Origin of the sequence: Aestuariibaculum marinum (assembly GCF_014596975.1) — a bacterium.
GTDB lineage: Bacteria > Bacteroidota > Bacteroidia > Flavobacteriales > Flavobacteriaceae > Aestuariibaculum > Aestuariibaculum marinum.
Genome location: NZ_JACVXD010000003.1, coordinates 1 through 115343 on the forward strand (window position 1 = coordinate 1; position 115343 = coordinate 115343).

Annotated in this window: 100 protein-coding genes and 1 pseudogene (1 of these 101 running past the window's edge); 70 read left to right on the plus strand and 31 right to left on the minus strand. The window is 35.4% G+C overall.

What is annotated here, in order from left to right:
- Positions 1-98: 98 nt before the first annotated feature.
- The 4 genes from ICJ85_RS07335 to ICJ85_RS07350 all read right to left on the minus strand — a co-directional run bounded on the left by ICJ85_RS07335 (position 99) and on the right by ICJ85_RS07350 (position 9289).
- Complete coding sequence (locus ICJ85_RS07335; RefSeq protein ID WP_188223150.1) at positions 99-3749, minus strand: ABC transporter permease/M1 family aminopeptidase; 3651 nt, start codon at positions 3747-3749, stop codon at positions 99-101.
- Between the two features lie 24 nt (positions 3750-3773).
- Positions 3774-4661 carry an ABC transporter ATP-binding protein gene (locus ICJ85_RS07340; RefSeq protein ID WP_188223151.1) on the minus strand — a complete coding sequence of 296 codons (888 nt, stop codon included), beginning with the start codon at positions 4659-4661 and terminating at the stop codon, positions 3774-3776.
- Positions 4662-4812: 151 nt separating this feature from the next.
- Entirely contained in the window at positions 4813-6723 is a 1911-nt protein-coding gene (htpG, locus tag ICJ85_RS07345) for a molecular chaperone HtpG (protein WP_188223152.1), read from the minus strand.
- A 145-nt stretch (positions 6724-6868) separates the two neighbouring features.
- On the minus strand, positions 6869-9289 hold the full coding sequence (locus tag ICJ85_RS07350; RefSeq protein ID WP_188223153.1) for an alpha/beta hydrolase family protein: 2421 nt from the start codon (positions 9287-9289) through the stop codon (positions 6869-6871).
- 184 nt (positions 9290-9473) lie between these two features.
- On the opposite strand from ICJ85_RS07350, the gene ICJ85_RS07355 reads away from it, so the two are divergent.
- Positions 9474-10484, plus strand: coding sequence for a 3-oxoacyl-ACP synthase III family protein (locus ICJ85_RS07355; RefSeq protein ID WP_188223154.1), 1011 nt, complete (start codon positions 9474-9476; stop codon positions 10482-10484).
- Positions 10485-10969: 485 nt separating this feature from the next.
- On the opposite strand, the gene ICJ85_RS07360 is transcribed toward ICJ85_RS07355, so the two are convergent.
- On the minus strand, positions 10970-13429 hold the full coding sequence (locus ICJ85_RS07360) for a TonB-dependent receptor domain-containing protein (RefSeq protein ID WP_188223155.1): 2460 nt from the start codon (positions 13427-13429) through the stop codon (positions 10970-10972).
- 94 nt (positions 13430-13523) lie between these two features.
- On the opposite strand from ICJ85_RS07360, the gene ICJ85_RS07365 reads away from it, so the two are divergent.
- Entirely contained in the window at positions 13524-13886 is a 363-nt protein-coding gene (locus tag ICJ85_RS07365) for a CoA-binding protein (protein WP_188223156.1), read from the plus strand.
- On the opposite strand, the gene ICJ85_RS07370 is transcribed toward ICJ85_RS07365, so the two are convergent.
- Positions 13857-15305, minus strand: coding sequence for a sodium:solute symporter (locus ICJ85_RS07370; protein ID WP_188223157.1), 1449 nt, complete (start codon positions 15303-15305; stop codon positions 13857-13859). The two genes, ICJ85_RS07365 and ICJ85_RS07370, sit on opposite strands and share 30 nt — an antisense overlap.
- A 117-nt stretch (positions 15306-15422) precedes the next feature.
- Between ICJ85_RS07370 and recR the strand changes: the two genes are divergently transcribed.
- The 14 genes from recR to ICJ85_RS07440 all read left to right on the plus strand — a co-directional run bounded on the left by recR (position 15423) and on the right by ICJ85_RS07440 (position 26488).
- A complete protein-coding gene (gene recR / locus ICJ85_RS07375; RefSeq protein ID WP_188223158.1) occupies positions 15423-16040 on the plus strand; it encodes a recombination mediator RecR in 618 nt (205 codons plus the stop codon).
- 58 nt (positions 16041-16098) lie between these two features.
- Positions 16099-17199, plus strand: a complete 1101-nt coding sequence (locus tag ICJ85_RS07380; RefSeq protein WP_188223159.1) for a glycosyltransferase family 2 protein — start codon at positions 16099-16101, stop codon at positions 17197-17199.
- Positions 17200-17285: 86 nt separating this feature from the next.
- On the plus strand, positions 17286-18623 hold the full coding sequence (locus ICJ85_RS07385) for a dihydrolipoamide acetyltransferase family protein (RefSeq protein WP_188223160.1): 1338 nt from the start codon (positions 17286-17288) through the stop codon (positions 18621-18623).
- A gap of 174 nt (positions 18624-18797) precedes the next feature.
- Positions 18798-19574 carry a 3'-5' exonuclease gene (locus tag ICJ85_RS07390; RefSeq protein ID WP_188223161.1) on the plus strand — a complete coding sequence of 259 codons (777 nt, stop codon included), beginning with the start codon at positions 18798-18800 and terminating at the stop codon, positions 19572-19574.
- 25 nt (positions 19575-19599) lie between these two features.
- Positions 19600-20211 carry a fumarylacetoacetate hydrolase family protein gene (locus ICJ85_RS07395; RefSeq protein WP_188223162.1) on the plus strand — a complete coding sequence of 204 codons (612 nt, stop codon included), beginning with the start codon at positions 19600-19602 and terminating at the stop codon, positions 20209-20211.
- Positions 20212-20553: an Hpt domain-containing protein gene (locus ICJ85_RS07400; RefSeq protein WP_188223163.1), complete on the plus strand. Its 342-nt coding sequence runs from the start codon at positions 20212-20214 to the stop codon at positions 20551-20553. It abuts the gene before it with no gap.
- 6 nt (positions 20554-20559) lie between these two features.
- The gene (locus ICJ85_RS07405) at positions 20560-21810 is read left to right on the plus strand and encodes a competence/damage-inducible protein A (protein WP_188223164.1); all 1251 of its coding nucleotides are present in this window, start codon (positions 20560-20562) and stop codon (positions 21808-21810) included.
- Positions 21811-21895: 85 nt separating this feature from the next.
- Positions 21896-22132: a 50S ribosomal protein L28 gene (gene rpmB / locus ICJ85_RS07410; RefSeq protein WP_188215045.1), complete on the plus strand. Its 237-nt coding sequence runs from the start codon at positions 21896-21898 to the stop codon at positions 22130-22132.
- Between the two features lie 25 nt (positions 22133-22157).
- A complete protein-coding gene (gene rpmG / locus ICJ85_RS07415) occupies positions 22158-22340 on the plus strand; it encodes a 50S ribosomal protein L33 (protein ID WP_007648529.1) in 183 nt (60 codons plus the stop codon).
- 9 nt (positions 22341-22349) lie between these two features.
- On the plus strand, positions 22350-22502 hold the full coding sequence (locus ICJ85_RS07420; protein ID WP_188223165.1) for a DUF4295 domain-containing protein: 153 nt from the start codon (positions 22350-22352) through the stop codon (positions 22500-22502).
- A gap of 193 nt (positions 22503-22695) precedes the next feature.
- Positions 22696-23670, plus strand: coding sequence for a signal recognition particle-docking protein FtsY (gene ftsY, locus ICJ85_RS07425; RefSeq protein ID WP_188223166.1), 975 nt, complete (start codon positions 22696-22698; stop codon positions 23668-23670).
- A gap of 80 nt (positions 23671-23750) precedes the next feature.
- Positions 23751-24179, plus strand: coding sequence for an SRPBCC family protein (locus ICJ85_RS07430; RefSeq protein WP_188223167.1), 429 nt, complete (start codon positions 23751-23753; stop codon positions 24177-24179).
- 75 nt (positions 24180-24254) lie between these two features.
- Complete coding sequence (gene rimO / locus ICJ85_RS07435) at positions 24255-25556, plus strand: 30S ribosomal protein S12 methylthiotransferase RimO (protein ID WP_188223168.1); 1302 nt, start codon at positions 24255-24257, stop codon at positions 25554-25556.
- Between the two features lie 245 nt (positions 25557-25801).
- Positions 25802-26488, plus strand: a complete 687-nt coding sequence (locus ICJ85_RS07440; RefSeq protein ID WP_188223169.1) for a peptidoglycan DD-metalloendopeptidase family protein — start codon at positions 25802-25804, stop codon at positions 26486-26488.
- Here the strand turns inward: ICJ85_RS07440 and ICJ85_RS07445 are convergent.
- The 6 genes from ICJ85_RS07445 to ICJ85_RS07470 all read right to left on the minus strand — a co-directional run bounded on the left by ICJ85_RS07445 (position 26485) and on the right by ICJ85_RS07470 (position 34227).
- Positions 26485-26835 (minus strand): hypothetical protein, encoded by a 351-nt coding sequence (locus ICJ85_RS07445; RefSeq protein ID WP_188223170.1) that lies wholly within the window; start codon positions 26833-26835, stop codon positions 26485-26487. The genes ICJ85_RS07440 and ICJ85_RS07445 overlap by 4 nt on opposite strands.
- Before the next feature lie 82 nt (positions 26836-26917).
- Positions 26918-30274, minus strand: a complete 3357-nt coding sequence (gene secA / locus ICJ85_RS07450) for a preprotein translocase subunit SecA (RefSeq protein ID WP_188223171.1) — start codon at positions 30272-30274, stop codon at positions 26918-26920.
- A gap of 166 nt (positions 30275-30440) precedes the next feature.
- A complete protein-coding gene (locus ICJ85_RS07455) occupies positions 30441-30662 on the minus strand; it encodes a DUF2795 domain-containing protein (RefSeq protein ID WP_188215051.1) in 222 nt (73 codons plus the stop codon).
- A 174-nt stretch (positions 30663-30836) separates the two neighbouring features.
- Entirely contained in the window at positions 30837-31412 is a 576-nt protein-coding gene (locus ICJ85_RS07460) for a cob(I)yrinic acid a,c-diamide adenosyltransferase (protein WP_188223172.1), read from the minus strand.
- Between the two features lie 91 nt (positions 31413-31503).
- The gene (locus tag ICJ85_RS07465; protein ID WP_188223173.1) at positions 31504-32268 is read right to left on the minus strand and encodes an O-methyltransferase; all 765 of its coding nucleotides are present in this window, start codon (positions 32266-32268) and stop codon (positions 31504-31506) included.
- Between the two features lie 96 nt (positions 32269-32364).
- On the minus strand, positions 32365-34227 hold the full coding sequence (locus tag ICJ85_RS07470) for an ABC-F family ATP-binding cassette domain-containing protein (RefSeq protein ID WP_188223174.1): 1863 nt from the start codon (positions 34225-34227) through the stop codon (positions 32365-32367).
- A gap of 103 nt (positions 34228-34330) precedes the next feature.
- On the opposite strand from ICJ85_RS07470, the gene ICJ85_RS07475 reads away from it, so the two are divergent.
- The 31 genes from ICJ85_RS07475 to ICJ85_RS07625 all read left to right on the plus strand — a co-directional run bounded on the left by ICJ85_RS07475 (position 34331) and on the right by ICJ85_RS07625 (position 69240).
- Positions 34331-35134: a polysaccharide biosynthesis/export family protein gene (locus tag ICJ85_RS07475; protein ID WP_188223175.1), complete on the plus strand. Its 804-nt coding sequence runs from the start codon at positions 34331-34333 to the stop codon at positions 35132-35134.
- Positions 35135-35137: 3 nt separating this feature from the next.
- A complete protein-coding gene (locus ICJ85_RS07480; RefSeq protein WP_188223176.1) occupies positions 35138-37585 on the plus strand; it encodes a polysaccharide biosynthesis tyrosine autokinase in 2448 nt (815 codons plus the stop codon).
- Positions 37586-37759: 174 nt separating this feature from the next.
- Positions 37760-38548, plus strand: coding sequence for a 3'(2'),5'-bisphosphate nucleotidase CysQ (gene cysQ, locus ICJ85_RS07485; RefSeq protein ID WP_188223177.1), 789 nt, complete (start codon positions 37760-37762; stop codon positions 38546-38548).
- A gap of 6 nt (positions 38549-38554) precedes the next feature.
- Positions 38555-39139: an adenylyl-sulfate kinase gene (cysC, locus tag ICJ85_RS07490; protein WP_188223178.1), complete on the plus strand. Its 585-nt coding sequence runs from the start codon at positions 38555-38557 to the stop codon at positions 39137-39139.
- 1236 nt (positions 39140-40375) lie between these two features.
- Complete coding sequence (locus tag ICJ85_RS07495; protein WP_188223179.1) at positions 40376-41212, plus strand: ABC transporter permease; 837 nt, start codon at positions 40376-40378, stop codon at positions 41210-41212.
- 498 nt (positions 41213-41710) lie between these two features.
- Positions 41711-42868: an ABC transporter ATP-binding protein gene (locus tag ICJ85_RS07500; protein WP_241739505.1), complete on the plus strand. Its 1158-nt coding sequence runs from the start codon at positions 41711-41713 to the stop codon at positions 42866-42868.
- 5 nt (positions 42869-42873) lie between these two features.
- Positions 42874-43554, plus strand: coding sequence for a sulfotransferase family 2 domain-containing protein (locus ICJ85_RS07505; protein WP_188223180.1), 681 nt, complete (start codon positions 42874-42876; stop codon positions 43552-43554).
- On the plus strand, positions 43555-44409 hold the full coding sequence (locus tag ICJ85_RS07510; RefSeq protein ID WP_188223181.1) for a sulfotransferase family protein: 855 nt from the start codon (positions 43555-43557) through the stop codon (positions 44407-44409).
- 2 nt (positions 44410-44411) lie between these two features.
- The gene (locus tag ICJ85_RS07515) at positions 44412-45491 is read left to right on the plus strand and encodes a glycoside hydrolase family 99-like domain-containing protein (protein WP_188223182.1); all 1080 of its coding nucleotides are present in this window, start codon (positions 44412-44414) and stop codon (positions 45489-45491) included.
- Between the two features lie 16 nt (positions 45492-45507).
- Positions 45508-46392, plus strand: coding sequence for a glycosyltransferase family 2 protein (locus ICJ85_RS07520; RefSeq protein WP_188223183.1), 885 nt, complete (start codon positions 45508-45510; stop codon positions 46390-46392).
- Positions 46392-47456 (plus strand): hypothetical protein, encoded by a 1065-nt coding sequence (locus tag ICJ85_RS07525; RefSeq protein WP_188223184.1) that lies wholly within the window; start codon positions 46392-46394, stop codon positions 47454-47456. Before ICJ85_RS07520 ends, ICJ85_RS07525 begins: the two co-directional genes overlap by 1 nt.
- A 31-nt stretch (positions 47457-47487) precedes the next feature.
- Complete coding sequence (locus tag ICJ85_RS07530; RefSeq protein ID WP_188223185.1) at positions 47488-48432, plus strand: glycosyltransferase family 2 protein; 945 nt, start codon at positions 47488-47490, stop codon at positions 48430-48432.
- Positions 48429-49355: a hypothetical protein gene (locus tag ICJ85_RS07535; RefSeq protein ID WP_188223186.1), complete on the plus strand. Its 927-nt coding sequence runs from the start codon at positions 48429-48431 to the stop codon at positions 49353-49355. The genes ICJ85_RS07530 and ICJ85_RS07535 overlap by 4 nt, the downstream gene beginning before the upstream one ends.
- Positions 49348-50475: a glycosyltransferase family 4 protein gene (locus ICJ85_RS07540; RefSeq protein ID WP_188223187.1), complete on the plus strand. Its 1128-nt coding sequence runs from the start codon at positions 49348-49350 to the stop codon at positions 50473-50475. The genes ICJ85_RS07535 and ICJ85_RS07540 overlap by 8 nt, the downstream gene beginning before the upstream one ends.
- The gene (locus ICJ85_RS07545; RefSeq protein ID WP_188223188.1) at positions 50472-51365 is read left to right on the plus strand and encodes a sulfotransferase; all 894 of its coding nucleotides are present in this window, start codon (positions 50472-50474) and stop codon (positions 51363-51365) included. The genes ICJ85_RS07540 and ICJ85_RS07545 overlap by 4 nt, the downstream gene beginning before the upstream one ends.
- 13 nt (positions 51366-51378) lie before the next feature.
- Positions 51379-52557, plus strand: coding sequence for a glycosyltransferase (locus ICJ85_RS07550; RefSeq protein WP_241739507.1), 1179 nt, complete (start codon positions 51379-51381; stop codon positions 52555-52557).
- Positions 52558-52560: 3 nt separating this feature from the next.
- Positions 52561-53589 carry a glycosyltransferase family 2 protein gene (locus ICJ85_RS07555; protein ID WP_188223189.1) on the plus strand — a complete coding sequence of 343 codons (1029 nt, stop codon included), beginning with the start codon at positions 52561-52563 and terminating at the stop codon, positions 53587-53589.
- 218 nt (positions 53590-53807) lie between these two features.
- On the plus strand, positions 53808-54113 hold the full coding sequence (locus ICJ85_RS07560) for a GIY-YIG nuclease family protein (protein WP_188223190.1): 306 nt from the start codon (positions 53808-53810) through the stop codon (positions 54111-54113).
- Between the two features lie 369 nt (positions 54114-54482).
- On the plus strand, positions 54483-55892 hold the full coding sequence (locus tag ICJ85_RS07565; protein ID WP_188223191.1) for an asparagine synthase-related protein: 1410 nt from the start codon (positions 54483-54485) through the stop codon (positions 55890-55892).
- Between the two features lie 19 nt (positions 55893-55911).
- A complete protein-coding gene (locus ICJ85_RS07570) occupies positions 55912-56982 on the plus strand; it encodes a glycosyltransferase family 4 protein (protein ID WP_188223192.1) in 1071 nt (356 codons plus the stop codon).
- On the plus strand, positions 56969-57811 hold the full coding sequence (locus tag ICJ85_RS07575; RefSeq protein ID WP_188223193.1) for a sulfotransferase family protein: 843 nt from the start codon (positions 56969-56971) through the stop codon (positions 57809-57811). The genes ICJ85_RS07570 and ICJ85_RS07575 overlap by 14 nt, the downstream gene beginning before the upstream one ends.
- A 3-nt stretch (positions 57812-57814) precedes the next feature.
- Positions 57815-58987 carry a glycosyltransferase family 4 protein gene (locus ICJ85_RS07580; RefSeq protein WP_188223194.1) on the plus strand — a complete coding sequence of 391 codons (1173 nt, stop codon included), beginning with the start codon at positions 57815-57817 and terminating at the stop codon, positions 58985-58987.
- 4 nt (positions 58988-58991) lie between these two features.
- Positions 58992-60056, plus strand: a complete 1065-nt coding sequence (locus ICJ85_RS07585; RefSeq protein WP_188223195.1) for an exostosin domain-containing protein — start codon at positions 58992-58994, stop codon at positions 60054-60056.
- Entirely contained in the window at positions 60057-61385 is a 1329-nt protein-coding gene (locus tag ICJ85_RS07590) for a glycosyltransferase family 2 protein (protein WP_188223196.1), read from the plus strand.
- Between the two features lie 26 nt (positions 61386-61411).
- Positions 61412-62359, plus strand: coding sequence for a GNAT family N-acetyltransferase (locus ICJ85_RS07595; protein ID WP_188223197.1), 948 nt, complete (start codon positions 61412-61414; stop codon positions 62357-62359).
- A 6-nt stretch (positions 62360-62365) separates the two neighbouring features.
- Positions 62366-63184, plus strand: coding sequence for a polysaccharide deacetylase family protein (locus tag ICJ85_RS07600; protein ID WP_188223198.1), 819 nt, complete (start codon positions 62366-62368; stop codon positions 63182-63184).
- Positions 63181-64272, plus strand: coding sequence for a glycosyltransferase family 4 protein (locus ICJ85_RS07605; protein WP_188223199.1), 1092 nt, complete (start codon positions 63181-63183; stop codon positions 64270-64272). The genes ICJ85_RS07600 and ICJ85_RS07605 overlap by 4 nt, the downstream gene beginning before the upstream one ends.
- Positions 64269-65402 carry a glycosyltransferase family 4 protein gene (locus tag ICJ85_RS07610; RefSeq protein ID WP_188223200.1) on the plus strand — a complete coding sequence of 378 codons (1134 nt, stop codon included), beginning with the start codon at positions 64269-64271 and terminating at the stop codon, positions 65400-65402. The genes ICJ85_RS07605 and ICJ85_RS07610 overlap by 4 nt, the downstream gene beginning before the upstream one ends.
- 57 nt (positions 65403-65459) lie before the next feature.
- The gene (locus ICJ85_RS07615; RefSeq protein ID WP_188223201.1) at positions 65460-66812 is read left to right on the plus strand and encodes an O-antigen ligase family protein; all 1353 of its coding nucleotides are present in this window, start codon (positions 65460-65462) and stop codon (positions 66810-66812) included.
- Entirely contained in the window at positions 66775-67785 is a 1011-nt protein-coding gene (locus ICJ85_RS07620) for a glycosyltransferase family 4 protein (RefSeq protein ID WP_188223202.1), read from the plus strand. Before ICJ85_RS07615 ends, ICJ85_RS07620 begins: the two co-directional genes overlap by 38 nt.
- Positions 67786-67848: 63 nt before the next feature.
- Positions 67849-69240 carry a sugar transferase gene (locus tag ICJ85_RS07625; RefSeq protein ID WP_188223203.1) on the plus strand — a complete coding sequence of 464 codons (1392 nt, stop codon included), beginning with the start codon at positions 67849-67851 and terminating at the stop codon, positions 69238-69240.
- Between the two features lie 165 nt (positions 69241-69405).
- On the opposite strand, the gene ICJ85_RS07630 is transcribed toward ICJ85_RS07625, so the two are convergent.
- Positions 69406-70566 (minus strand): lipoprotein N-acyltransferase Lnb domain-containing protein, encoded by a 1161-nt coding sequence (locus ICJ85_RS07630; protein WP_188223204.1) that lies wholly within the window; start codon positions 70564-70566, stop codon positions 69406-69408.
- Positions 70567-70624: 58 nt separating this feature from the next.
- A complete protein-coding gene (locus tag ICJ85_RS07635; protein WP_449369423.1) occupies positions 70625-71695 on the minus strand; it encodes a putative type IX sorting system protein PorV2 in 1071 nt (356 codons plus the stop codon).
- Positions 71696-71812: 117 nt separating this feature from the next.
- On the opposite strand from ICJ85_RS07635, the gene ICJ85_RS07640 reads away from it, so the two are divergent.
- Complete coding sequence (locus tag ICJ85_RS07640; RefSeq protein ID WP_188223205.1) at positions 71813-72565, plus strand: CDP-alcohol phosphatidyltransferase family protein; 753 nt, start codon at positions 71813-71815, stop codon at positions 72563-72565.
- A gap of 27 nt (positions 72566-72592) precedes the next feature.
- Positions 72593-73459 (plus strand): DUF808 domain-containing protein, encoded by an 867-nt coding sequence (locus ICJ85_RS07645; RefSeq protein WP_188223206.1) that lies wholly within the window; start codon positions 72593-72595, stop codon positions 73457-73459.
- Between the two features lie 121 nt (positions 73460-73580).
- Here ICJ85_RS07645 and lptB read toward each other — a convergent pair whose 3' ends face one another.
- The 4 genes from lptB to ICJ85_RS07665 form a co-directional block, all read right to left on the minus strand.
- Positions 73581-74321: an LPS export ABC transporter ATP-binding protein gene (gene lptB / locus ICJ85_RS07650; protein WP_188223207.1), complete on the minus strand. Its 741-nt coding sequence runs from the start codon at positions 74319-74321 to the stop codon at positions 73581-73583.
- A 141-nt stretch (positions 74322-74462) separates the two neighbouring features.
- Positions 74463-74819, minus strand: coding sequence for a carboxymuconolactone decarboxylase family protein (locus tag ICJ85_RS07655; protein WP_188223208.1), 357 nt, complete (start codon positions 74817-74819; stop codon positions 74463-74465).
- Positions 74820-74942: 123 nt separating this feature from the next.
- Positions 74943-75779, minus strand: a complete 837-nt coding sequence (gene tatC / locus ICJ85_RS07660; protein WP_188223209.1) for a twin-arginine translocase subunit TatC — start codon at positions 75777-75779, stop codon at positions 74943-74945.
- Entirely contained in the window at positions 75779-76744 is a 966-nt protein-coding gene (locus ICJ85_RS07665) for a KpsF/GutQ family sugar-phosphate isomerase (protein WP_188223210.1), read from the minus strand. The genes tatC and ICJ85_RS07665 overlap by 1 nt, the downstream gene beginning before the upstream one ends.
- 215 nt (positions 76745-76959) lie before the next feature.
- On the opposite strand from ICJ85_RS07665, the gene ICJ85_RS07670 reads away from it, so the two are divergent.
- From ICJ85_RS07670 to ICJ85_RS07680, 3 genes are all read left to right on the plus strand, one after another.
- On the plus strand, positions 76960-79158 hold the full coding sequence (locus tag ICJ85_RS07670; protein WP_188223211.1) for a RecQ family ATP-dependent DNA helicase: 2199 nt from the start codon (positions 76960-76962) through the stop codon (positions 79156-79158).
- 302 nt (positions 79159-79460) lie between these two features.
- Complete coding sequence (locus ICJ85_RS07675) at positions 79461-80393, plus strand: peptidylprolyl isomerase (protein ID WP_188223212.1); 933 nt, start codon at positions 79461-79463, stop codon at positions 80391-80393.
- 99 nt (positions 80394-80492) lie between these two features.
- The gene (locus ICJ85_RS07680; RefSeq protein WP_188223213.1) at positions 80493-80978 is read left to right on the plus strand and encodes a GNAT family N-acetyltransferase; all 486 of its coding nucleotides are present in this window, start codon (positions 80493-80495) and stop codon (positions 80976-80978) included.
- Here ICJ85_RS07680 and ICJ85_RS07685 read toward each other — a convergent pair.
- Positions 80975-81532 (minus strand): thioredoxin family protein, encoded by a 558-nt coding sequence (locus ICJ85_RS07685; RefSeq protein ID WP_188223406.1) that lies wholly within the window; start codon positions 81530-81532, stop codon positions 80975-80977. The two genes, ICJ85_RS07680 and ICJ85_RS07685, sit on opposite strands and share 4 nt — an antisense overlap.
- Positions 81533-81578: 46 nt before the next feature.
- Here ICJ85_RS07685 and ICJ85_RS07690 point away from each other — a divergent pair, with 46 nt between their 5' ends.
- Positions 81579-81914: a tRNA-binding protein gene (locus tag ICJ85_RS07690; RefSeq protein ID WP_188223214.1), complete on the plus strand. Its 336-nt coding sequence runs from the start codon at positions 81579-81581 to the stop codon at positions 81912-81914.
- Between the two features lie 54 nt (positions 81915-81968).
- Here ICJ85_RS07690 and ICJ85_RS07695 read toward each other — a convergent pair whose 3' ends face one another.
- The 3 genes from ICJ85_RS07695 to ICJ85_RS07705 all read right to left on the minus strand — a co-directional run bounded on the left by ICJ85_RS07695 (position 81969) and on the right by ICJ85_RS07705 (position 86873).
- Positions 81969-84473: a M14 family metallopeptidase gene (locus ICJ85_RS07695; RefSeq protein ID WP_188223215.1), complete on the minus strand. Its 2505-nt coding sequence runs from the start codon at positions 84471-84473 to the stop codon at positions 81969-81971.
- Between the two features lie 91 nt (positions 84474-84564).
- Positions 84565-84951, minus strand: coding sequence for a PUR family DNA/RNA-binding protein (locus tag ICJ85_RS07700; protein ID WP_188223216.1), 387 nt, complete (start codon positions 84949-84951; stop codon positions 84565-84567).
- Positions 84952-85115: 164 nt separating this feature from the next.
- A complete protein-coding gene (locus tag ICJ85_RS07705; RefSeq protein ID WP_188223217.1) occupies positions 85116-86873 on the minus strand; it encodes an ABC transporter ATP-binding protein in 1758 nt (585 codons plus the stop codon).
- A gap of 278 nt (positions 86874-87151) precedes the next feature.
- Between ICJ85_RS07705 and nusB the strand changes: the two genes are divergently transcribed.
- From nusB to ICJ85_RS07750, 9 genes and pseudogenes are all read left to right on the plus strand, one after another.
- Positions 87152-88096: a transcription antitermination factor NusB gene (nusB, locus tag ICJ85_RS07710; protein ID WP_241739508.1), complete on the plus strand. Its 945-nt coding sequence runs from the start codon at positions 87152-87154 to the stop codon at positions 88094-88096.
- A gap of 132 nt (positions 88097-88228) precedes the next feature.
- The gene (locus ICJ85_RS07715) at positions 88229-88684 is read left to right on the plus strand and encodes a DUF1573 domain-containing protein (protein ID WP_188223218.1); all 456 of its coding nucleotides are present in this window, start codon (positions 88229-88231) and stop codon (positions 88682-88684) included.
- Between the two features lie 51 nt (positions 88685-88735).
- Complete coding sequence (yajC, locus tag ICJ85_RS07720) at positions 88736-89029, plus strand: preprotein translocase subunit YajC (RefSeq protein ID WP_188223219.1); 294 nt, start codon at positions 88736-88738, stop codon at positions 89027-89029.
- A gap of 142 nt (positions 89030-89171) precedes the next feature.
- Positions 89172-89366, plus strand: a complete 195-nt coding sequence (locus ICJ85_RS07725) for a hypothetical protein (RefSeq protein ID WP_188223220.1) — start codon at positions 89172-89174, stop codon at positions 89364-89366.
- Positions 89367-89926: 560 nt separating this feature from the next.
- Positions 89927-90367, plus strand: a complete 441-nt coding sequence (locus tag ICJ85_RS07730) for a GNAT family N-acetyltransferase (RefSeq protein WP_188223221.1) — start codon at positions 89927-89929, stop codon at positions 90365-90367.
- A gap of 26 nt (positions 90368-90393) precedes the next feature.
- On the plus strand, positions 90394-90585 hold the full coding sequence (locus ICJ85_RS07735; RefSeq protein WP_188223222.1) for a hypothetical protein: 192 nt from the start codon (positions 90394-90396) through the stop codon (positions 90583-90585).
- Between the two features lie 128 nt (positions 90586-90713).
- A complete protein-coding gene (gene proC / locus ICJ85_RS07740; RefSeq protein WP_188223223.1) occupies positions 90714-91520 on the plus strand; it encodes a pyrroline-5-carboxylate reductase in 807 nt (268 codons plus the stop codon).
- Position 91521: 1 nt separating this feature from the next.
- Complete coding sequence (gene proB, locus ICJ85_RS07745) at positions 91522-92292, plus strand: glutamate 5-kinase (RefSeq protein ID WP_188223224.1); 771 nt, start codon at positions 91522-91524, stop codon at positions 92290-92292.
- Between the two features lie 16 nt (positions 92293-92308).
- Positions 92309-93511, plus strand: a pseudogene (locus ICJ85_RS07750) (glutamate-5-semialdehyde dehydrogenase); the annotation flags it as partial.
- Between the two features lie 6 nt (positions 93512-93517).
- Here ICJ85_RS07750 and ICJ85_RS07755 read toward each other — a convergent pair.
- The 4 genes from ICJ85_RS07755 to ICJ85_RS07770 form a co-directional block, all read right to left on the minus strand.
- Positions 93518-94111, minus strand: coding sequence for a YdeI/OmpD-associated family protein (locus ICJ85_RS07755; protein WP_188223226.1), 594 nt, complete (start codon positions 94109-94111; stop codon positions 93518-93520).
- Positions 94112-94120: 9 nt separating this feature from the next.
- Complete coding sequence (locus tag ICJ85_RS07760; RefSeq protein ID WP_188223227.1) at positions 94121-97096, minus strand: AsmA family protein; 2976 nt, start codon at positions 97094-97096, stop codon at positions 94121-94123.
- Positions 97097-97291: 195 nt separating this feature from the next.
- The gene (locus ICJ85_RS16560; protein ID WP_241739509.1) at positions 97292-97513 is read right to left on the minus strand and encodes a hypothetical protein; all 222 of its coding nucleotides are present in this window, start codon (positions 97511-97513) and stop codon (positions 97292-97294) included.
- A 662-nt stretch (positions 97514-98175) separates the two neighbouring features.
- Complete coding sequence (locus tag ICJ85_RS07770; RefSeq protein ID WP_188223229.1) at positions 98176-99048, minus strand: helix-turn-helix domain-containing protein; 873 nt, start codon at positions 99046-99048, stop codon at positions 98176-98178.
- Positions 99049-99141: 93 nt separating this feature from the next.
- Between ICJ85_RS07770 and ICJ85_RS07775 the strand changes: the two genes are divergently transcribed.
- Complete coding sequence (locus ICJ85_RS07775; RefSeq protein WP_188217372.1) at positions 99142-99498, plus strand: DUF983 domain-containing protein; 357 nt, start codon at positions 99142-99144, stop codon at positions 99496-99498.
- 27 nt (positions 99499-99525) lie between these two features.
- Here ICJ85_RS07775 and ICJ85_RS07780 read toward each other — a convergent pair whose 3' ends face one another.
- From ICJ85_RS07780 to pepT, 5 genes are all read right to left on the minus strand, one after another.
- Complete coding sequence (locus tag ICJ85_RS07780; protein ID WP_188223230.1) at positions 99526-100377, minus strand: tetratricopeptide repeat protein; 852 nt, start codon at positions 100375-100377, stop codon at positions 99526-99528.
- A complete protein-coding gene (locus ICJ85_RS07785) occupies positions 100377-100892 on the minus strand; it encodes a hypothetical protein (protein WP_188223231.1) in 516 nt (171 codons plus the stop codon). Before ICJ85_RS07785 ends, ICJ85_RS07780 begins: the two co-directional genes overlap by 1 nt.
- A 411-nt stretch (positions 100893-101303) precedes the next feature.
- Entirely contained in the window at positions 101304-102869 is a 1566-nt protein-coding gene (locus ICJ85_RS07790) for a sulfatase family protein (RefSeq protein ID WP_188223232.1), read from the minus strand.
- A 122-nt stretch (positions 102870-102991) separates the two neighbouring features.
- Complete coding sequence (locus ICJ85_RS07795; protein WP_188223233.1) at positions 102992-103267, minus strand: hypothetical protein; 276 nt, start codon at positions 103265-103267, stop codon at positions 102992-102994.
- Positions 103268-103372: 105 nt separating this feature from the next.
- Complete coding sequence (gene pepT / locus ICJ85_RS07800) at positions 103373-104614, minus strand: peptidase T (protein ID WP_188223234.1); 1242 nt, start codon at positions 104612-104614, stop codon at positions 103373-103375.
- 160 nt (positions 104615-104774) lie between these two features.
- On the opposite strand from pepT, the gene ICJ85_RS07805 reads away from it, so the two are divergent.
- From ICJ85_RS07805 to ICJ85_RS07835, 7 genes are all read left to right on the plus strand, one after another.
- Positions 104775-105809, plus strand: coding sequence for a quinone-dependent dihydroorotate dehydrogenase (locus ICJ85_RS07805; protein WP_188223235.1), 1035 nt, complete (start codon positions 104775-104777; stop codon positions 105807-105809).
- A 78-nt stretch (positions 105810-105887) separates the two neighbouring features.
- Positions 105888-106751: a hydroxymethylglutaryl-CoA lyase gene (locus ICJ85_RS07810; protein ID WP_188223236.1), complete on the plus strand. Its 864-nt coding sequence runs from the start codon at positions 105888-105890 to the stop codon at positions 106749-106751.
- Between the two features lie 145 nt (positions 106752-106896).
- Entirely contained in the window at positions 106897-108105 is a 1209-nt protein-coding gene (locus ICJ85_RS07815; protein ID WP_188223237.1) for a DUF4856 domain-containing protein, read from the plus strand.
- Between the two features lie 100 nt (positions 108106-108205).
- Positions 108206-109324 carry an imelysin family protein gene (locus ICJ85_RS07820; protein WP_188223238.1) on the plus strand — a complete coding sequence of 373 codons (1119 nt, stop codon included), beginning with the start codon at positions 108206-108208 and terminating at the stop codon, positions 109322-109324.
- Between the two features lie 63 nt (positions 109325-109387).
- Positions 109388-110743 carry an HTTM domain-containing protein gene (locus tag ICJ85_RS07825; RefSeq protein WP_188223239.1) on the plus strand — a complete coding sequence of 452 codons (1356 nt, stop codon included), beginning with the start codon at positions 109388-109390 and terminating at the stop codon, positions 110741-110743.
- On the plus strand, positions 110724-113147 hold the full coding sequence (locus tag ICJ85_RS07830; protein ID WP_188223240.1) for a TonB-dependent receptor domain-containing protein: 2424 nt from the start codon (positions 110724-110726) through the stop codon (positions 113145-113147). Before ICJ85_RS07825 ends, ICJ85_RS07830 begins: the two co-directional genes overlap by 20 nt.
- An 87-nt stretch (positions 113148-113234) precedes the next feature.
- Positions 113235-115343: the 5' portion of an outer membrane beta-barrel protein gene (locus tag ICJ85_RS07835; RefSeq protein ID WP_188223241.1), read on the plus strand. It continues 621 nt past the right edge of the window; only the first 2109 of its 2730 coding nucleotides appear in the window; the start codon lies at positions 113235-113237; the stop codon falls past the right edge of the window.

The following is a 115343-nucleotide window of genomic DNA, read 5'->3' on the forward strand; positions in this document are numbered from 1 at the left end:
TCATATTAGAGTAAGAAAGAGGGACTTTAGTCCCTCGTGTAACAAACCTATGGACTTCAAGTCCATAGTGGTTTAGTTTAGTTTCTAGGTTGATTTTTTTAATCTGTTAAATTTTCAACAGGCTTTAAATTATCGTCGGGTATTCTGTCAATCATTTTATTGTATGGATCTATTCCTGCTTTAACGGGTATTTTACTGGTTGTAAATGTTAAGCTTGATTTTCCAGGTTTTATCCACATTTTTTTTAGCATAATTGGAGATTTAACAGTCATACCCTTGTTGTTAATAGTATCATTATTAAAAATTCCAATTTCTAAAATGTTTGGTTGGTCTCCGGTTTTTAAAAGTTTACCGTTCCCGTCGAAATAGTTTTTAGCGCTTTCAATATCAATAGAGACTTCATATTTGTTGTAGTCTAGTTTTTTATACGTTGCATTTGAAATTTTGTTGCTGTAGAGTGTGATATTTTCAAAGCTATCACTCAGGTAATACTGCAATGAATCTGGTGTTACAGATTTCATAAAGTTATACCATTCTGAAGTGGTTGTAAATGGGGCTTCCGGACGAAACCGCGCAGCTTCGGTATACGCTTTAAAGCCACTATTTAAATTGTCCTCACCAATTAAATCCTGAAGCGCATACAAAATAAGACCACCTTTGCGGTACCAGACGTAAGCCTGATTGTCATTGTCAAGTAATGTTTTTTCAAATTTACTTTCATTGGCTCGGCTTCTTAAATAGGTGTCTAATTCTCTTTTTAAGAATTTTTGCATGGCATCTACGCCATATTCTTTTTTCATTACCATTAAAGAAGAATATTCCGCCATAGATTCCGATATTTGATTTGAGCCTCTGGTAGCCGATGGTGTGATTTGATGACCCCACCATTGATGCGCGACTTCGTGTGCCGTTACTGTAAAAAGGTAATCCAGATCGTTAGGGTCGCTAAAATCGCCCACCCATCCAAAACTCTCGGTGTAGGGTACCGTATTAGGAAAAGATTGCGCAAAGGTGGAATAGCGCGGGAATTCTAATATTCGCATCTGGCGGTATTGGTATGGACCATAGTTTTTTGAATAATAGTCCATAGAGCGTTTTACGCCTGCAACAAATCGATCGATATTGTAAGTGTGTGTGGGATGATAGAAAATTTGAATGGCCACTTTTTCTCCAGAATCGCCAATCCATTCATCTTCATGAACACTGTAATTGGCCGAGGAAATATTATAGAAAAAGTCTAATTCGCCCCGCATTTTATACGTGTAATATTTCCGTCCATTTTCTTCCCATTCTTTTTGAAGATTCCCCGGCAGAATAGCTATTTGATTTGGTGCTGTGCTTACGGTGCCTTCAAAAGTGATGTAATCGGCGTCATTGTTAAATAGCAAATTACTGGTTCCCCAAGGGTCGGTTTGTTCAGGTAAACTATAGTCTTTAACAGGTAAATCATGCTTTTTTCGATCTAAATCGCCCGTGATTTCACCATCCGGATTATATCCAAATGAAGGAAAAAAATTATTATTTAAAAACGTACCGTTATACACTATGCTAGATCCAGTGCCTTCATTAGGGAAGCCTTTATATGTTCCTGTAACATCTAAAGTCATGCTAATGGTATCGTTGGGTTTCAGCGGACTATGGAAAGCATATATTTCGTAGCCGTAATCATCAAATCGTTTCCCTAATTTGGGCTTTGTGCTGTTAATTGTAAATGTATTGATGTCTTTTTTTATTAACCCTTCGGCGCCCCAGTTTAAATGTAAAGAATCAATGACTTCATTGGTTTTATTAACCATGATGTAATGGACTTTTATTTGGGCTTTTCTCTGTTCTGGGTATAGATTAGCATCTAGCTTTACATCAATCACTTTAGGTTGAGCGATCTTATCGTACTTATTCAATTCTTTTTCATAATTAGCTTGAGCTAAGATACCCTGATCTTGGGTTTTGTAATGATTTATGGTTTTGGTGTTGTAATTAATGAATGCGCCAGAACCTATAAATATGATGAATAAAACGAGAAAGGTTCCTGCAGTCTTGAAGTTTAGCCTGTTTTTTAAGATGTTCCATCTTGATTTTATTCCCGAATCCGTTCCGCGAATCCAATATAGATACCCAATAATAACTAATACACCTCCACAAGCGAGCCAATACGTTCTAAACCAGAATAAGGCCGTTCCGAAGTGCCCAAAACCATTCATGTCTGATACGATATATCGCGGGGCATAGCCATATAAATATAAATTATTATCGACTTCGGCCAAAGCATTTAATCCGAAGAGCAGAGCCCATATTGCAATAGCGATAACGTGTCCTAAAAACTTTTTGGGTACTAGGGAATGCACAAAAAAAGCGAGCATTACAAAAGTGATGTATTTTGGAAATTCAATTAAATATAAATCGATAAAGTATTTGTCGAATTCAAAATTGAAATAGCCTTTTAATATTTGAGTAAGAACGCCGCTTACTAAAACTAAATTTACAAGTAAGAAACTTATAAAAACAAGAGCTATAAATTTTGATCCGTATATAATTCTATTCGGGATAGGTAGTGCTCCAAAAATCTGATTATAATTAACATTTTGTTCTCGATGGATAACTTCTCCTGTCATGAATACAATCAGAATAAATATCAACACAATGAAATTAAAATCTTTAACTTCCAGCATGTAATAGGTGAGTGGCAAAGAGGGCGTGCCGTAAACAGGAAAGCCGTACCAGGCATCAAAAAGTAAAAAGGCAACTGCAGCGATTAAAATCGCTTTAAAGAAGTTATCTCTAACAATATTTTTTAACTCCATAAAAGCCAAACCGAACAGTAATTTTAAATTTAAACCAGCTGAAAATACTTTACTTGCTTGAGGTGTTTTGGTAAGTTCGGCAGCATTATTGGTTTCAGGTATATCCTCAGTTTTCTTCTTTTTAGCATTATAATTTTTATTCAGGAACTTTTGAAAATCAAATTTGAACAGAGCATAGGCAAAGGTAAGTAAGCCAATACCAACCCAAAGTAATCTGTTCCAGAATAATAAACTTGAAGTAAAGGGTACAGTTAAGGTGTTTTGTTCTTCGGGAGTCCAGTATTGGGTGATATTACTTAATGCCGATAGCCCAAAGGGGTCCAGCATACTAACCAAATCTTTATTCTCTATATCTTGTGTAAGCGTGAGAGTAACCAGATAAGTGATAAACAGGACGGCTCCACCAGCATAGGCAAGCATGACTTTTTTGGTAGTACTGACTAAGGTGAAAAAAATACAGCCCGTAAATAAAAAGTTAGCCCAGTATAAGGTAAATGTTGGTTGAATATAATTCCATAAATTAAAGCTGGTGAACCTGTCGGCTTCTACATATCCTGCGAAAGGGCCAATAGCGAAACCTATAATTAAGCCTAGATGAAGTCCAAAACCAACTAAAAATAGGATAAATAAAGAGCCTAAAAACCGACCTAAAATATACCCTTTTTCGGTTATTGGGTAGGAGAAATAATAGTTTTCAGTTTTATGTTCAATATCCCTGTAAATAGGTACACCTAAAATAGCACTGGCGAGCATGGTGCCAAATATGCTTACCACACATAACATTTCAGCTATGGCTATCGGGGAGTTTACAAATACCTTCTCTGAAGCGGGACCGTTACCGCCAATAGCCAAAATAAGTCCAAAAACTAATAAGATACCAAAATAGGCCCATGTTGCAGGTCTTTTAAATCGGTATTTAATCTCGAATAAAAAGATTTCTTTAAACATAATACAAAAGGTTTTATGAGTGAATTATGCTAAAGCAGAATCCATACGAGATGAGATTTCTGAGAAATATACATCTTCCAAATTAGCAGGGCTGGATTCAAAAGACGGGTCTGGTTGCACATCACTTAACACATGAATGATGGTTTGTCCGCTTTTTAGGTGGGTCGAAATAACTTGCATATCAGCTTTATACTGTTCTAAATCTGATTTTTCGATGGCTTTCTTCCAGATTTTTCCTTTTACTCCCTCAGTTAATGAAATCGGGTTGCCTTGTAAAACGACTTCGCCTAAACATATGATAGCCATATTGTTGCATAAGTTAGAGACGTCGTCTACTATATGAGTGGATAGAATAACAATGGTGTTTGCACCAATTTCACTTAAAAGGTTATGAAAACGTACACGTTCGGCGGGATCTAAACCAGCAGTAGGTTCGTCTACAATAATTAATCGAGGGTCTCCAATGAGAGCTTGTGCAATACCAAAGCGCTGTTTCATTCCTCCGGAATAGGTGCCTAAGCTTTTATTTCGAACATCCCAAAGGTTGGTTTTTTTTAATAAGGATTCCACCAGATCTTTTCGTTCGCCTTTATTTGAAATGCCTTTTAATGCCGCAATATGAGATAACATATTGTAAGAACTTATTTTTGGGTATACTCCAAATTCCTGTGGCAGATACCCTAATAGTTTCCTCACTTTATCTTTTTCTTTTAACACATCAATATCGTTAAGGGTTACCGAGCCGGAATCGGCTTGTTGAAGGGTAGCCAAGGTTCGCATTAATGAAGATTTTCCAGCACCATTAGGGCCAAGTAATCCGAACATGCCTTGCGGAATAGTTAAGGTGACGTTTTTTAGGGCTTGTACGCCATTGGAGTACGTTTTACTTAAATTATTGATGTGTAGCGCCATAGAAGAAGTTGTTTTAAGGTTAGTGCTACGCTAAAGATAAGTAAAAATGTAGTAATTGTCTGTTAATGAACAGGTTGTTTGTAGGGGAGCAATAAAAAAACCACTTTGCACATGCAAAGTGGTTTCCTGTCTATAAAAAGTAAAAGTGTAATTACTTTAAAATCTCGTAGCTGCGTTTAATGAAGTTTGTTAACTCTTCACCTTTTAATAACCCCTGAGATAAACGTGCTAAATCTAAACTTTGGTTGATTAAGCGTTCTTGTTCAGCTTTATCATCTTTGTTTAAAATCTCGCTAACTAAATCGGAGTTGGTGTTAACCACAAGGTTGTACATTTCGGGCATATTACCAAACATGCTCATACCGCCACCTCCGGTAGCCTGCATTTCTTTCATACGACGCATAAATTCCGGTTGCGTAATGATGAAAGGCGATGCGTTACTATCCATAGCTTCCAATTGTACCATGAATTTTTCAGAAGGAATAACTTCTTTTAATAATTCATCTAAAACTTTCTTTTGATCTTCGTCTAACTTAGAAATTGTATTTTCATCTTTCTTAATTAGGTTATCGATGTGATCACCATCTACACGTGCAAACGAGATATTTTCTTTAGTTGTTTCTAGTTTTTGAATTAAGTGAGAAACAATTGGAGAATCTAATAATAGAACCTCGTAGTTTTTCGCTTTAGCGGCTTCAATGTAACTATGTTGTGCATCGGTATCTGAAGCGTAAAGAATAACTAACTTACCATCTTTATCGGTTTGGTTCGCTTTAATTTTGTTGAAAAGCTCCTCGTAAGTGTAGTAAGTACCATCTACTGTTGGGTATAAAGCGAAAGCATCAGCTTTTTCGAAGAATTTATCTTCAGAAAGCATACCGTACTCAATCACCACTTTAATGTCGTTCCATTTAGCTTCAAAATCTTCACGGTTATTGTTGAATAACGATTTTAATTTATCGGCAACTTTACGTGTAATGTATGATGAAATCTTTTTAACAGCCCCATCGGCTTGTAAGTACGAACGTGATACGTTTAATGGAATATCCGGTGAATCGATAACCCCACGTAACATTGTTAAGAATTCAGGAACAATGCCTTCAACATTGTCCGTAACGAACACCTGGTTTTGGTATAACTGAATTTTATCTCGTTGCATGTTCATATCCTGTCCTAACTTAGGGAAGTATAAAATACCAGTTAAGTTAAACGGATAGTCTACATTTAAGTGAATGTGGAATAACGGATCTTCGAATTGCATTGGGTACAACTCACGGTAGAAGTTTTTATAATCTTCGTCCTCTAAATCGGTTGGTTGTTTTGTCCATGCCGGATTTGGGTTGTTGATGATATCATCTACTGTAATTTGTCTGTGAGGCTCCTTAGTCTCTTTTCCTTCTTCGTCGGTAATAGTTGCAGGCTCATGCTCAGGGTCGTTGATTTCTTTGGTTCCAAATTTAATTGGAATAGGCATGAACTTGTTATATTTCGACAGTAACTCACGAATACGAGATTCTTCTAAAAACTCGGTTGAATCTTCAGCAATATGAAGAATGATTTCCGTTCCTCTATCTTCTTTAGTTGCTTCTTCTAATGTGAATTCCGGAGAACCATCACAGGTCCAGTGAGCAGCAGGAGCACCTGTGTGTGATTTGGTAATGATTTCTACTTTTTCAGCTACCATAAAAGCCGAGTAGAACCCTAAACCAAAGTGACCAATAATACCTGAATCTTTAGCAGAATCTTTATACTTGTCTAAAAACTCTTCAGCACCAGAAAACGCCACTTGATTAATATATTTCTCAACCTCTTCGGCTGTCATACCAATACCTTGGTCGATGATGTGAAGTTTTTTACCTTCTTTATCTATTTTAACTTCAATCTGTGGATTACCATATTCTGAAGTAGATTCACCAATACTGGTTAGGTGTTTTAATTTTAAAGTGGCATCGGTACCATTACTAATTAACTCGCGTAAAAAGATTTCGTGGTCGCTGTATAAGAACTTTTTAATGAGCGGGAAGATGTTTTCAACCGAAACATTAATATTTCCTTTTGTCATGATATATTGTTTTTATTCTGTTTATAATTATATGTTTTTGGGTTATTCAACAAAAATGCCAAGGCAAAAAATGTGACAAACTGACATTAAAAAAGGCCATTCCTATTACAGAATGACCTTTTTATACATTTTATAAGAGGTTTTGTTATTCTTCTACTTTTCTGTTTTTTACATGTTTTTCTAACCATTGGTCTTGTTCCCACAGTAAGTGAAGAATAGATTCTTCGGCAGCATAACCATGACTTTCTTTTGGCAGCATAACTAATCTTACCGGTGCGCCTAAGCCTTTTAAGGCATTAAAATAGCGCTCACTTTGTAAAGGGTACGTTCCGGAATTATTGTCTGCTTCCCCATGAATTAGTAATAAAGGGGTTTTCATGGTGTCGGCATGCATGAATGGAGACATTTCATAATATATTTCAGGAGCTTCCCAGTAGTTACGTTCTTCACTTTGGAAACCAAAAGGGGTAAGCGTTCTGTTATAGGCGCCACTTCTGGCAATTCCGGCTGCAAATAAATTAGAGTGTGAAAGCAGGTTTGCGGTCATAAAAGCGCCGTATGAATGGCCTCCAACGGCAACTTTATTTCTGTCAATATAGCCTAAATCGTCAACAGCATCAATTGCAGCTTTGGCATTACCAACCAACTGTTTTATAAATGTATCGTTTGGTTCTTCGTTACCTTCACCAACAATAGGGAAAGAGGCGTCATCTAAAACCACATAGCCTTTGGTTACCCAATAAATTGGTGAACCATAGTAAGGGTAGGTGAATTCATTGGAGTTCGAAGTGCTTTGTCCGGCACTGCTTTTGTCTTTATATTCCCTTGGGTAGGCCCACATTACCATTGGGTACTTTTTACCAGCTTTATAATCGGTAGGTAAATATAAAGTTCCTGTGAGCTCTAAACCATCATAGCGTTTGTATTTTATAATTTCCTTATGAACATCCTGAATGCTTTTGAATGGATTTTCAAATTGTGTAAGCGGCACCGGAGCCATTCGTTTTTTAATATTTCGAATGTAATAGTTAGGGTATTCATTTTTAGATTCTATTCTCACTAAAATTTCACCTTTATTCATATCTAGAGCCATAGAAATATCTTCTATTTTGTCTTTAAGTGAAGACTGATATAATCGGGTTGTTTTTTTTGTTTTAAGATCTAATTGGTCAATAAAAGGGAATTTTCCATTTTCGGTATAACCATCACCAATTAAGAAAATTTTGTTTTTAACAATGTCTAGGGTGTAACGTCCGTATTCATTTCTTGAAGTGACTGGATTTCCAGGGTCGCTGTACACATCCTGATAGTTTCTGTCTGAAATAATTTCAGGTTTTGCTGTATTGTTCGATGGATTAAAGATATAAGATTTTGTGTTTCTCGTATTCCACCAATAGTCTAAGGCTATGGCAGTATTGGCATTACCCCACTGTATACCTCTAAAACGATTGATAGTTTTTACTAATGAAGTCGGTTCACTGGTAAAAGGAGCTTCTTGCTGAAATACTTCATCTCTGTAATCAACTTTAACTTCAGGGTCTCCTTTGTCTAAGGCTTCAGCCCAAACTAAAGTGGCAGGTTGGTCACCTCTCCACGACAGGCTTCGCATTCCTGTTCTTACGGCCATAAAGCCTTGCGGTAAATCTTCAATTAAAGGGACTTCCAATACGATTTTTATAAGTTTGGCATTGGTGTCGTAAACAGCAGTAGTTGAAGGGAACCTGTAATAAGGAACTAAATAAGAAAAAGGCTTATTAATGGTTTCTACCATAATGTAGTTACCATCTGGGGAAAAAGAAATATCTGAATACATAGCGCTAGACATCCATGAAGATGCGTTACCATCTAAATCTACCTTATATAATTCTGATGTTACTAGTTGTTCAAAGTTGTGTTCGTCTGCTTTGTTTTTAAGTAAATCCTGATAGGTCCTGTTTTGAGCCATAACACCGGCTTCACTCTCAGAAACTGTAGGTCCGGTAGGAACAGCTGTTTTAGTGTCGATTAAATCTTTTCTGTTTTCAGGCAACATTTTAACAAGTAAGGACATGTTGTCTTTAAACCAGTAGAATGGATCTCCTGTATTAGCATTTAAATTATCGCTGGTAATTTTTTTAGCCGATGCATTGGCAATGTCTAACACCCATAGTTCAACACCATTTGAAGTGGTGTTGGTAAATGCCATTTTTTCCTGGTTTGGAGACCAGGAAAAATTGGAAAGCCTTGGGTTTTCGGGTAAGCCACTAACAGTTGTTTCAGTGCTTTTTCGTCCAACGTGGACTTTTATATTGTTGTAATAACGCTCTCTACTGCTAATGTTAGTTTTAGGATTAATGCGTAAACCACCCAGGCGCATTTCGGTTTCCGATAGGGTAGCAATACTTTTAAAATTGCTTCGGTAAAGGAATACCATGTTTTCACCTTTGCTATCAATTCGGATGGAAGGAGCTAAAGGAGCAGTAGCAAGTTCTAAGATTTCTTTTGAGGGTTTTTGATACGTTAAATTTTCTTGTCCGTGGATACTAAGTCCGGTGACAAGAAAACAGTAAAATAGAAATTTTTTCATTTTGAATGATTTGAATTAGTCAAGCATTAAATTTAATTAAAACGGGGTAATAAAATTAAAAAGTAATGTTAAAAGGTCCGATATTCTCACTTGAGGTATTAGAATACATTTTAATGCTTTTTGTAGTTTTGATAGTAAATAATATATAACTTGTAATGAGTATAACTAAACTAAATTCAAAATAATGTACAATTCAAAAATTATTGGCTTAGGAAAGTATGTGCCGGATCATGTGGTAACCAACCACGATTTATCTAAAATGATGGATACCAATGATGAGTGGATTCAGGAACGTACCGGAATACAGGAACGCCGTTGGGTAGAAACCGGTAGTGGAGATACTACGGCCACCATGGGGGTTAAAGCCGCTAAAATAGCAATCGAGCGCGCAGGTATCGATAAAGATGATATCGATTTTATCATATTCGCAACCTTGAGTCCGGATATGTATTTCCCAGGACCAGGAGTTCAGGTGCAGCACGCTTTAGATATTAAAACAGTGGGTGCTTTAGATGTCCGAAATCAGTGTTCTGGATTTGTATATGCCATTTCGGTAGCCGATAATTTTATTAAAACCGGGATGTATAAAAACATCTTGGTTATTGGTAGTGAATTGCATTCGCACGGCTTAGATAAAACCACACGAGGTCGTGGCGTTTCAGTAATTTTTGGAGACGGTGCGGGGGCCGCAGTTTTAACTCGTGAAGAAAACAACAATAAAGGCATTTTGTCGACGCATTTACATTCGCAGGGGGAACATGCTGAGGAATTAGTGTTAACTGCACCAGGAATGGGTACGCGCTGGGTAAATGATATTTTGGAAGATAATGATCCTGATGATGAAAGTTATTACCCATACATGAATGGACAGTTTGTATTTAAAAATGCAGTGGTGCGTTTTAGTGAAGTAATAATGGAAGGGCTGATGAAGAATAATTTAACTCCAGAAAATATTGATATGCTGATTCCGCATCAGGCAAATTTACGCATCGCTCAGTTTATTCAGAAGAAATTTAAGTTGAATGACGACCAAGTATTTAATAATATTCAAAAGTACGGTAATACCACTGCTGCGTCTATTCCTATAGCTTTAACCGAAGCTTGGGAGGAAGGAAAAATTAAAGATGGTGATACTGTGGTTTTGGCTGCTTTTGGTAGTGGGTTTACTTGGGGTAGTGTTATTATAAACTGGTAGAAAAAACAACAAAAAAACCCAAAACGGGGAGTTTTGGGTTTTAAAGCTATTAATCAACTTCAAATTAACACAATCTGTATTTTTGAAGAATGTATTATATAAGACGTTAAAAGTTGCGTTTTATTGCAGTAGACTTATGGTTTAACTCCATTTTAACACAATAAAAAATCCGGAAGTTTGAGAACAACCGGATTTTATTTATACAATTCTTACGTTTTGTAATGTTATAATAATGTGTAGACGACTAACTCTAAATAATTATTTTTTTGAATAATAGCAAGATTGTATAAAGACGTAACGCATACAGGTTTTAGTTATTGTGTAACAAATGTAATTTTTTGAAAATTTTAACATTTTGATAATTAAGTTGTTAGATCGGTTTAAATACAAAGCCTCAAAGTGATTAAACTTTGAGGCTTCTTTTTTGACGTCAAAAATGAAACACTAATCAAAAATCCGAATTCAATATGTTTTAATGTTAGTTCTTATAGGAATCCGCCGCCGCCAGACTTCGTGTTATTGTCTCGGTTTTTTCTGGATTTCGCTTTGTATTTTCCGCCTCCAAATCTATAAGACAAGCCAACATTCCAAGTGTTGCTTTCCCAGCTAAAGGCGCCTTCTTGAATAAATGGTTTGTCTCCATAAAAGGCAAATTCCATGGTGTTGAAAATATCGTTATAATTTAAACTTAACATTCCTCTGCCTTGGGCAAAGGCAACACGAGCGCCCAGATTCACAAAATACATGGGTTTTCTTTCGAATTGAATGGTTTTATTTTTTCCGCGGTAAAACCCAAAAGCTGTCAAGCTAACCGTTTTACTCACACTGAAATTATTGTACATCCTAAAATTCCACAAAACATTATCGACTTCATCAATATTAGTCTCTATATCATTTATGGTTGCATTTTCAATGGGAACGGTTAAATTTTCGGCAATACCTTTTTGGGTTTGAGAATACAAATCGAAACTCCCGTTAATATTCCACCACTTAAAAGGACGGTAATTGCTACTAAGTTCCACACCATAAGCAGAAGTATCATCGAAATTATCATGGGTTAAAATAACTCGGCCTGAAGTAACATCGCTACGGTCTATAAATAAGGCGCGGTTAATTTCATCGGAAATCATTCGGTAGAATACACCGCCAGTCACAGTCCCTTTTCTATTGTTAAGCGTTCTTGTATAATTAGCTTCAATGGAGTTCGTAAATTGTGGTTCTAAATTAATGTTTCCGTAAGAGGAAATTAACGGCGTGCTCCACTCTTTAATCGGGTTGACCTGGCCGATTCCCGGGCGGTCTACACGACGACTATAACTCAACTGATACGCATTTTTTTCTGAAGGGGTGTAAGTGAAAAAAGCAGAAGGGTACACTTCAAAATAATCGTTTTTAAAACGCTGTGTACTTGAGGCTTCTGAAGATAAAGCAAAAGCATCTTCTTTTACGTTTTCAGCACGCAGCCCGATTTGGTAATTCCATTTTTCGAAAGATTTGCTGTAAGTTGCATAGGCTGAATAGATGTCCCGGGTGTAATCGAAATTAGTATCTGGTGTTGGTCTTAGAATGCCTTCGTTGTTTAGTGTTTGTCCTGTTGATGAATAAGCGATATCGGAATTGAATAACCGGGCTTGCAAACCGGCTTCTAATTTAGCTGTTTCAGAAAGCGGATTTATATAGTCTAAGTTTAAGGTAACGCTTTCTCTATCGGTGAAGTTGAAATCTTCATAATCTTCGTTCGGCCCAAGTAAAAAATCGAAATCTACAGGGCTTTCATCATCAAAGACATTGTAGTCGGCTTCAAATTCTATATTATGTCCTTCTTTTTTAAAATCTAATTTATAATCAAAATTGTATTGCGATGAATTGTTGTCACCTCTGGAATTGAAAATCTGACTTTGATTATAACGTTCATCATCATAGAATATAGCGTCTGTTTTTCCATAGGTGCTATTGTCTGATGTATTTTGAGTAGTGAAAACCGATATCGTATTTTTTTCGTTTAAATAGAAATCTACACCAACTTTATACAGATGTGATTGTCGTTTTTCTAAAAACTTAAAAAACTGTTCGGAGTTATTTTCAGGTCTATAAATGAAACCATTGTTTCTGTTTTTAGCAATATCGTTACTGTAACTTCCGTAAAAATTGAATTTTCCATTGCGATAATTTAGCCCCAGAGAACTATTAAATTTAGCTTCATATTCATGAGTCAGTCCAATAGAAACATTACCGTTAAAGCCCTGCATGGTGTTTTTATGTAGAATAATGTTTATAATACCACTCATGCCTTCGGGATTGTATTTTGCCGATGGATTCGTGATAAGTTCAATCGATTTTATAGCTGTCGATGGAATTTGCTTTAGTAACTGGGCTGTTGGAATGTTTGATAGTTTACCATCTACCATAACGCGAACATTTTGGTTGCCGCGCAAGCTAATATCTCCGGTTTGCGCATCTATGCTTACCGATGGTATGCCCACCATAAGTTGCGAGGCGCTGCCAGTAGCGGCTAAGTCTTTTCCAATAGTAATAACTTTTCGGTCTACCTTTTGTTGAATTGTAGATACATCGGCAACTACAGTGACCTCGTCCAAACCTTCGGCTTCTTCTTCTAAGAAGATATTTCCTAAATTAATATCGTAACTGTTTTTACCTATTAATATAGGTTTGTTAATGGTTTTGTAGCCAATATATTGAATGTTGACAATATGATTACCTTCTTCCAGTTTTTCAATTTTAAACGAACCGTCTTCCCGAGTAATTCCACCCGTAATAATGGTTCCATTATTAGATTTTATAACGACATTTACGTAAGGTAAGGGTTGGTTTAAATTAGCGTCTAAAACGGTACCATAAATAGAGCCCTTTTTGTCTGTAGATAGAGCATAAGCTTCTATGGTCGATATGACCACTAGAAAGCATAGTGCTAGTAGTTTTTTCATTTTGATTGATTGATTTTTTGATTGATGTATGTATTTGACGCCTCAATTGAAAATCTGTTACTATATTTATTAATAATTCTTGATTTTTTAACATATGAATAAAAAAACTCTAGTTCTTGGCGCCTCTTTAAAACCTGGAAGATATTCAAATTATGCCATTCATAAATTGGTTGAAAAACATATTGAAGTGGTTGCGATTGGAAACGTTACAGGTGAAGTTGCAGGAATTAAAATTGATACAGAAAAGTTACCCCATGAAGATATTCATACCGTGACCTTGTATTTGAACCCAAAAAATCAGGTGCCATACTACGATTACATACGGTCCTTAAAACCAAAGCGTGTGATATTTAACCCTGGTACAGAAAATCCGGAATTATATAAACTTTTAAAAGAGAATGATATTGATTTTGAAACAGCCTGTTCTTTAGTTTTGCTTTCTACGAATCAGTATTAAACCTAAAAATGTTAGGAGGCCGTTGATGATTAATATTTCAAAACCAATTTGGTATCCGTTAAGTAAGTCTACGGAGTATGCGTTTATAAAATAAGACACAATTGGAGCGACTATAGCGATAATCCAAACGTAGTTGTCTTTTAAATGCTGTTTGGTAAAAATACCAAAAGCAAATAAGCCTAGTAAAGGTCCGTAAGTGTAGCCGGCAGCTTTAAATAATTCCCAGATAACAGAAACGTCTTTAAATAAAGCATCGAAAATAATGATGACAACGACGAGCAAAGCACTAATAAAAGCATGCGTTTGCTTCCTGATCCTTTTTCTGTTGGCCTCTGGTTTTTTGTCTAATTCTATAATGTCAATACAGAATGATGTGGTTAAAGAGGTTAAAGCGGAATCGGCACTACTGTAAGCCGCAGCAATTAAGCCAAGAATAAAAAAGGCAGAGGTGGCAAAGCCTATTTCAGGTAACATAGCAATGGTCGGGAATAAATCGTCCTTTCGTGCTGTTATATTATTCTGAATGGCGTACTGTGTTAGTAGCAATCCTAAAACTAAAAACAGAATATTCACAAAAATTAAAACCACGCTAAAGGATAGCATATTCTTTTGCGCTTCTTTAATATTTCGACAGGTTAAATTTTTCTGCATCATATCCTGATCTAAACCTGTCATAGTAATGGTGATAAACATGCCCGATAAAAAACTTTTTACAAAATATTGAGCATCATTAATATCTTCAAAAAAGAAAACTTTGCTCATGGCATTTGTTTTTACATTGTTGTAAACATCAGAAAGACTATGTAGGTCTAAAGCATTAGCTAAAAAGAAAATGGTTACCAAAACCGAGATGAGCATGAATAGGGTTTGAAGGGTATCGGTAAAAATGATAGTTTTTATACCACCTTTAAAGGTATACAACCAAATAAGCAGAACCGTAATAATTACGGTAATTGAAAATGGAATGCCATATTGATCGAAGACCAAAAGTTGGAGGACTTTTGCTACTAAAAATAGTCTAAATGAGGCACCGACGATTCTCGAGATTAAGAAAGCAATAGAGCCTGTTTTGTAACTGGTATTTCCAAATCGGTCTCTTAAATAAGTGTATATGGAGGTTAGGTTGAGTTTATAGTAAATAGGAAGTAAAACATAGGCAATAGCGAGATAGCCAAATAAATAACCGAAGACGACTTGCAGGTAGCCAAATTGTTTGGTTTCAACAGCACCGGGAACTGAAATGAAAGTCACACCTGAAAGCGAAGCTCCAATCATTCCGAAAGCAACCAAATACCAGGGCGCCGATTTGTTAGCCTTAAAAAAGGCATCGTTAGAATCTTCTTTTCCTGTGAAATAAGAGATTAAAATTAGAACACCAAAATAAGCTGCAATTAGGATTAAGATTTGAGTCGCCGACATTAATTTATTTGTTTTAACGGCCAAAATACAAAATTACTTTTCAGTCTTAGGGAATCATTTATTTTATTATTTTACTGTTTAAGTATTGATGTCTTTAAAAAATATTAAATTCGCCGCATGGAATTCTCGTCAAAATTATTAGAGCGTGCAGTAAATGAAATGTCGCAACTACCAGGTATTGGGAAGCGTACGGCATTGCGTTTGGTATTGCATATGCTAAAACAGCCAAAAGAGCAAATAACAATGTTGGCAGAGGCTTTACAATCCATGAGAAATGATATAAAGTTTTGTAAGTCTTGCAATAATATTAGCGATGAAGAATTGTGTGAAATATGTTCTAATCCAAATCGAGATGAATCGGTTGTTTGTGTGGTAGAGGATATTAGAGATGTTATGGCGATAGAAAACACAAGCTCGTTTAAAGGCTTGTACCATGTACTTGGTGGTAAGATATCTCCAATGGATGGCATAGGTCCTCATGACCTTAATATTCAGCCTTTAGTAAAAAAAGTTGAAGAAGGTAAAATAAAAGAGCTCATCTTTGCGTTAAGTTCTACTATGGAAGGCGACACCACTAATTTTTATATCTACAAACAAATACAGGAATACAATATTTACACGTCTACAATAGCACGAGGAATCTCGGTTGGCGACGAATTAGAATATGCCGATGAGATTACTTTAGGTCGAAGTATTGTGAATCGAGTCCCTTTCGAATCATCATTAAAATCTTAATTAAGGCAAAAAAAACTAACGTAAATTGCAACCTCCTAATAGCTGTGTCAATCAACCCTTGAATCTCTCAATTGTCATTTTAAATTATAATGTACGCTACTTTTTAGAGCTCTGTTTGAAAAGTGTGCAGGCTGCTGTCACAGATATTGAAGCAGAAATTATTGTTGTAGATAACGATTCTGAAGATGACAGCTGTAAAATGGTAAAAGAACTGTTTCCAGAAGTAAAACTTATTGAAAATAGTGAAAATTTCGGATTTTCAAAAGGGAATAATATTGGCATAGCTCAGGCTGAAGGAGAGTATATTTGCATACTTAACCCAGATACCGTAGTAGCTGAAGACACGTTTCTTAAATTATTAAAGTTTGCCGATAGTAAATCTGATTTAGGGATTGTAGGTTGTAAGCTTATTAACGGAGTGGGTGAGTTTTTACCGGAAAGTAAGCGTAATGTCCCTTATGTTAAAGTGGCCTTTAAAAAGATGCTTGGAAACTCTGAATTGTATTATGCGAATCATATCGATGAAAATGGTATTGGGAAAGTAAAAATACTAGTAGGTGCTTTTATGCTTATGAAAAAAGACGTTTTTCTTGATGTTGGAGGATTCGATGAAGACTACTTTATGTACGGTGAAGATATTGATTTGTCGTATAGTGTATATAAGGCAGGTTATACCAATTATTATTTCGGTGAAACCACAGTATTGCATTACAAAGGAGAAAGCACCTTGCGTGATAAGCATTATGTGAGGCGGTTTTATGGAGCCATGCAGATTTTCTATCAAAAGCATTTTAAAAAGAATGTACTGTGTGATTTTACCGTTTGGTCGGCTGTTAAAATGGCGTATTTAATTAATAGGGCACCGGTTAAAAAAATAAAGCAGGTTAATACATACGCTTTCATGTCAACACAAATGAATGAAAGCTTAAAAGCGGTTTTACCCAAAGAAGTGGTTTTAAAAAACTGTTTGGAAAGTATTCAGGATACAACAGAAATTATTTTCGATGGTAATTCATGGAAATACAAAGATATTATCTCGGCTATTGAAAAGAAAAAGAACTGTAAATCGGTTACTTACAAAATCTTACCTAAGGATAGTTCCTTCATCATAGGGAGTGATAATGCCATCTGTAGAGGTGAAATTATAAGTTTAAGTTAGTTTTATTTGAAAATTCTTTAAAAGAATTGATGATTTTTAAGTAATTTTGCAAGCGAAAAATAAAAACTAAGTATTACTTTATTGATATGGCAAAATTTGAACTCAAATTACCTAAAATGGGAGAAAGTGTTGCAGAAGCAACCATTACGTCTTGGTTAAAAGAAGTCGGAGACACGATTGAACTGGATGAAACCGTCTTAGAAATTGCAACAGATAAAGTAGATAGTGAAGTTCCTAGTGAAGTAGAAGGAGTTCTTATAGAAAAACGTTTCGAGGTTAACGATGTGGTTCAGGTAGGACAGGTTGTTGCTATTATTGAAACTGAAGGAGAGGGAGCAGTTGAAGTAAAGGAAACAGAAGAAACATCCGTGGTAGAGTCTAATGAAGAAGAAACTGTTGCTGTAGAAGAAGTTGTAGAGTCTATAAAAAAAGTAAAAGAAACCTTAGCGCCTGTTGCTGTAGCTTCAACAGAAGATAGGTTTTATTCGCCGTTAGTTAAGAATATAGCAAGAGAAGAAGGGATTTCTCAGGAAGAACTTGATGCGATTTCAGGAACGGGTAAAGAAGGACGTGTCACTAAAAATGATATTTTAGAATATATTTCCAATAAGGAAAATGGTACAGTTGTAGCTCCAAAAGTAGAGACCAAAGCTGTAGCGCAACCAAAAGCTCCTGAACAACCAAAAGCTGCACCTGCTCCAGTAGTTAGTAGTGGTGAAGATGAAATTATAGAAATGACGCGTATGGGTAAACTCATTGCGCATCATATGGTAGAGTCAGTTCAGACCTCTGCTCATGTACAAAGTTTTATTGAAGCCGATGTAACAAATATCTGGAACTGGAGAAAGAAAGTTAAAGATGGTTTCATGAAACGTGAAGGTGAAAATCTGACTTTTACACCAATCTTCATGGAAGCGATTGCTAAAGCTTTACGCGATTATCCATTAATGAATATTTCTGTGCAAGGCGATACCATTGTAAAGAAAAAGAATATCAACTTAGGTATGGCGGCATCATTACCTGATGGAAATTTAATTGTTCCGGTAATTAAAAATGCCGATCAGTTAAACTTGGTGGGTATGACCAAACAGGTTAACGATTTAGCAAAGCGTGCAAGAGCAAATCAGTTAAAACCAGACGATATTCAGGGTGGAACGTATACGGTTACTAATGTTGGAACTTTTGGAAGTATCATGGGTACACCAATTATCAATCAGCCACAAGTGGGGATTTTAGCACTTGGAGCGATTAGAAAAGTGCCTGCGGTTATTGAAACACCAGAAGGCGATTTTATCGGTATCCGATACAAAATGTTTTTATCGCATTCTTACGATCACCGTGTAGTTAATGGAGCCCTGGGAGGAGAGTTTGTAAAAGCTGTTAAAGACTATCTTGAAGCCTGGGATGTGAACAGAGAAATCTAGAAAATAAAATCTTCAAAATATATTAGAACCAACCTATAAAAGGGTTGGTTTTATTTTTTACGCTTAGTCAATTTAGTATCTTTACCGCAAAGTAAATAGCCCTTTAGAGCGTAAAGAAGGGATGTGAAAAGAGATTGATGTTTCGAATCTCATTTAATGAGTAAAAATTATATAATGCAACTTAATTTAAATAAGCCCATTTGTTTTTTCGATTTAGAAACGACAGGGGTGAACATTACAACCGACAGAATTGTAGAAATCGCCATTTTAAAAGTACATCCTAACGGAAAGGAAGAGAGTAAACGTTGGTTGGTGAATCCAACCATTCCAATTCCTAAAGAAGTAACCGCCATTCATGGTATTTCAGATGAAGATGTCGCGGACAAACCAACCTTTAAGGAAATAGCAAAAGAAGTTTATAATCTTATTAAGGATTCCGATTTAGGAGGATTCAATTCTAACCGTTTCGATATTCCATTGTTAGCCGAAGAGATGTTGCGTGCTGAGGTCGATTTCGATATGAAAAACCGCTTGGCGGTCGATGTGCAAACTATTTTCCATAAAATGGAACAACGTACTCTAAGTGCAGCTTATAAATTTTACTGCGATAAAAACTTAGAAGATGCTCATACCGCAGAAGCTGATACTTTGGCGACTTATGAAGTGCTTAAAGCGCAGATTGCAAAATACGACGATTTAGAAAACGACACGCAGTTTTTAGCGGAGTTTAGCTCAAGAAAACAGTTTGCCGATTTTGCTGGATTCATTGCCTATAATAAAAAAGGGGAGGAGTGTTTTTCTTTCGGAAAGCATAAAGGGAAATTGGTGACCGAAATTTTAGAAAATGAACCAGGATATTTTGGTTGGTTGCTTAATGCCGATTTTCCACTTTATACCAAAAAAGTGTTGACTTCTATCAAGCTGAGAAGTTTAAATAATAAACTGGGGTAATCTGTATTTTCAATCCGTTTAAATTATGAAGATTATTTGCATCGGTAGAAACTATACCGAACACATTAAGGAGTTAGAAAACGAAAAACCAATCGATCCGGTAGTGTTTTTAAAGCCCGATACTTCTGTTTTATTAAAGAAACAGCCTTTTTTTATTCCGGACTTTTCAAACGACGTGCATCACGAGGTGGAGATTCTGGTAAAAATTAATCGAATCGGTAAACATATTGATAGAAAATTTGCTCATAAATACTACAGTGAGATTGGTCTGGGGATAGATTTTACAGCACGAGATGTTCAAAGCGAATTAAAGGCAAAAGGCTTGCCTTGGGAAAAGGCAAAAGCATTCGATGGGGCTGCTGTAATTGGTAATTGGTTGCCGGTATCTGATTTCGAGGATATTAACGCTGTTGAATTTTCGTTAAAAAAGAACGATAAAATTGTACAATTAGGAAATACCAGCCACATGCTTTGGAAAATTGATGAATTAATAGAATATGTTTCTAAATATTTCACTTTAAAGATAGGAGATATTATATTTACAGGAACTCCATCTGGCGTTGAAAAAGTGAATGCAAACGATAAGCTTAAGGGCTATATAGGAGAAAAAGAAATGTTTTCAATAACAGTAAAATAAATGGAACAGCATTACAAATTAGAAAGAGTACGCGAATTAGCCGATAACGACGAAGATTTTATAAAAACCTTGGCAGAAGCCTTTTTAGAAGAAGTACCGGAAGATGCCGAACGTTTAAAAAAAGCCGTTGCCGAAAAAGATTATCACACCGCGTATCAGGCGGCACATAAAATGAAACCAACGGTAGATTTATTCGAATTAGGGGTTTTAGATACTTTAATAGAAGTACAGGACTGGGGTAAGTTTACAAAAACAGATTTAGATATTACGAATCAACTGGAAATGGTAATAACAGCGGTCGATAATGCTGTAGCTGAAATAAAATCAGATTTTAATATATAGAATTACATGTTAGCCGAAATCATCACCATAGGAGACGAACTTCTAATAGGTCAAGTTATTGATACTAATTCTGCATTTATTGCAAAGCAGCTCAATAAAATTGGGGTGTCGGTGTATCAAATAACGTCGGTTCAGGATGATAAAGAACATATATTAAAAGCGCTTAAGGATGCCGAGTCCAATGTCGATGTCATAATTCTTACGGGAGGCTTAGGTCCGACTAAAGACGATATTACTAAAAAAACCATCGCTGAGTATTTTGGTGATACTTTAGTTAGAAACGAAGCGGTTCTAAAAAATATTGAAGCGATTTGGAGTGGACATGTTAGCGGACTTTTACTTCAGGTAAATAAAGACCAGGCTTTGGTGCCGTCTAAAGCTAAGGTACTCATGAATCGTTTGGGGACTGCACCAGGTATGTGGATGGAAAAAGGTGAAAAGACCTTTATATCGCTTCCAGGTGTGCCACATGAGATGCAGGCTTTAGTTGAAAACGAAGTGATTCCAAAAGTAAAAGGGAAATACAACTGTCCTTTTATATTGCATAAAACATTACTGGTTTATGGTTTAGGTGAAAGTGCACTTGCCGAACGGATTGAAGTCTGGGAAGATACCTTACCTAAAAATATTAAACTGGCCTATTTACCAAGTTTAGGTAAAATGCGTTTGCGTTTATCGGCAAAGGGTTTTGAAGAGGCTGATTTAAGAATAAATGTGGACGCCGAAATCGCAAAAGTCATCCCTTTAATAAAAAATGAGTTTTTCGGTTTAGAGGATGAAGATGGTTCGGTAGAAGTGGTTATTGCCAATAGGTTAACCAAAATTGGGAAGACCTTAGCGATGGCCGAAAGCTGTACCGGAGGAAAAATAGCCGAACAATTTACATCACATCCAGGAGCATCATCGTATTTTAAGGGTGGTGTGGTTACCTATTCTACGCAATCAAAAATCAATATTTTAGGAATTTCAAAAGACCTTGTAGAAGAACATTCGGTGGTTAGTAAAGAAGTGGTGGAAGCCATGGCTAAAAACGCCTTGGATTTATTTCAATCGGACTTCGCGGTGGCCACAACAGGTAATGCCGGCCCAAGTAAAGGCGATTCTGATGCCGAAATTGGAACGGTTCATATTGCTATTGCTACAAAAAATGAGGTCTATTCAGAAAAGTTTATGCTCGGAAATCAGCGCGTAAAAGTCATAGATAAAGCCGTAAATAAGGCTTTGGAAATGCTATTGAAAGAAATTTTTAAAAATTGATTAAAATTAAGTTGTTACAAATGAAAGAATTTGTATATTTGCACCTCGATTTTAAACAACAAAGAATTTTTAAAGTTATATAATAATGTCAAGAGTTTGTGAACTAACAGGAAAGAAGGCAATGGTTGGAAACAACGTGTCTCATGCTATGAATAAAACTAAACGCAAATTTAATGCGAATTTAGTAAAGAAACGTTTTTACATTCCAGAAGAAGACAACTGGATAACTTTAAAGGTTTCTACATCTGCATTAAAAACTATCAATAAAATTGGTATTTCTGCAGCGTTAAAAGAGGCAAAGTCTAAAGGATTTTTAAAATAATAGCCACATTTAATACGATAGAAAAATGGCAAAGAAAGGTAATAGAATACAGGTAATTTTAGAGTGTACTGAGCACAAGGAGTCTGGACAACCAGGAACTTCAAGATACATCACTACAAAAAATAAAAAGAATACGCCAGATAGAATGGAGATTAAGAAATTTAATCCTATCCTTAAGCGTATGACTGTTCACAAAGAAATTAAATAATATTAAGTCATGGCAAAGAAAACAGTAGCATCGTTACAAACATCTTCTAAAAGATTAACAAAAGCGATTAAAATGGTAAAGTCACCTAAAACTGGTGCTTATATGTTTGTTGAGTCTATCATGGCTCCAGAATTTGTTAACGACTTCCTTAACGAGAAGTAAGAACAAACATTTTTGATATATACAAAGCTGCTTTCATTTCGAAAGCAGCTTTTTTATATTTATATTTGACAGGTTTCTGACATAATTACCGAAATTAATTGTGGTAAGAAATTTGACTAAAGTGTTTTAACAGTTTTAAGCTAGTCGGTTTAGCAAAACGTTTAAAATAGTAACCAACCAATAAAAGTGAACAATGAGCTTTTTTAAAAAAATATTTTCTTCAGAAAAAAAGGAGACTCTTGATAAAGGGTTAGAAAAATCAAAAACCAGTTTTTTGGGTAAGTTAAGTAAAGCCGTAGCGGGAAAATCTAAAGTCGATGATGAAGTTTTAGATAATCTGGAGGAAGTATTGGTTAGCAGTGATGTTGGTGTAAATACCACATTAAAAGTTATTGAGCGTATTGAGGAGCGCGTATCTAAAGATAAGTATTTAGGGACCGAAGAGCTGAACCAGATTTTACGTGAAGAAATTGCTGGTTTGTTAAGTGAAACCAATACCGGTGAAGAAACGGAATATACTATTCCAACGTTAAGCCCCCAAGCCGATGGTTCTAAAACACCTTATGTTTTAATGGTTGTTGGTGTTAATGGTGTTGGAAAAACAACGACTATTGGTAAGTTAGCCTATCAGTTCAAGAAAAAAGGATTGAATGTGGTGCTAGGCGCAGCCGATACGTTTAGAGCAGCAGCCATTGATCAGCTTCAGGTTTGGGCAGATCGAGTAGATGTGCCATTAGTGAAACAAGCTATGGGAAGTGATCCTGCTTCAGTAGCGTTCGATACCTTGAAAAGTGCAGTTGCACAGAATGCCGATGTGGTGATTATCGATACCGCAGGGCGTTTACATAATAAAGTTAATTTAATGAACGAGCTAACCAAGGTAAAGCGTGTGATGCAAAAAGTGGTTGGTGATGCACCGCACGATGTGTTGTTAGTGTTAGATGGTTCTACAGGTCAGAATGCCTTTGAACAAGCGAAACAATTTACGGCAGCAACCGAAGTAACATCATTAGCGGTAACTAAGTTAGATGGTACAGCTAAAGGCGGTGTGGTTATTGGTATCAGCGACCAGTTTAAAATTCCGGTAAAGTATATCGGTGTAGGAGAAGGAATAGAAGATTTACAGGTATTTAATAAATACGAATTTGTGGATTCGTTTTTTAAATAGTACACGATAGTAAAAAGAATATAAAAGGTGGTTGATTTTAATTAACCACCTTTTTTTGTAGATATTTTGTAACTTTAAATATGAGTTTTAATATTTACCATAACCTATTCATTAAAGCATCTCAGGAGGCTGTTTTTAATGCGGTATCCATACCTGAACATCTCGATAATTGGTGGTCGCTAAAAAGTTCAGGAACACCTGAACTTGGAGTAGAATATAATCTGAATTTTACGGATGAATATAACTGGTTTTGTAAGGTTTCGAAATTGGAACTAAACAAACTCATTGCTTTTAAGATGACAGTATCTGATAAAGATTGGGATCCCACAACGTTTCAGTTCGAATTGGAACCACACAACGAAGGAACCATGCTAAAGTTTAGCCATGTGAACTGGCCGGAAGCAAACGACCATTTTAAGTATTCTTCGTTTTGCTGGGCAATGTTATTAAGCGGATTGAAAAATTATCTTGAAAAAGGCCTTGTAATTCCTTTTGAAGAACGAAATTAATTGCACGATTTCAGGATTATAGAATCGTATATCCTAAATCATTCCGTATCTTTGCGCCCTGATTTAATAAAAATTATGCGTACAAAATCACTTAAAAAGAACAAGATTAATGTAGTAACTCTGGGTTGTAGTAAGAATGTTTACGACAGCGAAGTGTTAATGGGGCAACTGAAAGCCAGTGGCAAGGAGGTTGTACATGAAGAAGAAGGTAATATTGTTGTGATTAATACCTGTGGATTTATCAATAACGCCAAGGAAGAAAGTGTAAATACTATTTTAGAGTATATGCAGAAAAAGGAAGAAGGCGATGTTGATAAAGTCTTTGTTACAGGGTGTTTAAGTGAACGCTACAAACCGGATTTAGAAAAGGAAATTCCAGATGTCGATCAGTATTTCGGAACCACTGAATTACCGGGATTATTAAAAGCTTTAGGCGCAGATTATAAACACGAATTAATAGGAGAACGTTTAACGACAACTCCTAAAAATTATGCCTATTTAAAGATTGCTGAAGGTTGCGACCGTCCGTGTAGTTTCTGTGCGATCCCTTTAATGCGTGGAAAACATAAAAGTACACCGATTGAAGACTTAGTCATAGAAGCTGAAAAATTAGCAGCAAATGGCGTGAAAGAACTGATTCTTATTGCTCAGGATTTAACCTATTACGGATTAGATTTATACAAAAAGCGTAACCTAGCCGAATTATTGGAAGCCTTAGTAAAAGTGGAAGGTATCGAATGGATTCGTTTACATTATGCATTCCCGACAGGTTTTCCAATGGATGTGTTAGAGGTGATGAACCGTGAGCCTAAAATCTGTAACTATTTAGATATTCCGTTACAACATATTTCAGATGCTATTTTGAAGAGTATGCGTCGTGGAACCACAAAGGAGAAAACCACGAAATTACTTAAAGACTTTAGAGTAGCTGTGCCAAACATGACCATTCGTACCACATTAATTGTGGGATATCCGGGAGAAACTCAGGAAGATTTTGAAACCTTGAGAGACTGGGTTAAAGAAATGCGTTTCGAGCGTTTAGGATGTTTTACCTATAGCCACGAAGAGAATACCCATGCCTATACTTTAGAGGATGATGTGCCAGAAGACGTAAAACAAGAACGTGCAAACGAAATCATGGAAATTCAGTCGCAGATTTCTTGGGAATTAAATCAGGAGAAAATCGGTCAGGAGTTTAAAGTAGTTATCGACAGAAAAGAAGGTAACTATTTTGTGGGGCGTACCGAATTCGATTCTCCGGATGTTGATAACGAAGTGTTAATCGATGCGAATACAACCTATTTAAAAACCGGTGAATTTGCTACGGTAAAAGTAACTGATGCTGCCGACTTCGATTTATACGCTGAAGTGGTTTAATCGAGTAGTTAGATACATTAGAATTTAAGAAAGTAGGAAGTTAGAAGTTGCGTCAGTTCGAGTGATTCCGAGTAACGAGGAATTGTATCGAGAACCCTTCGTGCAATGCTTATTTAGGTTTTAAGACTTAAATAGCCTTGACTTTTTTGGTTTGTTTTTGTGTCAGAATGAAAATGAACATATCTAAACCATTTCTTTGTTTAAGATTTTCTAATTTAGATTATTAAATTTTTGACAACAAGAACATGAAATTATTCTCAGAAACGCTGAATACTTCAACAATAAAGCCAACACGTGTTTTAGATATTGCCAATACGGGAAATAATTATATTCCCATAGATTTATCTGAAACGAATGAAAAGTTAAAAGATGTTGATGTGTCTTCTTCTGAAAGTTTCAATCAATACATTGAAAGCTATCTTAGAGCGCATAATGGAGATGTCGCCTATGGAGGCTATTTGGAATTACGAAACATATACAAGCGAAGTCTTCATTTTAACCAACAGGATGTGCATACCGAACGTAATATTCATTTGGGGCTGGATTTATGGTGTCCGGAAGGAACTAAAGTTTTGGCTGCTTTAGATGGGGAAATACATAGTTTTAAAAATAACACAAACTATGGTGATTATGGTCCCACCATTATTTTAAAACATCAAGTTGAAGGCTTGGAATTTTATACCCTTTACGGACATTTAAGCTTGGAGTCTATTGCATCTGTAACAGTTGGTGAAAAAGTAAAACAAGGACAATCTATAGGAACCTTAGGAGAAGCACAAGTTAATGGCGATTATCCACCACATTTACACTTTCAGATTATAAAAGATTTACAGGGTTTGCAAGGGGATTACCCTGGAGTTTGTAGTAAAGTCGATTTAGAGTTTTATAAGACAAATTGTCCGGACCCTAATCTATTGTTGGGACTTAATTAAATATAATTTTTTAGTTCTTCTTTTAGTTTGTGGTACGCTCTTAATTTTCCTTTTAAGATCTCTTCCTCAGGTTTAGACTCTGAAATTGAAACCGGTTGATCGAAGCCATTATTAATAACTTCTATTGTTATTTTATCGCCTCGTTTTAAAGGACAATTGGCCCATTTTACATGCTGCTGTGTCGTCGAGATTAAGCCGGAAACACTTAAGTCTAATCCTTCTTCAGGAGAAAGCTCTCTTCTAAAAGAATTTAAAATACAGGAAATTACAAAGTGTTGGTTGTTAAGGCCGGCATTGGTTAATAATTCATCGTTTATAGAAATTTTAAATCCGAAGTTCGTTTTCATAATAAAGGGTTTAATACTATCTAAAATAAAAAAAATCCCGGTAGAAAAACTACCGGGATTTTTATGTATAATAAATTGTATATTAATCTTCAACAAGAACCCATTCGCCTTTGGCTAATAAAGGTTCGGCTTGTTTAAATTTTACGGTTTTGTTTTCACCGTTCATAACGTTTTTTATAGTAACACGATCGTTACGGCCAATTTTAGCATGCTCGCGTACAATGGTTTCTGTTACCTGCGGTTGCTGTTGTTGTGCATTTCCAGCCGCTCTGTTTTGTGCAGAACGCTCGTCTAGATTCGGAATTTCTTCTTTTTGAACGTTTAATTTTTCTTGTCGGCGTTCTCTGGCTTCCTGGATGGTTTCCTGAGTTTCCTGAGGTAATTCACCTTTAAATAAGAAGGAAATCACATCTTTATTTACCTGATCAATCATGGCTTTGAATAACTCAAAGGCCTCAAACTTGTAAATTAATAACGGGTCTTTTTGCTCGTGAACCGCTAACTGTACCGACTGTTTCAACTCATCCATTTTACGTAAATGGGTTTTCCAGGAATCATCGATAATCGCTAAAGTAATGTTCTTTTCGAAATCCGTAATTAATTGTTTACCGTTGGTTTCGTAAGCTTTTTCAAGATCGGTAACCACATTTAAACTCTTAATACCATCGGTAAATGGTACTACGATACGCTTGAAGCGGTCACGTTGGTTTTCGTAAACATTTTTAATCACAGGGAATGCGATTTCAGCGTTACGAGCCATTTTATCTTTATAGTGATCAAACGCAGCACGGTATACTTTAGAGGTAATTTCCTGAGCTGATAATTTTCCGAATTCTGCTTCAGTAATTGGAGAGGTTAAAGAGAAGTAACGAATCAATTCAAACTCGAAATTTTTAAAATCGTTAGCACCTTTGTTGCCTTCAGAAATACCCTCAGCCGTATCGAATATCATGTTGGCTAAGTCTACACGAAGACGTTCACCAAATAAGGCGTGGTGACGACGTTTATAAACCACTTCACGTTGTGCGTTCATAACGTCATCATACTCTAATAAACGCTTACGAACACCAAAGTTATTTTCTTCTACTTTTTTCTGTGCACGCTCGATAGATTTAGAAATCATAGAATGTTGAATCACTTCACCTTCTTTAAGTCCCATTCGGTCCATCATTTTCGCAATACGCTCACTACCAAATAAACGCATTAAGTTATCTTCAAGCGATACGTAGAATTGTGAACTTCCCGGATCTCCCTGACGACCAGCACGACCACGTAGCTGACGATCGACACGACGTGAATCGTGACGCTCCGTACCTATAATGGCTAAACCACCTGAGTTTTTAACTTCGTCGGTTAATTTAATATCGGTACCACGACCTGCCATATTGGTAGCAATGGTAACCTGTCCTGGGCGACCTGCTTCAGCAACAATGTCGGCCTCTCTTTTATGTTGTTTCGCGTTTAAGACGTTGTGAGATATCTTGCGAATACTTAACATTTTACCAAGTAATTCACTAATCTCAACCGAAGTGGTACCAATTAATACTGGTCTGCCAGCTTCTGATAATTTTACAACTTCTTCAATAACCGCGTTATATTTTTCACGCTTGGTTTTGTAAACTAAATCGTCTCGGTCATCACGAGCGATAGGGCGGTTGGTTGGGATTTCAACAACATCTAATTCGTAGATTTCCCAGAACTCACCAGCTTCAGTAACCGCGGTACCCGTCATACCGGATAGTTTACGGTACATCCTAAAGTAATTTTGAAGGGTTACCGTCGCGAAGGTTTGCGTCGCATCTTCAATTTTTACATTCTCTTTAGCTTCAATCGCCTGGTGTAATCCGTCTGAATAACGACGACCATCCATAATACGACCGGTTTGTTCATCGACAATCATCACTTTGTTGTCCATAACAACGTACTGAATGTCTTTTTCAAATAGTGCGTACGCTTTTAATAATTGATTTAAGGTGTGAATACGTTCAGATTTCACGCCAAAATCTTTGTAAAGCTCTTCTTTTTGAGCTGCCTCTTCTTCTTTAGATAGGTTTTGTTGCTCGATTTTAGCAATTTCTAATCCTATTTCAGGAAGGATAAAGAAGTTTGGATCGTCTTTACCTGAGATATAATCAACCCCTTTATCGGTTAACTCAACCTGATTATTTTTTTCTTCAATAACATAGTACAACTCGGCATCAACCTTAGGCATTTCGCGGTTGTTGTCTTGCATGTAGAAGTTTTCTGTTTTTTGTAACAGTTGCTTAACACCTTCTTCACTTAAGAATTTAATAAGCGCTTTATTTTTTGGCATACCACGGTACACACGAAGTAATTGAAAAGCACCTTCTTTGGTATCACCTTCTTTAATTAATTTTTTAGCCTCAGCTAAAACACCGGTTAAATATTTACGTTGTACTGAAACAATATTGTCTACTTTCGGCTTTAATTCGATAAACTCGTGGCGTTCACCTTGCGGAATAGGACCGGAGATGATTAACGGCGTACGCGCATCATCAACCAATACAGAATCGACCTCATCGACAATAGCATAGTTGTGCGGACGCTGAACTAAATCGTTTGGCGAATGAGCCATGTTATCACGCAAGTAATCGAAACCAAACTCGTTATTCGTTCCGTAAGTGATATCGGCATTATAAGCATTTCTACGACCTTCAGAGTTAGGTTGATGATAATCAATACAATCTACTGTTAAACCGTGAAATTGGAATAACGGTGCCATCCAGGCGCTATCACGTTTTGCTAAATAGTCGTTAACCGTTACCAGGTGCACCCCTTGACCAGAAAGAGCATTTAAGTAAACCGGTAAGGTAGCAACTAAGGTTTTACCTTCACCCGTTTGCATCTCAGCAATTTTACCCTGATGCATAGCCACACCACCTATTAACTGAACATCGTAGTGAACCATATCCCAGGTGATGGCTTTACCAGCAGCATCCCAGGAGTTAGCCCAGGTGGCTTTTTCTCCGTCTAAAGTGACATAGTCTTTAGTGCCTGATAATTCTCTATCGTAAGTGTTTGCAGTAACGGTAATAGAGGTATTGTTCGCAAAACGTTTAGCTGTTTCTTTTACTACAGCAAAAGCTTCTGGTAATATATCGTTTAAAACCGTTTCGGTTTTTTCGTAAACTTCATCTTTAAGTTTGTCGATATCGGCGTAGATATCTTCACGACGATCGATATCATCGGTATTTTCGGCTTCTTCAAGAAGCGTATTTATTTTATCGTTTAAAGGTTTAATAGCTTCAGCAATAAGACCTTTAAATTCGGTTGTTTTAGCACGTAAAGCATCGTGAGACAATCCTTCTAAAGTAGATTCGAAAGATTTTATTTTATTTACTATAGGGGTGATGGCTTTTACATCTTGTTTCGATTTGTCGCCAACAAATACTTTAAGTACAGAATTTAAAAAACTCATGTGTATATATGTTATTTAATTCCAGGGTGTTCCCAGATATGTTTTCAGTTAGTTAAGTGCAACTCTGAATTGCTTCAAAGATACAGTTTGTAATGTGTTTTTATAAAGATTAGGAACAAAAAAAAGTCTCGACTCGAGACTTTTTAACTTTTCTTTATACTTTATATTAATATTCGTCCTCGTTCCAGAGGTAATCTTCATCCGAGGGATAGTCTGACCAAATTTCCTCTATTGAATCGTAAGCGTCACCTTCGTCCTCAATAGCTTGCAAATTTTCCACAACTTCTAAAGGTGCTCCAGTTCTAATAGCATAATCTATCAACTCATCTTTTGTTGCCGGCCAAGGAGCATCGCTCAAATAATTTGCTAATTCTAAAGTCCAATACATGTTATAATGCGTTTTAATTTTGTGCAAAAATAAATTTTTAGGTTAAACATGCAAGAAAAAAATCATTTATTTAACGGTAATTTAAAAGAACGTATTTTTTTACAGGAAAAACTTAGAAATTAATAGTTGCGTTACTATAAATTAATAATTTGTTTTTTCGTTAAGCTTTAAAGTTTAGGATTGCTTTTCGGGAATCCATTTAATTTCATTTGCTTGCAAGTCGTAGGACAACTTCCGTGCCAACACAAAAAGATAGTCAGATAGGCGGTTTAAGTAAATTAAACAGTTGGTGTCAATCGGTTCTATGTCATTAAGCGCAGTAGCTAAACGCTCGGCTCTACGGCATACACAACGTGCTATGTGACAGAATGACACGGTTTGATGACCGCCAGGAAGCACAAAATGTGTCATTGGTGGTAAGGCAGCATCCATCGTATCCATCTCTTGTTCTAAACGAGCAATATCTTCTTCAGATATTTTAGGAATGTTTAAACGCTCCTTGCCATTTTTTAAAACCGCTTTTTCCGGATCGGTTGCCATGATAGCGCCGACTGTAAATAATCGATCTTGAATATGGATTAATATATGTTTATAATCAGGGTTAATCTCCTGGTCTCTAATAAGACCAATGTGAGAGTTTAGTTCGTCTACGGTCCCGTAACTTTCAATTCTAATATGGTGCTTAGGAACGCGAGTGCCTCCAAATAGAGCAGTAGAGCCTTTATCGCCGGTTTTAGTGTAAATTTTCATTTGTTTGTTTTAAAGCCTTTTAGCATATTGCTAAATTATAGGTTATCTGTGAAAAGGTAAAAGGTTTTAATTAGAATCTTAAAAGTGCTATTTACAAGCGAATAGTAAAATGTTCCTTTTCCTGTTCTTTTCTAAAGAATACAAAACCCCAGTAAAACGTATCTATAGTGACGGTTACTTTAGGGTGTTGTTTGATGATTTCCCAGGCTTCGGTCATACCTTCAGACCAGTAGATGTCATCAAAAATAAACACCGAGTCGTTGTGTGTGCTATTGAGTAAAGCTTCAAAATACGCTAAAGTGGCTTGTTTAGTATGATTGCCATCAAAGAAAACCAAGTCGTATGAATTTGATTTTAGGTTTGCAATAGCTGAACGAAAGTCAGAATTAATGAGTGTGATATTACTAAAGGCGTTCAGATTTTTATGAGTAAAATTATAAAGATTGGGACAACCTTCTGTGGAAACTATTTTTGTGTGATTCCCTAAAGCCATAGCATGAGTGCTAATACCTAAGGAAGTCCCTAATTCTAAAATCGATTGACATTCCAAATAGTTAACCAAACGGTATAATAATTTAGCGCGTTTTAGTGGTGTACCTGAATTCTGGGCTATGGACTTAATCAATCTGGTATTTTGATTTGTTGTCTTTGAGCCTGCGCCTAAATCGGTTATTGAAATACGCTTCTTGTTTTTTAATAAAGCTTTTTTGTACGCTTTAATATTTTGGTATGCTGGATAGTGTTTGCGATCGTAAAAGCATTTAGTCACCAGATTGTAAACAAAAGGGGAGTGCACCCCATGTTGATTGGTGGAACGTATTAAGAATTTTAGGTATTGAGAAACTTGGTATGTCATACGGTATACTAATTGATCTAAAAAAGATGCTGAACCAAGTTCAGCATGACAAAAGGTATTGTCATTCCGAACTTGGTTCGGAATCTTAATCTCGTTTTACTCCTCCAGTTTAGACGATAACTCAAACCAGCGCTCTTCCTTGGCTTCAATAGCATCAATAATGTCTTGAAGCTTTAATGAGAGCTCATTAATTTCATCTTGAGTTAAATCTGGGTTATTGAATTTAGCTTCCATTTCCTTTTTGTCATAGGCTAAGGAATTCAGTTTGCTTTCTATGTTTTTGAGTTCTTTTTCCTCGTTATAACTCAGCTTACTGGCTTCATTCTGTTTCCAGGATTTTTTCTCTTTCTTATCTTCGGTAACGGTTGGTTCGGCGGGTTGACTATCTTCGTAAACACGGTAATCTGTATAGTTGCCCGGGAAATCTTCAATCACCCCATCACCTTTAAAAACTAAAAGGTGATCGACGACCTTATCCATAAAGTAACGGTCGTGAGACACCACTATAATACAACCCGGGAAGTCCATCAGGAAGCTTTCTAACACATTAAGGGTGACGATGTCTAAATCGTTGGTAGGCTCATCCAGAATTAAAAAGTTAGGGTTTTGAATAAGAACCGTACATAAATACAGTCGCTTGCGTTCCCCGCCACTTAGTTTTTCAACAAAGTCGTATTGTTTTTTTCTACTGAATAAAAAACGTTCCAGAAGCTGTTGCGCACTAATCTGGCGTCCTTTCTTTAGTGGAATATAATCGCCAAACTCACGGATGACATCAATAACCTTTTGTTCCGGTTTAATCTCAATACCATTTTGGGTATAATAACCAAACTTAACGGTTTCACCTGTAATCACTTTTCCGCTATCGGGTTGGGCGGTTTGGGTAAGGATGTTCAGGAAAGAGGTTTTACCGGTTCCGTTTTTACCAATAATACCAACACGTTCGCTTTTTTGGAAGGTATAGTCAAACTTGTCTAATATAACCTTGTCTTTAAAGGCTTTCGATACTTTATGGAATTCCAGAATTTTGCTGCCTAGGCGTTCCATATTTAATTCCAGTTGCACTTCGTGGTCTTTACGACGCTGGTGTGCCCGGTGTTTGATATCGCTGAAATCGTCAATACGCGACTTCGATTTGGTGGTACGGGCCTTCGGCTGGCGTCGCATCCACTCTAATTCTTTTTTAAAGAGTTGCTTGGCTTTACCCGTTTCGGTTTCAAATTGCTCAATACGGGCTTCGCGCTTCTCTAGATAATAAGAATAGTTACCTTTATAGCTGTATAGCTGCCCTTCATCCAGCTCTATAATTTCATTACAGACGCGCTCTAAAAAGTAGCGGTCGTGCGTAACCATAAAAAGCGTAATGTTTTCTTTGGCAAAGAAGGCTTCCAGCCATTCAATCATTTCCAGATCTAAATGGTTGGTAGGTTCATCCAGAATCAATAAATCTGGTTTGTTGATTAAGGCGTTGGCCAACGCCAGACGTTTCTTTTGTCCACCAGATAGAGACCCGACTTTCTGGTCTAAATTATCCAGCTTTAACTTGAACAGAATTTGTTTGTACTGGGTTTCAAAGTCCCAGGCCTGATGCAACTCCATTTGCTCAAAAGCCTTCTGGTAGGCATCGGTATCTTCCGGATTTTCAAGGGCTTTTTCGTAATTACCAATAACCTTTAAGATGTCGTTATCGCTGGCAAAGATGGTTTCTTCCACCGTAAGCTCCGGGTTAAATTTCGGGTCCTGAGATAAGAAGGATACCGTAATGTCTTTTCGGTAAGTGACCTGACCAGAGTCTGGTGTATCTTCACCGGAAATGATACGTAAAATAGAGGTTTTACCGGTTCCGTTTTTAGCAACAAAGGCTATTTTCTGGTCTTTGTGTATGCTAAAAGAAATGTCCTGAAACAGGGTAAGTTCTCCGTAGGATTTCGATATGTTTTCGACAGTTAAGTAATTCAAAAGCTATAATTTTTTGCAAATAACGTATAAAAAACCAAAAATACAGGTATATATTTTATTGTTCCCCCTTAAAAGTTATATTTGTGATAAAGCTAAGCTCCATATGAATAAACAATTGTTCGGTATCTTCTGTCTTGTTATGAGTGTATTATGCAGCTCATGTATTACCAATAAAGATGTTGTTTATCTGCAGGATAAAGGCGGAACTACTGTAAGCGATTCGCTTCAAATTCAAGCCTTATCGAAACCGTATCGTGTTCAGGTGAATGATATTTTAAGTATTGATGTAAAGGCTTTAGACAAGGAGTTGGTTGAGATTTTTAATCCGACATCCTCTTCTTCAAATAACAACGGTAGAGGATCGGAACAATCCCTGTATTTTACGGGTTTTACAGTAGACTTGCACGGGAATATAGAGTTTCCTGTTCTTGGAGAATTGAATGTGTTGGGTTATACGGTAGAGGAAATTGAGGCTATGGTAAAGCGTGAGCTATTAGCGCAATATTTTAAGGAAACGGCTCAGATTTTCGTCACCGTTAAGTTAGCCGGATTAAAGTATACCACCCTTGGAGAAATAAGTGCAGGAACACGTGTTATTTACAGAGATCGTGTGAATATTCTGGAAGCCATTGCCAATGCAGGGGATATTAGGGTAACAGGAGATCGTAAAGATGTCATGATTATTCGTCAGTACCCACAGGGACAAAAGATTCATCATATCGATCTGACTGATATTAATGCGATGAAATCGGAGTTCTATTATATTCAACCGAACGACATTATTCTGGTAAAGCCTTTAAAGCGTAAAGCCTTAGGAGGCGGACAAACCGCTGTACAAAACTTAACCACTATTGTAAGTGTGTTTTCTGTATTGGTGAGTACCTATTTTATTATTAAGAGTTTATAACCTATGGAAGACGATTATACATCCTCGCAGTATACGTTAAATTTCGATTTTAAGGCTTTTTTGTTACGAGCGTTAAGCTATTGGAAATGGTTTGTGCTGGCTCTGGTTATTGGCTTGTATGTGGTGTATCAGCAAAATATTAGAAAGGAGTTTCCATATACTTTAAGTGCCTCTATTTCGGTGCAGGATGATAAGAACCCTTTATTCACATCAAACACCAGTTTAATTTTTAATTACGGAGGTATTTCCGGAAAGATTCAGGATGTCTTGCTTAATTTAAAATCGCGAAAGCATCATGAAAAGGTAGTAGATAGTCTGGATTTGTACTTAAGTTATTTACAGCAGGGCCGTTTTCATATGACTGATGTTTACGAAGCAGTCCCTTTTACTTTTGAAGGTGATTTGGAGGCGTTTCAGGTTATAGGACATCCTATTAAAATAACATTTATAGATGATGAGCAATTTACCTTGTCTTACGATTTTGGAGAATCGGAATCTATAGCTGTACAGAATTTTGAAACTAAGGAAATCAAAACACTGCCTGTAAGTCAACCTCAATTAGAACGCACCTATAGCTTTGGAGCATACATTAATCTGGATGTTCTTAAAGGGCGTCTTGTTAGGAATGCCAAGTCGCGCCACTTAACAGGTAAAGAGTTTTACATCGAGTACACCAATTATAATACAACAGTATCTCAATTTGTAGATAGATTCTCTGTAGTTAATGAAGGCGGAACGCCTTTGTTAACCCTTCGTTTAACCTATAGAAATAAAGCCAAGATAGTCGATTATCTTAATGCCAGTATAGCCATACTGGATCGTGATTTATTACAGCGTAAAAATCAGTATGCCATTAATACGGTTAATTTTATTGATAAACAACTGGCCAGAGTAAAGGCGGAGTTGGGTAAGAAAGCAGACTCCTTAAATACCTTTAAGCAGCGTAATAACATATTTGATTTAGGGAGCGAAAGCAATGCGCTGATAAAGAAGATTACACAATTTGAAGATGAAAAGATGGTTTTGGAAGAATCGTTGTTGTATTACGATTTGTTAAAGGATTACCTGGAAACCAGTAAAGACTTTACCAACTTTCCGGCACCGGCGGTTCAGGGTATTTCAGATAGTAATATTACGCAAGCCATTGCTCAAATTATTCAATTATCTGGAGAGAAATCGAAACTGGAATATTCGGTGCGTAGTGATGCAGCTATTTTTGATGATTTAAACCGACAAATTGAAGGGCTTAAGCAGGTGATTTATGAGAGTATTTCATCTAATAAGGCGAATATCAGGTTTCAAATTCAAACGATAAACCGAAACATAGCGAATTTAGAGCGTGAGTTCTCCGTGATGCCTGAAAACCAACAAAAACTTCAGGGGATAGAACGTGAGTATTTATTGAGTCAGAATACTTATAATTTATACCTGGCCAAACGAGGCGAAGCCGATCTGGTAAAAGCTTCCAATATTTCGGACATCATTCTTATCGAGCCAGCAAAAGACATTGGCCAGGGGCCACGAGTAGCGAACTTAAGTATACGCTATGTATTTGCAGTTATTGCTGCATTTATCCCCATATTATTGGTGGCCTTTATAGTAACTTTTTTAGATAGAAAGATTCATAATCCTGTGGATATGGAGCCTCTAACAAAGATGCCGCTTTTAGGAGTCGTTGGAAGGAGTAGTGCCGATAGCAATCTGGTGGTGTTACAGAAATCGAATTCTGCAGTTGCTGAAGCCTTCCGAGCCATTCGTACCAGTTTACAGTTTATGTATAAACGTCAGGAGGTGTCCGGGTCTAAGACCGTGATGTTAACCTCTTCGGTAAGTGGTGAAGGAAAAACCTTTTGTTCTATAAATATCGCTTCGGTATTTGCCTTAAGTGGAAAGAAAACCGTTCTGGTAGGACTAGACTTACGTAAGCCTAAAATCTTTGATGATTTTGAAATACAAAATTCGGTAGGTGCTGTCAATTATTTAATCGGGCAGGCCACTTTACAGGATATCGTGCAACAGACCAGTGTGAAAAACCTGGATGTTATTACCTCGGGGCCTGTGCCTCCAAATCCGTCGGAATTATTGATCGGGGATTATATGCATGATTTAATTACCGATTTAAAAACACAGTACGATTATATTATACTGGATACGCCTCCGGTAGGACTGGTATCGGATGCTCTGGAATTAACGCCTTATGTGGATGCGACTTTGTATGTAATTCGCCAGGATTATACCAAGAAGGATATGTTGAAATTAATTAACGATAAGTATAAAAAGGGAGAAGTCAAGAATATCAGCTTGCTGTATAATTTTTACGATCAGAAGGCTAAGTATGGCTATGGTTACGGTTATGGGTATGGGTACGGTAGTTATGGCAACGGATATCATGGCGAAGGGACTAAGAAGAAGGGCTGGTTAGGGAAGTTGAAGAAGCGATTTAAAGGTTAGTTGTTGTCAGTTCTCCGTTGTCCGTTGTGAGAAGTTGTTGGCTGTGAGATTCCGAAACAACCTTTCGACGGCGCTCAAGGTGACACCTTCGGAATGACAGGATAAAGTTATTCTGTCATGCTGAATTCAGTTCAGCATCCTACGCTCAGGTAGGGAATAAAATATAAAATTATAATGAACAAACTACTATTAACAGCCATAGAAGCTGCCGTTGCAGCAGGAGCCGAAATCATGCAGGTGTATTCCGGGGATTTTGAGGTACAGCTTAAACATGATGATTCCCCTCTAACGGTGGCTGATGAACGTGCCAATGCAGTTATTAATTCTTATTTAGTAGATACCTCGATACCTGTGATTAGTGAGGAGAATAAACAGGTGGATTATGTTGTACGTAAGGACTGGGGAACTTGCTGGATGGTCGATCCGTTAGACGGTACCAAGGAGTTTGTAAAACGTAATGGGGAGTTTACGGTGAATATTGCTCTTATTGAAAAAGGAAAACCTGTTTTGGGGGTGATTTATGTGCCGGTTACGGAAACTTTGTATTATGCTGAGGTAAAAACTGAAAAGGCCTATAAGTGTAACATTCCTAATCATGTGTTTAGTGAAGATCTTTTAAACACCTCAGTTTCCATTAGTCCGGACTGGAATATAAGCTCAACACTACGAATTGTAGCCAGTAAATCGCATAAGAGTCCGGATACCGATGTGTTTATTAAAGAGTTGAAGCAGGAAGGTTATGACGTGGAGCTGGTCTCTAAAGGGAGTTCCTTAAAGTTCTGTTTAATGGCCGAGGGTGCTGCCGATATGTATCCGCGATTTGCGCCAACCATGGAGTGGGATACGGCCGCCGGGCATGCCTTGTGTCTGGCGGTTGGGCTGGAGGTGTCGCAGGTAGATCAGGATAAACCTTTGGTATATAATAAATCCAATTTGTTGAATCCTTATTTTATAGTTCAGTAGATATTTATGGAACATAATAAAAAGCAAGACTACAGCATCACCAAAAGTAATCGTGTTGATTTGAATAAGCACAAGCCTTGTTTAATCTGGTTTACGGGGCTTTCGGGATCCGGTAAATCGACCATTGCCAATCTGCTTGAAAAGGAACTTCATAAGCAACAGATTCATACCTATACGCTTGATGGGGATAATTTACGCCGGGGTTTAAATAAAGATTTAGGGTTTACCAAGGAAGATCGTACCGAGAATCTGCGACGTACAGCCGAGGTGGCGCGCTTATTTATTGATGCAGGTATGGTGGTGATTGCCGCTTTTATTTCACCATATAACAGTATTCGGGAGATGATAAAAACCATTGTTGGCGAGGCGTATTATATTGAAGTGTTTGTGAATACCCCTCTCGAAATTTGTGAACAGCGTGATGTTAAGGGCTTGTATAAAAAAGCGAGGGCTGGAGAAATAACAAATTTTACAGGTATTAGTGCACCTTTTGAGGAGCCTTTGAGTCCGACAATTGAAATAGAAACGGTTGAGGTTGCGCCTGAAGAGGCGGTAAAGAGAATACTGGAGGTGCTTAAGTATAAGATTTAGATTGTTTTTATTTGTTCATTTTACCTTGATGTAAAACGAACCAAAAGATCAAGTCAAAAACTAGGAAATTGCTAAAGCACCATGCGTTTCGGAATTACATGCTTGATGCTACGCATCGCAGTTTCATTCCTTCACTTATTATTTCTGATTTTTGACGTGCTAAATATTGTAAGGTTTAGAAATTCTAATTTTTATTTATATCCAATTATCTCAATGCTTCATCTTGATCTTGGTATTACTACGAAATTTATCATAGGTCGTTTTTGTTTTATTAATATGTTCATTTCTTTTATTCGTCTATTACTTATTCTTTTGTGGAACTCATGATATGCTTCGCAGTTGTCTTGATACAAAACCTTTCGACTACGCTCAAGATAAACCAAGTCAAAAACTAGGAAATTGTAGGGTGTGATAAAGGAGCATATAAGTTTTATTAAGAAAAAGATTCTGTATCAAGTACGGAATGACAGTGTATGGCCGTTGTTTCTCTATAATACCGCAAACAGTGTTTGACTTCGCTTAATATCAAATATTATTTCACTTATTATTTCTGATTTTTGACGGGGCTACGTTCTATAATGTGAGATCCTGAATCAAGTTCAGGATGATAGTGAGGCGTGAGATGTGTTTTGTGAGATCCTGAAACGAGTTCAGGATGACAAAGCAAGTTCAGGATGACAGGTGAGTTTGGTATGCCAGTGAGAGGTGAAGCGTAATTTGTGAGATTCTGAAACAACACTTCGACAAGCCCAGGGTGACCTTTCGACTTGGCTCAAGGTGATCCTTTGACTATGCTCAGGACAGGCGGAGCTCAGACTGACAATGTTTTTTTAGGCTTTACGATTACGTTTTGTATTATTATTACAAATAAATTGTCATTACGAGGAGGATGCGACGACGTCATCTTTCTAAACGGTGTTCCTTTCATGAGATGGCTTTACTTCGACTGTGCTCAGTACAGGCTAGCCTCACCATGACGTTTTAAAGGATAAATGGTTGTTAGTTGTTGGCTGTTGTTTTTTGAAACGTGAAACGTAGGACGTTAGCAGTGACACCAATTCTTTGTCATGCTGAACTTGATTAGCTACGCTGAATCTTCGATTTCAGTATCTTAATTTGTTGGAGTTTCATCCTTAACCAATAAACTCTGTATTTTATCGAATTACTTCAACAATGATTTTTTTACATGGGTTGACCTGATTATATTTACTACTTGACAATGCTATTAATCTCACCATGCCCTTAGAAACCCGAGTATACCAAAAAGAGAACCAATTAAAATTAGGCGTATTGCTTAAATCCAGTTTTAAGGATTTGTTAGGGTCTCATTTTCTAGCCAGGCAACTGGCGACTCGTGATATTAAATCGCAGTACCGCCAGTCGTATTTAGGGTTGATCTGGGTGTTTATAAATCCTTTAACCTCGGCATTTGTCTGGATCTTTTTAAATTATACGGGAACCATCAAACTTACCGACACCGGGGTGCCTTATCCCATTTATGCCATGTCGGGTACCTTAATCTGGTCTATAATAACCGAGGCTATTAAAGCTCCTATGCAAAGTACGAGAGGCGCTAAAGGGTTGCTAAGTAAAATTAATTTCCCTAAGGAAGCTCTGGTATTAACCGGTATTTATAAGTTGTTATTTAACAGTGGTATTAAAGTGTTGTTATTGTTGGTGTTGCTGGTTGTTTTTGGTGTTGATTTGCACATATCCATTTTGTTTTTTCCGTTGGCTATACTGGTGGCTATTGTATTTGGTACCACTTTGGGGTTGTTTTTGACTCCAATAGCCATGATTTATAACGATGTGTTTCGAATAATTACCATGGGTATGGGCTTACTGATGTACGTTACACCCGTGGTGTATGCCATACCCAAAAGTGGTATGATGCGTACCATAATGGAGTTGAATCCGTTTACAGCAATCATACTAACATCACGACAAATGGTATTGGGGCAGCCTTTAGAGTATTTGGGGTATTTTGGTGTAATTGCATTGGTGAGTATGAGCTTGTTTTTTATAGGGTTGATATTTTATCGTATAGCGATTCCGGTAATTGTGGAAAGGTGATGCGTGAGTGGTGAGAAGAAAGATCCTGAAACCAGTTCAGGATGACAGTGAAAAGTGACCCTTCGTTAAGCTCAGGATGACAGTGAGAGGTGGTCCTTCGTCAAGCTCAGGATGATAGTGAGAAGTGACCCTTCGTCAAGCTCAGGATGACAGTGAGAGGTGGTCCTTCGTCAAGCTCAGGATGACAGTGAGAGGTGGTCCTTCGTCAAGCTCAGGATGACAGTGAGGTGTGACCCTTCGTCAAGCTCAGGATGACAGTGAGAAGTGACCCTTCGTAAAGCTCAGGATGACAGTGAGGTGTGACCCTTCGTCAAGCTCAGGATGACAGTGAGAAGTGACCCTTCGTCAAGCTCAGGATGACAGTGAAACGTGAGAGGTGAGGCGTGAGATGAAATATTGTAAATTCACAATTCAGGATTCACGACATAAAAACAGAATTTGAACAAAAAAGAAAAACATATAGAACCTAACAATGACATCCTCGTAAAAGTCGAGGGCTTGAGTAAGAAGTTTTGTAAAGACCTGAAGACCAGTTTGTGGTATGGGGTGCAGGACTTGTTTGCTGCGGTGCGAGGCAACGCCAACGAACGGCAACTGCGCCCTAAGGAGTTCTGGGCGGTGAAGGACGTGAGTTTTGAGTTGCGCCGTGGGGAGTGTTTAGGGCTTATTGGTCATAACGGCGCCGGTAAGAGTACCCTGCTTAAAATATTAAACGGACTCATAAACCCTGATGCTGGTAGCGTTACCATAAAAGGTAAGGTAGGCGCTTTGATAGAATTGGGAGCAGGGTTTAACCCCATACTTAGCGGGCGGGAAAATATTTATAATAATGGTGCTATTTTAGGGTTTACCAGAAAAGAGATAGATACGAAGTTAGATGCTATTATAGATTTTGCCGAGATAAGGGAATTTATCGATATGCCGGTACAACATTATAGTAGTGGCATGAAGGTGCGCCTGGGCTTTGCCATAGCCGCCCAAATGGAACCTGATGTACTCATTATTGATGAGGTACTGGCGGTTGGGGATTTAGGTTTTGTACTTAAATGTTTCAAAACTATAGACCAGTTATTACCTAATACCGCTGTGATTTTTGTAAGCCATAGCATGGTAATGATTTCTCGTATCTGTAATGATATTATGCTTTTAAATCATGGCGAAGTTCAGTATTGTGGTAAAAATGTATCCAAAGGCATTGAGTTGTATTATAAAACTTTTGCAAACAAAGAAGGAAATGTTGTTTTTGATGATGGTAGTATTGAATTAATTTCCTGTCAAGTAATTTCGGAAGGAGGTAATGACATAATTAATTGGAATGAAAATTTAATGATTAAGTTGCATTTTAGAATGCTTAATTTAGATAAAATGCCTTTTATAAAGGTATTTATATTTGACAAGGAAGAACGGCCGGTAGCATTAATACCAAATTATGATATGTATAACCAAGAAACTTCTATTGCATCAAACATTAATGTTAGTGTGAATATATCTAATATACAATTAACCATGGGGGTATATTCTATCGCTATAGAAATGCACGAAGATAACAATAAGAACCCAATTTATAGACAAAACAATATCTGTACTTTTAGTGTCTCGGCAGAGCATGATTATTGGCCGGCCTTTTGTTTAGATGCTACTTGGGTTGTAAATTAAAGCTTATGATATCGCACGAACATAAATGTATTTTTATACATGTACCTAAAACTGCAGGTATGAGTATACTCTCTTTTTTTTATCCTGATGTTCAGTTTAAAACAAAAAGGCCGGATTATGAAAAGCTCTTCGGTTGGTGTCCGAAACGTAGGTTGCATATGCAACATGCTACTGCAAAACAGTTGCTGGAGTTAGAGTTGGTTACACAAGAACAATGGAATGACTATTTTAAGTTTACTTTCGTGAGAAATCCTTGGGATCGTGCTTATTCTGATTATAAATTTATTCAAAAGTTTTCTGGAGTCACAGGGGGGTTTTCTGATTTTATAAATAAATCAGGCCCTTTTTATGAGATATTAAATAATGATAATAGTCAAAGTTACCTAGGAGATCATTTACTACCTCAAACTTCTTTTTTTGATTTAGAAGGTGAATATCAACTGAATTTTGTGGGGGCTTTTGAGAATTTTCATGTGGATATTGACGAAATTTTAAAAAAATTAAACATTATAAAAAACTTTGATATTCATATTAATAAAAGTAAGCGCAAAGTTAATTATGCTAATTTTTATACACGTTCTATGGAAAATTTAGTTGCAACAAAATATATACAAGATATTAAAATCTTAGGGTATCATTTTGATAATAATCGTACGGGATTGAATAAATTTAAAAAATATTTATAGATGAGAGTGAAACCAAACTTCTTAATTATTGGATCAAACAAAGGAGGTACCACATCTTTATTTCAATATCTTACAGCACACCCTGAAGTGTTTAAGCCTACAATTAAGGAGCCCATGTTTTTTAATTATTATGATAACCAAGGCGAAGATGGTAATTTTAGAGCACAGCTAGTTATTAAATCATTAGAATCATACAATAAGCTTTTTGAGGGCAGTGAACTTTTTAAAGCAGCGGGAGAATCATCTACATCGTATTTGGCTAACCCTTATTGTGCAAAGCATATATATGATTTTAACCCTAGCATGAAAATTATAGCTGTATTACGTAATCCAATAGAACGAGCTTTCTCAAATTATTTGATGTATGTAAGGTGGGGAGATGAAAAACGAAATTTTAGTAAGGCTTTAAAAGATGAATTGGAAGGAAAGGAATTGCCTCAGGGAAAACAATACATTTATCTGGGGTATTATTTACAGGCTTTAGAGGTTTATAAAAAGCAGTTTGGAACCGAACAATTACGAGTATACTTAAATGAGGATTTAAAACACAGTCCATATGAGACTTATAAAGATATTTGTAATTTTATAGGTGTTAATGATGATTTCGTGCCTGATTTTAGTAGACGTTATAATACAAATGATAAAGTAGATATTAGGCCTGTTTATAAAATGCTTAGGTACTTAGATGATAAATATGCCTATACAAAATGTTTGCCTTACAGAATTAAAAAGCATATTTATAAAAAACCAGTTATAAAACAGCGAGATAAGGCTTTGTTATTATCAATATATAAATCAGAAATAGAAAGTTTGTCTAATTTTTTAAATAGAGATTTAAGTCATTGGTTAACATAAATATGAAAAGAAAGATTAAACCCATAGCTTTTGTATTACCACAGTTTCATCCTATACCAGAAAATGATGCTTGGTGGGGGAAAGGTTTTACCGAATGGACTAATGTTACCAAGGCAAAGCCTCTGTTTGAAGGGCATTATCAACCCCATTTACCAACAGACTTAGGTTTTTATGATTTACGTTTACCAGAGGCAAGACAAGCACAAGCGGATTTGGCTAAAGCTTATGGTATTGAGGGGTTTTGTTATTACCATTACTGGTTTAATGGTAAACGATTACTAAATCAACCTATAGATGGTATGTTGCAACAGAAGGATTTAGAGATGCCTTTTATGTTATGCTGGGCCAATGAAAACTGGACACGCCGATGGGATGGAAAGGAACATGATATTTTAATTGAACAAAATTATAATTTAGATGATGATAAAGCACATATGCGTTGGTTATGTGAAAATGTATTTTCAGATGAACGGTATATAAAAGTAGATGGTAAACCTGTATTTTTAGTTTACAGGTACGGATTGCTTCCTAATTATAAGGTAACTATTAGCATTTGGAGAGATATTGTAAAAAATGAGTTTAATTTTAAAGGTATTTATATTTGTGCCGTAGAAAGTTTTAGTTCATTTATTTTACCTGAATTTAATGTGTTTGATGGTATAGTTGAATTTGGACCACATAGAGTAATTAAGCATAAATTAAATTATAAAGCTCAAGAGAAATGGTATTTAAAGCTGTTGGGTGTCAATAAAAATAAAAGAGATTTTAGAGATTTTAAAAAGGGTGTTAAAGAGTCTATAGCAAGAAGAGAAGATAAATATAAGTTATATAGATGTGTTACTCCTTCATGGGATAACACGGCAAGAAAAGGACAAAAAGGGACTGTTGCTTTAGGTAGTAGCCCTGAGTTATATTGTGAATGGTTAAGTTACATTGTTAAAAAATTTAAACCATTCTCTACAGATGAAAATTTTGTGTTTATTAATGCCATGAATGAGTGGGCTGAGGGCAATCATTTGGAGCCTTGTATAAAATATGGAACAGCTTATTTAGAAGCGACCAAGAAAGCTTTAGATCTTTAAACTGTATTTTTATAGTATGATTGAAGATTTATTAATTATAATTTTAAATTACAACTCGGCAAAAGAAAGTGTTGCTTTATATACTGATCTGCTGACTCAGGGTGCAGGTAAAAGTAAGATTTTGGTAGTAGATAATAACTCTACTAAAGATGATCAAGCTCATTTATTAAAACATATTGCTACTTCTCAATTACGTTTTTTAGATGTTAACAAAGGGTATGCATCGGGAAATCGAGTAGGTATTGAATTTGCCATACAAAATAGTATTCCTTATATCTTGCTTTTAAACCCTGATATTCGAATAAGTACAGAAAGTATTAAGGCGTTATTATATACTATTAAAAGTACAAAAGATGTAGCGGTAATAGGTCCGAGAATTTGTTATAGAAATAATACTGAAACCATTTATTCTGATGGTGGATTGATATATTTAAATCAGGGCTGTTATACCACACACAGGCATTTTAAAAAACATATAAAGGAAGTGCCAGCAAGTAAGATGTTGCTAGATGCCGATTATGTTAATGGTAGCGTGTTTATGACTAGAACAGAAGTTTTTAAAGAGATTGGGTTTATGCGAGATGATTTCTTTTTATATTTTGAGGAAACCGAGTGGTGTATGCGAGCCAATAAAAAAGGGTACAAGCTTGGTATATTAACAGAGGCTTTGGCTTACCATGAATCGAGTACTAAGGGGTATTTGTATTATTATTACATGACAAGAAACAGGTTATTACTTTCCAGATTGTATTCTGATTATTACAAGGTAACCAGAAAAGTGGTATGGGACATTATTAAAAAAGAATTACAAAAGAGTATAAAACAAAGGCGAATTCCATCCTGTGTTTTAAGAGCGAGAATCAAGGGCTTTATTGCAGGGAATTTAAAAAAACTTAATTGATGCAAAAGCGAGTATTAATACCAGCTAAGAGGCCTGGTAATCCTTTTTTTGAAAGTATAATTAAACATAGCTCTTGGCAATTTGTTTACGGTGACGTTTATACGGAAATAACACCCTATTCTGTAGTTTTAATACACTGGCCAGAACAATTATTTGGATGGAAAGAGCCTACTGAAGCACAATTATTTGATTTAAAACAGAAGTTTGCTATTTGGAAAAGTAGTGCTAGAGTTGTTTATGTATTACACAATGAACAAAGGCATCTTGGGATGACTAAAAGGTTTAGGGCATTATACGGTTTGGTTATTGATAACGTTGATGTTATGGTGCATATGGGTAATTATAGCTTAAAAAAATATGTTTCATTATACCCCATGCTTAAACATTATAAAATAAATCATCCTTTATATACTGAGCCATATATAGTTTACGCTAAAGAGGAGGCTAGATTGCAATTAGGTATTAAGCCAGAGAAAAAAATGGTTTTAGTGCCTGGTGCTATAAGACATGTTAACGAACGAAGGATGATTTTAAAGGCTTTTAAAAGGTTAAAATTGAATAATAAATTACTTGTAGTGCCAAGAATACTTAACAAATCTTATACTTTTGATTTTCCAGGTCGTTATAGGTTAAAACCAATTCTAGATGTAAATTTAGTATTAAAAAAATGGTTTAAAAAAAAATATAACACTGAAGATTATTGTTTTGGGTATTCTTTTCAAGATGTTAAAGCGTTATCACTTTATATGTCTGCTGCAGATCTTGTTTTAATTCCGAGGTTTAATACTTTAAATTCAGGGAATGTTTTTTTAGGAATAAGTTTTAAAAAAATAGTTATTGGTCCTGAAACAGGAAATATAGGAGAGGTTTTAAAGTTGTTCGATTTTCCTGTTTTTAATACTACCAAGGTTAAGGGAGTTACAGAGGCACTATATTCTGGATTTCAATTGTTAGATAAAGGGTATAGTTACAAAGAGACATTATTGAAAGCATATGACGCAACAAATGTGTCTAAGGAGTGGGACTTATTTTTAAGTAATTTAACAAAGGATTCTATATTGTGATATTTTTAATTTGTTATAACTTTATAAGAATATGCAAGGGAATCCTTTAGTTTCTATAATTATTCCAACCTTTAATCGTGCACATTTAATAGGTGAAACTTTAGATAGTGTGTTGGCACAAACCTATACCAACTGGGAATGTATTGTGGTTGATGATGGTAGTACTGACAACACGGCTAGTGTATTGCAAAGTTATATAGATAAGGACTCTAGATTTCAATACCATCATAGACCTAAAAATCGATTGCCAGGAGGAAATGCTGCGCGTAATTATGGGTTTGAGTTGAGTAGTGGGGAATACATACAATGGTTTGATGATGATGATTTGATGGTTCCTGAGAAACTTGAAGTAAAGTTAACTTACCTATTAGATAATAAGGTTGATTTTGTAATGAGCAAAACAAAATACTTTAATAAAAATGGATATAATAATAAATCTTATGGTTATAACTATTCGGAAGGAGATATTAATTTTTTGTCATTTGTAATGACACATATTACTTGGGTAACTAATGATATGATAATAAAACGTAGTGTAGCTGAAAAAATTAGTTTTAATGAGGTGCTTAAATCAGGACAAGAATTTAATTTTTCATGTAAGTTGTTATTGGAAACTAATAGTTTAAAAAAAGTAGATGAGTTTTTAACTTTAAAACGATTTCATAAAATATCGATAGGAAAAAAAAGACAGGTGGATAAATCGCATTATTGGATTACTTCATTTGATTTACATTGGGTAAATTATAATGAATTAAATAGGCATTATATAATACCTAAAATATTTAATGAATATACCCTTTTAAAATGTGTAAAAAGTTATTTAAATGAATCAGAAATTAAATTATCCTATACTTTTCATAAAGAGATGTTTAAGGTTTTTAAATTGAAAGTAGTCTATTTTTATTTGTCCGTTATATCCAAATTTATGTTTGGACGATATTATGTTTTTTATAAACATCTTAAATATATTAAATGAAAAAGTCCTTTTGTTCATTTGTATATGGGAATTATTATAGGTTTATACCTTATTACCTTTACTGTGTAAGTAAATATTATCCAACAGTAAGTGTTATAATATTATACAGTGAAGAGCTTTCAAAAGATTTTAAGAAATTAATAAATAGTTATAAAAATGTGTTTTTATATGAAAATGTTGGGAAAGATTTTTCTTGGCTTGATGAAATAAACCACCGAGGAGCAGCAAAGCAAACTTTGAGACATGTTTTAACTTTAGAAGTTTTTAAAAATTTTGATGTTATTTATTTCGGAGATGTAGATATTATGATTTTGGAGGAAGGTTATGATTTATTTGATTTTCATTTAAAACAAGCTAAACAATCGTCATTGCCTTTTAGTAACAAAGTAAGGCCCTTGCCTAATGATGGATTGAAAAGTCCATCGGAACGACTTACTGGTTTGCATTTTGTTGAAGTTAAACCTTATTATGAAAAAATGGAACCGGTAATAAATGAATTTTTAAACGATGCAGTTTATCGAAATAAAATATTAAAGATCTCTGAAAGGAATGAAAATGTCTTGTACCATCTATGTAAAAGTGCATTTGACTTTGATCCTAACAAGATAATGAATAATAGAAGACCTTGGCACGGTTTCCATTTGGGGCTTGTTAGAGGGAAGACTTACTTGAACTTGCAAACTGTAAGCGAAAATACAGATTTAACTGTTGATGATTTAAAAAAACAATTAGCAGAGTTAAATAAAAAAGGAGATGTTTCGAGCATGCTTTTAAAGTTTACTTGCAAAGAAGTTTATGATACTTTTAATTATTTAGGCATCCCATTATCGATGTCAGTAAGGTTAAAATATAAAGTTTTAAATTTTAAAAATTATACCAGAAATAAAGTTGGACAAATAAAATCATATTTATCTGATGCCTAAAAGAATATGTCATTTATTAAATGTTTATGGAGACAAGAATCAGTTGTTTACGTCTACATTAATTAAAAATCTAACAAAAAAAGATGATAAAAATGACTACTTTGTTTATTGTCACGCCTATAAACAACACTTACAGCATATAAATTTTATTGTTTCAAATTACAAGAACAAATTAATAGTTGTTTTAAAGTTTTTAGTCCTATATATTCAGAATTCCAATTTTAGAAGTTTATCAAATAAACTAACAAAAAGAGAAAACTATAAATGGACAAGTTTACTTTATTGTAAGTTGGATGTCTTACATATACATCATGCTCATGCTATTCCTATTGAGGTTCTCAAATTTTTATCAGCAAAGAAGGTGAAAATAGTTTTTACTTTAAGAGGAAAGGACCTTGCCGTAAACACCCATGATTTATGCAAAAGAGAGGAGTTAAAAGAGAAATTAGTATTGGCAGATACTATACATTGTATTAGTGATTTTTTAAAAGATAGATTGTTTTCATTATACGGGTTAACTTCAAAAGTTATTTATAGAGGAATTGAGAATCCTGACGCTTTTAACATTAAAGTTAGTAATGAAAAGGAAAATGAAATTAAAGCAATATCAGTAGGAAGATTGGTTTGGGAAAAGGGTCATGTGTTTTTATTGGAGAGTATTTGTAGATTAAAGGAACGGGGTTATATAATTAAATTAGATATTTATGGAGAAGGTTATTTGGAGACTTTTTTAAAGTTTAGAGTTAACCAATTAGGTATAGAAAATTTAGTTTCTTTTAAAGGTTATTTAGATAATTCAGAATTAAAAACCGTTTATAAAACATATAATATTGCAATACAATCTTCCATATCGGAAGCACTTTCAAATGGATTAATAGATTTTATGGTTCATAATTTACCATGTGTTATAAGTAATGTTGGAGGTATGTCAGAAATAATTACTAATGAGAAAAATGGTATAGTATTCAATGTTGCGAAAATGGAACAATTAGATGAAGCAATTTTAAAAGCCTTAGATTTAGATTTTAAGGAATTAATGCTACATAACAATAAAGTTAAGGGTAAATTTAGTGTTGATACGGAGGTTGAAGAATTGTTGAAACTTTATAAACAGGTATGATTGATAATAAAAGGATATATATACATTTAGGACTTCATAAAACTGCGACTACTTTTTTTCAAAGGAGTTTTTATCCTGCCCACCCGGAATTTAATTATAAGCAACTTAGAAGTAAGGAAATGTTGGCTGATTTCAATCAATATATACTTCGAGAAAATGACCTAACCTATAACTTAATCACTGCAAAATCATTATTTTGTAAAGCATTGGTAGAAGAAGAATTTAGCGATAAATTGCTTACTTTATGTGAAGAACAGTTTTCAGGACTTCCATTGCAAGATGCATTCAATAGAAAAACCATATTTGATAGATTAAATGCATTTTTCCCTAATGCAAATTATATTCTGGTACTTAGAAACCCAAATGATTTTGTAAAAAGTATGTATGCTGAATATTTAAAAAAAGGGGGAACTGCAGATTTGTATAATTTTTTAAATAGGAAAGATTCTCAGTTAAGTTTTTCAAGAGGAAGTTATTTGCGATATAATTCTTATTATAGCTATATAGAAAGCCATGTTACAAAAGACAGAATAAAAGTGCTTTATTATGAAGATCTAAAGTGTCAACCCAGTTTTTTTTATAGAGATTTGTTAGATTATTTTAAATTAAATATTGAAATAAAAAAATCTATTGTAAAAGATAAAAGAAACATTTCTTTTGATAAAGAAAAGCTTGAGGCTTTAAGATTTTATAACAGAATTGCAAAGACTCCGTATGGGAAAGACCATTTAATTTCCAAAAAGTATAAAAAATATATTATAGGGGCTCATTTAGCCATTTTTGGAAGAAAAAGACAGAAAGATAAATTAATTGAAGATTTTGTTAAGTCTTTAAAAATTGATAATTCAAACCTGCCCGATTATAATCGAATAAAAAAATATAATTATTGATTTAAAAAACTATTTGATTCTAAACAAATATCATATCATCATTTTCGAAGGGTCTTTTGAAACCACGACGTTTATCAGGCGACTGATGCAAGGCTTAGTCGGGCAAGGGCATCAGGTTACTGTACTTGGCTTTCAGGAATTGAATCGTTACCCAATTCAAGGTGTGGTGTACCAATCCTTAGGGAGCAATCAATCTAAAATAAAACTGATGCTAACCAGCTTAAAGATTGCCTTAAAGCATGGGGGCATTGGGACTTTTTTTAAAACAATAGTATCTATATTTAAAGGAAATAAAAGGTATTTACAAGCACAGAATTTAGAATTCGTATTTAAAACTATACAGCCTGATGTGGTACATGTGCAGTGGCCCTCTTTGTTACCTTGGTTGGAACCTCATTTAGAAAACCCTGATTTTAAAGTCGTGCTAAGTCAGCGTGGGTTTCATATTAATGTGAGACCGTTTGTTGACGCTGAGAATAGGGTGTATTTGCAGCATTTATATCCGAAACTTGACGGCTTGCATTCGGTTAGTCAGGCTATAAGTCAAAAAGGTAACAACATAGGAACTCCTAAAAATGGCGTAGATACTGTGGTTTACACTGGCATAGACTTAGAAAGAGTGCCTTATACGGCTCGGACGAAACAAGAGGGCGTGATACAATTATTGTCCGTAGGACGTCCGCACTGGATTAAGGATTACCCTACTGCCATTAAGGCCTGCGCTGTATTAAAAGCTAAAGGTGTAGATTTTCATTATACGATAATAGGAGGAGCAGGTCATGAAGAATTATTATTTTTAATTCATGAACTCGGGTTAAATACTTATGTTACGTTAAGTGGGAAAATGTCACAGGAAGCAGTTTATAACCAAATGAGGGGTGCCGATGTATTATTGGTGTCCAGTGCGGAAGAAGGGTTGCCTAATGTAGCCGTAGAAGCGATGGCTTTAGGAACACCGGTGGTTAGTACCGATTGTGGCGGTGTTAGCGAGTTAGTTGAGGATGATGTTACAGGATGGCTAGTACCTGTGGCGGATGCCAAAGCTATGGCAGAGGCTATAATGGAAGTGAAAACCCTAGATTTAGAAGATTTAAATGTATTAACACGAAGGGCACGTATAAAAGTGGAACAGCAACACAGAGTAGAAGATATGGTAGATGGTATGATAACATTATATAATAGTGTTTTGTAAGTTATGAGGATTGGTCTGGTTATAACCGTTAAAAATGAAGCACGATTGCTGCGCCAGAATGTCTTGTACCACTTAGGTATAGGTGTTGCCCGTATTTATATTTATTTAGACGGGACTACAGATGGCAGTGAGGCGACCGTAGCTGATTTACAGCAGGTGGTTGTTGAGCCTTCGGTGACTCCGGAAACTTATCAGGGGCAACATGTTTTGAAAAAGTTTCATGATCAGGCCTCGGAACACCATACCGCAAGACAATGTTTAAATACGTATGATGCTTTGCAAAAGTGCAAGCAGGACGGTATTGACTGGTTGATTTCTTTGGATGCCGATGAGTTGTTTTTAACCAATAACATGGGGGCGGAAGCTTTAACGGACTTTTTTAGTCCTTATGTAACAGAGCACTACGATGTGATTCAGTTCTCGGTTTTAGAAGTGGTTAGTAGAAAACTTTCTTATAACCATGTGATGGCTGAAGAAACGCTATTTAAGCGACAAAAAAACTTTAGTAGTCGGTTAGACAGACTTTATAGAAAAGTGTATAACCCTTACACCAAGTCTTGCTTAACAACCTCATACTGGTTGGGGCATACTATGGGCAAGGCGGCCATTAATGTTAATGGGGACGTGATACCTTATAATGTACACCGGTATGTGATGCAAAATGGTAAGCCTCCCAAAATAAAAGTGGCAGGGCATGTGTTGCATTATCACCTGTACGATTTTGAAGATTTTATAAAGAAGTATAAAAATTTTAAGAATCGTGCAGATACCTTTTTAAGCGGTAATGCTATTGAGCCTTTAAAAAAACTCTGGATACAATTGGTAAATGATCCTGATTACGATATTGAATATTTAAAGGATTATTACGAGCAGAACATTCATTTTAATACTAAGGCTTTGAGCGCCTTATATAAAACCCGTTTGTTTAATGTTTTAAAGAGAAGAGAGTCAGCGGTTGTAAACATTACAAAACCGAAAGAGGTCTTGATAAATAGAGAAGGACAAAACTATTTTGATGGGATTAGTGATTAGAACAGATTTATTCAGGATTTTTAAAATTATAAAGAATTTGGTGGATCTGATGAGTCTTCGACCCTTCGATAGACTCAGGACAGGCGATGCTCAGGTCTTCGACCCTTCGATGAACTCAGGACAGACTTAGCTCAGACTGACCATGTTTTTTTATAGAAAATATGTGTTTTGTCACACTGAGTTTGTCGAAGTGTTAAGTAATAAAGTTTAGTAATAGCATGATATCGTATTTTGTTTACATTCTAAAGTGTAGAGACGATTCATTTTACACAGGAATAACGAACAGTTTAGAGCGCCGCCTTTTTGAACATCAATCAGGAAAAAATATAGAGGCTTACACTTATACGCGACGACCTGTTACACTAGTTTGGTTCGAAAAATTTACAACTCCTGACGAGGCTATAAAAATAGAAAAGCAAATAAAGGGTTGGAGCAGAAGGAAGAAACAGGCATTAATTGATAAGGAATGGGACAAACTTGTTCAATATTCTAAAAATTATACACAATTTGGTAAGGGAGATTGATTGGTCTTCGACCCTTCGATGAACTCAGGACAGGCGATGCTCAGACTGACAATATTTATATGTGAAATTCATGTTTTTTCACACTGAGCGCGGCCTGTCCTGAGCTAAGCCGAAGGATCGAAGGGTCACACCCAACTGTCATTCCGCACCTGATGCGGAATCCATTTATCTAAGCGCGATAACCGACAACAGATGACTAAGGTCTCACGTTTCAAGTCTCAATTTTATCCTAATCTGTTACCAGTCATCATCAGGGTATTCAAAATCGGGCTTCGACTCTGCTAAGCCGGACATTTTACTTAAAAAACCAATGATAATAAGTCATGACTATGGGCTTATAAAATGAAAATTAAGTATCTTCGAACCTGCATGAATCATATACAAACGCCAATCATTCCCATAACGCAACAATTTGCCAGGCGCAAGGGTGTTTCTCATGACATCCATAAAGAAGCCCTGTGTGTGTATGTCGCGTTGGGATTTTTTTTAGGAGAGGATGCATTTTACAAAGACGAGTGTGTATTGCAACCAGGGAAACAGTATACTTTAGATGAAAACAACCATATTTTAAAGGAGGATACTTATTTTAATTGGCATTATAGTCCCCGATCGATATCCTTAAAAAGCGCATTAGAGGAGTATACCGATTTGTTTGAAGATATAATAAAAACACAATCGTTGAAAGCACCAGTTATTTTGCCATTATCTGGTGGATTAGATAGTCGCACTCAAGCTGTAGCCTTGTCTCATTTAAAAGCCGATGTTACCAGTTATTCTTATAGTTTTACAAATGGCTTTAACGAACATAACATAGCGGAAGATATAGCAAAAGTATGTGGGTTTCGTTTTCAGGCATTTAAAATTCCGGAAGGCTATTTATGGAAAAATATAAATGAACTGTCACGAATTAATAATTGTTATACGAATTTTACACCGCCCAGACAGATGGCTGTTTTATCTCAATTAAAGCAGATGCAGGGCGAATTTAGTCTGGGGCATTGGGGAGACGTATTATTTGATAGCGGCATTAAACAAAACGAGGCGTCTTTATCTGTTCTAGACATTGTTTATAAAAAAATCGTTAAGCCTAGCGGATTGGTGCTCGCTAAACTATTATGGAAACAATGGGGATTGCATGGTGATTTTGAAGCCTATTTAAAAGCCCGACTAAAGGTGTTATTAAACGGTATTGATATTGATAATACAAGTGCCAAAATAAGAGCGTTTAAATCGCTATACTGGGCACCACGCTGGACCAGCGTTAACTTATCGGTGTTTCAGGAGGTACATCCGGTAAACTTACCCTATTACGACGACCGTATGTGTCGTTTTATTTGTGAATTACCGGAGAAACATCTGGCCAATAGACAATTACAGATAGCATATATTAAGCAACGGAATCCTGAGTTGGCAAAAGTTATGTGGCAGGCACAAAAACCTTTTAATTTGTGTAATTATCAAAATAATACGGCACCTAGAAATTTACCGTATCGAATAACAAATAAAATGAAACGAACTTTAGGCGAGGTGATGGGACGTAAATTTATACAACGTAACTGGGAGTTACAGTTTTTGGGAAAAACGAATGATGAAGCTTTAAGGGAGTATGTGTTTGATGAGGGGTTTTTAGAGTTTGTAGGACCAGATACCGTACAACAGATTTATAGTAGCTTTAAAAGTAAAGCGTCGGTTACTTATGCGCACCCTTTAGATATGCTTTTAGTGTTAAGTGTTTGGCGAAAAGGAGAATTGAACGAAATGTTGAAAGAAGATTTATGAAATAGTTTTGGAGAGTAATATGCAAAAAAAAATACGGATTCTTTTTACCATACCAAATTTTAAAACGGCAGGGAGTCAGTATGTTTTATTATCGTTACTGAAGGTTTTAGATGACGCCTGTTTTGAATGGTTTGTTGCGGTAGAAAAGTTTCCGGATGAAAGACCTGAAGCGATTCCTGAATCGCAATTTATTCATGTGCCAAGACAAGGGCATTTGTTAAAAGATGTTCGATTGTTTTCTAAGATATTACATAAAAATAAAATCGATTTGGTGCACTCCTGGGATTATAAGTCCGAATTTGTTGAGGTTCTGGGTGCCAGGTTTGCTAGAGTACCTTATTTGTATACTAAGAAGAATAATGCCTGGTCTAAACGGTGGTGGTTAAAAAGTGTTTTGAGTCACCATATTGCTTACGATAACCCCGATATGAAAATCAAGTTTTTTAATGATAAGGTATTAAAGTCTAAGGTGAGTTTTATTCCCCACGGTATAGATACTTCGGTATTTAAACCTTTAAAAAGCAGAGGTGAAAAGGAACGGTTTAGTATGTGTTGTGTGGGGAATATAAATCCAAATAAAAACCAATTGTTTTTGATACGTAGTTTATTGCATTTACCCGAAAACGTAGATCTTTATTTGTATGGACGTGCTGAAATGCAGTATTTGTCGTTATTGCAAGATGAGGTTAATATATACAAGTTACAAAACCGTGTATATTTTAAGGGGTTCGTTGATAATATAACCTTGCCAAAAGTGTTTCATAAGCACGATTTGTTTGTGTTGGCGTCTCATCAAGAAGGGCTGCCTGTATCTGTCCTTGAAGCATTGGCGTGTGGTTTGCCTGTATTGTGCTCAGATTCGGGAGGGGGTTCGCGTTATATATTTAAAGAAGAAAAGGGCGGAAAGGTGTTTGATAACAAGAATATGAGTGATTTTGTGAATGATGTTATGGCTTTTATAAATGATACTAATTATTATAGAGAGCAAGAGCAGGCTGCCGTTGAGAATGTTCAAGGTTTTACGGTGGAACATGAGGGCAAATTATATAGCCAACTATATGAAAAATTAATTAACTATGGTCTACAATAAGCATCTGGTTATTTTGGGATCGGCACGAAGTGGTACCAGTTGGTTAACCGAATTGATAGCCAGACAATACCGTTACCGTTTACTATTTGAGCCCGAGCACGAGTTTAATACAGAGGAAGGTAAGCTAATTTGTGATCGCTTTGTGACGGAAGCTAATCAACAGCCTGAAATTAAAAGGTATTTAACACGTGTGTTTAGAAATCGTATTGATAACGATTGGATGGCACAACATAGTAATCGAAACTGGAAACGACATTTATGGCCATTCATACCTAAGAAGTTCATTATAAAATTTGTGAGGTGTAATTTATTGGCAGACTATTTTAATACTACCGTTTCAATACCTACAATATTTATTATTAGAAATCCTTATGATGTTTTAGCCTCTCAAATGCGCGTTAAATTTCCATGGTTGTATGATTTGAGTTATTTTAAATCTCAGGATACCCTTTGTGATTTAATTTTAAATGAATTTGGATTAGATATCAGATTACTTAATGGATTAACCGAATTGGAAACCTTGTGTGTTAGATGGTGTATAGAAAACTCCATACCTTTTTTAGGTGTGAAAACAGCTCCGTTGGATATTTATAAGTATGAAGATATTGTAAATGATATTACTTTATTTAAAGCCATTTGTGAAACTTATGGTATGACTCCGGTTAATCATATTGAAGCTATTTACCGTGTGCCATCAAGTAAAACCCATCCTAAAAGTCATGTTATTAGCGGAAAAATGAAAGCGGACCCGTTTTTAAAAGACGATTATGCGGTTATTAATAAATATTTAGATATTTTTAAAATTCACCATTATCATAGAGTACATTAGTTTATGCACATAGCCTTAATACTGCCTAACCCTCCTGGTTATTCTGAAACTTTTTTTAAGTCGAAAATAAGAGGCTTACAAACGAGTGGTCATGAAGTTATTTTAGTAACAGGAGCAAATACTGAGACATTTGGCGATTGTAAGCATAAAAGACACCCAAAGGTGTATACATCGGTTTGGAGACAGAGTGCCGCATTTATAATAGTGGGATTGAGTTTATTGCCACATCTAGCGAAGGTTTTTAGATATATACGTTTGGAACGTAAGAATAAAACAACTTTGAAACGTATTGTTGAAAAGGTGTATATCAACGCCACCTTGTTAAAACTTAAAGTAAACTGGCTTCATTTTGGTTTTGCCACCATGGCTATAGAACGGGAATTGGTTGCTGAAGCCATAAAAGCAAAAATGGGCGTGAGTTTTAGAGGCTATGATATTAATGTGTATCCGTTAAAAAATAAAGAAGTTTATAAGCTATTGTGGGAGCAGGTCGATAAAGTACACAGTATTTCTAACGATTTGTTAGATCGTGCCTATGCCCTGGGTTTGCCCAAGGATAAAACCTTTAGAATTATAACGCCAGCTATAAAAACAGAAGCTCTTCCTGTTAAGACTAATAACGCAATTAATAAACCTATTAAGATTGTTACCATTGCCCGGCTACATTATATAAAGGGAATTGATATTTTGTTGGAAACGGCTGCTAAATTAAGAGATAAGCAATTGGATTTTATTTGGGAAGTTATAGGAAGCGGAGATCAAAAAGCGGAAGAGCGTTATTTATATCAGCGTTATAGATTAGGGTTGGAAGCTCATGTAACGTTTTCCGGAAAATTAAGTCATAAAAAGACTCTTGAAGCTTTACAATCGGCTGAATTATATGTGCAAACCAGCTTAATTGAAGGGTTTTGTAATGCTGTTTTGGAGGCACAAGGTTTAGGGAAATTAACTCTAGCATTTGATAGTGGAGGCCTAAGAGAAAATATATTAGATGGAGAGACAGGGTTTTTAGCTCCAATATGCGATGCAAAGGTGATGGCAAATACTATAGAAAGAGTTTTAGGTTTATCAAATAAGGAAAAACAAAATATTCAGAAACAGGCTGGGTCACGTGTTAAAACTCATTTTAGTTTAGAACAACAGCAGCAAGCGTTTGTTGAATTTTATACCACGTAGGTTTATGACTATTTATTACCCTAAGTCACATTACGATAAAAATCACCGGTCGGAGGTATTTCCTTTATTGAAGCCTTTTGTTAAGGGAAATGACTTTACTGATGCCCAGCGTGTTGCTATGTATGGGGTTTCTGATCAGGATTTTACGATTGTCGATGATATTCAGGAGGCGGAAGTTTGTATCTTACCAATGTCCTGGAATTATTATCTAAGCACAAAACAACTTCCAGTAGCTCTTGAGTTTATAGAACAGGCTAAAGTAGTTGGTAAAAAAGTCTGGTCGTTTATATCGGGTGACCATGGGGTAAAACATCCGGAGGATGACCATGTTGTCGTGTTTCGTTTGGGGGGGTATCAGTCAAAACACAGAAGCAATCATAAAGGCATGCCGGTGTTTATTGGGGATTACCTTTTAAAAAATAACCTTTTAGATAATTATTTACCTAAAACATATTCAGAACAACCTTTGGTGGGGTTTTGTGGACAGGCTAATGGCTCTAAAATACAGGCTGGTTTGGATGTGATAAAGAAAGGCTGCTTTAATTTGAAAAGTTTAACGGGGTTAAGTTTTTACGAACCAGAGACTTTAGTACCGACCTCACATTTACGAGCTCAATTATTACAACGGTTAGCACATTCTGAGGCGATCGCCGATCAATTCATTTTAAGAGCACAGTATCGTGCAGGAGTGACTCATGGAAAGGATAGACACCAAACCACCCTGGAGTTTTATAACAATATACTGGAGTCTCAGTATGTGTTGTGTGTTCGTGGAGGTGGTAATTTTTCGGTACGTTTTTATGAAACTTTAATGATGGGACGTATTCCAGTTTATATCCATACCGATGGCTTTTTGCCTTTAAATGATACGATTGACTGGAAACATCATGTGGTATGGATTGAACCAGACGAGCAGCATAAAATTGCTGAAAAAGTACTATCTTTTCACAGTCAATTAACAGCGGAAAGCTTAAAAGTATTAAGTGAAAGTAATAGAAAGCTATGGGAAGATAAGTTGAGGATGAAAGGTTTCTTTTTAACAGTTTCCGGCATTATTCAAAATAATTAAATGATATTTCATTTTATAAAGTATATAAAACCCATCTGGTATTTTAATTTAAAACCAGAAACAGATTATGCTTATTTCCCTACAATAGATTTATTAAATAAAGATAATGTATCGTTAAGTGTAGATTCTAATTTTATTAGCCATGAAGGCAAAAAGCGAGAACTTGCCTGGAGAGCTTTTCAAATGGGTTATATTAAAACATCGGGCGAAAAGGGCGTTGATATATGGCATAAGGCAGATATACCCATAGAGGACGAATATTGTTTTCTTAGAAAGTATTATCACAAAGCATGGGTTTTTTATGTTCTGTTTGTAAGAGTGTTATTAATTAATAATCCTTTTAAAGAGCTAATGGCGTTTATAAAAACGAAACACGTTAGGCGATTAGATATTTATAAGGAGCATATAAGGCATGATACGTATAATAGTTTTAGCAGCGATTTAATAATTAAAAAACCATTGGTATCTATCGTTATACCAACCCTAAACCGTTATGAGTATTTAAAAGATGTTTTTGCAGATCTGGAAGCACAAACTTATAAGCATTTTGAAGTTATTGTAGTGGATCAAACTGATGACTTTAAAGAAGCTTTTTATTCAGGATGGGGTTTCGATTTGAAGTACTGGTTTCAAGAAGAAAAAGCGTTGTGGAGAGCCAGAAATGAAGCTATAGCGTCTGCAAAAGGAGAATATATACTTTTATACGATGACGATTCGAGAGTTGAATTTGATTGGATAGAGGCGCATTTAAAAACACTTGATTTTTTTAAGGCAGATTTATCAAGCGGAGTTTCGTTAAGTGTTGTGGGAGCAGAAATACCTAAGCATTATAAGTATTTTCGTTGGAGTGATCAATTGGATACAGGAAATGTTATGCTTAAAAAATCTATATTTAAAAAGGTAGGTTTATTTGATAGACAGTTTGAAGGACAGCGCATGGGTGATGGTGAATTTGGATTACGATGTTATCTGTCGGGATTTAAAAACATTTCGAATCCGAGGGCTAAACGCCTTCATTTAAAAGCATCACAAGGTGGTTTAAGGCAAATGGGAAGTTGGGATGGTTGGCGCCCTAAAAAACTTTTTGGTCCAAGGCCAGTACCAAGTGTGTTATATTTTTCCAGAAAATATTTCGGAAAAACCAACACACTTTATTATATATATCAAAGTGTAATGCCTTCTTTAGTTTCTTACAGATTTAAAAAAAGTAGAGTGCTAAAGCTAATTTCATTTTGCTTAATTCCTTTGTTTCTGCCTTTTGTTTTAGTTCAGATTTTAATATCATGGAGGTTATCTACCCATAAAATTAATAATGGCATATGGTGGTAATAAAATCTTATTTTAAAGATCTGGAAATGAATCATAAAAGTTTCGCGGAAAGATTTTGGAAAAAAAAGAGACGATTTACCCCTGAATATATTTATTGGAAATTTCGCGGGGAAGAGCATTCAAAATTAGATTCGTTTTTAATAGCAGAAAATGAAGGAAAGGTTATTGGTCAATTTGGAATAATTCCTTGTCTTTTAAACGTAGAAGATAAAGTTTATGATGCACAATGGGCTTGCGATTTAATGGTAGAGACAACTTTTCGGGGACAAGGCGTAGCCTCTAAATTGTATGAAGCTGCTCATGAAAAGGCATCAGTTACAATTGGTAGTGATCCTAGTTTTGCAGCAAGTAAATCTATGCTTAATAATGGTTATGTATCAATTTCCGGACCTAGGAAATTTGTATTTCCAATAAAAATAGGAGAAGTTTTAAAGTTAAAAGAAATAGACAATGGTTTCCTAAATTTCATTTATAATCCTTTTCTCTATTTAATTAGGTGTTTTTCAAAAGAAGGGTTTAATAGAGTTGATAATAAGGAGTATGTAAATTTGATAAAAAGAGATTCTAATACATTTATTTATTGCGTTTATGATCAATCTTTTTTAGATTGGAGATTTAGCTCTTTTAAATCTTACTATAAGGGTATAGAATGTTATGTTAAAAATGAGAATACTTATTTTTCAGGTTATATTAATGGTCGTATTTACTATATAACAGATTTTAACTGTAGTAATGTTAGGTGTTTTTTTGAAATAATTCATTTTATCTATTCTAAACATAAAGCATCACCTATTTTGAGAGTTAAGTTTTTTTCTAATAATTGGAAACTTTCGCAAATATTACCTTTTTTTGGATTTGTAAGATTTCGTACATTAACACAAGTTGTTTTGTATACCACAAATCAAACTATTAAGAAGGCGTTAAAGGGAAAAAAGTTTTATTACACACTTTTAGATTCAGACGAAAATATTTAATAAGGCGTGAAGAAAAAGATTGTATTAATTTGGGATTTTGATGGACCTGTAGGGCAGGTAAATTCGACATATCCTTATAATTATAATTTTTCGAATTTAGAATCTGAAATTAATAATGTTAAGTGGCTTTTATCTGAATTAAAGGATAGAAAAATAAAATGTTGTTTCGCTATTACTGGTTTTTGCGCTGAAAAGGGCGTCTATCCTTATAGTTTTCCTGAACTAATAAAAAGTATATCTAATGAAGGGCATGAAGTAGCTTCGCATAGTTGGAAACATGAATGGATACCATTATTTAAGGAAGATCAAATTGACAAAAGCTTGAGAAGGAGCAAAAAAATATTGGAGGATACTATTGCGGAAAACCAGAACGTACTAGGATTTGTTCCGCCGCATAACCGACCTATGACTTGGATAAAACGAGGCGCATATAGTTTAGGAGATAGAGGGTTGTTTCCATTTTTTAAAATGGGAGACACAGGGCAGCTAATTAAATTACTGGAGAAAAACAAATATCGATGGGTTAGAGTCTCTTATAAAAATAGGTTTAGGATAAAGTATTTAAAAGAAAAAAATATTACAGGAAGGGTTTTAAACTACAAAGGCTTTTTAGTTTTGGAAAATCACTACCCAGGTTTTGATCAGAAAGTAATAGATCATATTTTATCAACAAATCATGAAACATACACAATTAGCGCACATCCTTACATGTTATCATTGAAAAATAAGATAGAATCTAAAGATAATTTTATGAATTTCATGGATGTATTAGGCGCTTCAGGACAATTAATAGAGTTTGTAACGCCGTCGGATTTAATTAGATGAAAAGTATCCTTTTAGTCACTTCAGAGTTTCCACCGCAGCCTGGCGGAATAGGTGTGCATGCCTTGAACCTTGCCCAAGCCTTGGTTAATGAAGGGTGTAAAATAACGGTGGTTACCGATGAGCGATCGGAGACGGGAGAGGAAGAAATGAAGTTTGATAAAACTTTAGTATTTACCGTACACAGAATAAAGAAGCAGTCTATACGAACGGTAATGTATATAAACAGAGTGGTTAAGGTTTTTGAGTTAATGAAATCTGTAAATGCCGTTATTGCTTCTGGTAAATTTTCATTGTGGAATGTTGCTTTTTGTAACTTGTTTAAAAACCGGTTTAGCCTGGCTGTGGTTCATGGTACTGAAGTTAATTTACCTTCGCGGGTATCAAAAAAACGGGTATTTCAGGCATTAAAACAATTTGATAAGGTGGTTGCGGTTTCAAATTTTACGAAGCAATTAATGGATTCATTAAATATTGATGTAAAGGTTATTCCAAACGGTATAGTTTTGCAGGAGTGGCAGAATGTAAAAAGTAATACAACCAGATTAAAGGGTTTTCCTAAACTAATAACAGTAGGCCGAATTAGTGATAGAAAAGGGCAAAAGAATGTGGTAAGCATATTGCCTGAACTTTTAAAAACTTTTCCAGATTTACATTATCATTGTGTAGGCATTGATGACAACACAAATGGGATTAAGGGATTGGTAGCGAAACTAGAAATGAATAATCATGTAACTTTTCATGGTGTTTTGGAGCAGAGCCTATTACAAAGTTATCTGAGTGAAAGCGATATTTTTATTATGCTTAGTCAAAACGGTTTAAAAGGCGATGTTGAAGGTTTTGGAATAGCCATATTGGAAGCCAATGCTTTGGGTGTTCCTGCCATTGGAGCCTATGGTAGCGGGGTAGAAGAGGCCATTTCAACAGGACAATCAGGAGGACTTATAAACATAGGCGATTACCAAGCCTTAAAGAGACTCATAGATGATATTTTAAAGAATAAAGAAAGCTATAGGAACGGAGCAGAACAATGGGCTAAAGGGCATGATTGGAATGGTATAGTTAAACAGTATATAGCTTTATTGCCATGAAACAGTTAACCATCATTTCACATACCGAGCACTACAGAAATGCAGATGGTAAACTGGTGGGGTTTGGAGCGACGGTGACGGAGATTAATAATTTACTGGATATTTTTGACAGTATTGTTCATGTTGCGGTGTTATATGATACAGAAGTGCCATCCAGCGCATTGCCTTATCAATCTGAAGCGATACGTTTTATTGCGCTACCTGTTGTTGGTGGGAAAAGTTTAAAAGATAAATTTCAAGTGCTTTTAAAGGCTCCGGAAATTTTAAGAACCATTCGGCATAGCTTGAAGGGTAGTACGCATTTTCAGTTTAGAGCGCCCACTGGGATGGGGGTATATGTTATTCCGTATTTAATGTTTTTTTGTTCTAAATCGGGATGGTTTAAATATGCCGGAAACTGGAAACAAGAACACGCACCTTTAGCATATAGATTTCAGAAATGGTTACTGACTAACCAAAACAGAAAAGTGACGATTAATGGACATTGGGAAAATCAACCAAAGCATTGCATATCCTTTGAAAACCCTTGTCTGACAGAACAAGAGCTTCGGGACGGGATGTTTGTTCGTAGAGAAAAGCGGTTAAATCATAAAAGATTAGCATTGTGTTTTGTCGGGCGATTGGAAGCTGCTAAAGGTTTTGATTTATTTTTAGAAAGTTTAAATGCATTACCGGAAGACTTTAAAGACCGTATTGATACGGTCCATATGGTGGGAGAAATGAGAGATGATGGGTTGAAAAATGATGTAATAATACCCGGAGTCTCTGTAGCATACCATGGAACGCTGCCAAGACATGAACTTCATGATATTTACAGACAAAGTCATTTTATCGTGCTGCCTTCAAAATCGGAAGGGTTTCCGAAAGTGATTTCAGAAGCGTTAAATTTCGGTTGTGTACCTGTGGTGTCTAATGTTTCTGCTATTGGTCAATATATTGAAAATGGTAAACATGGTGTTTTAATAGAGGAGTTAACACAAGCCTGTTTAGTTTCAAAATTAGAAGAATGTATAAACATGGATATAAATAAATTCAAGAGTTTGATAACTCAGCAGGGGCCATTTTATCATCAGTTTTCATATAAACACTATAATCAGCGCATTTTAAAGGAGGTTTTAGCTAAGCTGTAATAGAGTTTTAAAAGAAGTTATATATTTACTTTTTAGAGACTCGTTATAAATAAATTTTTGAGACTAAAGGATAAACATATTCATTTAATACTGCTCCATGTTATTATAGGAGCTCTTGTTTATTTTAGTGAAGGACTGGCGAAGCTTTATTTTTTATCCGCTGTCGGCTATTTTCTTATTAGAATCATTAATGCACCTAAAAAGGATAAAAGCTTAGAAGTGTTGTGTGCTTGTGCTTATGTTGTTGGTGCTGAGGTGTTTTTAAGAATGAATCATGGCACGTTTTTTTATGAAGCCAGTAAGTATCTGGTTATTTTGTTTGCAGGGATGGGCTTGTTTTACAAAGGGTTCCGACTCTACGCGATTCCGTATGTGTTTTATTTACTGCTGCTTATTCCGGGGATTTATGTGTCGATGTACGCTTTAAATGTGAGCGTAAACTTAAGGAAAGCTGTAGCATTTAATTTAAGCGGTCCTGTATGTTTGGGGATATCGGCGTTATTTTGTTTTGGGGTGAGTATAACAAAATATCAATTAGAACGCGTTATAAATTCGGCTATATATCCGCTTGTTAGCCTGTTGTTTTATATTATATTTTTTAACCCAAATGTATCTGAAGTGGTGTATAGTACGGGGTCTAACTTTGCCACATCAGGAGGATTTGGACCAAATCAGGTAGCTACGGTTTTGGGGTTAGGCGCCTTTTTTGTTGCTGTAAGATTTTTTGTGTTTAGTAATACACGGTTACTGCGTTACGTAGACCTGTTTTTTGTATTGCTGTTTTCCTTTCGAGCCGTTGTAACGTTCAGTAGAGGAGGTGTGTTAACCGCAGTTATTATGCTGGCTTGTTTTTTATTCTTTCAATTTCGATTTATGAATAAGAGTAAGCGAAGCCATATGCTGGTGTCTTTAGTATTGTTTTCGGGTATAATTTTAGGGACCTGGGTGTATTCGTCCATCCAAACGAAAGGACTTATTGATAAGCGCTACGCTAATCAGGATGTAAGAGGTGTAGAAAAGGAAGATATAACCACAGGACGTGTATATTTATTCCAACAAGAAATCGCTGAGTTTTTTGAAAACCCGTTTTTAGGGGTTGGTGTAGGGAGGATTAAAGATATTAGGTTTCAGGAAACTGGTATTCAGGCGGCTTCTCATAACGAAATGAGTCGAATTGTTGCAGAGCATGGTTTGCTGGGGATACTGGCGTTTTTAATATTGCTTTTTACCCCGTTGTTGTTACGATTAGTGGATAGAAGTAATGTGTTGTTTTTTTCGTTTTACTTTTTCTGGTTTTTAACCATAAACCATTCTTCTATGCGTATCGCTGCACCGGCGTTTATTTATGCGTTAAGTTTATTACATATTAAACATGATCAACCTCGTTTACATAGGGAACAAATTAAATAACACCAAAGCGACGGTCACGTCCATTGATGTTCTGGGACCTTTGTTAGAGGGTGAAGGGGTTCATGTACATTATGCATCAAATAAATCGAACAAAGCACTTCGGTTTTGGGATATGGTTTTTGCGGTAGTAAAACACCGGAAGTCTACTGACTATGTGTTGATAGATACCTACAGTACTTTTAATTTTTATTATGCCTTTGTTGTTAGCCTGTTGTGCAGGGTGTGGAATCTAAAATATATTCCAATATTACATGGAGGGAATTTGCCGGACAGGTTAATAAGAAATCCTAAAATGTGCCAGTCGATTTTTAATCACGCGTTTAAAAATGTCGCACCATCCCAGTATTTAAAGTCGAAGTTTGAGCATGAAGGCTATTCCAATATTTTAAATATCCCCAATAGCATCAACTTAGGGGCTTATGCGTTTCAGCAACGAACGGTAGAAGCTATGAACCTCCTGTGGGTACGTGCTTTCGATAAAACCTATAATCCCTTATTAGCTATTGATATTTTAAAAGCATTACAAGGTGCTGGACAATCAGCAACCTTAACCATGGTAGGGCCGGATAAGGACGGAACTTTACAACAGGCCAAAGATTATGCTGATAAACTGGGGCTTACCGTGAATTTTACAGGTAAATTGGAAAAGCAAGATTGGATTCAATTATCACAACAGTGTAATATATTTATCAATACCACGAATTTCGATAATATGCCGGTGAGTGTTATTGAAGCGATGGCTTTAGGCTTGCCGGTGATTTCTACTAATGTTGGTGGTTTACCATTTTTAATTGAAAATGAACAGGACGGTATGCTGGTACCACCGAATTCAGTGAAACCTTTTGTGGAAGCGGCTATGTGTTTAAAAAATGATTCCGAATTGACAAAAAAAATCACATTAAATGCACGTAAAAAGGTCGAACAGTATGATTGGGAAATTGTTAAAGGGTTGTGGATTAGTTTGTTGGTTTAAAGTGGTTTCAATTCAATAAACTTTCTATCTTTATACAATCTCAAATCATTTCCTACATAAAAAATGTTCAAAGGGGGAGTACATTTTAATATTTCGGAGCGCAGGGTGTTATTGCGTCTGGTTGATGTTGCTTCCATGTTATTTGTGCTCTGTTTTGTAAGCAGCACCTTTAATTTTGACTATTTTACGATTTCTGAAGAACGCTGGCGCTGGGTGTTTGTGCTCATCCTTTACATTAGCATTTTTGGGACGATTTTTGAACTTTACGATTTACAGAAATCCAGTAAACTTGATAAGATTTTCACCAGTATCGTTTTTACGGTATCCACAACCGTGTTGTTTTATTTTTTAACACCCTTCTTTACACCGGAACTTCCGAATAACCGATTGCAAATTCTCTACTTCTATTTTTCGATACTGTTTGCTTTGCTGGCATGGCGCTGGATGTATTTAACCTTTATTGTATCGCCGCGGTTTTTTAAAAGAGTATTGGTGGTTGGGGAAACGTCTAATCTGGGTGTAATTATTGATGTTTTTAAACAAGCAGATCCGAATTATAAAATTTCAGGTTTTGTTAACTGTGAATCCGATAGAGTAGCATCCTTAACGTTTGATGGTGTTATAGAATATCAAACTGATGAGATTGTTGAAATTGTTAGGCGAGAAGGCATTATGGAAATTGTGGTGGTTAATTATAAACCAGATACCATTACGCCAGATGTGTATCAGTCCTTAATTACGGTATTGGAATCAGGAGTTCCTGTTCGGGAGTACACGCAGGTGTTTGAAGATATGACCAATCGGGTGCCTGTTCAGTTTGTTGGTAAAGATTTTTATAAATATTTTCCCTTCAGTAGAAATAATAAAAACCGGTTATATCGATTTTTTCAACGTGTGTTTGATATTGTTATATCTGTTGTTGGTATGGTAATGAGTTTAGTTTTTGTACCATTTATTATACTTGGTAACCTTATAGGGAATCGCGGTCCGTTATTTTATACCCAGGAACGTGTGGGGCTAAATGGTAAGGTATTTAAAATTATTAAGTACAGAACCATGGTGAAAAATGCCGAAACCGCTGGTGCGGTTTGGGCGGTTAAAAACGATTGCCGCATTACACCTTTCGGACGTTTTTTAAGACATTCCAGATTAGACGAAATTCCGCAGTTTCTTAATGTGCTATTGGGAGATATGAGTTTTATAGGTCCTAGACCTGAACGTCCCGTTTTTGTAAAGCAATTATCGGAAGTCTTACCGTTTTATGAAACCCGTCATATGATTAAACCCGGGTTAACAGGCTGGGCTCAGGTAAAAACACGCTATGGTTCGTCGTTAGATGATAGTTTATTAAAACTGCAATACGACCTGTATTATATAAAACACCGCAGTTTGTTTTTAGATATTAATATCATGATAAAAACCTTAACCACCGTTATTTTCTTTAGAGGACAGTAATGCTTGGTAAAAAAATTAAAAGTGCTAGTTGTTAAACAATATACAACACCATAACACTTCACGACTCACGTTTCTCAATTTACACTACAGTGTCATTCCCCAATTGATACGGAATCCATCACAACACAAACTACGACTTAACACCTCACGACTCACGACTCAAGCCTAACGACTTACACGTATCAAATACACATACCTTACCAGCAAAGCAATGAGCAACGGAAGTAATCCAATGGAGAAGACTTGTACGCCAATAATCCAATGAAGGGTTAACAGACATAATAGAATCACTAAAAGCTTCAAATACTTAACAAACCAAGCGCTTGCTTTTGGTTTTAATAACTGACCAATAATAAAAATATTTAAAGCAAAGGCCCAGAGTAGATTGTAATTCTGATGGGTTCCGGTATGATCTGTAGCAAACCAAAGAAGTAATAGAAGAATCCCAATAATTCCGGTGACGGAAAACAGAACAACATCAAGCCACTTACTTCTTTTGTTGTGCTTTTTGTCCTTATAGGTAATGTATAGAATGAATAGAGCTATAAGACCAAATACAAACAACGGACTGGTAAAGAAAGTAGTGGCTTCAGGTGTTTCTATTTTTTTGTAGATAACAGCTTCAGATTTTACTAGGGGTTTATTGTTTACCGTAGCGACTTCAAAAAATCTGTAGATATTTTCAGGTAAAAACATGTGGTCTTCGGCGGGTGCCTGGCGATCGATTACCGAACCTAAGGCCACATTAATACCGAAACTACCCCAGGAATTAGCGTTTAAATTATTGTTGATTAACGTTCGAAAAGTGGCTTCTTTAAAATCTTTCGGTTTGTTAAACACAATAGTGTTGTTTACTGCAATGTTAGTAACGTCTTTTATTTTGGTAGCGCAGTTGTCGTAAAAGAAATCATAAAGGTAACGTCGGTTAGCAGGTTTTATATTGTTGCGTAAGAAATCAAATAGCTTTTGTTTTTCAGCAGCATCTAAGTTTAAAACCTGTGCTTTAATGCTTCGGTTTTGTGAGATGTAGGCATTATAAAAGTCTTCATAATAATTCATACCACATAGGTAGTTTAACCGTCCCTGGGCAAATTTTAAATAGAAATTAGGGGTGTTAAAATCATAAATTCCATAGTTAAATACCAAATCAATGCCTTTTATTGGATCTTTTACTCGAAACCCGCTATGGCCAAAAGAGTCATTCAAAGAATTTCCAGGGCCAATGGTTAAAACACTTATTTCTGCACGTTCAGATAATACATTGGGTTGTGAAAAACTAAGTTGAGTGACAACAAATAATATGAAGGAGAAAAGAAAATGTTTCATCTGGTTGTTATAAATTATATATCGGCAGATATGTGGTTGCCCAATGTCCATTATGGACTTATCTAAAGATACTAAAATCGAGTTTCAATGAAAATACATTAGAGTACAATGCCACACTTTGGTCGCCAATATCGGTAAACGCATAATCCACCTGAATACCGTTGTATTTAAAACCAACACCAAAACTTGGCTGAAAGCTTAATTGTTCGGTATTATCGATCTGTAACTCATTTTGAAAATTACCCACACCACCTCGCAAATAGACCATGTCGATATAGCCGAACTCAAAACCTAAAGCCGGATCGATACTCGCAAAAGATGATGAAATAATATCGTTATTTTCTTCGAATCGCACATTTAAATTAGCTGCCGCCAATAGGGTGTAGTCGTAATGAAAGGTAAATAGTTTGGAAACGCCTAACTGTAATTTAGGAATGGTAATCTCGGTGGTTTCCGGTAACTCCTGATTCTGACCTTCAACGGCATCCTGCACTTTTTTAAATTCATCTTCATCTATAGCCCAGGCATTAAAGGTGGTGGTGATATCGCGAGCCATCAACCCGAATTTCCAATTGTTATCAGTTTCAAACTGAACGCCGGCATCAAACCCAAAGCCCCACGACGATGCAAAATCGCCGATAATTCTACGAATCACTTTGGCGTTAACACCGTAATTAAGACCGTCAACCGGTAAGGCACGGGCATAGGAAAAGGTTAAAGCGTAATCGGCAGTTGAAAACAAACTGATGCGATCATAATTAATATTGCCTTGCTCGTCAATTAACTGTGTGGTATTTAAAATATCATCAACCGCAAAGCGAATTAAGGAAACAGCAAAAGCACTTTGGTTATCTATAGGTTTGGCAAATGCTGCATAATCGTAATTGGCAATATTGGCAAAATAACTGGAGTGCATTAAGGCCATTTGATTGTCTTCAAGTTTTAGTAAACCTGCCGGATTCCAGTACCCGGAATTCACATCGGAAGTGTGAGAGGTTACGGCATTACTCATACCCAAAGCCGCCGCGTCAACACCTATATTCATAAACTCGTTAGAATATTTTCTAACCGTCTGACTTAAGATGGACGCCGTAATAAAACAAAACAATACAGTAAGGGATGTTCTCAACCGCAATTTTTTTTACAAAGATGCATATTATTTATAATCTTTTAAAACTTGAAAATAGAATAGATATTGTTTTAGACGAAAATTGTTTGCTATTTTTACCGAAACAAAACGCCTTTTATGAAGAAACACATCCCAAATGCCTTAACCCTTCTTAATTTATTCTGCGGAAGTATAGCTGTTATTTATGCGGTTAACGATAATTTTTCGGCGGCAGCCTTATTTGTGTTTCTGGGGATTTTCTTTGACTTTTTCGACGGTTTTGCGGCTAGGAAATTAGGGGTATCGAGTGAATTAGGATTACAATTGGATTCGCTTGCCGATATGGTAACCAGTGGTGTGGTTCCGGGTATAGTGATGTATAAGATGCTGGAGTTAACTCAGGAAAAATCGGTAGTGATGAAGGTGATTCAGGAATGGAATTCAGATATCGAGCTATCTGGGTTTAAATTATCTGCATTGCCACTAATAGGACTTTGCATTACTTTGGCGTCGGCATACCGCCTGGCCAAATTTAACCTGGACGACGAGCAAAAAAACTACTTTAAAGGGCTGCCAACACCTGCCAACACCTTGTTAATTGTGTCGTTGCCGCTCATTCTAGAATTTCAGAATAGTGATGCTATTAATAATATCATAATCAATAAATGGTTTTTAATCGCCCTCACGGCAGTTAGCTGTTATTTATTGAATTCTAATATTAAATTATTTGCTTTAAAGTTTAAAGACTTTAGTTTTAAGGCCAATGCCTTACGTTATACTTTTATCATACTTTGTGTAGTACTGTTAATCGTGTTGCAATACGCCGCAATTCCATTAATCATATTAACTTACATTTTATTGTCCTTGTGGGACAATATAACTTCAAAATAAACTTCTACTAAACACAGAACAACTTTTATGGCCTCAGGTTTTTTCGCATTATTAGATGATATCGCTGCATTAATGGATGATGTGGTGGTAATGAGTAAAATTACAACAAAAAAAACAGCGGGAATATTAGGGGATGACCTTGCTGTAAATGCCGAAAAAGCTACAGGGTTTGTATCGTCCAGAGAACTTCCGGTTTTGTGGGCTATTACTAAGGGATCATTTTTGAATAAGTTGATTATCTTGCCGATAGCCTTTCTGTTAAGTACTTTTTTGCCTTGGGCGGTCACCTTAATTTTGATAGCAGGAGGGGTGTATCTGGCGTATGAAGGCGTTGAAAAAGTGATGGAATATTTTTTTCCGCATGAGCATAAGGTTGATGTTGTAAATCATGAAGACCTGTCGCCGGAAGCGCAATTAAAAGCCGAACAGAAGAAAGTGAAATCAGCCATATTTACAGACTTTATTTTGTCGGTTGAGATTGTTATTATCGCTCTCGGAACGGTTTTAGGAGAGCCATTAGTATTTCAGGTGTTGGTGGTTTCAATTGTAGCAATCATCGCCACTATTGGAGTTTATGGTATTGTCGCACTTATTGTACGTATGGATGATATGGGGTTTGCATTAATTCAAAAGAGCGACAACCAAAAAGGAGTGTTACTTAGCATAGGAAATGTATTAGTGAAAGCCTTGCCGATAGTAATTAAGAGTTTATCGTTTATAGGAACTGTGGCCTTGCTTTTAGTGGCAGGCGGAATTTTCACTCATAATATTGAAGTCTTACATCACTTTGCACAATCCATCCCCGGGGTCATTAAAGATTTTGTGATTGGTATTGCTGTTGGGGTACTGGCGGTATTGGTTGTGAAATTAGTGAGTAAAGTTTTAAAGAAGTAGGGACTAGATAAAAAGAATGCGACTCGTGAGAAAGTCGCATTATGTCAATCTGAAAAGGTTTCAGAGGCTTTATGTTGTTAAGAATAGGAGTGTTGCCATTCTCAAATAAATTCAGAATATATTAATCTCTGATTTTCTTTTTACGTAACTCGAAGTTCTGACCTAAATACACTTTACGAACCATTTCATCATTGGCCAGTTCTTCAGGTTCACCGGCTTTAAGAATGCTACCTTCAAACATCAAATACGTTCGGTCGGTAATCGCTAAGGTTTCCTGAACGTTGTGATCGGTAATTAAAATACCAATATTCTTTTTAGTCAATTGAGCTACAATACGCTGAATATCCTCAACCGCAACCGGGTCAACCCCTGCAAAAGGCTCATCTAATAAAATAAAACTCGGGTCGGTTGCTAAGGCGCGTGCAATCTCGGTACGACGACGCTCACCACCGGATAATAAGTCACCACGATTTTTGCGGATATGCCCCAAACCGAACTCTTCAATAAGCGATTCCATTTTATGAAGCTGTTCTTTTTTGCTCAGTTTCGTTAGTTGTAATACACTTAAAATATTGTCTTCAATACTTAACTTTCTGAAAACAGAAGCTTCCTGTGCCAAGTACCCGATACCGTTTTGAGCACGCTTATACATGGGGTATTGGGTAATTTCGGTATTATCTAAAAAGATATGCCCACCGTTTGGTTTTATAAGACCTACAATCATGTAAAACGAGGTTGTTTTACCAGCACCATTGGGTCCTAATAATCCAACGATTTCCCCTTGATTAACTTCAAGAGAGACATCTTTTACGACTTTACGTCCGTTATAGGACTTCATTAAATTTTCGGCTCTTAAAATCATATGTTTAACTCACTATGTGAGGTTTTAATATTTTATAATTAATTGAAACAATAAATGCAATTTCAATTTAAAACGCTAAAAATAGTAAAATACTATAATAGCGGTCTTCTATTTTTCAGAAACACCATAAAAGTATGTGTTTTATTCAGATGCATCCTGCGCTTCCAAAGCATCCCAGAATTCATACGCTTTACGTAAATGTGGGATAACAATGGTACCACCAACCAGAGTGGCAATACTTAAGGCTTCAACAACTTCTGCTTTAGTTAAACCTTCTTTATAACTGGTTTCTAGATGGTATTTTATACAATCGTCGCAACGTAAAACGGCTGATGCTACCAATCCAAGAAGTTCTTTGGTTTTTACATCTAAAGCACCTTCGGCGTATGCGTTAGTATCTAAATTAAAAATACGCTTAATAACTTTATTGTTATCAGATAGAATCCTGTCGTTCATTTTAGAACGATAGGCATTAAATTCAGAAACGATATCAGACATTTTTTTTAGTTTAAAGTTAAAAGTTTTGTGGAATCGAGCGGACAATTTTTATCTGTCATCGGTCATCCCTCACCCGTCACCCTTAGCTCCTCCTGTACTGAGCACAGTCGAAGTGTCGAGTGGTTATTTTCTTAGTTCTTGAGTTTCTATATTTTGTTTTTTGATTACCATTTTAGAGATATAAATACTCGCTTGGTACAGAATTAATATAGGAATCGCAACAATAACCTGACTTGCAATATCTGGCGGTGTAATCACAGCCGATAAGATTAAAACGATAACCAGAGCAAACTTTCTGTATTTTCTTAAAATTTCAGGGGTTACTAAACCAATTTTGGTTAAAAAGTAAATCACGATGGGAAGCTCGAATATTAATCCTGAAGCTAAAACCGACGAGCGTACTAATCCGATGTACGAACTGATGTCGACATTATTTTTAACCGCGCCGGAGATACTATAATTAGCTAAGAAATTAATAGATAATGGTGTGATAATATAGTATCCAAACAAGGCGCCTAAAAAGAATAGAAGTGAGCAGATGATGATAAATCCGCGTGAATGTTTGCGTTCGTTATCATGTAAGCCTGGGCTAACAAATTTCCAAAGCTGATAAATGGTGTAGGGAAACGAGATGATGAAACCGGCTAAAATCGCAGTCCATATGTCCGCCGAGAATTGCCCTGCCATTGTTCTACTTTGAAGAATCATAGGTATTTCGTCGTTACAGAACGAGGTTTCCACACCAATAAGTCTTCCCATATTACAAAGGAATTCGTATGTCGGAAAACTCATTTTTAAAGGCGCAAAAATAATATCGTCAAAAATGAACCGACTAAATGTAAAGGCTAAAACCGCAACAATCATAATACCGGCGCAAATACGAATAAGGTGCCAGCGTAAATCTTCAAGATGGTCTAAAAAAGACATCTCATTTATACTTTTCTTTTCCTTTTTAGCCATTATATGATGCCCTCCTTAATTAAATCGTGAAGGTGAACAACACCGGCGTAGTTACCGTTGTCTTCAACCAGAATTTGTGAAATTTCGTTAGCTTCCATGAGTTCTAAAGCATCAATAGCCATGGCGCTGGCATCGATACGTTTGGGATTGGTACCCATAATATCTCTTGCAGTTAACGTGTCGAAATTATTAGCTTTGGTCAACATTCTACGTAAATCACCATCAGTAATAATTCCTATAATTTTATCGTTTTCAACTACAGCAGTAACCCCTAACATTTTTTCGGTGATCTCAATAATCACATCTTTAATATTGGTAGATGCTTCAACCTTCGGTTTTTTATTGACCGATGAAATATCCTGAACACGTAAATACAGTTTTTTACCCAAAGCACCACCAGGGTGGAATTTGGCAAAGTCATTACTTGTAAATCCACGTAATTCTAATAAACAAACCGTTAAAGCATCGCCAATAACCAACTGTGCAGTGGTACTTGTTGTTGGAGCTAAATTGTTCGGACAAACTTCTTTATCGACGTAAGCGTTTAAAATATAATCGGCGTGTTGCCCAAGAAACGAATCTTTATTTCCGGTAATGGCAATCATTTTATTGTTAACACGCTTAATAAGCGGTACCAGTACTTTTATTTCAGGGGTATTACCACTTTTAGAAATACAAATAACAACATCCTCTTTTAAGATTAACCCTAAGTCTCCGTGAATGGCATCAGCGGCATGCATAAAAACGGCTGGTGTACCGGTGGAGTTTAAGGACGCGACAATCTTACTTGCAATAATGGCACTTTTACCAATACCTGTAATGATAACACGACCTTTAGAATGGTATATAAGCTCTACAGCTTCAGCAAAATCAGAATCCACAAGATTCGATAAATTTAAAATAGCTTGGCTTTCAGCTTCAATAGTTTCCTTAGCTATTTTAATAATTGAATGTTTGTTATTCAAAATTTATGAAATTTTTTAGTTGATGCTTTTGAAGAAATTCTTAACTTTAAATGTAAATAGAATTTAATTTTATAGTAATTTCGATTTTCGTTACAAAGCTAACGAAAAAAATACGAGGGTTTTCTTAATGCACTATTAAAAAGTCAATTCAATTTTTGACAGGGATAGGAGCATGTGATAATTAATTAAAAATAAATTTTAAAGTTTTCTGATTGATGGAAAAGAGTGACTTGCATTCTGCGCTAAAAAAATATTTTGGGTTTAGTAAATTCAAGGGACTTCAGGAAGATGTTGTAGAAAGTATATTATCGGGTAACAATACATTTGTAATTATGCCCACTGGTGGCGGGAAATCATTATGTTATCAGCTCCCGGCATTAATGCAGGAAGGGACGGCTATTGTCGTATCTCCTTTAATCGCATTAATGAAAAATCAAGTAGACGCCATTCGTGGCGTTTCTAATGAAGAAGGTATTGCACACGTGCTGAATTCTTCATTAAATAAAACAGAAATAAAACGCGTTAAAGAGGATATTGTTAATGGTGTTACCAAATTATTGTACGTCGCACCAGAGTCTTTAACCAAAGAGGAAAATGTTGAGTTTTTACGTTCTGTAAAAATATCGTTTATGGCGATTGATGAGGCCCACTGTATTAGTGAGTGGGGACACGATTTTAGACCGGAGTATCGTAATTTAAGACATATTATTGCCCGTATTGGTGATGATATCCCCATTATAGGCCTTACCGCAACGGCAACACCTAAGGTTCAGGAAGATATTATTAAGAACTTAGGAATTACAGGAGCAAGAACCTTTAAAGCATCCTTTAATCGCCCTAATTTATACTACGAAGTACGACCAAAGACTAAAAATGTAGATGCCGACATTATTCGTTTTATCAAACAAAATGCTGGTAAATCGGGTATTGTATACTGTTTGAGTAGAAAGCGTGTTGAAGAATTGGCTCAGGTACTTCAGGTTAACGGTATTAATGCCGTGCCTTATCATGCCGGATTGGATGCGAAGTCGCGTTCTAGTTTTCAGGATAAATTCTTGATGGAAGAGGTTGATGTGGTTGTGGCTACCATTGCTTTTGGTATGGGAATCGATAAGCCCGATGTACGTTTTGTAATTCACCACGATATTCCTAAGAGTATTGAAAGTTACTATCAGGAAACGGGTCGTGCAGGACGTGATGGAGGCGAAGGACATTGCCTCGCCTTTTACTCATATAAAGATATTGAGAAATTAGAAAAATTCATGTCAGGTAAGCCCGTAGCCGAACAGGAAATAGGGCATGCCTTATTACAGGAAGTCGTCGCTTTCGCGGAAACCTCTATTTCGCGCCGTAAGTTCATCTTACATTATTTTGGTGAAGAATTCGACAATGAGACCGGTGAAGGAGGCGATATGGATGATAATGTGCGCCATCCTAAAAATAAACATGAAGCTCAGGATGATGTGGTGGTATTGTTAGAGACCATTGCGAAAACCAATGAAAAATATAAGTCTAAAGACTTGGTGCAGGTCATTACAGGTAAAGAAAATGCCTTAATCAATTCACATAGAACCAACGAACAACCCTTCTTTGGGAAAGGAAAAGATAAAGACAAGAAGTACTGGATGGCTTTATTACGTCAGGTACTGGTTGCCGGGTTGCTTCGAAAAGATATTGAGACCTACGGGGTTATTAAATTAACACCAGCCGGAAGGACTTTTATTGAAACTCCGGAGTCCTTTATGATGACCGAAGATCATGAATTCGATAGTGCTCAGGAAGATGGAATCATTGTATCGGCGTCAAAAGCTCAGGCCGCCGTAGCCGATGCGCTGTTAATGGATATGCTTAAAGATTTGCGTAAAAAGAATGCGAAGAAATTAGGCGTGCCTCCTTTTGTGATTTTTCAGGATCCGTCGTTAGAAGATATGGCTTTAAAATACCCTGTGAATTTAACCGAGTTAGGTAATGTGCATGGCGTAGGTGAAGGGAAAGCTAAAAAGTACGGAAAAGATTTTGTGGCTTTGATCGCTAAATATGTGGACGAGCACGACATTGTCAGACCAGATGATTTAGTGGTTAAAACCACAGGAACCAATTCTGCAAATAAGCTATATATCATTCAGAATATAGATAGAAAATTGCCGCTTGACGACATTGCTTCGGCAAAAGGTTTACCCATGGAAGATTTTATTAAAGAAATGGAAGCCATTGTGTATTCGGGTACCAAGCTAAATATTGATTATTGGATTGACGATATTTTAGATGAAGATCAGCAGGAAGAACTGCACGATTACTTCATGGATTCTACCACAGATAATATTGCTACAGCCATTGAAGAATTTGATGGCGATTACGACGATGAAGAATTGCGTTTATACCGTATTAAATTCATCAGTGAAGTCGCTAATTAATTGTCATTCTTTTTATTGAACTATTTTATTTTTTAAGTTTCAGAGATTTATAAGTTGTTTTAAACTTGTTTTCTCTGAAACTTAATTGTTTTATACCGTCTTGTGTTGGCATATTATGTTCAGGACTTAATAATTGTCTTAAACAAATCAGAGGTATGGGTAAAGCCTGGATAAAGTATGGATATAGTATGAAATAAACGTTTTGTAAGGCGTACGCTTTTACAAAAGTATAATATTGAGACCGCTTAATTGTCAAATGATAATTAATTAAGTACCTTTGCACTTTCTTAAAAATTAGAACCATGCAAGACGGATTATACGCAAAATTCAATACAACAAAAGGAGAAATTCTTGTGGCTTTAGAATACAAAAAAACACCTGGAACAGTAGGTAACTTTGTAGCTTTAGCAGAAGGAAATTTAGAGAATAAAGTAAAACCCCAGGGAACACCTTACTACAACGGATTAAAATTCCATAGAGTGATTCCAGATTTTATGATTCAAGGTGGTTGTCCTCAGGGAACAGGTTCTGGAAACCCAGGTTACCAGTTTGATGATGAGTTCCACCCTGAATTAAAGCATGATGGTCCAGGAGTTTTATCTATGGCTAATGCAGGTCCTGGAACCAACGGAAGTCAGTTCTTTATCACACATGTTGAAACACCTTGGTTAGATAATAATCATACCGTATTTGGAAAAGTGGTAGAAGGACAGGATGTTGTAGATGCTATTGCTCAAGGCGATGTTATCGAGTCTTTAGAAATCGTACGAGTAGGTGATGATGCTGAAGCTTATAATGCTGTAGAAGCATTCAGAACATTCGAAGGTTCTAGAGAGAAGCGTTTAGCAGAAGAAAAAGCTGCTATTGAAGCTGAATTAGATAAATTAGCTGCTGGTTTCGAGAAAACGGAGAGTGGTTTACGTTACCAGATCATCCAAAAAGGAGACGGAGCAAAAGCTACTAAAGGTAAAAACGTATCTGTACACTATAAAGGTCAGTTAGCAGACGGTACCGTTTTCGATTCATCATACAAACGTAACCAACCAATTGACTTTCCTGTAGGTATGGGACAAGTAATCTCTGGATGGGATGAAGGTATTCAATTATTAAATGTTGGTGATAAGGCGCGTTTTGTAATTCCTAGTCACTTAGGTTACGGAAGCAGAGGTGCTGGTGGTGTCATTCCTCCAAATGCAACTTTAGTCTTCGACGTAGAATTAATGAACGTTAAATAAGAGATTTAACTCTGTTTATAATTTGTTAAAGCACCTCATTTCTGAGGTGCTTTTTTTATATTTACTCTATTCGATGAACTTAATTTTAAAAGCTTTAGAATGATACGACCTGTTAATTATGCTGATGCTCAGCAATTACTAAATATTTATAATTATTATGTAATTAATACAGATGTGACTTTCGATTTGGAACCAACGTCTTTAAAAGCATTTCAGGAGAAACTTCATAGTATCACTAAAGATTATCCTTTTATAGTTTACGAAGAAAATGGTGAGATTTTAGGTTATGCATACGCTGGAAAATTTAGGGAACGTCCCGCCTATAATTCTACTTTAGAGTCTACGGTTTATGTGAAACATAATCAACATGGGAAACAAGTAGGCTCAAAACTATATACTGAACTTCTATCGCAATTAAAACAAACCGATTGTCGTGTGGTTTTAGGCGTTTTAACGCTTCCAAATGAAGCGAGTGTAAAACTGCATGAAAAATTTGGTTTCGAAAAGGTAGGGCATCTAAAAGAAGTCGGTTTTAAATTCAATACTTGGCTTGATGTCGGTATTTTTGAGTTGAAACTTGCTTAACGTTTCCATTTTATATTACAGCCAATACTTGGTTTTTGAGTTTGTGTATTTTCGATGCCTTCAATTAAACAATCTAAAGCATGGGTTAAATCAGCTCCGGTAACAGGAAGTCCGTTGCCTGGTCTTGAATCATCCAATTGTCCACGGTAGGTTAATTTTAAATCATTATCAAAAACATATAAGTCAGGCGTACAGGCTGCATCGTAAGCTTTAGCGACTTCTTGTGTTTCGTCGTATAAATACGGAAACGGATAGCTTTCGGCTTTGGCATGCGCTTTCATTTTATCAGGGCCATCCTGTGGGTAATTAACAACATCGTTACTAGAAATGGCGATAAACGCAATGCCTTTTTCCGCGTAAGTATTAGCAATAGAAACAATGGCCTTATTGATGTGAATAACAAACGGACAGTGGTTACAAATAAACATAACGACGGTTCCTGTTTGTCCTTTAGCATTTTCCAGACTTACCATAGAATCACTTACGGTATCTGGAAGCTTAAAAAGTGGTGCTTTAGTGCCTAAAGGAAGCATGTTTGAAGGTGTATTTGCCATAGCTTGAATTTTCTTCAAAGTTCGTAATTATTTATATTTTTGAGAAATGGAAAAAACAATAACTTTCGAAGATTTTTCGAAAACAGACTTACGTGTCGGGACTATAATTGAGGTAAACGACTTTCCGAAGGCACGAAAACCAGCCTATCAATTAACTATTGATTTTGGAGATTTAGGAATTAAAAAGACTTCAGCTCAGGTTACTACACTATATCAAAAAGAAGATTTGTTAAATAAGCAAATTGTAGCTGTGGTAAACTTTCCGAAGAAACAAATCGCTAATTTTATGAGTGAGTGCTTAATTTTAGGAGCTGTTAATGGAAAAGATGTTATACTACTTAACCCAGAACACAAAGTAAAGAATGGCAGTGTTGTAAGTTAAAATTATAAAACCCGTTAAGTAATTAACGGGTTTGTTTTTGTTTGGCACTAATTATTATAATTCTTCTCTAAAGAAAATAGCATTCATCATGAGCTTATTGGTACCATACCAAAAAGCTCTAAAATTGGTGTTGTCTGTAAAGGCGACAACTTTACCTTTCCCAAAGTGCTTAATTTGTAGTGGTACGGTATTACTTAAACTATCTAAATTAGGTTTAGAGATGTAACCGCTTAAAAGTGGTTTTTCGGTGTATTGAATAGGGTTGTTGTAGCTGTCTTTGTCTGGTTTAATGAAAATATTCGTATTTCTGAACAATGCAATTTTATCATTTTTATATCCGAAATTTATAGGGTGAGAGCGGTCTAGTTTGGCCTCAAAAATTGCGCCTTTAATACGTTGAGCTCCTCTAAATTCACTTTTGTCTTCAAACGAAATATTTTCAACTAGTAATTCCTGTTCTTTAAATTCGATTTTTATAAATTCATTGGTGTTTAACCACTTAACAGTATTTCTGAACCCGATAATGGTTCCTCCAGTTTTTGTCCAGGTTTTTAATTTTTCGGTAATTTCTTTACTCAAGGAACTTGTGCTCGGAATAATGATGGTATTGTATCTACTTAAATCGGTTTTTTCCAGGTTTTTGGTGTCTAGCTTAGTCGTGGTAATGTTATATCTGGTATCAAATAAATGCCAGATTTCTCCAGCGTCTAACGAAGAAATACCATCGCCAACTAATAAAGCTATTTCCGGTTTTTTTAAGGTTTTAAAATGACGACTACCTAAATCGATTCCGTTGGTTAAACCTGTGTTTACACTGTGAATTTGAACGTAGCTTTCTTTCGATAAGTTATTTAAAAGACTAAAAAGCGCGTCGCTATTTAGTTTCTGATTTTGGACAGGTATAAGAATGGTTCCGTAATCGTAGGTTTTGTCGTTTAAACTAAATTGTTTCATGGCTACCTTACTTCGAATTCCATGATTTAATAGTTGATTAAGGATTTTAGGGGTGTAATATTCATGCCATTCCATTAGGTAAGCAATCTCACTTTTTTCAGATACCACGCCTTCGTTGAATATTACGTTTTTAACTTGTTCTCCTAGGTTTTTTGTTGAAACTTTTTCTTCATAGTCAAGGTTAAAGGCTAAAGGAAATGACCAGGCCGAAATATCGTAGAATAAACTATCTTCAAAGCTGGTTCTTTTTTCGAACATAGCATCAATTAAACGACTATTTTTCTGATTTTTAGGAATGATATAGCTAAATCCTTTTTTGAAGGATTTATCATTTTCGGTAAAATCTTCTTTTATATTGTAAATTTCAACTTGATGTTGCTCTAATATTCTGGCAAGCGCATTGGTTTTCGCTGCATCTTTTTCATCGCCAAAGACAATGGCTTGTTTATCTGTTTTAGAAGCCTCTTTTCTGGCATTATTATAAAAATTGTACTGATACTCTAATAAATCTTCTCTCAATACTGTAGCAGCTTTAAGAGTTGATAGGGCTGTGGTATACTGGTTTCTAATTGTGAAAGGAAAAGATATTAAACCGTTATCAGATTCCTGCAAATGACCTCGGGAACTCGCTTGTTCGAACAAAATACCAATGCCACCGTTAATATCAGGAAATGTGGATCCTTTTCCATAATAAAAGTCATCATAACTTTCTTCTGTAAAATATAACGAGCCAATTTTATCTAAAGCTTCGGCATGAAAATTTCCAATTTTTTTGGTTAATTCTTGGTTTAACTTAGGAGTTAAAGGGTGTGTTCTTGAAGGCACTCCCGGTTGGAAAAAGAAAGTTGAGTTGGTGCCCATTTCATGATGATCGGTTAAGATATTTGGCAACCATTTATGAAAGGTTTTTATTCTGGCTTGCGATTCGGGTAATTGAACCGGTAACCAGTCTCTGTTCATGTCAAACCAATAATGGTTTGAACGTCCTCCAGGCCACACTTCAGAATATTCTCTGTCGTTAGGATCTGATGTTAAGTTGATGTTTTTATTGGTGTTTGCCCAATACGCAAAACGTTGTAGCCCATCCGGGTTAAAACAGGGGTCAAATAGAATAACGGTATTATCAAGTACTTCTTGAGTAAATTCGTCTTGCGCTGCGGCTAAGTAATACGCTACTAACATGGCTGCGTTTGTACCACTTGGTTCATTACCGTGAATTGAAAACCCTTGATAAACGACCAAAGGTCTGTTAAAATCTTTAGGAGCATTGTCCTCGGTAGCAGCAAGGTGTTCCGTTCTTATGATTTCCAGATTGGAATGGTTTTTAGGAGAGGTGATTGTTAAGAGCAATAGTGGTCTATCCTCAAAAGTAGTTCCTCTGTTCTCTATAGTGATTCTGTCTGAAGCATCGGCAAGGGCATACATGTACTGAATAACTTTATCGTGTGAGATATGCCATTTTCCAATATCAAAACCTATAATACTTTTAGGTGTTGGAATGTCCGAGTTTAAGGGAATGTTGGAATCGATGTAATAATTCAGGTCAAGATTGTTTTGGGCAGATAAGGCAGAACAAAACAAAAGTAAGAGTAAAAATGCTCGCATTAAATCATGTTTTGGTTAAGTTATAAATATAAAAAAAGTCATTAAACTTTTTGGCTTAATGACTTTCTGTATGTTTTATTTTGACGTGATATTAAATATCGTCGAAATCGATATCTGTAAAGTTTTCTGTAGATTGGTGTAATTCACCATTTTCACTAGCAGTTACTGTATCGTATTCTTTTTTGAAATCTTTTTGGTGACGCTCGCTAATCACTTCATCGCCTCTTTCATTAATAATGAAATCAGTCATTTCAGATAGAATTTCTTTAAACTCGGCAAAATCCTCTTTATAGATATAGATTTTATGTTTCTTATAGTGGAAAGATCCATCGTCGTTAGTAAACTTTTTACTCTCAGTAATTGTTAAGTAATAATCGTCTGCTTTTGTCGATCTCACATCAAAAAAATATGTACGTCTTCCTGCTCTTAATACCTTAGAAAAAATCTCCTCTTTCTCCATCATATCATTATTGCTCATAGTTGTTAATAGAAATTATTTAAATATTCTTTCAGTACCAAAAATCTAAAAAAAAGTGTTATTAACCAACATTTTATAAGATTTCTTTTTAAAATCTCAGTTTTTGTTGCATTTTCTTAAAAGAAAACCAGGCTATGTTGTTGATTTTTAATTATTTAATATTTTTAATCAGAAGTGTTTTCGCTTAATTGTTTCAAATATAAGTGTTTGTAATAGCCTTCTTCGTTAATTAAAGATTCGTGCGTACCCTGCTGAACAATTTTGCCGTCTTCCAGAACAATAATCTTATCGGCATTTTTAGCTGAAGACACACGGTGGCTAACAATAACCGATGTTTTTTGTGCTGTAATTTTATTAAGTGTTTTTAAAATTTTCTCTTCAGTTTCGGTATCTACAGCCGACAGACAATCGTCGAATAACAAGATTTTTGGTGTTTTAATAATAGCACGAGCAATAGAAACACGCTGCTTTTGTCCGCCAGACAAGGTAATTCCGCGTTCACCTAAAACCGTATCATAGCCATTGTTGAATTTGATAATGTTTTTATGAACCTGAGCATTTTTGGCGGCTTCTATAACTTCGTCATCAGTGGCATTTTCTTTACCGAATTTAATATTGTTTTTAATGGTATCTGAAAATAAGAAGGCGTCCTGCGGAACATAACCAATGCTGTCTCTTAAATTGGTTAAATTGTGTTTTTCGATAGAAAGTTTGTTAATGGTTATAGAACCGGAATCGATATCATATAACCTACCAATAAGATCTAGAATGGTTGATTTACCGGAGCCTGTTTTTCCTAAAATAGCTAAAGTTTCTCCATTTTTAATATCGAAACTAATGCCTTTTAATGCTTGAATATTTGTGTCGTCGTAGGTGAAGGTCACATCCTTAAAAACAATATCACCAGAAACTTCAGTCTGTTCCTGAACATTATTTTTTATTTCAGGTTCTATTTTTAGAAATTCATTGATGCGTTTTTGAGATGCTTCGGCCTGTTGCACTATAGATGTTACCCATCCTACGGTCGCCACTGGCCATGTAAGCATATTTACGTATATAATAAACTCCGCAATAGTTCCTAAACTTTCTATTTGTCCGTTTATGTATTGCATGCCTCCAACATAAATAACCAAAAGATTACTAGTACCAATAAGTAAAACCATCATTGGAAAAAACCAAGCCTGAACTTTTGCCAAACTCACTTGTTTGTTTTTACTTTCTTCAGCTAAATTTTCAAAACTTTTTGAGGTTTGAGGTTCAATGCCGTAGGCCTTAATGACAGAAATACCGCTGAAAGATTCTTGTGTATAGGTTGATAGTTTTGATAAATACTGTTGTACAATAGTACTTCGGTTATGAATCTCTTTACTCAGTTTATATATGGCTACCGATAGAATAGGTAAAGGAATCACGGTATACATAGTAAGTAAAGGCGCCTCGTTGTACATGTAAATTATAGAAATGATAAATAGAGTAACTGTATTAATGCTGTACATGATAGCCGGGCCAACATACATACGAACACGACCTACATCTTCGCTAATTCGGTTCATTAAATCACCAGTTCTATTCTTTTTGTAAAAGTTTAAAGATAATTTCTGGTATTGAGCGTAGACTTCATTTTTTAAATCGTACTCGATATAGCGTGAAATGTTAATAATATATTGGCGCATAAAGAAGGTTAGTATGGCTCCAATAATGGCTGCACCAATAATGTAGAGGATAATTTCAAGGAGCTCACTTTTTATAACCTCTTTAGTTATATTTCCATCGAGATAATTTTCTACAACAATAAAAATTTTCCGAACATATCGTGGCGTATATAGTAAAAAGATGCGAGCAATAATGGTAATTAAAATGCCCAGAGTCAGCTTCGTTTTATATTTTAAAAAGTATTTATTTAAGTGTTGTAGTTCTTTCATTTAAATCAATAATCTGCTATGAAGACGTATTTTATATACTAACAGGCAAATATACAGCATTAAAACAACAAAAGAATAACGAAGCTTTAAGCGATTTGTTAAATATAGATTAAAGTTGAAGCTATTTAAAACTGAGACAAAGCCTTTAAGTCCTGGTAGGCGATGAAATAATGAAGAAATAACTTAAAATATGAAGCAAATGTTTTAAAATAGTATTATTTTTGCAGCCTGAAACCAAATGATTTTTAGGTTAAAATAAATTTAAGTTCCTTGTAATTATGTTAAACAGAAGACATATACGTGTAAAAGTAATGCAAACCCTTTATGCTTATAAAGGAGGAGAAAGTGATGATTTTAGTAAAGATCAAAAGTTTTTACTGTTTAGCATAGATAATATGTACAATTTGTACTTATTAAGTATTTCCTTACTTCTGGAAGTACAAAAACGCGCTGAAAGCGACCTAGTAAAAAAGCAAAACAAAATTTTAGCAACTAAAGAGGATAAAGATCCTAACCGTAAGTTTGTTAATAACGAAGTGCTAAACTTACTTCAGGAAAATTACCAGTTAAAAAATCAGTTAGAAGTTCATAATATAAACAACTGGCAGTTAGATGACGAGTATGTTGAGGTGATTTTTAAAGCCATCACATCAAGTGAATTGTATGAAGAATACATGAAAACCCGTGTATCTGATTTTAAAGAAGACAAAGCCTTTATCGTTGATGTGTTTAAAGATATTATCGCACCAAACGAGAAGCTTTACGAATACTTAGAAGATAAAAACTTAACCTGGTTAGACGATCTTCCAACGGTAAACACTACAATCTTAAAATTATTGCGTAAAGTAAAACCATCGTCTCCGGAGACACATTTTACGCCAAAACTTTATAAAGATTTAGACGATAAGCAATTTGCTATCGATTTGTTTAAAAAGACGTTATTAAATAGAACGGCTGTTAACAAGGAAATTGATAAAAAGACACAAAACTGGGATGCTGATCGTATAGCCAATATCGATTACGTATTGCTTCAAATGGCTATTAGTGAGATTAAGCATTTCCCTTCAATTCCTGTTAAAGTAACGATTAACGAATATTTAGAAATCGCCAAAGAATACTCAACACCAAAAAGTAGCATTTTTATTAATGGTATTTTAGATAAGCTCGTTAAAGAGTATGAAGATGCAGATTCGTTAAATAAAGTTGGACGCGGCTTGATGTAGAAGACTGAACAACGGTCTTGATACGATTAAAAACTCGTCTATAAAGCAAAATAATGTTAACGCATAAACAAAAGTTTTTAAACGGGTAAATAATTTCTATTTTTACATCATTAATACTAAATAAATTTTACAATGAAAAAATTAATATTAGGATTAAGTGCATTAAGCTTAATAGCATTTACATCTTGCAAAGAAAACGCTGCTAAAAAAATAGAAGAAGCTAATGTAATTGCTGCGGCTGAAAGGGATGCAGTAGCATCGAAGTTTCCTAAAATTGAGTTTAATGAAACCGAACACGACTTTGGTGAAATTGAAAAAGGAACACCAGTAGAAACCACTTTTACTTACAAGAATGTTGGTGAGGCCCCATTAGTTATTACCGATATTAAAAGTTCTTGTGGATGTACAGTGCCTAAAGATTGGAGTAGAGAGCCATTAGCTCCTGGGAAATCAGCTGAGTTTTCAGTAAAGTTTAATGGTAGTGGTGCTAACAAAATATCAAAAACAATTACAGTAACAGCAAATACAGAAAAAGGATCGGAAATTGTTAAAATTACTGCCTTTGTAAAACCTGAAGCTGCAGAGTAATTAGGAACGTAACCAAGCTGTGCAAAACAGCATTAAATATATAGAATAATAATGGGAGAAGGAATCAGTAGTTTTTTACCGTTTTTACTAATGTTTGCGGTGGTATATTTCTTTATGATTGCACCACAAATGAAAAAAGCAAAAAAGGAAAAAAAATTCGCGGCAGAATTAAAACGTGGCGATAAAGTAATTACCAAAAGTGGTATGCACGGTAAAATATTAGAACTTAATGATAAAGATGGAAGTTGCGTTATTGAAACTTTATCAGGTAAAGTTAAGTTTGAACTTTCGGCTATATCAATGGATTTGAGCGCTAAATTAAATCCAGCCGAAACTAAAAAGTAATTCGTTACTCAATACAAAAAAAGGCTTCCTGTTTGCAGGAAGCCTTTTTTTGTTTGTACTTACTACAGCGTAGGGTAAATTCTTGCTAAGGTGTCTTGTTTATAGAAAACTTTCAACAAAAGTTTAATCAAACATCTATACTATGAATATTATTCTATCCTTTATTTATGGATCTCTATTAAGTTTAAACAGTCTTCAAACTCAAAAGGAAGATGATTTAAAACATATTCAATCTATTGTAATTGAAACTTCCTTTTGCAAAAAGGGTTATTCACCTGTTTTAAGAAAGAAGGCATTACCCGGAGTAAAAAGCAAAAGTGCAGCTAATAAATCTTGATATATGGGGGTTTTTGCTGATAATTGCATCGAAATGATAATTAATTTTAAATTTTTTTTAAATTTTTTCATTCATTTTAAACCCTAATGTTAAACGGCCCGTTAAAACGTTAAAATCTATTTTACATAATCTTTGTTAAGTGTTATAGCTACACGTGTTAAAAGCCTTTTGTTGTCTTCTTAAATCTGACTTAAATTATTGAAAATAAGCACTCCAATATCAGGTTTAATTAACAGTTCTTCACGTTCTGTTAGCGTTGTCTTAACGGTTGTGATTTGCTTTAAGTCTAGCATTTTCGTACATTTGCAGCATGGAAAAAGGTATTCACGAAATACAAAACAAACGAATTTTTAATTTTAACTTTCTGGTATTTAGAAACCAGTCCGATAAATTCATTCCACCAAGCACTTCTAATTAATTATTCAATTGTAAGGCCAGTGAGTCTTACCCGAACGCGTTATCGCAATTAATACTTTTTTCAAGTATTTAAGCTTTAATTAATTCTAACAAGATAAACGTATACCTATTAGCTTAGGTGTACAAAAAACTTATATCTGTTAATGACTATTAAAACATTTGATGCCTTTTCGAGGCTGTCAATTATTGATATAAATCGAATAACTAATTTTCTGTATCGCTATTCTGGAGAGTTTAGAGATACTAAAAGTGCCATTAGGAAATCTATTATGTACGCGGCCAAAGAAATACCCGGGTTAGGGGGCTATGTGTTTGTGGTAGAAAAAAACAATGAAATTGTTGGTGCTACCGTTGTAAACCGAACAGGAATGAACGAGTACATTCCTGAAAATATACTGGTATATATTGCGGTTAAAGAAGAATACAGAGAAAATGGTATTGGTAGTGAATTAATTAAGTATACTAAAAAGTATTGCGATGGCGATATTTCAATTCATATAAATAAAGATAATCCGGTAATTAAATTATTTGAAAAACAAGGTTTTGAAACAAAAAACATTGAAATGAGATTGGTTAGAGATTAACCTGTAATTACCAACAACTTCGACACATGAAAATCATTTACATAAAAAGAGAAACGAAATACGAAAAACGCCATACAGTTAAAATGGGGGAATTAACCACCAAAGTAACTTATATAAAAAAATATTTGCTAGGCCTGCCTTTAAAAACATTACACAAATACCGTGAGACTTATTACGGAGAGGTTAAGGATTGTGGTGATTGTATGCTATTCGTATAATTCGTTTTTGTAAAACATTAAAAATTAAATAACTATAAAATAACTAATAGTTTCTAGTAGTTTCCGTAATTGGAAACTATAGGAGCGTTATGTCTAATCACTAAACATTTAATACGTAAACAAACAAAATGAAAGTACTAGTAATTGGAGCAGGTAACATGGGACTTACCTATGCCGAAGGGATGTCTAAATCCAAATTGTTAAAAAAGAAGAACATCATGGTTTTAGATAAATCTGAAGAAAAGCTTGAAGAGCTTCATCAAATTTCACACTTTGATGCCTTTAGCGAACTTAAAGATTGTGTGCCTCAGGCAGATATAATCTTTATAGCGGTTAAGCCATACCATGCGGAAAGCGTATTCCAAGCTATAAAGCCGCTTGTAAATTCGCAACAAATACTTGTTTCCATTATGGCAGGTGTTACTATAGCATCTATACAGGAAATTACAGGCTTAACTAAAGTTGTTAGAGCCATGCCAAATTTACCGGCACAAATAGGTAAAGGATTAACATCGTATGTTATTTCTCCAGACGTTTCAAGAATTGAAATGTTAACAGTAGAAAGCCTTTTAGATACTACGGGAAAATCTATTCAAGTAAGTAGCGAAAAATTTATCGATGCTTCCACAGGTATTTCAGGTAGTGGACCAGCTTATGTGTTCTACTTTATGCAAAGTATGATGGAAGCTGCTTTAAAAATGGGGTTTTCAAAAGAAGATTCAACCGTTTTAGTAAGACAAACATTTACAGGAGCTGTAGAGCTGTTTAACCAATCCAACTTATCACCTAATTCATGGATGGAACGCGTCGCTTCTAAAGGAGGAACAACACGAGCAGCATTAGACTCGATGGAAGACAATAATGTAAACGAATTAATTAAAGATGCTGCTTTTGCTGCTTTTAAAAGAGCGGTAGAATTAGGTAAAGAATATTAATATGTACAAGGAAAAAATAGTGATTAAGGTCGGGACAAATGTCATGACCAACAGAGACAATAAAATTGTTAGACCCGTACTTAAAGAACTGGTAAGACAAATCGCCGAGCTTTATGAAAGAGATATCATGACCATTTTGGTGTCTTCTGGGTCCGTAATTGCAGGTAAAGAGGTATTGGGGAAATCAAAAATTAAAAATAAAACGCAAAAGCGTCAGGTATATTCGGCCATAGGACAACCGCGTATGATGCGTTTATACTATAATATTTTCCATGATTATGGAATGAAATGTGCGCAGGTGTTACCAACTAAACGCGATTTTAGTCCTGGAGTTCACCGTCAAAACATGATTAATTGTGTGGAGGGTTTATTATCTGAAGGCGTTATTCCTATTGCAAATGAAGATGATGCTGTTTCGGTAACCATGTCTATGTTCTCAGATAACGATGAATTAGCGAGTTTAATTGCACAGTTGGTAAATGCCGATAAGCTAATTATTCTAACAGATATCGATGGTTTATATACCGGACATCCAGACGCTGAAAGTAGTGATTTAATAGAAAACGTAAATCCAGACGAAAACCTGGATAAATATATTAAAGACAGTAATAAAAGTGAAGGTGAAGGCCGCGGAGGCATGGGGTCTAAATTAGACTATGCCCAGCAAGCAGCCTCAAAAAACATCCCAACTTATATTGCCAATGGTAAAAACAACAATACCATTATAGATATTATAGACGGAAACTTTGTAGGAACTAAAGTATCTCTATAAACAAAACAAAAACAGAAAGATGAAATTATTATCAGAAGATAAGAAGAATGACGTATTAGTAAGTATGATAAAGCAAATTAAAGCTAATTATCCTGCTATACTTGAAGCCAATAAAAAAGATATCGAAGCCTTTAATAAAGAAGATCAGGCCATGTACGATCGTTTAATTTTAAACGAGAAGAAAATCGACGGCATGATTCAGGCTATTGAAGAGGTTCATGTACAAGCCGATCCAGTAGGAAAGGTTATTGAAAGTAAAACTTTGGACAGTGGTTTAGAGATCATTAATAAAACAGCACCGTTTGGTACTATTATGATTATTTATGAATCACGTCCTGATGTGACTGTTGAAGCGACTGTGCTGGCATTTAAGGCGAATAACAAAATCTTGTTAAAAGGAGGTAAAGAAGCCATCCATAGTAACAAAGCCATTGTTGAACTTTGGCATAAGGCATTAGCAGAAAATGATTTAAGTACCGATTATATTCAATTGCTAACTATGAACCGAGAGGAAACACAAGAATTCTTAAGGAACCCAACAGAGCAGTTAGATTTAATTGTGCCTCGAGGAGGAGAGCGATTAATTAAGTTTGTAAAAGACCATGCTAAATGTGCTGTATTAGTTAGTGGGCGTGGTAATAACTTTTTATATGTAGATCCTGAAAGCGACTGGCAACAAGTTATTAAAGTGATTTTGAATGCTAAGACTCATAAAATTTCGGCATGTAATGCTTTAGATAAAATATTAGTGAATACTAATATTGCCGATTATGAAAATAAATTAAAGGATTTAGATGCTATATTAAAGTCTAATGGGGTTTCGGTATTAGTAGATGCTAATGTACAGGAAGTGTTAAATGAAAACACCTTAATTCAAGACGAATCGGTTTGGTATGAAGAGTTTCTTGAGATGAAATGTCTTGTAGGAACGGTTGATTCACTTGAAGAAGCCATCAATCAAATCAACAAATATTCTGGCGGGCATTCTGCAACGATTATGACGACTAATAAAGCAACAGCGCAACAATTTATGGAACAGGTAGATTGTGCTGCGGTTTATCATAATGCGTCCACTCGATTTACAGATGGCGGACAATTAGGAGCAGGAGCAGAGTTAGCTATTAGTACAGATAAATTACACCACCGCGGACCATTAGGTCTTAAAGAGTTGGTGACCAATAAATACTATGTTTATGGCGACGGCCATGTAAGAGCATAGTTAGGTTTAGCGATATTTGTCGTTTAAACCGATACCCTGCAAAACCAAGGGAATAATTTTTTCCATACGCGTTTGTTTCGTGATTTCCCGTTTTGCAGAGCTTATATACTCGCAATATTCGCGTTGTTTGTAAGTGGTAAGTGATTCGAAGCTTGTTTTAAAAGCAGCGTTATCACTTATCAAATCTTTTAATTCCAAAGGCATGCTAAGACTTTTAGTGTGCCTTTTTGGTTTTAATTCCTTGCCTAATTTTTGATTTTCAATAGCTTCTTTAACATAATTTAAAACCAAGTTTTTATCTATGTCTGTTATTGTTTGAAATCGCAATTGACGTAAAGCTTTGGTTTTATCTTCCTGTGCATTAACCAAAACCTTTTTTTCATCCTTAACGAAAACACCATTAAAAAACCAGATACCAAAATGGTGTTTAAAAGCACCTAAGCCAATCACATTTTTGTTATTCAAAGTATATACGGGCGAACTCCATTTAATCGTTTCTTCAAGCTCTGTTGAATTAATAATCTCTCGTAGAAGTTCTAATTCATTTTTAAAGAGGGAATGTTTTTCAATGTATTCTTCAACGGAAGTGACTTTTTCCATGTGCTAAACTTAGTTGTAATCTAATGCTTTTAAAATACGCTCTTTTTGTAAAAATACTGAAGAGTCTGCTTTTTTAATTAAACGCTGCTTATCGGTAAAGTAGTATTTGTATTTGGCTTTTACTAGTTTTATATGATGGTCTGAAAAATTACTCCCCGAAATATCAACCCCCATTTTTATGGGAATGGGAGATTTAAGTACTGAAACATGATAGTCGTAACTCATGTCTATACGTTGTACGCCACCCAAGGCAATTCGGTATTTGTCGACTTCTAAAAGCGCCGGAAGAATTTGTACTTCCCCTTTTTTAAATTCTACTTCGGCATCAAAAGTCTTTACCGGGTTTTTTTGTTTGGGTTTAAAACTAATGGCTTTTGCGACATCATTAAATGCAGGGTCGTTAACCACCATAATATCTCTGGCTTTTAGAGCGGCAACACCTCGTAAACTTGGGAGTTTAAAGTCTAAGTTTTCGTTTAAAAGTACATTGCCTTTTATTCTGAAATCGGCTTTACCTTCAAACGATTTTATAGCAGGGAAGAGCGTATCCATTACAGGAACAACATCATTAATCTGGTTCATATCAATCTGACTGATATAAAATCTGAAATCCAGATTAGCTTCCGTATTGCTTTTAGGATTGTATTTCATATAGGCATCCATATTAGCAGATAAGGTGGTAAGATTAATGTTGTTCATATTTACTACGCCATCTTTTACTGTCATTTCACCATGAATATCATTAATGTTTATAAACCCCATTCTAAAGGCTTTAACGTAGGTTGAAAATTTAAAGTCACACTGTTTAGGTATTCTGAAAATACGCTTTCCAGGCGTTACATTGGCAGCTTTTACGGAATCTAAAACAACTTCGTCTTTAGCGGTAACAATTTCACCAGTTTCTGGTGGTGCTAAAGCCAGCATAAGTTGGTTGGCATCGGTAAAATTAGATTCTACTTTTAAATTTGCTGTTACCAGTTCGCCATTTTGGAAGCCTCTGGCATGTTTTAATTCGCCCGTAAGAGTCATGTCGGTATCACCAAAATTAATTTTAGTGCGATTCAGTGTAATGTCGTCATTTACGAAGGCAATCCCAGATTCAGAAGTTTTTAAATTATAAACGTATTCTGGAGCATGAGCATAAATACTTTTAAATGATAAGTTTCCTGAAGGTTCCCATAAATTGGAAGGTGTTTTACTAACCTTTAATTCAGTTTGAGCTCCCATAATGGTTACAAAGGCTGTTTTTTGTGATAAGGTAACGCTATCGGTAACAATTTGTGAAGCCATGTGGGCTAAGTTTTTTTCAGATTTGGGAATAAACTCAGCATCCATTTTTAGGTTTTTTATATAACTGTAAATAGAATCGGTAGCCTGCATTTCAAAGTCTTGTAATGCAATATCCGCTTTAAACTGTGGTAGAGTGGTTGGCTTATCATCGGCTTTAAAATCAATATTTACCTGTTTCATACTAGTGTCTAACCATTGTTTATATTTTGCAACTGTATTGTAAACCACTAAAGTTGATGTAAGTGATTTAGCGTTATCTTCACCTTTATGAATTTTAAAGTTGATATTCTCAGAACTTACAACGGCTGAATCTTTTTGGGAACTAATAAGTAGGTCTTTAACCTGAACAATAGCATCTAAATTAACTTTGTTAAAATGAAAATCTTCTAAGTCGGCGCTGTTGAAATCTGCTAATAAATCTGAATGAATAGATCCTTTTAAGGTTACAGAAGGATGAACAGGGAAGTTCTTAGTTATAGTATTAAAATCAATATCTGCTATAGATTGAATATTGACGATGGGCTGTTTTGTAAGTTGCTTGATGTCGCCCGATATATCCATATTTATACCAGTTCCCAGTATGTTAAATGTTTTAATTTCGGAAAAGGATTCTTTTGGACTGTTTTGGTTGATATACGTGTGAATATTAGCATTCATATCTTCGATTTCACCCTTAAAGTTTTTATAAGCTATAGAACCGTTATCTATTTTAAAATAGCTGTTCACGACAGGAAAACTGTCTTTGCTATAAATGCCTTCTATGTGCGTTTTCAAGTTAATAAATCCTTTAGCTTTTAAGCCTTCCTGACTTAAAAAGCGGGGCGGGATCGTGTTAGTAATATTTTTTAAGGACTTTGTGGAAAGTTCACTGTTTATATTAACCTTTATTTTTTTATGATGCGGAAAGAATTGTACATAGCCTTCATTTTCGAAGTGGATGTCGTTTATAGATACTTCGCTGTTTTTTATGGTGAGCAGGGTATCGGCAAAGGTGAGTTCCAGTTTTGAAGCCACAGTAACATGGTCCAGATTATAGGGGCGTTTGCCAGGTTGCGATAGAGCAATGTGGTCACTGCTTTTCTCTACATTCAGTCGCAGACCGGTTTTGGTAGTTTTTGATTTTATCGAAAGGTTGAGGTTTTCAACATCGTAATTCATTTTCGATAAACCGTCTATGGCATGGGCTTCGGCCTGTGAAATGGTAATTTTAGGGACATAAATTTCAGATGCTTTAATCGGTTTTTTTGTTTTGGTCGCTTTGGTTGTATCGGGAGTGGTTTTAGCTAGATTATTCCAGTTCGAGTTTCCTAAGGAGTCTACATAAAAGAACAGTTTAGGGCTATTAAGCTCAATGCTGTGTACCGCTTTTTTGCTTTTTTGCAGTAAGCCAATCACATTTAAATTTACCCGGGCTTTTTTGAAAGCGATTAAGGTGTCTTGTTTATAAAAGGTTTTGTTAGGTAATAGGGCACCGTTGGTTAGCTGCAGGGAGAGCTTAGGGAAACTGGAAAAATAGGTGAGCTCTATACGTTCACAATCCACTTTTCCTAGTAAATCCTGATTGAGTAGTTCTAAAGCTTTGGGCGTTATTTTTTCGGGAGTAATAATTATGTTAAGCGCTATGGCAATGACAATAAAAACGAACACAATGAGACTTAGCAGTGCTATTGAAAGGCGTTTAATCCATGTTTTCATATTAGAATTTATTATTTGATTACCAGTGGTTAAGGACTAATAAATTTATGAAATATTAATAAGAAAGACGATTAATCAGACAAGTTTATTGGAGGGCATTACTATAAAAGGCAATCACCCTGAAAGGGGCGATTCTATTTTTTTGGTTTATAAAATTAGATGTTGCGTAACAGTTACCACTTTTGTATTTGCCTCTTAATTAATCTTTCCGTTAAATGTTTTTGAAGTATTATATACCGTGATTCCAAAAAGATTCCATTTAAGGATACCGTTAACAACAAATTCGGTTTGTTCATTAGAATTATAATTATTGATGTCGATGGATTTAAATTCCCAGTCATATCCCATAACAAGACCAGTTAATGAACTATAACTTTCAATAGGGATGTAGTTGTTTTGTTGAATTGAATATTGCACATGTAAATTTATATCTAGAGTTAAATTGTCTTCAAGTATTATTTGTTTCGTTTTTGTTTCATCTTTTTTGTTATAATTCTTAGATATTGCTATGTGGTTCGTGCTTTTTTTAGAATTAGATGCTGAAATTATTTGAACAATCCCAATAATCATTATAAATATTGATATTCCTTTGAATTGTGGTTTGAAAATTCTTTTGCCTTTTAAAATGAACCCGATAAGCAGATAGAAAAAGTATACGACAATTATTAAGTTAATTATTGACCAAATTAAATGTATCATAGTTTTCGTTTTATTGGGCTTATTTACAAATTGTATATTAAATATTGTGTGTTTTAGAGCGAGAATTTTCCGAAGGAAAATCAGAAGCTAATAAATAACAAGCAACTCACAGTCTTTCATTCACGATTTTCGGGGCAAATGATTAGCAACAGTTAGTATAACTGCCAGTTATCATTTTGGTTTCTTAACTTTTAGTTGCAATATAATAACTTTCTTACAATGTGTCGCTTGTTGTAGGTTTTATTTTTAGAAACATATTAAATGTTCTTTCGGAAATTCTATAGTAAACATTTAGTTGAATCCTTGTAAATTTTTTATCACCCAAAACAGAAGGCATCCTAAAGGCTGGATAAAGCATTATAGATTGTACTAATTGCTAATCAAAAATACTTTTTACGAAAATCCAATGGTGTCATACCCGTTTTTGATTTGAAGAATTTCGAAAAGTAGCTGTAGTCTGAGAATTCAAGAGTATGTGCGATAGCGCCTAAACTCTCGTGAGAATGTACAATTAATCTTTTGGCTTCCAGAATTATCCTTTCAGAAATTAGTTGGCCTGTTGTTTTATTTATTGTTTTTTTTACAATCCTGTTAAGATGCTTGGTAGTTATATTTAATTTATCGGCATAAAATTTAGGTAGCTTTTCTTTATACACATGTGTGTTTATTAAGTTTTCTAAGGTTTCAAGTGTGTTCGAATAGTTAGAAGAATTAAGTTTTTCTACATTAATATCTATGGTGTAAACCCGTGTTAACTCTATATAAATGTTATTTAGTGAATTCACTAGTTTTAATTCTCTTAAAAGATTGTTTTGTAAATATTCATTATAAACTTCTTGAAACTTCATGCTTAATTCCTGCAGCTTTTCAGGCGGTAATTCTAATACAGGAGGATTTTGATATGAATAATAAAAAGGAAACGCATGCAGCTTATGTTCTAAAAACTTTAGTTCATAAAATTCTTTGGAATGAAAAAAGATAAATCCTTCGGGTGGTGTTTCAAATTTCCAGAAATGCGTTTGCCCTGGTTTTAAAAAGAATACTTTGCCCGGGTTTATACGATAAGAGTTGAAATCAATTTCATGTGTACCTGAGCCCTCAGTAAACAGTACACACAGATAGAAGTTATGACTGTGTGGTTTGTTAATTAAATTCTTATTTAGCTGTATGTGATTTGAAAACGAATTTATGTACACATCATTAAGATGTACCGATTCTTTAAATTGATTAATATGTAGTACAGGTGTTATCATTATAAATGTCCTAAAAGTACAAATAATAGTGTATATATTATACAAGAAAAGAGCTTTTAGGTCTTAATTTTGCAGTTAAATAAATGGCAGGTTATGAGTAAAGTTATCAATGCTTTAAATTGCAAATGTCCGAATTGTAAAAAAGGAAAGATTTTTCTGAATAAAGGAAATATATTATTGTTGAATATACCTAAAATGAACGAGAGGTGCCAGATTTGTAATTATAAATTTGAAAGAGAAACAGGATTCTTTTTTGGAGCTATGTTTGTGAGTTATGCAATTGCAGTGGCACAAATGATTGCAAGTCTTGTGGTGTTTTGGTATTTTTTTGATTTATCGCCTTTAAGAGTTTTTGTAATAGTTATTCTGGTAGCCTTTCTGTTAAGTACTGTTAACTTTAAATTGTCAAGGTCTATTTGGATATATTTATTTTATAGGAATAAGTCTTAAAGCCAGTTTTAGCATGCTTTTACAAAGTTATGGGCTTGTAAAGCGACTACCGGTGTTGTAAGCCGTTTTTATTTCGTTTTCAATATCTTCTAAATATATTTTATCCATTGGATTTGAATATGGGTCGAACATTTTTCTTCCTCTAATATAAAGTTCTTTTGCTTTTTCCAGACAAGATTTAGATTGGATAGGGGTATTTAATTTTAGATAAGTCAGAGCTAAATAATATTGGTTTTCTGCTAATTCATTGTTTTCCGATTGTTTCTTGAATGTTTCAACTGCTTTTTTAAATCTTTTGGTTTCTAAATAAAGTACTCCAAGATGCAGATAATCATATGCTCCAACAAAGTCCTCTACTTCGTTTAGTTTAATTTGTTTTTCCAGAATTTCTATTGCCTTTTCTTTTTCTCCAATTGCTTTATAGCACAAACCTTTGGCTATGTTCAAATGATAAGTTCCATTTATGGATTGTCCAATATTATAGTCTACTAAACGATCCAATTTCTCTATGTCCTTAATTGCTCCTTTGTAATCTCTAAAGAATTGGTATCTACACCAACCTCGATAACCAAGATTATCTGTTGCCTCAAACTTAACAGCTTTGTCTATAAGTTTTTTCCAGGTCATAAAATCTCCACTTTTTAAATATGCAACAGATTTTTCACGGTAGGCATATGCAAATGTTGAATCAATCAATATTGATTCATCTAAAATTTCTTGAAATTTTTTAGAAAACTGATAGTGATTTTCAATTTGTTCAGCTTTTTTACAAGCCTTGTATTTTAAAGTGTCTCCGTAATATTTGTAGGCTTCGCAATTTGGTTGTGCTAACAAACTTAAAAATGGACACAGCGATATTAAAAGGTTAATGTGTTTCATTAAGGCAAAATTTCTGTTAGTTGTCCGTCTGTGATTTTGAATATTAGGTACATATAATAATCAACCGGTACTTCATTTCTTTTAAAAACATGCCAGTTTTCAATTCCTTTGGTTATTTTTAGAAGTTGAGAAACGATTTCTTTGTCAAATTCTTTTTCTTGATATTCATAATCCGATTGCAATACTCTAAACCTTCCTGCATTTCCTTCACAGTTTACAATAAACCGTATTCTGATTAGTCCATTTTGATTTTTATCTGATATTGGTTGATATTTTGATTTGAACGTGTTTAAAATTTTAGATTTTTCTCCGGTGTAAATAGGTCCGTCTCCCAGATTGAAATATTGAAGAATTTTATCGTCTCCGTTACAAACTTTAAATTCTGTTTCATCTATTTGGTTATTTTGCTCAATGTCTCCAACCCAACGTAAATATTTTCCTTTCAGGCTGGCTTTTTTTTCTAATTGACAATTACAAAGTATAGCGAGTAGTAATATTAAAAACGATTTTTTCATTTTACGCTTCATTCAAATGACATACAGGATGTGAATAAGTACACCTATACACTTAATCCTATAGTTTATATTCAAATATAAATAAATACCTACATAATGAACCGCTACTTAAGAAAAATACCTGTTAAATTCTAACGGATATTCATAGGTTTCCTTCGATACATGTTCGACATTCCTTCGGGGATTCTTCGGTAAAACCCTTATTTTACGAAGAAAACCCGAACAATTCCCGAAGGAAACTCGAATCAAACCCCCTTAAACCCTACTTGTTTGTGTTAAAAATAACAAAATTAATGTATTTTTGTAGTATTTTTAATTTGTTGTTTGCGTTGTTATACTAACCTCGCTTAAAAGCAAAATATTGCAATAAGGAAAGTGGTAGATAGGAGTAAGATGGTGTTCTGTTAATTTTTAAGGGTTTACAAAATCGATTTGTTTCCAGATAAAACTAATGGCGTCGTTGGGTTGTGGAGTACCGGGTGTACTTCGACCTTCTTTTATATATTTTATCAATAAGGTTTTTAAGGCTGTTACTTTTTCCGGATAACGGTCTTGCAGATTGGTGGTTTCTCTTGGATCGTTTTTCAGATTATACAATTGAATTTCAGGTAAGGTTTCAATCACTTCTTTATCACCTGGTTTAGGATAACTCCATCCTCCAGACCCTGGACACATCGTTAATTTCCAGTCGCCTTGTCTAATGGCAAAACTTCCGTTTATAGAATGATGAACTGTAGCTTCGCGTGTTGGTTTTTTAGGATTTGGTTTTTTAAATAGAGGCAACATGCTGTAGCTGTCTTCGCCTTCGTTGTCTGATAATTTGTAGTTTGTAATATCAGCAGCTGTTGCAATGAAATCGGTAGTACAGATAATATCGTTAGATACTATGCCTTTCTTAATATAATCCGGCCATTTAACAATAAAAGGAACACGGTGTCCGCCTTCAAAAATATCAGCTTTATGTCCGCGGTACTTGTCACTTGGATAATGACCTAATTCCTCCAATCCTTTAATATCCGCTGCAGGAGAGCAGCCGTTGTCACTTGTGAACACTACTAAAGTATTGTCTTCAATGCCAGCGTCTTTTATAGCTTTTATAAGTTGTCCCATATAATCATCCACCATCATAACGAAATCACCGTAAGGATTCAAATTACTTTTACCCTGCCATTCATCGGTAGGTAAAATAGGGGTGTGGGGTGATGGTAGTGCCAGATATAAGAAAAACGGTTGGTCCGTTTTTGCTTGCTCTTCAATATGTTTAAACGATTTTCTAAAAAAATTAGGGGTTACATCTTCATGAATAAAGTCTCTTGATGTTGGGCCTTTTCGCCACCAATGAAATTTACCGCCTCTTGAAGACACTGTGTCCGGTACCTGTGTAGGCATTCCGTTTTCAACATATACATAAGGCGCCATGTCTAGAGAACCGCTATGTCCGTATGAGTAGTCGAAACCAAGTTCTTTAGGTCCGTTTTTTATAGGTTTAGAAAAGTCAATATTATCAAAATCTTTAGCGTCCCAACCTTTTTTTGCAGGAGCATTTTCATCTTTTAACGCCCAGTCCCAGCCTAGGTGCCATTTACCAATAAACGCGGTATGATAACCTTGTTGTTTTAGTATGGAAGCTACCGTAGTACGCTTTGGTGAAATTAGCGCTTTGGAATTTCCAGTAAGAACACCCGATTTTAATGTACTACGCCAGTTATATCGACCAGTAATAATACCATATCGAGTTGGTGTACAAACAGAAGATGAGGTGTGAGCATCGGTAAACATTAATCCATCTGCTGCCAACTGATCTAAATGTGGGGTTTGTATTTTACTTTTTGTATTATAAGCTGAAACATCACCGTAGCCCATATCATCTGCTAGAACGTAAATGATGTTTGGTTTTTTTGCTTTTTTAATGTCGTTTTTTAGAGGGGTAATACTTGTAAATGTTATAAAACTTATAAGCAAAGTGATGATTTTCATACTGAAAGAAAAAAATTATGAATTAATGTAGTTCAAGTTTATAAAATACGTGACGGATTAGCAATAAACTTCGACGGACAGAGCGTTTAGAACAGTGAAAGTGTTATTTAATGTATTTTATCTTAATTATTATTGTACAAGGCTATTGTGTCTATTAATACAATTACAAAGAAAACAATAAATAATAAAAATCCAACAGGAATAGTAAACATGCCTAGCCAAGGCAGCACCATCCAGCTGCAATTGCCTTCATGACAAGGTTCTCCTGTATTTAATTCAGTTATCCAGGCACCAATTAGCCCAATAATAACGGGAGCTAAACCAATAAAGACAATAAGAAAAGTTAAGAACGGTACTCGTGTTAACAGGTGTTTTTTGCGTTTTACAATAAGGGGCATGGTAAGTAGTTTGTTTTTTTAAATATAATTCAAATTTGGTATAATAAAGAAAAACGCCTGAAACTTTAGTCTCAGGCGTTTTTAAGTAAATATAGTGTAATGTGTTTATTCTTGTTTTAAAGCGGTAAGTTCAGCAATTTTGCAAATCACTTCGGTTGCTTTAATCATACTTTCTACAGGAACGTACTCGTAACGTCCGTGGAAGTTATGGCCACCAGCAAAAATGTTAGGACAAGGTAGGCCCATGTAGCTTAACTGAGATCCATCGGTACCACCACGAATAGGTTTAATAAGAGGCGTAATGTCTAATTGTTTCATAGCTTCTTCGGCAATATCAACAATATGCATTACTGGCTCTACTTTTTCACGCATATTAAAGTACTGGTCCTTAATTTCGGTGGTAATGACTTCACGACCGTATTGCGAATTTAGCTCATCGGTTAATTTTCTTAAGACTTCTTTACGAGCCTCGAAATGACCTAAATCGTGATCACGGATGATGTATTCTAAAGTTGTTTCTTCAACTTTTCCTTCAACAGAGCTTAAGTGGAAAAACCCTTGATAACCCTCAGTATGTTCTGGTGTTTCAAAACGTGGTAGCGAATTAATAAATTCCTGTGCGATATACATAGAGTTCACCATTTTACCTTTAGCATACCCTGGGTGTACAATTTTACCTTTTACTTTTACTACGGCACTGGCGGCGTTAAAGTTTTCGTATTCTAATTCTCCAATTTGGCTACCATCCATGGTATACGCCCAGTCGGCACCAAATTTTTCTACGTCAAACTTGTGAGCTCCACGACCAATCTCTTCATCAGGAGTGAACCCAACACGAATGGCACCATGTTTAATTTCAGGATGATTAATAAGGTATTCCATGGCCGAAACAATTTCGGTAATACCGGCTTTATCATCGGCTCCTAAAAGGGTGGTTCCGTCAGTGGTGATTAAAGTTTGACCTTTGTATTGTAACAGGTCTTCGAAATAATCTGGAGATAAAACAATGTTTTCAGCAGCATTTAATACGATATCTTTTCCGTCGTATTTTTCAATAATCTGTGGCTTTACATTGGCACCAGTAAAATCTGGAGACGTATCAAAGTGAGAGACAAACCCAATAACAGGCACGTGATAATTTACGTTACTAGGCAGAGTTGCCATAATGTATGCGTTTTCGTCAATAGTAACATCCTCCATACCAATAGCTTTTAGTTCTTCAGCAAGCTTGTTAGCTAAATCCCATTGCTTTTCGGTACTTGGTGTGGTTTCAGATTTTGGATCCGATTCGGTGTCTACAGTTACGTAACTAACAAATCGGTTTATAATATGTTCTTTAGAAATCATATTAAAGACAGTTAAATGGATTAAATTTTAGTGTATTCTGGTACAAAATATACCGAGTGATTTTCAAGCTTCAAAAATACGATTATTAATTTTTTTGCTTTTAGATTTTACCGATTTTTTATTTAGAAGAATTAAGAGTACTTTTGCACAAATAATCGAGATGTATAAATTATTACTTCGTCCCATATTTTTCGCGTTCGATCCGGAAAAGATCCATCACTTTACGTTTTCATTAATAAAAATCACCTCTAAAATACCTGGTTTTAAAGCCATATTTAGAAGCTTGTATGTGGTTAACGATGCCCGTTTAGAACGTAAATTATTCGGTTTAACTTTTAAAAACCCTGTTGGTCTTGCTGCTGGTTTCGATAAAAATGCGGTCTTGTATAACGAGTTGGCTAACTTCGGATTTGGTTTTATTGAAATAGGAACGGTAACGCCTAAAGCACAACCTGGAAACCCTAAAAAACGTTTATTTCGCTTAAAAACCGATCAGGGAATTATTAACCGTATGGGTTTTAATAATGAAGGCTTAGAAGCTGCGATTGAAGCATTAAAGAAAAATAAAGGTCAGTTAGTTATTGGAGGAAATATTGGAAAAAACACCAATACCAAACCGGAAGATTATACGAAAGACTACCTGGAATGTTTTAACGCATTGCATCCGTATGTAGATTACTTTGTACTGAATGTAAGCTGCCCGAATGTAGGAAGTCACGCGAAACTGAATGATAAAGATTATTTAGAAGAATTGATTGGTGCTGTGCAAAATGCAAATAAAAAATTTGATAAACAAAGGCCTATTCTTTTAAAAATTGCACCAGATTTAAATAATAATCAGCTTGATGAAATTGTAGAGTTAGTGCAAGATACAAATTTGGATGGTGTTATTGCCAGTAATACGTCTACCGATAGAAGCGGACTTAAAGCAACTAAAGAGCAGTTAGTCGAAATTGGTAACGGTGGTTTAAGTGGTAAGCCAATTAAAGCAAAGAGTACGCAAACAATTAAGTATTTGGCTGATAAGAGTAATAAGTCGTTTCCGATTATTGGGGTTGGAGGTATTCACTCGGCTGATGATGCACTTGAAAAGATTAAAGCCGGAGCCGACCTAGTGCAAGTGTACACCGGATTTATTTATGAAGGCCCAAGTTTAGTGAAGTCGATTAACAAGGCTATTCTTCAAGAGAAATAAACAAAATCCCTGGTGCCTTTCCTAAGTTTGATAAAAAAAATGTACTATTTTTATCAACCTGTTATATTAAACTAATCAATGTCAAGTCCGATAAAAATTATTGAATGTCCGCGTGATGCCATGCAAGGCATCAAAGCTTTTATTCCTACAGAAAAAAAGGTCCAGTATATTCAGTCTTTGTTGCGTGTTGGGTTTGATACGATTGACTTTGGAAGTTTTGTCTCACCTAAAGCGATTCCTCAAATGGTTGATACTGCTGAGGTTTTGGCACAATTAGATTTGAGTAAAACCACCAGTAAACTACTGTCTATTATAGCAAATACCCGAGGCGCAACCGATGCTAGTGTGCACAAAGAGATAGATTATTTAGGGTATCCGTTTTCTATTTCTGAGAACTTCCAGATGCGTAATACGCATAAAACCATTGCACAGTCGGTAGTGACCCTTCAGGAAATTTTAAATATAGCCGATAGAACCAATAAAGAAGTCGTTGTTTATATTTCTATGGGCTTTGGTAATCCTTACGGAGATCCTTGGAATGTTGATATAGTAGGCGAGTGGACCGAACGTCTTCATAAAATGGGCGTGAAAATTTTATCGTTAAGTGATACTATTGGGAGCTCGAATCCGGAAAGTATTCAATATTTGTTTTCGCATTTAATTCCGCAATACTCACAAATAGAATTCGGAGCGCATTTACATACGACACCAGCAACTTGGTTCGAAAAAATTGATTCAGCCTACAAGGCTGGATGTAAACGATTTGATGGCGCTATTCAGGGGTTTGGTGGGTGTCCAATGGCGAAAGATGAATTAATAGGGAATATGCCTACCGAAAAATTACTATCCTATTTTACTTCAAAGCAAAATAACAACTTAAATGCTTTAAGTTTTGAAAGTGCTTTTAACGAGGCATCTAAGATATTTAAAACCTATTTTTAGATTCGTTGAAAAATTTTCAATGTTAGTCACTTAAATATAAAAATATCACTTTATTTATTTTTAATCTAAATAAACTTTGGCTATTTGTTAAAGAGTGTTAATTTTGCAGACGTCAATTAATTTATACTAAGTCTAAATAAATAAAATGAAAAAGTTTTTATCGATGGCAGCTGCGGCTGTGGTCTTATTTGCATCGTGTTCAGACGATGATAATGAATCAAATAATATTGAGAATCCAGCAACGTATACTTTTACACGAAATGGGGAGTCGACCGTAAGTTTTGGAGGTCAAACCACAAGAATAGCTATGGCAACCGAATTGGTTTCTGCTTTAAGTGTTTCTACTAATACAAAAGAAGATTTGTTAGCTATGTTTAACCACCAGTTAGGAGAGCCAGACTTTACTGATGTAAATCTAAACACTTCCGATAAAAATGTTCGTAGCAAAGTAGCAGCATCAGCAGACTTTTTTGCAGCAAACACAACTGATGCAATTGCAATTAAAGCAGATTTTGATTCTTGGATTTCAGAGCAGGCAGATAACGTATTTGTGAACTGGAATGTTTCAGCCGGGGCGGGTGTTGCAGGTAATATGCAACAGCTAGGAAGTACGACAGTCCGCTATTTTAATGCTAAAGGTCTAGAGTTAAACCAGGCGGTTGCCAAAGGTTTAATCGGCGGTTTAATGGCAGACCAGATGTTAAACAATTATTTAAGCGATGCGGTACTTGATGCAGGTGCTAACGTTACTAATAATGATAGTGATGTGGTTGAAGAAGGGAAGTCTTATACTACTATGGAGCATAAATGGGATGAAGCTTATGGATACCTCTACGGAGCGGAAGAAAATCCTGCGAGTCCGGTTTTAGATGCTGACCGTTTCTTGAATACTTACTTAAGACAAGTGAATGACGATGCTGATTTTGCTGGTATTGCCGATGAGGTTTACCAAGCTCTAAAATTAGGTCGTGCAGCGATTGTTGCTAAAAACTATACCGTTCGTGATGCTCAGGTAGCAGTAGTGAGGGAAAATATATCGAAGGTAATTGCAGTGCGTGCGGTACACTATTTACAGGGCGCTAAATCGGATTTGGAAGCAGAAGGAACTGTTGATTATGCGCATGCGTTCCATGAGTTATCAGAAGGTTTTGGTTTTGTTTACAGTTTGCAATTTACTAGAAAACCAGGTACCGATGTACCTTACTTTACACATGAAGAAGTGAACGCTTATGTTGATGCGTTATTGAATGATAATACTAATGGGTTTTGGGATGTGACGCCTGAAACTTTAGATACTATTTCCGCTGAGATAGCAGCAGCATTTGGCTTTACGGTTGAAGCGGCAGCAAATTAATTGAAATAATATTAGTTTTTTATAAAATTAAGCAGACTGAATTTTTAAAAATTCAGTCTGCTTATGGATATTTGCAAAATATTTAAGAACACAATAGGTTATGATTAAAAAAGTTGTTTCTGTAGTACTTCTAGCGCTGGTGATTTTCGCGTGTAGTAGTTCTGATGGTGGCGAAAGCAAACCAAAAGATAATTTTGACAGACAAACCATGTTAGTTAACTGGGCCGATAATATAATTATTCCGGCCTACGAGGATTTAGATAGCAAGTTAGGCGCATTGGTTGCGGCTAAAAATACCTTTACAGTAACAGCCAATCAGACCAATTTAGAAGCCTTACGTATAGCTTGGTTAGATGCTTACAAGGTGTGGCAACATGTTGAAATGTTTAACATTGGTAAAGCAGAAGTAGATTATTACAGTGCTTACATGAATATTTATCCAGCTAGCGTAACTGAAATTGAAAGCAATATAGCTAATGGCGGTTATGATTTAGCTTTGGCTAACAATCAGGATGCCGCTGGTTTTCCAGCCTTAGATTATTTATTATATGGCGTGGCGGCAGATGATAACGCTATTTTAGCAATGTATACTACAAATGCCAATGCAGATGGTTATAAACTGTATTTAAGTGATGTTGTTAATGAAATGAAGTCACTAACCGAAGCCGTATTAAATGATTGGACAACCTCGTACAGAAGTACCTTTGTTAACAGTACAGCAAATACAACAACAAGTTCAACAAACAAAATCACTAACGATTTTATTTACTATTTCGAAAAGGGGTTACGAGCGAATAAATTTGGTATTCCAGCAGGGATTTTTTCAGGAGGTGTTTTGTATCCTGAGAAAGTAGAAGCGTATCACAATCAAGAGGTGTCTAAAATTTTAGCTTTAGAAGCTTTACATGCAAGTCAGGACTTTTTTAATGGGAAAGCCTATAATGGAACTTCAGACGGCAATAGTTTTGATGATTATTTAGATTATTTACAAACCATTACCGATGGTGAAGATTTAACAGCGTTAATCAATAATCAAATGAATGCCGCCCGTTCTCAGATTCAAACGGTAGATAGTAATTTTTCCAATCAGGTAAATACAGATAATACAAGAATGACCTTGTCTTACGACGAGTTACAAAAAGTTGTTGTATTACTGAAATTAGATATGGTACAGGCTATGAATATTAGTGTTGATTATATTGATGCTGATGGTGATTAGTAACATGTTAAAATAAATGATTTAAAGATTCTCTGATGCGTTAGGGAATCTTTTCGTTTTTATATGGGGTTTAATACAAAAGCATATCTGCAAAGCAAAACAGATGCCGCACCATTAGCGGTGTTTAGAATTCTATTCGGTATTATGATGCTGTTTAGTATTATTCGCTTTTGGGCTAATGGCTGGATTGATAAATTATATATTAAACCTAAATTTCATTTTTCATATTATGGTTTTGAATGGGTAAAACCTTTGGGTGATTATACCTACTTGCTTTTTATTATTTGTGCTGTGGCAGCTCTGTTTATAGCTCTGGGTTTAAAGTATAGAATGGCGATTATCGTATTCTTTTTGAGTTTTACCTATATCGAACTCATGGATAAAACCACCTATTTAAATCATTATTACTTTATAAGCTTACTGAGTTTTTTAATGATTTTTTTACCTGCTAATGCGTATTTTTCGGTAGATAATGTATTAAGGAAAGCGTCTTATAAAACCATTCCAAAGTGGTGCGTAGATAGTGTAAAACTCCTTTTAGGAATTGTTTATTTTTATGCAGGATTGGCAAAGATTAATTCCGATTGGTTATTTCGAGCCATGCCATTAAAAATATGGTTGCCCTCAAAATATGATTTGCCTTTTATAGGCGAAAGCCTCATGCAGCAGGAGTGGTTTCATTATGCCATGAGTTGGTCTGGTATGCTATACGATTTAGCCATTCCGTTTTTACTGCTTTACAAACGTACCCGATGGTTCGCCTTTGCTTTGGTGGTATTCTTCCACGTGTTTACAAGGGTGCTTTTCCCAATAGGCATGTTTCCGTTTATCATGATTGTGTCGACGTTGATTTTCTTCGAAGCCGATTTTCATAATAAAATAATAAATACTATAAAAGGTATTTTAAAACTTAAAACTACGGTAGATTTGAAGCCTGTTTTAGAGGTTAAAAGGGAAAAAGCCCTGGTGCCATTTTTAACAGTGTTTTTTGTTATTCAGTTGCTATTTCCATTTCGATATGTATTATATCAAGGTGAATTGTTCTGGACTGAAGAGGGTTTTCGGTTTTCATGGCGTGTGATGCTTCTGGAAAAAATGGGACATACTACTTTCACGATTAAAAATGCGAAAACGGGAGCTTCATTTGTGGTTAGAAATCGCGATTTTCTGAGTTCGTTTCAGGAGAAACAAATGAGTTTTCAACCCGATTTTATTTTAGAATACGCACACTATTTAGGCGATCATTTTACATCGCAAGGGCATAAAAATGTACAGGTGTTTGTCGAAAGCTATGTGGCTCTTAACGGTAGGTTGAGTCAGCCATTTATAGACAAGACCGTCGATTTATATAAAGAAAAAGAATCATTCTGCCATAAGGCATGGATATTACCATTTACCGATGAAATTAAAGGACTTTAAATTATTAGTAATATTACTTTTGGTTGCAAGTGTCGCACAGGCGCAACATAAAATTTATGGAACAGTAACCAAAACAGGAAGCAATGAAGCAGTTGCCGATGTTGAAATTTTCAGCAAGACTTCAGGTTTGCTGGCAAAAACAAATGTTTCAGGGTATTTCGAATTTAATACCAACAAGCAGGATTTAGATTTAATCTTTTTTTCCTTCGAGTTTCAGGTTAAAGAATTGCCGGTTTCTGTAGCTAATGATGCTGAAATTAATGTAGAACTTGTTCCGTTATCGGTAAGTCTTTCGGAGGTTGAAATCACGGCTAGAAAAGCGAGGTTATTCGAATTATCACGTTTAAAAGATGTTGAAGGCACGGCTATTTATGCAGGCAAGAAGACCGAAGTAGTTTTGGTAGATCAGTCTATGGCCAATTTAGCATCTAACAATGCACGTCAGATTTTTAGTCAGGTGGCCGGTTTAAATATTTACCAGAACGACGATGCGGGATTACAGTTAAATGTTGGTGGTCGTGGATTAGACCCGAACCGAACGGCCAATTTCAATACCCGTCAGAATGGATACGATATCAGTGCAGATGTTTTAGGATATCCTGAAAGTTATTATACGCCGGCATCAGAAGGTTTAAAAGAAATTCAGGTGATTCGTGGGGCGGCATCGTTGCAGTACGGAACACAGTTTGGAGGTCTAATCAACTTTAAAATGAAGGCGCCAAATCCGAATAAACCTTTTGAACTAATTACAAGAAATACCTTAGGGATTTTCGGATTGTATACCAATTTTACCAGTATCAGTGGGACAAAAGATAAGTTCAGTTACTATAGTTATTTCAACTATAAAAAAGGTGATGGATTCAGACCAAATTCAGAATTTGAATCTAAAAATGCCTTTGCACATTTAGGGTATCAGTTTACAGATAAAACTAAAGTTACTGGAGATATAACGTATATGCGTTACCTGGCACAGCAGGGCGGTGGTTTAACTGATAATATGTTTGCCACAGATCCTTACCAAAGCAATCGTGAGCGTAACTGGTTTCAGGTAGATTGGTTGTTGTATAATTTGAAATTAGACCATAAGTTTTCAGAACAAACCAATTTCACCTTTAACTTTTTTGGTTTAAATGCGTCCAGAGATGCTTTAGGGTTTAGGTCAAATCGTGTCGATCAGGTGGATTCTGGAGAGGAGCGTGATTTAATAAAAGGGGATTTTAAAAATTTCGGATTTGAAGCGCGTTTATTGAGTAAGTACAATATTGGTGAAAAAGACGCAACTTTTTTAATTGGAAGTAAGTTTTATAAAGCCAATAATTACCAACAACAAGGTCCGGGTAGTGATCGTAGCGATGCGGATTTTAACTTTTACAATGATCAGTTTTCAGATTACCAAAGTCAGTCGCAGTTCGATTTACCTAATTTGAACACTTCGGTGTTCGGAGAAAACATTTTCTATTTAAATGATAAATTATCGGTAACACCAGGTTTCCGTTTTGAGTATATTAGAACACAAAGTGAAGGATTTTATCGTCAGATAAACAAAGACGCTGCGGGTAATGTTATATTGGATCAGACCATTGATGATAATCGAGATTTTGATCGCGCTTTTGTTTTATTAGGGCTGGGCGTGAGTTATAAACCTGTAAACGGAATGGAAGTTTATGGGAACATTTCACAAAACTACCGTTCGGTAACCTTTTCAGATATAAATATTAATAATCCCGCATTTGAAATTAATCCGGATATTACTGATGAAAAAGGATTTACAACCGATTTAGGAATTCGTGGAAATTTGAATAATGTCGTGTCTTATGATTTAGGAGCTTTTGCTTTGTTTTATAACGGGCGTATCGGGTTTAAACAAATAGAAACCAGTCAGGGCGTAAAGAGCGAACGTGGTAATATTGGTGATGCCGTGATGTATGGTGTAGAGTCTTTATTCGATTTTAATTTGAAACAGGTGTTAGGTCTAAATAACGATTTTAGTTTTAATTATTTTGTAAATACCTCGTTTATTAATTCGGAATATACAGCTTCAGAAGCTACAGGAGTAGAAGGTAATAAAGTGGAGTTTGTACCAGATGTGAATTTAAAAACTGGATTAAGGTTTGGCTTCAGAGATTTATCTTCCAGTATTCAGTATACGTATTTATCGCAGCAATTTACAGATGCAACCAATTCTGTTGATGGAGGAATAAGTGGTGTTGTTGGTGAAATACCAAGTTATGATGTGTTAGATATATCTTTAGCTTATACTTATAAGCGCTTCAAACTGGAAACCGGAATTAACAACGTCTTAGACAATGCTTATTTCACCAGACGTGCCACAGGTTATCCTGGGCCAGGTATTATTTCGTCAGCACCAAGAAACTGGTATACAACCCTTCAAGTAAAATTTTAAGGCTAAAACCTTAGGTTTTTTTTAACATTATTAGGTTAAACTTTACAAAAAAAGTAATGTCTAAGCTACTATTAACCTAACTAGAACATGTTGAAAAAGTTATTGCTTGTTTTTCTATTGTGTTTCGCAACGACACTATTTGCCCAAAAGTTTACTTTAGAAGGTATTGTAAAAGATGAATATACCAAAGTTTTAGAAGGAGCAACAGTATATATTCAAAGTATAAAAGATAGTGTGCCTATGGCTTACGGTATCACTAACAAGAATGGAGAATTTTCCATTCAGGTTAATGTCGAAGACGATAAAAAGGCTATTTTCAACATTGCTTATTTAGGCTATAAACCTTACTTAAAAGATATCGATGTACCTGAAGGCAATACATTAAATTTAGGTGAAGTAGTATTACAAGATCAGGTAGAAGAACTTAATGTGGTGTCGATTGTAGGTAAGGCTCCACCAGTGGTGATTAAAAAAGATACTATTGAATATAACGCCGATAGTTTTAAAACCTTACCTAACGATAAAGCCGAAGAGTTACTTAAAAAGTTACCCGGTGTAGATATAGATTTAGATGGGAACATCACCGTTAATGGAGTAGATGTGGAAGCTGTAAATGTGGATGGCATGCGCTTCTTTGGTGAGAAAAAGGGAAATATTGCCTTAAAGAATATTCCAAGTCAGGCCATTAGTAAAGTTCAGGTAACAGATTACAAAACTGATATGCAAAAGTTCACCGGAGAAGAATCGACTTCGGGAACTAAAGAAATCAATTTAAAGATTAAAAAAGGGCAAAACCGTGCCATGTTTGGTGATGTGAAAGGTGGTTATGGAACAGACGATAAGTACCAGGCGAATGCCAATTTGTTTCAAATGATAGATGGCAAACAGATTGGACTTATAGCTGGGACCAATAATATAAATTCGTCAAGAGGCTTTAATGCACTACCAGATACCGATACCAGTAATGGATACATAGAATCAGATTTTGTTGGAGCAAACTTCTCAAAAGGACGTTGGGACGAAACCCGTATTAATGCAAATTACAGGTATAGTGCCCAAAGTTCAGAAACAGAGCGTAAAAGTAATCGGGAAACCTTTTTGCCGGATTTAAATTATATAACCGAATCTAATAATAAAGGCTTTAATGATTCGGAATCACATACAGGAGATTCAGATTTGAAATTTATCATAGAACCAAAAAATAAGGCATCGAATAATAGAGTTCAGATTTCTAATGAAACCTCTTTTAATACAGCAAATACAGATTCAGGTTCTACGTCTAAAAGTACTTCGGAATACACCAATGGCGACTTGGTAAGCGATTATACAAGTACTAATCAATCCACATCGTCTAATTACAATATTAATAACAGATTTCGCGTAACGCCTGCGCGAGGTGGTGGTGGAAACTACTTTAATATTGGCTTAAATACCGATTTTAGTAAATCATCTTCAGACAGCAAAAAGTATTCTGAAAATATCTTATATAACAGAAATGAAACGGTTATACAAGACCAGATAAGTAATACCGATAGTAATAACAGTAATATTGGTATTAACGCAGAGTGGAGTGCCGAGTTGTTTGATGATTTTAGAATTATACCAAGCTATAATGCCGATGTAAATTCACAAAGTAGTGAGCGCTATATTTATGATTATGATGCAGGTAGTGATTCATATGATAGCTTCAATGAAATGTTAAGTACCGATAGTAAATATATTGCGACTACAATCAGACCTTCCTTAAGGTTAAGATATCAACTCAATGATTTTCGTTTCGAAGTTGAAGCTGGCCACACAACTACCTATAGAAGTTATAAAGATCAAATTGTTGAAGCACGTAATTTTAAAGCTGATTTTGAGTATTTAACATATTCAGGTCGCATTCGGTACCGTGATGAGAATGGTTACAAAAGAATTTCATTAGATTATAATCAAAATGTGAATTTGCCTTCGATGAGTCAGTTGCAACCCGTTGAAGATGTAAGCAACATTACACATATTCGTGTGGGGAATCCGTTTTTAGAACCACAGATTAATCATAGATTACGTTTCAGATACCAAAACAATTTAGCGTTTCATAATATCAATATTTCAGGAAATGCCAATGCAGGTATAACTCAAGATAAAATTATCAATTCTACAACCACCGATAGTGATTTAAATAAATTAACGACCTATACCAATATTAACGGT

What these genes read in the sequence shown, in the direction of transcription:
- ICJ85_RS07335 (WP_188223150.1), bottom strand. Translation starts at nt 3,749, where the DNA reads ATGTTTAAAGAAATCTTTTTATTCGAGATTAAATACCGATTTAAAAGA.
- ICJ85_RS07340 (WP_188223151.1), bottom strand. Translation starts at nt 4,661, where the DNA reads ATGGCGCTACACATCAATAATTTAAGTAAAACGTACTCCAATGGCGTA.
- htpG (WP_188223152.1), bottom strand. Translation starts at nt 6,723, where the DNA reads ATGACAAAAGGAAATATTAATGTTTCGGTTGAAAACATCTTCCCGCTC.
- ICJ85_RS07350 (WP_188223153.1), bottom strand. Translation starts at nt 9,289, where the DNA reads ATGAAAAAATTTCTATTTTACTGTTTTCTTGTCACCGGACTTAGTATC.
- ICJ85_RS07355 (WP_188223154.1), top strand. Translation starts at nt 9,474, where the DNA reads ATGTACAATTCAAAAATTATTGGCTTAGGAAAGTATGTGCCGGATCAT.
- ICJ85_RS07360 (WP_188223155.1), bottom strand. Translation starts at nt 13,429, where the DNA reads ATGAAAAAACTACTAGCACTATGCTTTCTAGTGGTCATATCGACCATA.
- ICJ85_RS07365 (WP_188223156.1), top strand. Translation starts at nt 13,524, where the DNA reads ATGAATAAAAAAACTCTAGTTCTTGGCGCCTCTTTAAAACCTGGAAGA.
- ICJ85_RS07370 (WP_188223157.1), bottom strand. Translation starts at nt 15,305, where the DNA reads ATGTCGGCGACTCAAATCTTAATCCTAATTGCAGCTTATTTTGGTGTT.
- recR (WP_188223158.1), top strand. Translation starts at nt 15,423, where the DNA reads ATGGAATTCTCGTCAAAATTATTAGAGCGTGCAGTAAATGAAATGTCG.
- ICJ85_RS07385 (WP_188223160.1), top strand. Translation starts at nt 17,286, where the DNA reads ATGGCAAAATTTGAACTCAAATTACCTAAAATGGGAGAAAGTGTTGCA.
- ICJ85_RS07390 (WP_188223161.1), top strand. Translation starts at nt 18,798, where the DNA reads ATGCAACTTAATTTAAATAAGCCCATTTGTTTTTTCGATTTAGAAACG.
- ICJ85_RS07395 (WP_188223162.1), top strand. Translation starts at nt 19,600, where the DNA reads ATGAAGATTATTTGCATCGGTAGAAACTATACCGAACACATTAAGGAG.
- ICJ85_RS07400 (WP_188223163.1), top strand. Translation starts at nt 20,212, where the DNA reads ATGGAACAGCATTACAAATTAGAAAGAGTACGCGAATTAGCCGATAAC.
- ICJ85_RS07405 (WP_188223164.1), top strand. Translation starts at nt 20,560, where the DNA reads ATGTTAGCCGAAATCATCACCATAGGAGACGAACTTCTAATAGGTCAA.
- rpmB (WP_188215045.1), top strand. Translation starts at nt 21,896, where the DNA reads ATGTCAAGAGTTTGTGAACTAACAGGAAAGAAGGCAATGGTTGGAAAC.
- rpmG (WP_007648529.1), top strand. Translation starts at nt 22,158, where the DNA reads ATGGCAAAGAAAGGTAATAGAATACAGGTAATTTTAGAGTGTACTGAG.
- ICJ85_RS07420 (WP_188223165.1), top strand. Translation starts at nt 22,350, where the DNA reads ATGGCAAAGAAAACAGTAGCATCGTTACAAACATCTTCTAAAAGATTA.
- ftsY (WP_188223166.1), top strand. Translation starts at nt 22,696, where the DNA reads ATGAGCTTTTTTAAAAAAATATTTTCTTCAGAAAAAAAGGAGACTCTT.
- ICJ85_RS07430 (WP_188223167.1), top strand. Translation starts at nt 23,751, where the DNA reads ATGAGTTTTAATATTTACCATAACCTATTCATTAAAGCATCTCAGGAG.
- rimO (WP_188223168.1), top strand. Translation starts at nt 24,255, where the DNA reads ATGCGTACAAAATCACTTAAAAAGAACAAGATTAATGTAGTAACTCTG.
- ICJ85_RS07440 (WP_188223169.1), top strand. Translation starts at nt 25,802, where the DNA reads ATGAAATTATTCTCAGAAACGCTGAATACTTCAACAATAAAGCCAACA.
- ICJ85_RS07445 (WP_188223170.1), bottom strand. Translation starts at nt 26,835, where the DNA reads ATGAAAACGAACTTCGGATTTAAAATTTCTATAAACGATGAATTATTA.
- secA (WP_188223171.1), bottom strand. Translation starts at nt 30,274, where the DNA reads ATGAGTTTTTTAAATTCTGTACTTAAAGTATTTGTTGGCGACAAATCG.
- ICJ85_RS07455 (WP_188215051.1), bottom strand. Translation starts at nt 30,662, where the DNA reads ATGTATTGGACTTTAGAATTAGCAAATTATTTGAGCGATGCTCCTTGG.
- ICJ85_RS07460 (WP_188223172.1), bottom strand. Translation starts at nt 31,412, where the DNA reads ATGAAAATTTACACTAAAACCGGCGATAAAGGCTCTACTGCTCTATTT.
- ICJ85_RS07465 (WP_188223173.1), bottom strand. Translation starts at nt 32,268, where the DNA reads ATGACATACCAAGTTTCTCAATACCTAAAATTCTTAATACGTTCCACC.
- ICJ85_RS07475 (WP_188223175.1), top strand. Translation starts at nt 34,331, where the DNA reads ATGAATAAACAATTGTTCGGTATCTTCTGTCTTGTTATGAGTGTATTA.
- ICJ85_RS07480 (WP_188223176.1), top strand. Translation starts at nt 35,138, where the DNA reads ATGGAAGACGATTATACATCCTCGCAGTATACGTTAAATTTCGATTTT.
- cysQ (WP_188223177.1), top strand. Translation starts at nt 37,760, where the DNA reads ATGAACAAACTACTATTAACAGCCATAGAAGCTGCCGTTGCAGCAGGA.
- cysC (WP_188223178.1), top strand. Translation starts at nt 38,555, where the DNA reads ATGGAACATAATAAAAAGCAAGACTACAGCATCACCAAAAGTAATCGT.
- ICJ85_RS07495 (WP_188223179.1), top strand. Translation starts at nt 40,376, where the DNA reads ATGCCCTTAGAAACCCGAGTATACCAAAAAGAGAACCAATTAAAATTA.
- ICJ85_RS07505 (WP_188223180.1), top strand. Translation starts at nt 42,874, where the DNA reads ATGATATCGCACGAACATAAATGTATTTTTATACATGTACCTAAAACT.
- ICJ85_RS07510 (WP_188223181.1), top strand. Translation starts at nt 43,555, where the DNA reads ATGAGAGTGAAACCAAACTTCTTAATTATTGGATCAAACAAAGGAGGT.
- ICJ85_RS07515 (WP_188223182.1), top strand. Translation starts at nt 44,412, where the DNA reads ATGAAAAGAAAGATTAAACCCATAGCTTTTGTATTACCACAGTTTCAT.
- ICJ85_RS07520 (WP_188223183.1), top strand. Translation starts at nt 45,508, where the DNA reads ATGATTGAAGATTTATTAATTATAATTTTAAATTACAACTCGGCAAAA.
- ICJ85_RS07525 (WP_188223184.1), top strand. Translation starts at nt 46,392, where the DNA reads ATGCAAAAGCGAGTATTAATACCAGCTAAGAGGCCTGGTAATCCTTTT.
- ICJ85_RS07530 (WP_188223185.1), top strand. Translation starts at nt 47,488, where the DNA reads ATGCAAGGGAATCCTTTAGTTTCTATAATTATTCCAACCTTTAATCGT.
- ICJ85_RS07535 (WP_188223186.1), top strand. Translation starts at nt 48,429, where the DNA reads ATGAAAAAGTCCTTTTGTTCATTTGTATATGGGAATTATTATAGGTTT.
- ICJ85_RS07540 (WP_188223187.1), top strand. Translation starts at nt 49,348, where the DNA reads ATGCCTAAAAGAATATGTCATTTATTAAATGTTTATGGAGACAAGAAT.
- ICJ85_RS07545 (WP_188223188.1), top strand. Translation starts at nt 50,472, where the DNA reads ATGATTGATAATAAAAGGATATATATACATTTAGGACTTCATAAAACT.
- ICJ85_RS07555 (WP_188223189.1), top strand. Translation starts at nt 52,561, where the DNA reads ATGAGGATTGGTCTGGTTATAACCGTTAAAAATGAAGCACGATTGCTG.
- ICJ85_RS07560 (WP_188223190.1), top strand. Translation starts at nt 53,808, where the DNA reads ATGATATCGTATTTTGTTTACATTCTAAAGTGTAGAGACGATTCATTT.
- ICJ85_RS07565 (WP_188223191.1), top strand. Translation starts at nt 54,483, where the DNA reads ATGAATCATATACAAACGCCAATCATTCCCATAACGCAACAATTTGCC.
- ICJ85_RS07570 (WP_188223192.1), top strand. Translation starts at nt 55,912, where the DNA reads ATGCAAAAAAAAATACGGATTCTTTTTACCATACCAAATTTTAAAACG.
- ICJ85_RS07575 (WP_188223193.1), top strand. Translation starts at nt 56,969, where the DNA reads ATGGTCTACAATAAGCATCTGGTTATTTTGGGATCGGCACGAAGTGGT.
- ICJ85_RS07580 (WP_188223194.1), top strand. Translation starts at nt 57,815, where the DNA reads ATGCACATAGCCTTAATACTGCCTAACCCTCCTGGTTATTCTGAAACT.
- ICJ85_RS07585 (WP_188223195.1), top strand. Translation starts at nt 58,992, where the DNA reads ATGACTATTTATTACCCTAAGTCACATTACGATAAAAATCACCGGTCG.
- ICJ85_RS07590 (WP_188223196.1), top strand. Translation starts at nt 60,057, where the DNA reads ATGATATTTCATTTTATAAAGTATATAAAACCCATCTGGTATTTTAAT.
- ICJ85_RS07595 (WP_188223197.1), top strand. Translation starts at nt 61,412, where the DNA reads ATGAATCATAAAAGTTTCGCGGAAAGATTTTGGAAAAAAAAGAGACGA.
- ICJ85_RS07605 (WP_188223199.1), top strand. Translation starts at nt 63,181, where the DNA reads ATGAAAAGTATCCTTTTAGTCACTTCAGAGTTTCCACCGCAGCCTGGC.
- ICJ85_RS07610 (WP_188223200.1), top strand. Translation starts at nt 64,269, where the DNA reads ATGAAACAGTTAACCATCATTTCACATACCGAGCACTACAGAAATGCA.
- ICJ85_RS07620 (WP_188223202.1), top strand. Translation starts at nt 66,775, where the DNA reads ATGATCAACCTCGTTTACATAGGGAACAAATTAAATAACACCAAAGCG.
- ICJ85_RS07625 (WP_188223203.1), top strand. Translation starts at nt 67,849, where the DNA reads ATGTTCAAAGGGGGAGTACATTTTAATATTTCGGAGCGCAGGGTGTTA.
- ICJ85_RS07630 (WP_188223204.1), bottom strand. Translation starts at nt 70,566, where the DNA reads ATGAAACATTTTCTTTTCTCCTTCATATTATTTGTTGTCACTCAACTT.
- ICJ85_RS07640 (WP_188223205.1), top strand. Translation starts at nt 71,813, where the DNA reads ATGAAGAAACACATCCCAAATGCCTTAACCCTTCTTAATTTATTCTGC.
- ICJ85_RS07645 (WP_188223206.1), top strand. Translation starts at nt 72,593, where the DNA reads ATGGCCTCAGGTTTTTTCGCATTATTAGATGATATCGCTGCATTAATG.
- lptB (WP_188223207.1), bottom strand. Translation starts at nt 74,321, where the DNA reads ATGATTTTAAGAGCCGAAAATTTAATGAAGTCCTATAACGGACGTAAA.
- ICJ85_RS07655 (WP_188223208.1), bottom strand. Translation starts at nt 74,819, where the DNA reads ATGTCTGATATCGTTTCTGAATTTAATGCCTATCGTTCTAAAATGAAC.
- tatC (WP_188223209.1), bottom strand. Translation starts at nt 75,779, where the DNA reads ATGGCTAAAAAGGAAAAGAAAAGTATAAATGAGATGTCTTTTTTAGAC.
- ICJ85_RS07670 (WP_188223211.1), top strand. Translation starts at nt 76,960, where the DNA reads ATGGAAAAGAGTGACTTGCATTCTGCGCTAAAAAAATATTTTGGGTTT.
- ICJ85_RS07675 (WP_188223212.1), top strand. Translation starts at nt 79,461, where the DNA reads ATGCAAGACGGATTATACGCAAAATTCAATACAACAAAAGGAGAAATT.
- ICJ85_RS07680 (WP_188223213.1), top strand. Translation starts at nt 80,493, where the DNA reads ATGATACGACCTGTTAATTATGCTGATGCTCAGCAATTACTAAATATT.
- ICJ85_RS07685 (WP_188223406.1), bottom strand. Translation starts at nt 81,532, where the DNA reads ATGGCAAATACACCTTCAAACATGCTTCCTTTAGGCACTAAAGCACCA.
- ICJ85_RS07690 (WP_188223214.1), top strand. Translation starts at nt 81,579, where the DNA reads ATGGAAAAAACAATAACTTTCGAAGATTTTTCGAAAACAGACTTACGT.
- ICJ85_RS07695 (WP_188223215.1), bottom strand. Translation starts at nt 84,473, where the DNA reads ATGCGAGCATTTTTACTCTTACTTTTGTTTTGTTCTGCCTTATCTGCC.
- ICJ85_RS07700 (WP_188223216.1), bottom strand. Translation starts at nt 84,951, where the DNA reads ATGAGCAATAATGATATGATGGAGAAAGAGGAGATTTTTTCTAAGGTA.
- ICJ85_RS07705 (WP_188223217.1), bottom strand. Translation starts at nt 86,873, where the DNA reads ATGAAAGAACTACAACACTTAAATAAATACTTTTTAAAATATAAAACG.
- nusB (WP_241739508.1), top strand. Translation starts at nt 87,152, where the DNA reads ATGTTAAACAGAAGACATATACGTGTAAAAGTAATGCAAACCCTTTAT.
- ICJ85_RS07715 (WP_188223218.1), top strand. Translation starts at nt 88,229, where the DNA reads ATGAAAAAATTAATATTAGGATTAAGTGCATTAAGCTTAATAGCATTT.
- yajC (WP_188223219.1), top strand. Translation starts at nt 88,736, where the DNA reads ATGGGAGAAGGAATCAGTAGTTTTTTACCGTTTTTACTAATGTTTGCG.
- ICJ85_RS07725 (WP_188223220.1), top strand. Translation starts at nt 89,172, where the DNA reads ATGAATATTATTCTATCCTTTATTTATGGATCTCTATTAAGTTTAAAC.
- ICJ85_RS07730 (WP_188223221.1), top strand. Translation starts at nt 89,927, where the DNA reads ATGACTATTAAAACATTTGATGCCTTTTCGAGGCTGTCAATTATTGAT.
- ICJ85_RS07735 (WP_188223222.1), top strand. Translation starts at nt 90,394, where the DNA reads ATGAAAATCATTTACATAAAAAGAGAAACGAAATACGAAAAACGCCAT.
- proC (WP_188223223.1), top strand. Translation starts at nt 90,714, where the DNA reads ATGAAAGTACTAGTAATTGGAGCAGGTAACATGGGACTTACCTATGCC.
- proB (WP_188223224.1), top strand. Translation starts at nt 91,522, where the DNA reads ATGTACAAGGAAAAAATAGTGATTAAGGTCGGGACAAATGTCATGACC.
- ICJ85_RS07755 (WP_188223226.1), bottom strand. Translation starts at nt 94,111, where the DNA reads ATGGAAAAAGTCACTTCCGTTGAAGAATACATTGAAAAACATTCCCTC.
- ICJ85_RS07760 (WP_188223227.1), bottom strand. Translation starts at nt 97,096, where the DNA reads ATGAAAACATGGATTAAACGCCTTTCAATAGCACTGCTAAGTCTCATT.
- ICJ85_RS07770 (WP_188223229.1), bottom strand. Translation starts at nt 99,048, where the DNA reads ATGATAACACCTGTACTACATATTAATCAATTTAAAGAATCGGTACAT.
- ICJ85_RS07775 (WP_188217372.1), top strand. Translation starts at nt 99,142, where the DNA reads ATGAGTAAAGTTATCAATGCTTTAAATTGCAAATGTCCGAATTGTAAA.
- ICJ85_RS07780 (WP_188223230.1), bottom strand. Translation starts at nt 100,377, where the DNA reads ATGAAACACATTAACCTTTTAATATCGCTGTGTCCATTTTTAAGTTTG.
- ICJ85_RS07785 (WP_188223231.1), bottom strand. Translation starts at nt 100,892, where the DNA reads ATGAAAAAATCGTTTTTAATATTACTACTCGCTATACTTTGTAATTGT.
- ICJ85_RS07790 (WP_188223232.1), bottom strand. Translation starts at nt 102,869, where the DNA reads ATGAAAATCATCACTTTGCTTATAAGTTTTATAACATTTACAAGTATT.
- ICJ85_RS07795 (WP_188223233.1), bottom strand. Translation starts at nt 103,267, where the DNA reads ATGCCCCTTATTGTAAAACGCAAAAAACACCTGTTAACACGAGTACCG.
- pepT (WP_188223234.1), bottom strand. Translation starts at nt 104,614, where the DNA reads ATGATTTCTAAAGAACATATTATAAACCGATTTGTTAGTTACGTAACT.
- ICJ85_RS07805 (WP_188223235.1), top strand. Translation starts at nt 104,775, where the DNA reads ATGTATAAATTATTACTTCGTCCCATATTTTTCGCGTTCGATCCGGAA.
- ICJ85_RS07810 (WP_188223236.1), top strand. Translation starts at nt 105,888, where the DNA reads ATGTCAAGTCCGATAAAAATTATTGAATGTCCGCGTGATGCCATGCAA.
- ICJ85_RS07815 (WP_188223237.1), top strand. Translation starts at nt 106,897, where the DNA reads ATGAAAAAGTTTTTATCGATGGCAGCTGCGGCTGTGGTCTTATTTGCA.
- ICJ85_RS07820 (WP_188223238.1), top strand. Translation starts at nt 108,206, where the DNA reads ATGATTAAAAAAGTTGTTTCTGTAGTACTTCTAGCGCTGGTGATTTTC.
- ICJ85_RS07825 (WP_188223239.1), top strand. Translation starts at nt 109,388, where the DNA reads ATGGGGTTTAATACAAAAGCATATCTGCAAAGCAAAACAGATGCCGCA.
- ICJ85_RS07830 (WP_188223240.1), top strand. Translation starts at nt 110,724, where the DNA reads ATGAAATTAAAGGACTTTAAATTATTAGTAATATTACTTTTGGTTGCA.